At 57.5% G+C, this 107,961-nt stretch carries 125 protein-coding genes (2 of these 125 running past the window's edge); 64 read left to right on the top strand and 61 right to left on the bottom strand.

All coding sequences use genetic code 11. The features are described 5' to 3' along the window. From recO to folK, 13 genes are all read right to left on the bottom strand, one after another. Positions 1–48, bottom strand: the 5' end (the start) of a protein-coding gene (gene recO / locus WG622_RS10500) for a DNA repair protein RecO (protein ID WP_339403716.1). The gene continues 681 nt to the left of window position 1, outside the view; only the first 48 of its 729 coding nucleotides appear in the window; its start codon is at positions 46–48; the stop codon falls past the left edge of the window. A gap of 121 nt (positions 49–169) precedes the next feature. Further along, positions 170–502 carry a DUF1491 family protein gene (locus WG622_RS10505; RefSeq protein WP_339403535.1) on the bottom strand — a complete coding sequence of 111 codons (333 nt, stop codon included), beginning with the start codon at positions 500–502 and terminating at the stop codon, positions 170–172. Then, the gene (era, locus tag WG622_RS10510; protein WP_339403536.1) at positions 499–1,407 is read right to left on the bottom strand and encodes a GTPase Era; all 909 of its coding nucleotides are present in this window, start codon (positions 1,405–1,407) and stop codon (positions 499–501) included. The genes WG622_RS10505 and era overlap by 4 nt, the downstream gene beginning before the upstream one ends. 73 nt (positions 1,408–1,480) lie before the next feature. Continuing rightward, the gene (gene rnc / locus WG622_RS10515) at positions 1,481–2,161 is read right to left on the bottom strand and encodes a ribonuclease III (RefSeq protein ID WP_339403537.1); all 681 of its coding nucleotides are present in this window, start codon (positions 2,159–2,161) and stop codon (positions 1,481–1,483) included. After that, positions 2,158–2,997, bottom strand: coding sequence for a signal peptidase I (lepB, locus tag WG622_RS10520; RefSeq protein ID WP_209355297.1), 840 nt, complete (start codon positions 2,995–2,997; stop codon positions 2,158–2,160). The genes rnc and lepB overlap by 4 nt, the downstream gene beginning before the upstream one ends. Before the next feature lie 55 nt (positions 2,998–3,052). Beyond that, the gene (gene acpS / locus WG622_RS10525; RefSeq protein ID WP_339403538.1) at positions 3,053–3,475 is read right to left on the bottom strand and encodes a holo-ACP synthase; all 423 of its coding nucleotides are present in this window, start codon (positions 3,473–3,475) and stop codon (positions 3,053–3,055) included. Positions 3,476–3,523: 48 nt separating this feature from the next. Next, complete coding sequence (locus tag WG622_RS10530) at positions 3,524–3,970, bottom strand: hypothetical protein (RefSeq protein ID WP_339403539.1); 447 nt, start codon at positions 3,968–3,970, stop codon at positions 3,524–3,526. After that, positions 3,971–4,588, bottom strand: a complete 618-nt coding sequence (locus WG622_RS10535; protein ID WP_339403540.1) for a LysE family translocator — start codon at positions 4,586–4,588, stop codon at positions 3,971–3,973. It lies immediately after the preceding gene. Between the two features lie 70 nt (positions 4,589–4,658). Further along, complete coding sequence (locus WG622_RS10540) at positions 4,659–5,399, bottom strand: pyridoxine 5'-phosphate synthase (RefSeq protein WP_339403541.1); 741 nt, start codon at positions 5,397–5,399, stop codon at positions 4,659–4,661. A gap of 80 nt (positions 5,400–5,479) precedes the next feature. Continuing rightward, the gene (locus WG622_RS10545) at positions 5,480–6,148 is read right to left on the bottom strand and encodes a DUF2062 domain-containing protein (protein WP_339403542.1); all 669 of its coding nucleotides are present in this window, start codon (positions 6,146–6,148) and stop codon (positions 5,480–5,482) included. A 9-nt stretch (positions 6,149–6,157) separates the two neighbouring features. Further along, the gene (locus WG622_RS10550) at positions 6,158–8,299 is read right to left on the bottom strand and encodes a RelA/SpoT family protein (protein ID WP_209355291.1); all 2,142 of its coding nucleotides are present in this window, start codon (positions 8,297–8,299) and stop codon (positions 6,158–6,160) included. Positions 8,300–8,325: 26 nt separating this feature from the next. Beyond that, positions 8,326–8,682, bottom strand: a complete 357-nt coding sequence (gene rpoZ, locus WG622_RS10555; protein WP_209355290.1) for a DNA-directed RNA polymerase subunit omega — start codon at positions 8,680–8,682, stop codon at positions 8,326–8,328. Positions 8,683–8,756: 74 nt separating this feature from the next. Next, entirely contained in the window at positions 8,757–9,317 is a 561-nt protein-coding gene (gene folK / locus WG622_RS10560; protein ID WP_339403543.1) for a 2-amino-4-hydroxy-6-hydroxymethyldihydropteridine diphosphokinase, read from the bottom strand. A gap of 174 nt (positions 9,318–9,491) precedes the next feature. Here folK and WG622_RS10565 point away from each other — a divergent pair, with 174 nt between their 5' ends. From WG622_RS10565 to WG622_RS10585, 5 genes are all read left to right on the top strand, one after another. Continuing rightward, complete coding sequence (locus WG622_RS10565) at positions 9,492–10,070, top strand: LabA-like NYN domain-containing protein (protein ID WP_209355288.1); 579 nt, start codon at positions 9,492–9,494, stop codon at positions 10,068–10,070. A 128-nt stretch (positions 10,071–10,198) separates the two neighbouring features. Continuing rightward, a complete protein-coding gene (gene ispH / locus WG622_RS10570; protein WP_339403544.1) occupies positions 10,199–11,158 on the top strand; it encodes a 4-hydroxy-3-methylbut-2-enyl diphosphate reductase in 960 nt (319 codons plus the stop codon). 10 nt (positions 11,159–11,168) lie between these two features. Then, positions 11,169–11,762 carry a class I SAM-dependent methyltransferase gene (locus WG622_RS10575; RefSeq protein ID WP_339403545.1) on the top strand — a complete coding sequence of 198 codons (594 nt, stop codon included), beginning with the start codon at positions 11,169–11,171 and terminating at the stop codon, positions 11,760–11,762. A gap of 48 nt (positions 11,763–11,810) precedes the next feature. Beyond that, positions 11,811–12,275 (top strand): ribonuclease HI, encoded by a 465-nt coding sequence (gene rnhA / locus WG622_RS10580; protein WP_339403546.1) that lies wholly within the window; start codon positions 11,811–11,813, stop codon positions 12,273–12,275. Beyond that, positions 12,272–12,895 (top strand): trimeric intracellular cation channel family protein, encoded by a 624-nt coding sequence (locus tag WG622_RS10585; RefSeq protein WP_339403547.1) that lies wholly within the window; start codon positions 12,272–12,274, stop codon positions 12,893–12,895. The genes rnhA and WG622_RS10585 overlap by 4 nt, the downstream gene beginning before the upstream one ends. A 40-nt stretch (positions 12,896–12,935) precedes the next feature. Here WG622_RS10585 and WG622_RS10590 read toward each other — a convergent pair whose 3' ends face one another. From WG622_RS10590 to def (WG622_RS10605), 4 genes are read right to left on the bottom strand one after another with little or no spacing between them, the layout of a single operon-like run. Next, a complete protein-coding gene (locus WG622_RS10590) occupies positions 12,936–13,172 on the bottom strand; it encodes a hypothetical protein (protein ID WP_339403548.1) in 237 nt (78 codons plus the stop codon). A 10-nt stretch (positions 13,173–13,182) separates the two neighbouring features. Next, positions 13,183–14,091 carry a methionyl-tRNA formyltransferase gene (gene fmt / locus WG622_RS10595; RefSeq protein ID WP_339403549.1) on the bottom strand — a complete coding sequence of 303 codons (909 nt, stop codon included), beginning with the start codon at positions 14,089–14,091 and terminating at the stop codon, positions 13,183–13,185. Further along, positions 14,088–14,582, bottom strand: coding sequence for a peptide deformylase (def, locus tag WG622_RS10600; RefSeq protein ID WP_339403550.1), 495 nt, complete (start codon positions 14,580–14,582; stop codon positions 14,088–14,090). Before def (WG622_RS10600) ends, fmt begins: the two co-directional genes overlap by 4 nt. Then, positions 14,579–15,091: a peptide deformylase gene (gene def / locus WG622_RS10605; protein WP_339403717.1), complete on the bottom strand. Its 513-nt coding sequence runs from the start codon at positions 15,089–15,091 to the stop codon at positions 14,579–14,581. Before def (WG622_RS10605) ends, def (WG622_RS10600) begins: the two co-directional genes overlap by 4 nt. Positions 15,092–15,189: 98 nt before the next feature. Between def (WG622_RS10605) and WG622_RS10610 the strand changes: the two genes are divergently transcribed. Next, entirely contained in the window at positions 15,190–16,362 is a 1,173-nt protein-coding gene (locus WG622_RS10610; RefSeq protein WP_339403551.1) for a MalY/PatB family protein, read from the top strand. A gap of 2 nt (positions 16,363–16,364) precedes the next feature. Here WG622_RS10610 and WG622_RS10615 read toward each other — a convergent pair whose 3' ends face one another. Continuing rightward, a complete protein-coding gene (locus WG622_RS10615) occupies positions 16,365–16,718 on the bottom strand; it encodes a hypothetical protein (protein WP_339403552.1) in 354 nt (117 codons plus the stop codon). A 171-nt stretch (positions 16,719–16,889) separates the two neighbouring features. On the opposite strand from WG622_RS10615, the gene WG622_RS10620 reads away from it, so the two are divergent. From WG622_RS10620 to WG622_RS10635, 4 genes are all read left to right on the top strand, one after another. Further along, positions 16,890–17,861: a glutathione S-transferase family protein gene (locus WG622_RS10620; RefSeq protein WP_339403553.1), complete on the top strand. Its 972-nt coding sequence runs from the start codon at positions 16,890–16,892 to the stop codon at positions 17,859–17,861. Between the two features lie 136 nt (positions 17,862–17,997). Beyond that, on the top strand, positions 17,998–18,945 hold the full coding sequence (locus tag WG622_RS10625) for a threonine-phosphate decarboxylase (protein ID WP_339403554.1): 948 nt from the start codon (positions 17,998–18,000) through the stop codon (positions 18,943–18,945). After that, on the top strand, positions 18,942–19,850 hold the full coding sequence (cbiB, locus tag WG622_RS10630) for an adenosylcobinamide-phosphate synthase CbiB (RefSeq protein ID WP_339403555.1): 909 nt from the start codon (positions 18,942–18,944) through the stop codon (positions 19,848–19,850). The genes WG622_RS10625 and cbiB overlap by 4 nt, the downstream gene beginning before the upstream one ends. 61 nt (positions 19,851–19,911) lie before the next feature. Further along, a complete protein-coding gene (locus WG622_RS10635; RefSeq protein ID WP_339403556.1) occupies positions 19,912–21,081 on the top strand; it encodes a lytic murein transglycosylase in 1,170 nt (389 codons plus the stop codon). Positions 21,082–21,390: 309 nt separating this feature from the next. Here WG622_RS10635 and smc read toward each other — a convergent pair whose 3' ends face one another. Further along, entirely contained in the window at positions 21,391–24,846 is a 3,456-nt protein-coding gene (gene smc / locus WG622_RS10640; RefSeq protein WP_339403557.1) for a chromosome segregation protein SMC, read from the bottom strand. Positions 24,847–25,214: 368 nt separating this feature from the next. On the opposite strand from smc, the gene WG622_RS10645 reads away from it, so the two are divergent. Next, positions 25,215–25,670 carry a GNAT family N-acetyltransferase gene (locus WG622_RS10645; RefSeq protein WP_339403558.1) on the top strand — a complete coding sequence of 152 codons (456 nt, stop codon included), beginning with the start codon at positions 25,215–25,217 and terminating at the stop codon, positions 25,668–25,670. Here WG622_RS10645 and WG622_RS10650 read toward each other — a convergent pair. Then, on the bottom strand, positions 25,667–26,074 hold the full coding sequence (locus tag WG622_RS10650) for a hypothetical protein (protein ID WP_339403559.1): 408 nt from the start codon (positions 26,072–26,074) through the stop codon (positions 25,667–25,669). The two genes, WG622_RS10645 and WG622_RS10650, sit on opposite strands and share 4 nt — an antisense overlap. 44 nt (positions 26,075–26,118) lie before the next feature. Then, entirely contained in the window at positions 26,119–27,333 is a 1,215-nt protein-coding gene (locus WG622_RS10655; protein ID WP_339403560.1) for an aminotransferase-like domain-containing protein, read from the bottom strand. A gap of 146 nt (positions 27,334–27,479) precedes the next feature. Here WG622_RS10655 and WG622_RS10660 point away from each other — a divergent pair, with 146 nt between their 5' ends. Further along, positions 27,480–28,250 (top strand): FadR/GntR family transcriptional regulator, encoded by a 771-nt coding sequence (locus WG622_RS10660; RefSeq protein ID WP_339403561.1) that lies wholly within the window; start codon positions 27,480–27,482, stop codon positions 28,248–28,250. A gap of 105 nt (positions 28,251–28,355) precedes the next feature. Here WG622_RS10660 and WG622_RS10665 read toward each other — a convergent pair whose 3' ends face one another. The 5 genes from WG622_RS10665 to WG622_RS10685 form a co-directional block, all read right to left on the bottom strand. Then, positions 28,356–28,913 (bottom strand): F0F1 ATP synthase subunit B, encoded by a 558-nt coding sequence (locus tag WG622_RS10665; RefSeq protein ID WP_339403562.1) that lies wholly within the window; start codon positions 28,911–28,913, stop codon positions 28,356–28,358. A 5-nt stretch (positions 28,914–28,918) separates the two neighbouring features. After that, positions 28,919–29,446 (bottom strand): F0F1 ATP synthase subunit B', encoded by a 528-nt coding sequence (locus WG622_RS10670; protein WP_339403563.1) that lies wholly within the window; start codon positions 29,444–29,446, stop codon positions 28,919–28,921. 83 nt (positions 29,447–29,529) lie between these two features. Continuing rightward, complete coding sequence (locus WG622_RS10675) at positions 29,530–29,754, bottom strand: F0F1 ATP synthase subunit C (RefSeq protein ID WP_022572950.1); 225 nt, start codon at positions 29,752–29,754, stop codon at positions 29,530–29,532. 82 nt (positions 29,755–29,836) lie between these two features. Further along, the gene (locus tag WG622_RS10680; RefSeq protein WP_209358216.1) at positions 29,837–30,544 is read right to left on the bottom strand and encodes a F0F1 ATP synthase subunit A; all 708 of its coding nucleotides are present in this window, start codon (positions 30,542–30,544) and stop codon (positions 29,837–29,839) included. 70 nt (positions 30,545–30,614) lie between these two features. Beyond that, positions 30,615–30,938: an AtpZ/AtpI family protein gene (locus WG622_RS10685; protein ID WP_339403564.1), complete on the bottom strand. Its 324-nt coding sequence runs from the start codon at positions 30,936–30,938 to the stop codon at positions 30,615–30,617. Between the two features lie 263 nt (positions 30,939–31,201). Between WG622_RS10685 and WG622_RS10690 the strand changes: the two genes are divergently transcribed. After that, positions 31,202–31,537, top strand: coding sequence for an ArsR/SmtB family transcription factor (locus WG622_RS10690; protein ID WP_339403565.1), 336 nt, complete (start codon positions 31,202–31,204; stop codon positions 31,535–31,537). On the opposite strand, the gene WG622_RS10695 is transcribed toward WG622_RS10690, so the two are convergent. Both WG622_RS10695 and WG622_RS10700 read right to left on the bottom strand, forming a co-directional pair. Beyond that, a complete protein-coding gene (locus WG622_RS10695) occupies positions 31,525–32,376 on the bottom strand; it encodes a DMT family transporter (RefSeq protein ID WP_339403566.1) in 852 nt (283 codons plus the stop codon). The genes WG622_RS10690 and WG622_RS10695 overlap by 13 nt on opposite strands. Positions 32,377–32,408: 32 nt before the next feature. After that, positions 32,409–33,284 carry a LysR family transcriptional regulator gene (locus WG622_RS10700; protein ID WP_209355265.1) on the bottom strand — a complete coding sequence of 292 codons (876 nt, stop codon included), beginning with the start codon at positions 33,282–33,284 and terminating at the stop codon, positions 32,409–32,411. Between the two features lie 102 nt (positions 33,285–33,386). Here WG622_RS10700 and WG622_RS10705 point away from each other — a divergent pair, with 102 nt between their 5' ends. After that, complete coding sequence (locus WG622_RS10705) at positions 33,387–33,929, top strand: FMN-dependent NADH-azoreductase (RefSeq protein ID WP_339403567.1); 543 nt, start codon at positions 33,387–33,389, stop codon at positions 33,927–33,929. A gap of 3 nt (positions 33,930–33,932) precedes the next feature. Here WG622_RS10705 and WG622_RS10710 read toward each other — a convergent pair whose 3' ends face one another. Together WG622_RS10710 and WG622_RS10715 are read right to left on the bottom strand one after the other, a co-directional pair. Further along, the gene (locus WG622_RS10710) at positions 33,933–34,469 is read right to left on the bottom strand and encodes a prolyl-tRNA synthetase associated domain-containing protein (RefSeq protein ID WP_339403568.1); all 537 of its coding nucleotides are present in this window, start codon (positions 34,467–34,469) and stop codon (positions 33,933–33,935) included. Between the two features lie 79 nt (positions 34,470–34,548). Further along, positions 34,549–36,645, bottom strand: coding sequence for a sensor histidine kinase (locus tag WG622_RS10715; RefSeq protein WP_339403569.1), 2,097 nt, complete (start codon positions 36,643–36,645; stop codon positions 34,549–34,551). Between the two features lie 406 nt (positions 36,646–37,051). On the opposite strand from WG622_RS10715, the gene ffh reads away from it, so the two are divergent. Genes ffh through bluB form a run of 4 tightly spaced genes read left to right on the top strand, consistent with a single transcriptional unit; the run spans position 37,052 to position 39,997 of the window. Beyond that, complete coding sequence (gene ffh / locus WG622_RS10720; protein WP_339403570.1) at positions 37,052–38,575, top strand: signal recognition particle protein; 1,524 nt, start codon at positions 37,052–37,054, stop codon at positions 38,573–38,575. A gap of 52 nt (positions 38,576–38,627) precedes the next feature. After that, positions 38,628–38,924: a chorismate mutase gene (locus tag WG622_RS10725; protein ID WP_339403571.1), complete on the top strand. Its 297-nt coding sequence runs from the start codon at positions 38,628–38,630 to the stop codon at positions 38,922–38,924. A 43-nt stretch (positions 38,925–38,967) separates the two neighbouring features. Next, positions 38,968–39,354, top strand: a complete 387-nt coding sequence (gene rpsP, locus WG622_RS10730) for a 30S ribosomal protein S16 (protein ID WP_339403572.1) — start codon at positions 38,968–38,970, stop codon at positions 39,352–39,354. Between the two features lie 13 nt (positions 39,355–39,367). Beyond that, positions 39,368–39,997 carry a 5,6-dimethylbenzimidazole synthase gene (bluB, locus tag WG622_RS10735; RefSeq protein ID WP_339403573.1) on the top strand — a complete coding sequence of 210 codons (630 nt, stop codon included), beginning with the start codon at positions 39,368–39,370 and terminating at the stop codon, positions 39,995–39,997. 28 nt (positions 39,998–40,025) lie between these two features. On the opposite strand, the gene WG622_RS10740 is transcribed toward bluB, so the two are convergent. Beyond that, positions 40,026–40,661, bottom strand: a complete 636-nt coding sequence (locus WG622_RS10740; RefSeq protein WP_339403574.1) for a DJ-1/PfpI family protein — start codon at positions 40,659–40,661, stop codon at positions 40,026–40,028. A gap of 131 nt (positions 40,662–40,792) precedes the next feature. On the opposite strand from WG622_RS10740, the gene rimM reads away from it, so the two are divergent. The 6 genes from rimM (at position 40,793) to rpmE (ending at position 44,432) form a co-directional block, all read left to right on the top strand. Continuing rightward, positions 40,793–41,305, top strand: a complete 513-nt coding sequence (rimM, locus tag WG622_RS10745) for a ribosome maturation factor RimM (protein ID WP_339403575.1) — start codon at positions 40,793–40,795, stop codon at positions 41,303–41,305. Between the two features lie 4 nt (positions 41,306–41,309). Next, on the top strand, positions 41,310–42,116 hold the full coding sequence (locus tag WG622_RS10750) for a hypothetical protein (protein WP_339403576.1): 807 nt from the start codon (positions 41,310–41,312) through the stop codon (positions 42,114–42,116). A gap of 81 nt (positions 42,117–42,197) precedes the next feature. Continuing rightward, positions 42,198–43,007: a tRNA (guanosine(37)-N1)-methyltransferase TrmD gene (trmD, locus tag WG622_RS10755; protein WP_339403718.1), complete on the top strand. Its 810-nt coding sequence runs from the start codon at positions 42,198–42,200 to the stop codon at positions 43,005–43,007. Between the two features lie 19 nt (positions 43,008–43,026). After that, positions 43,027–43,578, top strand: a complete 552-nt coding sequence (locus tag WG622_RS10760; RefSeq protein WP_339403577.1) for an exonuclease domain-containing protein — start codon at positions 43,027–43,029, stop codon at positions 43,576–43,578. A 246-nt stretch (positions 43,579–43,824) separates the two neighbouring features. Further along, positions 43,825–44,199, top strand: a complete 375-nt coding sequence (gene rplS / locus WG622_RS10765) for a 50S ribosomal protein L19 (RefSeq protein WP_209355253.1) — start codon at positions 43,825–43,827, stop codon at positions 44,197–44,199. An 11-nt stretch (positions 44,200–44,210) separates the two neighbouring features. After that, positions 44,211–44,432 (top strand): 50S ribosomal protein L31, encoded by a 222-nt coding sequence (gene rpmE / locus WG622_RS10770; protein ID WP_209355252.1) that lies wholly within the window; start codon positions 44,211–44,213, stop codon positions 44,430–44,432. Between the two features lie 62 nt (positions 44,433–44,494). On the opposite strand, the gene WG622_RS10775 is transcribed toward rpmE, so the two are convergent. Both WG622_RS10775 and WG622_RS10780 read right to left on the bottom strand, forming a co-directional pair. Continuing rightward, a complete protein-coding gene (locus WG622_RS10775) occupies positions 44,495–45,316 on the bottom strand; it encodes a TauD/TfdA dioxygenase family protein (protein WP_339403578.1) in 822 nt (273 codons plus the stop codon). 69 nt (positions 45,317–45,385) lie between these two features. Further along, positions 45,386–46,543 carry a benzoate/H(+) symporter BenE family transporter gene (locus tag WG622_RS10780; RefSeq protein ID WP_339403579.1) on the bottom strand — a complete coding sequence of 386 codons (1,158 nt, stop codon included), beginning with the start codon at positions 46,541–46,543 and terminating at the stop codon, positions 45,386–45,388. Between the two features lie 133 nt (positions 46,544–46,676). Here WG622_RS10780 and WG622_RS10785 point away from each other — a divergent pair, with 133 nt between their 5' ends. Both WG622_RS10785 and WG622_RS10790 read left to right on the top strand, forming a co-directional pair. Beyond that, positions 46,677–47,363 (top strand): SGNH/GDSL hydrolase family protein, encoded by a 687-nt coding sequence (locus WG622_RS10785; RefSeq protein WP_339403580.1) that lies wholly within the window; start codon positions 46,677–46,679, stop codon positions 47,361–47,363. Positions 47,364–47,372: 9 nt separating this feature from the next. Further along, on the top strand, positions 47,373–47,978 hold the full coding sequence (locus tag WG622_RS10790; RefSeq protein WP_339403581.1) for a DNA-3-methyladenine glycosylase I: 606 nt from the start codon (positions 47,373–47,375) through the stop codon (positions 47,976–47,978). Here the strand turns inward: WG622_RS10790 and WG622_RS10795 are convergent, their stop codons facing one another. Further along, positions 47,979–49,115: a trans-sulfuration enzyme family protein gene (locus WG622_RS10795; RefSeq protein ID WP_339403582.1), complete on the bottom strand. Its 1,137-nt coding sequence runs from the start codon at positions 49,113–49,115 to the stop codon at positions 47,979–47,981. It abuts the gene before it with no gap. 82 nt (positions 49,116–49,197) lie between these two features. Here WG622_RS10795 and WG622_RS10800 point away from each other — a divergent pair, with 82 nt between their 5' ends. The 4 genes from WG622_RS10800 to WG622_RS10815 all read left to right on the top strand — a co-directional run bounded on the left by WG622_RS10800 (position 49,198) and on the right by WG622_RS10815 (position 52,052). Continuing rightward, on the top strand, positions 49,198–49,755 hold the full coding sequence (locus WG622_RS10800; protein WP_339403583.1) for an rRNA large subunit pseudouridine synthase E: 558 nt from the start codon (positions 49,198–49,200) through the stop codon (positions 49,753–49,755). Positions 49,756–49,911: 156 nt separating this feature from the next. Continuing rightward, positions 49,912–50,721 (top strand): division plane positioning ATPase MipZ, encoded by an 810-nt coding sequence (locus tag WG622_RS10805; protein ID WP_339403584.1) that lies wholly within the window; start codon positions 49,912–49,914, stop codon positions 50,719–50,721. Between the two features lie 46 nt (positions 50,722–50,767). Next, entirely contained in the window at positions 50,768–50,899 is a 132-nt protein-coding gene (locus WG622_RS10810) for a hypothetical protein (protein WP_339403585.1), read from the top strand. Between the two features lie 130 nt (positions 50,900–51,029). Then, complete coding sequence (locus tag WG622_RS10815) at positions 51,030–52,052, top strand: aspartate-semialdehyde dehydrogenase (protein WP_339403586.1); 1,023 nt, start codon at positions 51,030–51,032, stop codon at positions 52,050–52,052. A 104-nt stretch (positions 52,053–52,156) separates the two neighbouring features. On the opposite strand, the gene WG622_RS10820 is transcribed toward WG622_RS10815, so the two are convergent. Continuing rightward, positions 52,157–52,900 (bottom strand): sulfite exporter TauE/SafE family protein, encoded by a 744-nt coding sequence (locus tag WG622_RS10820; protein ID WP_339403587.1) that lies wholly within the window; start codon positions 52,898–52,900, stop codon positions 52,157–52,159. 216 nt (positions 52,901–53,116) lie between these two features. On the opposite strand from WG622_RS10820, the gene WG622_RS10825 reads away from it, so the two are divergent. The 7 genes from WG622_RS10825 to WG622_RS10855 all read left to right on the top strand — a co-directional run bounded on the left by WG622_RS10825 (position 53,117) and on the right by WG622_RS10855 (position 58,829). After that, complete coding sequence (locus WG622_RS10825) at positions 53,117–53,497, top strand: hypothetical protein (protein WP_339403588.1); 381 nt, start codon at positions 53,117–53,119, stop codon at positions 53,495–53,497. A gap of 72 nt (positions 53,498–53,569) precedes the next feature. Beyond that, on the top strand, positions 53,570–54,952 hold the full coding sequence (locus WG622_RS10830) for a leucyl aminopeptidase family protein (protein WP_339403589.1): 1,383 nt from the start codon (positions 53,570–53,572) through the stop codon (positions 54,950–54,952). Next, complete coding sequence (locus WG622_RS10835; RefSeq protein ID WP_339403590.1) at positions 54,949–55,794, top strand: C40 family peptidase; 846 nt, start codon at positions 54,949–54,951, stop codon at positions 55,792–55,794. Before WG622_RS10830 ends, WG622_RS10835 begins: the two co-directional genes overlap by 4 nt. After that, positions 55,787–56,749: an agmatinase gene (gene speB, locus WG622_RS10840; RefSeq protein ID WP_339403591.1), complete on the top strand. Its 963-nt coding sequence runs from the start codon at positions 55,787–55,789 to the stop codon at positions 56,747–56,749. Before WG622_RS10835 ends, speB begins: the two co-directional genes overlap by 8 nt. Next, positions 56,736–57,593, top strand: a complete 858-nt coding sequence (locus WG622_RS10845; RefSeq protein WP_339403592.1) for an aminoglycoside phosphotransferase family protein — start codon at positions 56,736–56,738, stop codon at positions 57,591–57,593. Before speB ends, WG622_RS10845 begins: the two co-directional genes overlap by 14 nt. 58 nt (positions 57,594–57,651) lie before the next feature. Then, positions 57,652–58,104, top strand: a complete 453-nt coding sequence (locus tag WG622_RS10850) for a hypothetical protein (RefSeq protein WP_339403593.1) — start codon at positions 57,652–57,654, stop codon at positions 58,102–58,104. Between the two features lie 113 nt (positions 58,105–58,217). Then, positions 58,218–58,829, top strand: coding sequence for a hypothetical protein (locus WG622_RS10855; RefSeq protein WP_339403594.1), 612 nt, complete (start codon positions 58,218–58,220; stop codon positions 58,827–58,829). 10 nt (positions 58,830–58,839) lie between these two features. On the opposite strand, the gene WG622_RS10860 is transcribed toward WG622_RS10855, so the two are convergent. Together WG622_RS10860 and WG622_RS10865 are read right to left on the bottom strand one after the other, a co-directional pair. Continuing rightward, positions 58,840–59,187, bottom strand: a complete 348-nt coding sequence (locus WG622_RS10860; protein ID WP_209355237.1) for a DUF2794 domain-containing protein — start codon at positions 59,185–59,187, stop codon at positions 58,840–58,842. Positions 59,188–59,590: 403 nt separating this feature from the next. Continuing rightward, positions 59,591–61,249 (bottom strand): Y-family DNA polymerase, encoded by a 1,659-nt coding sequence (locus WG622_RS10865; RefSeq protein ID WP_339403595.1) that lies wholly within the window; start codon positions 61,247–61,249, stop codon positions 59,591–59,593. A gap of 92 nt (positions 61,250–61,341) precedes the next feature. On the opposite strand from WG622_RS10865, the gene WG622_RS10870 reads away from it, so the two are divergent. From WG622_RS10870 to WG622_RS10880, 3 genes are all read left to right on the top strand, one after another. Continuing rightward, on the top strand, positions 61,342–61,773 hold the full coding sequence (locus WG622_RS10870) for a c-type cytochrome (protein WP_339403596.1): 432 nt from the start codon (positions 61,342–61,344) through the stop codon (positions 61,771–61,773). Between the two features lie 84 nt (positions 61,774–61,857). Then, positions 61,858–62,325: a DUF1203 domain-containing protein gene (locus WG622_RS10875; protein WP_339403597.1), complete on the top strand. Its 468-nt coding sequence runs from the start codon at positions 61,858–61,860 to the stop codon at positions 62,323–62,325. Between the two features lie 105 nt (positions 62,326–62,430). After that, positions 62,431–63,567 (top strand): S-(hydroxymethyl)glutathione dehydrogenase/class III alcohol dehydrogenase, encoded by a 1,137-nt coding sequence (locus tag WG622_RS10880; protein ID WP_339403719.1) that lies wholly within the window; start codon positions 62,431–62,433, stop codon positions 63,565–63,567. 41 nt (positions 63,568–63,608) lie between these two features. On the opposite strand, the gene WG622_RS10885 is transcribed toward WG622_RS10880, so the two are convergent. Further along, entirely contained in the window at positions 63,609–64,226 is a 618-nt protein-coding gene (locus tag WG622_RS10885) for a TetR/AcrR family transcriptional regulator (protein ID WP_339403598.1), read from the bottom strand. Between the two features lie 189 nt (positions 64,227–64,415). Beyond that, the gene (locus WG622_RS10890) at positions 64,416–64,892 is read right to left on the bottom strand and encodes a MarR family winged helix-turn-helix transcriptional regulator (protein WP_339403599.1); all 477 of its coding nucleotides are present in this window, start codon (positions 64,890–64,892) and stop codon (positions 64,416–64,418) included. Between the two features lie 105 nt (positions 64,893–64,997). On the opposite strand from WG622_RS10890, the gene WG622_RS10895 reads away from it, so the two are divergent. From WG622_RS10895 to WG622_RS10935, 9 genes are all read left to right on the top strand, one after another. Next, on the top strand, positions 64,998–65,387 hold the full coding sequence (locus WG622_RS10895; protein ID WP_339403600.1) for a hypothetical protein: 390 nt from the start codon (positions 64,998–65,000) through the stop codon (positions 65,385–65,387). A gap of 49 nt (positions 65,388–65,436) precedes the next feature. After that, complete coding sequence (locus WG622_RS10900) at positions 65,437–66,366, top strand: AEC family transporter (protein WP_339403601.1); 930 nt, start codon at positions 65,437–65,439, stop codon at positions 66,364–66,366. 110 nt (positions 66,367–66,476) lie between these two features. Further along, positions 66,477–67,310: an S-formylglutathione hydrolase gene (fghA, locus tag WG622_RS10905; RefSeq protein ID WP_339403602.1), complete on the top strand. Its 834-nt coding sequence runs from the start codon at positions 66,477–66,479 to the stop codon at positions 67,308–67,310. A gap of 3 nt (positions 67,311–67,313) precedes the next feature. Then, entirely contained in the window at positions 67,314–68,756 is a 1,443-nt protein-coding gene (sthA, locus tag WG622_RS10910) for a Si-specific NAD(P)(+) transhydrogenase (RefSeq protein WP_339403603.1), read from the top strand. Then, positions 68,753–69,202: a YaiI/YqxD family protein gene (locus tag WG622_RS10915; protein ID WP_339403604.1), complete on the top strand. Its 450-nt coding sequence runs from the start codon at positions 68,753–68,755 to the stop codon at positions 69,200–69,202. Before sthA ends, WG622_RS10915 begins: the two co-directional genes overlap by 4 nt. Positions 69,203–69,288: 86 nt before the next feature. Further along, the gene (locus WG622_RS10920) at positions 69,289–70,254 is read left to right on the top strand and encodes a DMT family transporter (protein WP_339403605.1); all 966 of its coding nucleotides are present in this window, start codon (positions 69,289–69,291) and stop codon (positions 70,252–70,254) included. Positions 70,255–70,491: 237 nt separating this feature from the next. Then, on the top strand, positions 70,492–71,391 hold the full coding sequence (locus WG622_RS10925) for an alpha/beta hydrolase family protein (RefSeq protein ID WP_339403606.1): 900 nt from the start codon (positions 70,492–70,494) through the stop codon (positions 71,389–71,391). 117 nt (positions 71,392–71,508) lie between these two features. After that, positions 71,509–72,129, top strand: coding sequence for an HAD family hydrolase (locus WG622_RS10930; RefSeq protein WP_339403607.1), 621 nt, complete (start codon positions 71,509–71,511; stop codon positions 72,127–72,129). Beyond that, positions 72,126–73,037 carry an ornithine cyclodeaminase family protein gene (locus WG622_RS10935; protein ID WP_339403608.1) on the top strand — a complete coding sequence of 304 codons (912 nt, stop codon included), beginning with the start codon at positions 72,126–72,128 and terminating at the stop codon, positions 73,035–73,037. The genes WG622_RS10930 and WG622_RS10935 overlap by 4 nt, the downstream gene beginning before the upstream one ends. Before the next feature lie 51 nt (positions 73,038–73,088). On the opposite strand, the gene WG622_RS10940 is transcribed toward WG622_RS10935, so the two are convergent. Then, the gene (locus tag WG622_RS10940) at positions 73,089–74,321 is read right to left on the bottom strand and encodes an MFS transporter (protein WP_339403609.1); all 1,233 of its coding nucleotides are present in this window, start codon (positions 74,319–74,321) and stop codon (positions 73,089–73,091) included. A gap of 210 nt (positions 74,322–74,531) precedes the next feature. Here WG622_RS10940 and zapE point away from each other — a divergent pair, with 210 nt between their 5' ends. Then, positions 74,532–75,614, top strand: a complete 1,083-nt coding sequence (gene zapE, locus WG622_RS10945) for a cell division protein ZapE (RefSeq protein WP_339403610.1) — start codon at positions 74,532–74,534, stop codon at positions 75,612–75,614. A gap of 257 nt (positions 75,615–75,871) precedes the next feature. Here the strand turns inward: zapE and WG622_RS10950 are convergent, their stop codons facing one another. The 3 genes from WG622_RS10950 to WG622_RS10960 all read right to left on the bottom strand — a co-directional run bounded on the left by WG622_RS10950 (position 75,872) and on the right by WG622_RS10960 (position 79,109). Beyond that, complete coding sequence (locus WG622_RS10950; RefSeq protein ID WP_339403611.1) at positions 75,872–77,140, bottom strand: bifunctional folylpolyglutamate synthase/dihydrofolate synthase; 1,269 nt, start codon at positions 77,138–77,140, stop codon at positions 75,872–75,874. Positions 77,141–77,233: 93 nt separating this feature from the next. Further along, positions 77,234–78,169, bottom strand: coding sequence for an acetyl-CoA carboxylase, carboxyltransferase subunit beta (accD, locus tag WG622_RS10955; protein ID WP_339403612.1), 936 nt, complete (start codon positions 78,167–78,169; stop codon positions 77,234–77,236). A 61-nt stretch (positions 78,170–78,230) separates the two neighbouring features. Then, positions 78,231–79,109, bottom strand: a complete 879-nt coding sequence (locus WG622_RS10960; protein ID WP_339403613.1) for a CPBP family intramembrane glutamic endopeptidase — start codon at positions 79,107–79,109, stop codon at positions 78,231–78,233. Between the two features lie 88 nt (positions 79,110–79,197). Between WG622_RS10960 and WG622_RS10965 the strand changes: the two genes are divergently transcribed. From WG622_RS10965 to WG622_RS10980, 4 genes are all read left to right on the top strand, one after another. Next, positions 79,198–79,941 carry a hypothetical protein gene (locus tag WG622_RS10965; protein WP_339403614.1) on the top strand — a complete coding sequence of 248 codons (744 nt, stop codon included), beginning with the start codon at positions 79,198–79,200 and terminating at the stop codon, positions 79,939–79,941. Positions 79,942–80,027: 86 nt separating this feature from the next. Then, the gene (locus tag WG622_RS10970; RefSeq protein ID WP_339403615.1) at positions 80,028–80,801 is read left to right on the top strand and encodes a DUF6478 family protein; all 774 of its coding nucleotides are present in this window, start codon (positions 80,028–80,030) and stop codon (positions 80,799–80,801) included. Between the two features lie 10 nt (positions 80,802–80,811). Beyond that, complete coding sequence (locus WG622_RS10975) at positions 80,812–81,186, top strand: hypothetical protein (protein ID WP_209355216.1); 375 nt, start codon at positions 80,812–80,814, stop codon at positions 81,184–81,186. An 87-nt stretch (positions 81,187–81,273) separates the two neighbouring features. Then, complete coding sequence (locus tag WG622_RS10980) at positions 81,274–83,301, top strand: FAD-dependent oxidoreductase (RefSeq protein WP_339403616.1); 2,028 nt, start codon at positions 81,274–81,276, stop codon at positions 83,299–83,301. Between the two features lie 24 nt (positions 83,302–83,325). On the opposite strand, the gene WG622_RS10985 is transcribed toward WG622_RS10980, so the two are convergent. The 3 genes from WG622_RS10985 to WG622_RS10995 all read right to left on the bottom strand — a co-directional run bounded on the left by WG622_RS10985 (position 83,326) and on the right by WG622_RS10995 (position 85,174). Continuing rightward, positions 83,326–84,396, bottom strand: coding sequence for a Hint domain-containing protein (locus WG622_RS10985; RefSeq protein ID WP_339403617.1), 1,071 nt, complete (start codon positions 84,394–84,396; stop codon positions 83,326–83,328). A 113-nt stretch (positions 84,397–84,509) separates the two neighbouring features. Continuing rightward, the gene (locus WG622_RS10990) at positions 84,510–84,854 is read right to left on the bottom strand and encodes an antibiotic biosynthesis monooxygenase family protein (protein WP_339403618.1); all 345 of its coding nucleotides are present in this window, start codon (positions 84,852–84,854) and stop codon (positions 84,510–84,512) included. Then, complete coding sequence (locus WG622_RS10995; RefSeq protein WP_339403619.1) at positions 84,851–85,174, bottom strand: NIPSNAP family protein; 324 nt, start codon at positions 85,172–85,174, stop codon at positions 84,851–84,853. The genes WG622_RS10990 and WG622_RS10995 overlap by 4 nt, the downstream gene beginning before the upstream one ends. 71 nt (positions 85,175–85,245) lie before the next feature. Between WG622_RS10995 and WG622_RS11000 the strand changes: the two genes are divergently transcribed. Continuing rightward, on the top strand, positions 85,246–85,950 hold the full coding sequence (locus WG622_RS11000) for an ArsR/SmtB family transcription factor (RefSeq protein WP_339403620.1): 705 nt from the start codon (positions 85,246–85,248) through the stop codon (positions 85,948–85,950). 124 nt (positions 85,951–86,074) lie between these two features. Next, entirely contained in the window at positions 86,075–86,980 is a 906-nt protein-coding gene (locus tag WG622_RS11005) for a LysR family transcriptional regulator (protein ID WP_209355211.1), read from the top strand. A 102-nt stretch (positions 86,981–87,082) separates the two neighbouring features. On the opposite strand, the gene WG622_RS11010 is transcribed toward WG622_RS11005, so the two are convergent. Genes WG622_RS11010 through WG622_RS11025 form a run of 4 tightly spaced genes read right to left on the bottom strand, consistent with a single transcriptional unit; the run spans position 87,083 to position 90,029 of the window. After that, a complete protein-coding gene (locus tag WG622_RS11010; protein ID WP_339403621.1) occupies positions 87,083–88,021 on the bottom strand; it encodes an OmpA family protein in 939 nt (312 codons plus the stop codon). Then, the gene (locus WG622_RS11015) at positions 88,018–88,584 is read right to left on the bottom strand and encodes a peroxidase-related enzyme (RefSeq protein ID WP_339403622.1); all 567 of its coding nucleotides are present in this window, start codon (positions 88,582–88,584) and stop codon (positions 88,018–88,020) included. The genes WG622_RS11010 and WG622_RS11015 overlap by 4 nt, the downstream gene beginning before the upstream one ends. A gap of 3 nt (positions 88,585–88,587) precedes the next feature. Then, the gene (locus tag WG622_RS11020) at positions 88,588–89,313 is read right to left on the bottom strand and encodes a GNAT family N-acetyltransferase (RefSeq protein ID WP_339403623.1); all 726 of its coding nucleotides are present in this window, start codon (positions 89,311–89,313) and stop codon (positions 88,588–88,590) included. After that, positions 89,310–90,029 (bottom strand): competence/damage-inducible protein A, encoded by a 720-nt coding sequence (locus WG622_RS11025; protein WP_339403624.1) that lies wholly within the window; start codon positions 90,027–90,029, stop codon positions 89,310–89,312. Before WG622_RS11025 ends, WG622_RS11020 begins: the two co-directional genes overlap by 4 nt. 94 nt (positions 90,030–90,123) lie before the next feature. Here WG622_RS11025 and sfsA point away from each other — a divergent pair, with 94 nt between their 5' ends. Then, positions 90,124–90,825 carry a DNA/RNA nuclease SfsA gene (sfsA, locus tag WG622_RS11030; protein WP_339403625.1) on the top strand — a complete coding sequence of 234 codons (702 nt, stop codon included), beginning with the start codon at positions 90,124–90,126 and terminating at the stop codon, positions 90,823–90,825. Between the two features lie 65 nt (positions 90,826–90,890). Further along, positions 90,891–91,697: a type I methionyl aminopeptidase gene (map, locus tag WG622_RS11035; protein WP_339403626.1), complete on the top strand. Its 807-nt coding sequence runs from the start codon at positions 90,891–90,893 to the stop codon at positions 91,695–91,697. A 73-nt stretch (positions 91,698–91,770) separates the two neighbouring features. Here the strand turns inward: map and rsmD are convergent, their stop codons facing one another. Then, the gene (rsmD, locus tag WG622_RS11040) at positions 91,771–92,334 is read right to left on the bottom strand and encodes a 16S rRNA (guanine(966)-N(2))-methyltransferase RsmD (RefSeq protein WP_339403627.1); all 564 of its coding nucleotides are present in this window, start codon (positions 92,332–92,334) and stop codon (positions 91,771–91,773) included. Next, positions 92,331–93,539, bottom strand: coding sequence for an NAD(P)/FAD-dependent oxidoreductase (locus WG622_RS11045; RefSeq protein ID WP_339403628.1), 1,209 nt, complete (start codon positions 93,537–93,539; stop codon positions 92,331–92,333). Before WG622_RS11045 ends, rsmD begins: the two co-directional genes overlap by 4 nt. A gap of 85 nt (positions 93,540–93,624) precedes the next feature. On the opposite strand from WG622_RS11045, the gene WG622_RS11050 reads away from it, so the two are divergent. Continuing rightward, entirely contained in the window at positions 93,625–94,113 is a 489-nt protein-coding gene (locus tag WG622_RS11050) for a peroxiredoxin (protein ID WP_339403629.1), read from the top strand. Between the two features lie 36 nt (positions 94,114–94,149). Further along, positions 94,150–94,536, top strand: a complete 387-nt coding sequence (locus WG622_RS11055) for a glyoxalase superfamily protein (protein WP_339403630.1) — start codon at positions 94,150–94,152, stop codon at positions 94,534–94,536. Here the strand turns inward: WG622_RS11055 and WG622_RS11060 are convergent. The 6 genes from WG622_RS11060 to WG622_RS11085 all read right to left on the bottom strand — a co-directional run bounded on the left by WG622_RS11060 (position 94,533) and on the right by WG622_RS11085 (position 99,910). Continuing rightward, positions 94,533–94,829, bottom strand: a complete 297-nt coding sequence (locus WG622_RS11060; protein WP_339403631.1) for a 4a-hydroxytetrahydrobiopterin dehydratase — start codon at positions 94,827–94,829, stop codon at positions 94,533–94,535. The two genes, WG622_RS11055 and WG622_RS11060, sit on opposite strands and share 4 nt — an antisense overlap. Beyond that, the gene (locus WG622_RS11065) at positions 94,826–96,001 is read right to left on the bottom strand and encodes a GNAT family N-acetyltransferase (RefSeq protein ID WP_339403632.1); all 1,176 of its coding nucleotides are present in this window, start codon (positions 95,999–96,001) and stop codon (positions 94,826–94,828) included. Before WG622_RS11065 ends, WG622_RS11060 begins: the two co-directional genes overlap by 4 nt. A gap of 41 nt (positions 96,002–96,042) precedes the next feature. Then, positions 96,043–96,813: a glycerophosphodiester phosphodiesterase family protein gene (locus WG622_RS11070; RefSeq protein WP_339403633.1), complete on the bottom strand. Its 771-nt coding sequence runs from the start codon at positions 96,811–96,813 to the stop codon at positions 96,043–96,045. Further along, entirely contained in the window at positions 96,810–97,271 is a 462-nt protein-coding gene (locus WG622_RS11075) for a RidA family protein (RefSeq protein WP_339403634.1), read from the bottom strand. The genes WG622_RS11070 and WG622_RS11075 overlap by 4 nt, the downstream gene beginning before the upstream one ends. 75 nt (positions 97,272–97,346) lie before the next feature. Beyond that, complete coding sequence (locus tag WG622_RS11080; protein ID WP_339403635.1) at positions 97,347–98,627, bottom strand: HlyD family type I secretion periplasmic adaptor subunit; 1,281 nt, start codon at positions 98,625–98,627, stop codon at positions 97,347–97,349. Beyond that, complete coding sequence (locus WG622_RS11085; protein WP_339403636.1) at positions 98,624–99,910, bottom strand: ATP-binding cassette domain-containing protein; 1,287 nt, start codon at positions 99,908–99,910, stop codon at positions 98,624–98,626. Before WG622_RS11085 ends, WG622_RS11080 begins: the two co-directional genes overlap by 4 nt. 564 nt (positions 99,911–100,474) lie before the next feature. Between WG622_RS11085 and WG622_RS11090 the strand changes: the two genes are divergently transcribed. After that, the gene (locus WG622_RS11090) at positions 100,475–101,227 is read left to right on the top strand and encodes an MlaA family lipoprotein (RefSeq protein WP_245168625.1); all 753 of its coding nucleotides are present in this window, start codon (positions 100,475–100,477) and stop codon (positions 101,225–101,227) included. Positions 101,228–101,235: 8 nt separating this feature from the next. Further along, entirely contained in the window at positions 101,236–101,820 is a 585-nt protein-coding gene (locus WG622_RS11095) for an MlaC/ttg2D family ABC transporter substrate-binding protein (RefSeq protein ID WP_339403637.1), read from the top strand. 124 nt (positions 101,821–101,944) lie between these two features. Here WG622_RS11095 and WG622_RS11100 read toward each other — a convergent pair whose 3' ends face one another. Continuing rightward, positions 101,945–104,110: a transglycosylase domain-containing protein gene (locus WG622_RS11100; protein ID WP_339403638.1), complete on the bottom strand. Its 2,166-nt coding sequence runs from the start codon at positions 104,108–104,110 to the stop codon at positions 101,945–101,947. A 267-nt stretch (positions 104,111–104,377) separates the two neighbouring features. On the opposite strand from WG622_RS11100, the gene WG622_RS11105 reads away from it, so the two are divergent. Continuing rightward, a complete protein-coding gene (locus tag WG622_RS11105; RefSeq protein ID WP_209355191.1) occupies positions 104,378–104,716 on the top strand; it encodes a P-II family nitrogen regulator in 339 nt (112 codons plus the stop codon). A gap of 29 nt (positions 104,717–104,745) precedes the next feature. Beyond that, on the top strand, positions 104,746–106,077 hold the full coding sequence (locus tag WG622_RS11110; RefSeq protein WP_209355190.1) for an ammonium transporter: 1,332 nt from the start codon (positions 104,746–104,748) through the stop codon (positions 106,075–106,077). A 75-nt stretch (positions 106,078–106,152) separates the two neighbouring features. Here the strand turns inward: WG622_RS11110 and WG622_RS11115 are convergent, their stop codons facing one another. After that, the gene (locus WG622_RS11115; protein WP_339403639.1) at positions 106,153–107,526 is read right to left on the bottom strand and encodes an ammonium transporter family protein; all 1,374 of its coding nucleotides are present in this window, start codon (positions 107,524–107,526) and stop codon (positions 106,153–106,155) included. Between the two features lie 176 nt (positions 107,527–107,702). Beyond that, positions 107,703–107,961: the 3' portion of a VOC family protein gene (locus WG622_RS11120; protein WP_339403640.1), read on the bottom strand. 140 nt of this gene lie beyond the right edge of the window; only the last 259 of its 399 coding nucleotides appear in the window; its start codon lies beyond the right edge, outside the window — the gene reads right to left on this strand; the stop codon is at positions 107,703–107,705.

A 107,961-nucleotide genomic window follows, 5' to 3' on the forward strand; every position in this document is an offset into this window, starting at 1 on the left:
GCCATGCTTGCGCGTAGATAAAATGATGCCCTGATCTCGCCAGTCCATGACGCCAATATGCGCAGAACCCAAAGGCCTGCGCCAGTGGCGGCTTTAGGATTAGAGTATTTAGAGCAAGATGAAACGACGCGGGGTCTTCATCTTGCCAAAAATACTCATTTTCCGACGGTCAGTCAGCCAGCCCTGGTTCATCGAGAAGGTGGCGACCTTGCCGATCTTCGACCTCAATCACCCAAAGATCCGGGTCAAAGCTGCGTTGCTTGGCGAGGGCTGCATCCACGTCCCGCTCTGCGCCTTCGGCCAGAACCATCCACGCACGTTCGCCGCTCATCAGATCAAAGCTGCGCTGAAAGGCCTTTGCGTTGCCATCCAAAGTGTTCAGCTTAACGAGAACCGCCCCAGCCGTGTCGTCACCATGGGTAACCACAAAGGCCGGGATCTCGTAAAGGCGCAGCCGGTTGAGATAAGCGCTCACCCAGAACTCTGCGGTTAATCGCGTCATGCGTTGCCGTCTTTGAAATCGAGACCCATCTCGGAATAGCGCTCACTTTCCTCAAGCCAGTTCGGACGGACTTTGACCTGCAAAAACAGATGCACACGGCGGCCCAAGAATTCCTCAAGCTCTTCGCGGGCAGCCTTAGAGACCGCCTTGATCGTCTCGCCCTTCTTGCCCAGCACGATGCCTTTGTGCCCGTCGCGCATGACATAGATCATCTGATCAACGCGGGCCGAGCCGTCTTTGCGCTCTTCCCAAGCCTCGGTTTCGACGGTCAACTGGTAGGGCAGTTCCTGATGCAGGCGCAGCGTCAGTTTCTCGCGCGTCATTTCGGCGGCGATCATGCGCATGGGCAGATCAGCGATCTGATCCTCGGGATAGAGCCATGGCCCTTCTGGCAATTCCGCGGCCAGCCATTCTTTCAGATCCTTCGCGCCATGCCCCTTTTCGGCCGAAATCATAAAGGTCCGCTCAAAGCTGTAGCGTTTGTTCAACTCTTCAGAAAGCGCCAGCAGCACTTCGGATTTCACCTTGTCGATCTTGTTGATCGCCAGCGCCACGCGGCGGCCCTGGCCGATCTCTTCAAGCCCTTCAAGGATCGTCTCAACCCCATCGGTGATACCCCGATGCGCCTCTACCATCAGCACAATGATATCCGCATCCGCAGCGCCACCCCAGGCGGCCGCTACCATGGCGCGGTCCAGACGACGACGCGGACGGAACAGACCGGGCGTGTCGACAAAGACGATCTGGCTCTCACCCTCCAGTGCCACCCCACGGATGCGCGCGCGGGTGGTTTGCACCTTATGGGTCACAATCGAGACCTTCGCCCCCACCATGCGGTTGGTCAGGGTCGATTTCCCGGCATTGGGTTCGCCAATCAGGGCAACAAATCCGGCGCGTGTGCTCATGTCGCGGTCCTTCGCGTGTTCAGAAGCCGTGCTTCTAGCGTAGAATTCATGGTTGTGCCAGATGGCCTTGCCATCACGAGGTCAGGCGATCCAAAAGCACTTTGGCAGCGGCCTGCTCGGCCAAGCGTTTGGACCCGGCCGTCGCCTGATCGCTTTCCCCGTTTTCCAGCGTGGCCGAGATCGTAAAGACCGGCGCATGATCGGGACCGCTGCGGGAAACCGTTTCATACTTCGGAGGCTGCAACCCCCGCGCCTGCGCCCATTCCTGCAGAGAGGTCTTGGCGTCGCGCGCATCGGCCTCGACGCGGGTCACGCGGTCTCCCCAAAGGCGCAGGATCAGCTCTTTGGCGGCCTCAAAGCCTCCGTCCACATAGACTGCGGCGATGACCGCTTCCATGGCGTCGCCCAACAAGGCTTGCTTGCGGCGGCCACCCGACAGCATCTCAGAGCGGCCCAGTTTCAGACCCGCGCCCAAATCAATCTCACGCGCAACCTCGGCGCAGGTTTCTTTACGCACGAGGGCATTGAACCGCGGCGCAAGCTGGCCTTCGGTCGCCGCCTTGTCGGCGCTCAACAGCGCCTCGGCCATCACAAGGCCCAACACGCGATCGCCCAGAAACTCCAGTCTCTGGTTGTCAGACCGCGTCGGCGAAGACATGGAACTATGAGTCACCGCGCGCACTAAAAGCGCAGGGTCACCAAAGCGGTGACCCAGACGGTTTTCCAGAGCTTTTAGTTCAGCAGAAAGTTTCACTCGATCGCCTTAAAGAAACGGTCGCCGCGCCATGTCCAGAAGGCAAAGAGGCTGCGTCCGGCAGAAGAGAACACAATCCGGTCCGCGCGCCCGATCAGGTTTTCAAACGGCACAAAGCCAACGCCACCCAGCTGCTGAGGCACGCGGCTATCCGTGGAGTTATCGCGGTTGTCGCCCATAAAGAAATAGTGGCCTTCGGGCACATTGTAGATGCCGGTGTTGTCCGTGCCGGAATTGTCGATGTTCAGAACGGAATGTTCAACGCCGCCCGGCAGGGTTTCGATCAGACGGGTCTTCTCACAGGTGCCGCCTTGACCAACCGGCGCGTTTTCACAGCGTGGGAAGCGACCTTGCGGACCTTGCGCATCATAGGTTTCCTCAAACACGCCGCCAGCCTTCAGGCCAACCGCCGCGCCATTGATGAACAACACGCCGTTCTTCATCTGCACAGTGTCACCGGGCAGGCCGACGAGACGTTTAATATAGTCTGTGCCATTCACAGGATGACGGAAGACGACGGAATCTCCGCGTTCTGGCTCGGAGCCAAAGAGGCGTTTGTTGTCGCCGTCAAAGATCCCGCAGATGTCACGCGCATCAATGTCGATGCCAAAGCGTGGAATGCGGATCGACGGGCAAGAGGCGTAGGAATAGCCATAGCTCATCTTATTCACAAAAAGGAAATCGCCGATCAGCAGCGTGTCTTTCATCGACCCCGAAGGAATCCAGAACGGCTGAAAGAACAACGACCGGAAGATCCCGGCGATCAACAGCGCGTAAACCACCGTTTTAATGGTTTCGATAATGCCGTTTGGCTTTTTCTCGGCCTCAGTCGCCATGGGTCACCCTTTGGGAATTTCGTCCGGATTTACATGCGGTTCCCGGCGCGGACTGTCAACCCGGCGTTGCAGGATCGTGAGAGATCGGCAAGGCTTCGATCACCACAAAGGCCTGCGCCCAGGGGTGATCATCGGTCAGGGTGACGTGGATGGTGGCCTCGTGGCCCTTAGGCGTCATCTTGTCCAAACGCTCCTTAGCCCAACCCGTCACATGCATGATCGGCTGACCTGTGCGCAGGTTGCTGACGCTCATGTCTTTCCAGGCGATCCCCATCGCAAGGCCCGTCCCCAGCGCCTTAGAGCACGCTTCTTTCGCAGCCCAGCGTTTGGCGTAAGTGCCCGCCACGTCTTTGCGGCGCTCTGCTTTGCGCTGCTCAAGCTCGGTGAAGACGCGGTTCTTAAAGCGGTCGCCAAAGCGGTCCAGCGTCCCCTGAATGCGTTCGATGTTGGCCAGATCAGTGCCGATGCCTAGGATCATAAAGTGATTTCCTTACCGCCCCTTGGGGCTTGCTCGGGCCCAGATACATTAATCCAACCAAGCGTCAATCTGGCCGGTCGCTTGATTCAACGTGAACAGCAGGTTTCCTGTAACGAAATCTCCGCTACTGCCGTCATAGGTCGACACCGGCAGGTCAAATATCAGCCCCACAGAGGGATCATAGGCCGCATCCAACGCCTCAAAGGTAACGCCGGAAAAGCCTGCACCACCGCCCATGCCCAAGGTTTTACACTGACGCACACCAAGCTCGTCATAGGGCGGCGAGATGATCAGAATATGAAAGGCCGCGGCAGCGGGTTCCACCGTATCCAGCAAGGCCAGACGCACATTGCCATTGGCGAATGTACGAGAAAAGTCCTCCCAAGGCTCAACAATCGCGTCCGCGCGCGCTTGCCAGTCGCAATCGACGGCTTCTTGCGCGCCGGCCATCGATGCCGCCGACGCTACCAATGCAGCCATTATCCAGTGTTTCATCTAAACCTCCAATCTCGCGGTCAGGATCTTGAGGCTGGCCGCCCCAAATAGTGCAGCGAAGATACCATCAAACCAACGCTTCGCTGCAGTATAGCCACGAACGATGGCCGGATTGGAAAATAAAATCCCATACCCAAAAAACACGAACATGGATGTTACAATCAAAAGCCCGAAAAGTTGCCAAACTTGTGCGGCCCCTGCCCCAGCGGGCAAGGCAATCGCATAGATGGCGCCCCACGCCAGGATCGCCTTGGGGTTTGTGATGTGGATCAGAAACCCTTTCACAAACAGGCGCTCAACAGAGACCGACTGCATCGCAAGCCCGCCGCCTTTGAGCGCAGACCTCAGGGATTTCACCGCCAGATACAGCAAGTATCCCGCGCCAAGATAGCGGATGATTTCAAAGATCCAGGCATTTGCCAGCATCAGGGCGCTCATACCCAATCCCGCAGCGACACCCCAGCTCGCGGATCCAGCAACCACGCCCGCGGCCATCGCAATTCCAGCCGCGCGCCCGCCGCCCATGGCGGCACCCGAGATCGCCAGAGTAGCAGGCCCCGGGCTTCCGCCCGCGACGGCCCAGCCCATCAAAATCAAGAAAATCTCTGCACTTGGCATCGTTCTGAAACCTGTCTGTTCGTCAAAACACTTTGACCAAACAGACCACCAGAAGATGGCTAAGGCAAGATTAAGCGACGACGGTGCGCGCGGCCTCCATCAGGCGGCGCATTTCTGCAATGGAAGCCTCTAGGCCGACAAACATCGCTTCCCCCATCAGGAAATGGCCAATGTTCAGCTCCATCACCTCTGGCAAGGCCGCAATCGGGGTCACTGTGTCATAGGTCAACCCGTGCCCCGCATGGACCTCTAGACCCAAAGAATGCGCATAGGTCGCCATATCCGACAGGCGCTTAAGCTCTGCATCGCGTTCCTGAAAGCGACCTTCATAGTGCAAATCACAATACGCACCCGTATGCAGCTCAACAACGGCAGCCCCAATGCGCTTGGAAGCCTCAACCTGACGGGGATCTGCGTCGATGAACATCGAGACGCGGCAACCGACGTCCACCAATGGCGACACAAAACCGGCCAAGCGGTTGTCGTCACCGGCCACGTCCAAGCCACCCTCTGTGGTCTTCTCCTCGCGCTTTTCTGGCACGATGCAGACCGCATGCGGCTTGTGGCGCAACGCGATTTTTTGCATTTCTTCGGTGGCCGCCATCTCGAAATTCAGCGGCACCTCAAGCTCAGCCATCAGACGGTCGATATCCTCATCCATGATGTGACGACGGTCCTCGCGCAGGTGTGCCGTGATCCCATCAGCACCTGCCTTCTCGGCCAGTTTGGCCGCGCGCACGGGGTCCGGATAGGCGGATCCGCGGGCGTTGCGAACGGTGGCAACGTGATCGATGTTCACTCCAAGGCGCATGGCGAGACTCCTGAATTCGATGTCTGAATTGGAAAATAGGGCGGATTCTGGAGAGGTAACAGCGATTCTCTTAAGTCCAGTTAGGACTCGGGCGTATCACTTACCTCTGTTTGCGCGCTGACCTTCGCCGCGCGTTCCTTCAGGGCTTCAAATTTCTTCTGGATCCCTTTGGCGCGGCGTTTCTGATAGGCCCGAATGACCGGCACCGATAGGTAGTAGGCAATCGTCGCCACAATAATGCCCGGTACGATGCCGCCGATCAGATAAGGGTAGAACACCTCGCTCCAGAAGATCTGCAGCCCGTGCCAATCCATGCGCGCATCCGAAAAGATCGCCCAGAAGTTATGCATGAGGTCTCCACCGGCATCGGTGAACTTGTTGATCAACGAGCGCTCTGACCCGCGTTCAAACTCTGTCCCCAGCAGGAAGTGGCCGGTTTGCAAAGACACGACGCCGATCGGAATATAGGTCAGAGGATTGCCGAAAAACGTCGACAGCAACGCCGCCAGAAGATTGCCTTGTACGAGGCGTGCCACCAAAGCCGCTACGATGAAATGCAGCCCATAGAACGGGGTGAAGGTCACGAAAACGCCGGCCCAAACTCCACGCGCGATCCGTTCCGGAGATCCGGGAAGACGCCGCAAACGATGACGAATGTAATAGAACGCACGCGTCCAGCCACCACGCGGCCAGAGAAAATCCAGCGCGGCTTGCAGGATCGATCTTCTGTCTCGGCGCTTAAAGACCAAGAGCCCGTCCTATTCCTTTGGCGCAGCCTGTGGGCTTGCGCGGTTTGGGTCGCGTACTCGTTCAATCGCCGCGACGTCTGATTCCGCTTGCAGGGTCATCATGAGAGTATGCAGGTGCTCGGCATCTCTCAGCTCGACAATAACCTCAAGGGCATAGAAGTCGGGTTTGCGATCAGTAAATTCAAGGTCTGCAATATTCGCGCCCTGCTCGCCGATCAATGTGCAAATTCGTCCCAGGACACCAGCGTCATTGGACAGTGTCATTTTCAGCGTGGCACCGTGGATGGCTTGGTGCTTGCCAACCTCCCAATGCAGATCAAGCCAGCGTTCCGGCTGATCCTCAAAACCGATCAGGCGTTCACAGTCGATCGAGTGCACCTCAACACCTTTTCCGCGGAAGGTGATGCCAACGATGCGTTCACCCGGCAATGGCTCGCAGCACGGCGCGCGATTAAAGCTTTGGCCTTCGGTCAAACCGATCACCGCCTTGGATGCGGCAACCTCTTCGCCTTCGCTTGGCGTCAGCTCAGGATAGACCGCTTGCACGACCTCATAGGCATTCAGTTGCGCGCTGCCCAGATGCGCCAGAAGCACCTCGCGGCTGGATTGAAACAGCTGCTTGGCCGCCATATCCAATACCTTCTCGGTGGCCTTTTTCCCTACTCGCTCAAAGGCAGACCGCGCGAGTTCATAGCCCAACTTCACAAAGCGTTCCTGATCCAGATCGCGCAGCGCACGCCGGATCGCGGATTTCGCTTTGCCGGTGGTGGCAATCTCTAGCCAGGTCGGTTGTGGCGTTTGCCCCTCGGCGGTGATGATCTCGATGGACTGACCGTTCTTCACCCGCGTCCAAAGCGGCACGCGCATGTGGTCGATCTTGGCGCCGACAATGGCGTTGCCGATCCGCGTGTGGATCGCATAGGCAAAATCAATCGGAGTCGCGCCACGCGGCAGCTTCACCACATCGCCCTTCGGCGTAAAACAGAACACCTGATCCGAGTACATTTCCAGCTTCACAGCTTCCATGAACTCGTCGTGGTCTTCTTCCGTGTTGAACTGTTCGGTCAAGGACCGGATCCAGCGCGCAGGATCAACCGCAAAAGGGTTCTCGCCACGCACACCATCGCGATAAGACCAATGCGCTGCAACGCCGGTTTCGGCCACATCATGCATTTTCTGAGTACGGATCTGCACCTCAACCCGCCGCGCATTGCGCCCGGACACCGTGGTGTGGATCGAGCGATAGCCGTTGGATTTCGGCTGGCTGATGTAATCCTTAAAGCGCCCAGGCACCGCCGCCCATCGCTGGTGGATCGCGCCCAAAGCCCGGTAACAATCTTCTTCAGATTTGGTAATGATCCGGAAGCCGTAAATGTCAGAAAGACGCGAGAAACTCTGCTCCTTCTCCTGCATCTTTCGCCAGATCGAATAGGGCTTTTTGGCGCGCCCAAAGACATCGGCCTCAACGCCCGCCTTTTCAAACTCTGCGATCATGTCGCCGGTGATCCGTTGGATCACATCGCCGGTTTCTTTCTGCAGCATGATAAAGCGGCGAATGATACTAGCGCGGCCATCGGGATTGAGAACCTTAAAGGACAGATCCTCAAGCTCTTCGCGCATCCACTGCATCCCCATGCGACCCGCGAGCGGGGCATAGATATCCATGGTTTCACGCGCTTTTTGCTGCTGCTTATGCGGCTTCATCGCGCGGATCGTGCGCATATTGTGCAAGCGGTCGGCAAGCTTAACCAGGATCACCCGCAAGTCCTTGGACATCGCCATAAACAGCTTGCGGAAGTTTTCGGCCTGTTTGGTTTCCGTCGAACTCAGCTGCAGGTTGGTCAGCTTGGTGACCCCATCCACCAACATCGCCACTTCTTCGCCGAATTTTTCTGTGACAACGGAATAAGAGGCTTTGGTGTCCTCGATCGTGTCATGCAACAGCGCCGTAATGATGGTGGCATCATCCAACTGTTGTTCGGTCAGGATCGCCGCGACTTCGATGGGGTGGGAAAAATAGGGCTCGCCGGAATGGCGGAACTGCCCTTCATGCATCGCAAGGCCAAAGTCATAGGCCTCACGGATCAGCTTTTCATTGGTTTTAGGGTTATAGGCGCGGACCAGTTCGACCAGATCATCAGCCGGAATCATGTTGCGCCTTCATTTCCCCAAGGGGCTTAGCCCTGGCCTTGTGCTTCCATCAGTGCGCGCAGCAGTTTTTCCTCAGAGAGGTCGTCTTCTGCTGGCTTGTCCGCTGGCTCAGAGCCCATCAACAGAGCCATTTGATCTTCTTCAGGCTCGTCGACTTCGATCTGGTGCTGGTTGCTTTCGATCAGACGCTCACGCAGCTCGTCTGCGGTCTGAGTTTCCTCAGCGATCTCGCGCAGGGACACGACAGGGTTTTTGTCGTTGTCACGGTCCACGGTGATTTCGGCACCTGCGGATACTTCGCGCGCACGATGTGCAGCGAGCATCACAAGCTCGAAACGGTTTGGAACCTTGTCAACGCAGTCTTCAACTGTCACGCGGGCCATGCGGGCACTCCATTCGTCAATGGGATTAGAAGCCCGTTATCTAGGGCCAATTCGCCAAGGATACAAGGGAATAGTCATAGCTCAACGACTTCTTTTCGGTCGGATTCAGGCAGGTTTTCCATCATTTCGCGCATGGTGAGGCCCAAAACCGGGTGAACCCAATCCGGCGCGATGTCACAGGCCGGCACCAAGACGAAGGCGCGATCTTGCAATCGGGGGTGTGGAAGAATCAATTGATCGGGCCAAAGCGTCGCCTGATCTTTGGGTGAAAGCCCCCGCCATTTCGCATGCGTTTCGGCATCCGGTAGCAACCTTTGCCCGTATGCAATCAGGTCGATATCAATCGGCCGGCTTGCCCAACGCGCCTCTCTGGTGCGTCCAAGATCTGCTTCAACTTCATGCAAAAGAGACAGCAATTCCCTCGGATTTTGATTCGAATTGATCAAAAGCGCCGCATTCACGTAATCTGCGCCACTTCCCTTGGGGAAAGCGGGTGTTGAGTAGAATTTGCTTGTTTTTTCAATGGTTAAACCGCGCGCTCGAAGTACACCTATAGCGTGTATCAGTGTCTTTTCCGGCGATCCGAAATCAGAGTTTGAATTTCCACCCAGCGCCAAAATGCTGATTTCATTCATTATTTTTTCACCACCTGTCCATAGTGATAGGTTAAGATACACAAGTATTGGTTGGTCACCTTTTGAGGCACTTGCGGGTAAGGAAAAATTAATTAGCTTACAACGCTAGCTGCGCATAGCGAAAACACACTCACACACTCACAGCCATGCGCGGTTTTAACGAAAGGACATTTGATGTTTTACAAAGACGAACGGCTTGCGCTGTTCATCGATGGATCAAATCTGTACGCGGCTGCGAAATCGCTCGGATTTGACATCGATTACAAGCTGCTTCGGCAAGAGTTTATGCGTCGGGGGAAACTCCTGCGAGCGTTTTACTATACCGCTCTGCTCGAGAACGACGAATACTCTCCGATCCGGCCACTGGTAGACTGGTTGCACTACAACGGGTTCACCATGGTCACAAAACCCGCCAAAGAATATGTCGATAGCCAAGGTCGCCGAAAGGTGAAGGGGAACATGGATATCGAACTGGCGGTCAACGCAATGGAGCTCGCTCCGCATGTTGACCATATCGTCCTGTTTTCGGGCGACGGCGATTTCCGCCCATTGGTCGAATGCCTGCAACGCCAGGGCGTGCGCGTTTCCGTGGTTTCTACGATCCGCTCTAACCCTCCGATGATCTCTGATGAATTGCGCCGTCAGGCCGACAATTTCATCGATCTGGAAGGTCTGCGCGACGTGGTTGGCCGCCCTCCACGCGACCCAATGCCGGGCGAAACCAACTCTGACGACTACGTTCCGGCGAAATAGCCGGAACGCCTTGGATCATTCATGTCGCATTGATCCAAACACCCTTCTGATTACATCAGCAGCACGAGGCCCCTTTACGAATGTGAAGGGAGCCTCTAGCTCTGTCTTGAACGTCAGTTGAGGTCGTAATGTCCAAGCCCAATCTTCAAATCTATCTGGCCGCGCCGCGTGGGTTCTGTGCAGGCGTGGATCGCGCGATCAAAATCGTCGAGATGGCGCTGCAGAAATGGGGCGCGCCGGTCTATGTGCGCCATGAGATCGTGCACAATAAATTCGTCGTGGACGGGCTGCGCGACAAAGGCGCTGTCTTTGTCGAAGAGCTCTCGGATTGCCCCGATGATCGCCCTGTGATCTTCTCAGCGCATGGGGTGGCGAAAGTCGTTCCAGCCGAGGCAGAGCGTCGCGAAATGATCTATGTCGACGCCACCTGCCCGCTTGTGAGCAAGGTGCATATCGAAGCAGAACGTCACTCTGATGCGGGCCTTCAGATCATTATGATCGGCCACGCCGGACACCCGGAAACCATTGGAACCATGGGACAATTGCCCGAAGGCGAAGTCCTTTTGGTCGAAACTGTCCAGGACGTCGCAACACTAAAAGTGCGAGACGAGAGCAAGCTGGCGTTTGTGACCCAAACCACCCTATCGGTGGACGACACAATCGACATCGTCGCGGCCTTGAACGCACGGTTCCCAACAATCGTGGGCCCTCACAAAGAGGACATCTGCTACGCCACAACCAACCGCCAAATGGCCGTGAAAGCCATGGCTGCGCAATGTGACGCGATGCTGGTGGTGGGCGCCCCGAACTCTTCAAATTCCAAACGATTGGTCGAGGTCGGCACCAAAGCAGGCTGCAGCTATTCGCAGCTGGTGCAGCGCGCCAAAGACATCGACTGGCGCGCGCTTGAGGGGATCTCTTCGCTTGGCATCACCGCAGGCGCTTCAGCACCGGAGGTTCTGGTGAACGAGGTCATCGACGCCTTCCGCGACAAATATGACGTCGCTGTCGAGGTCGTCGAAACCGCCGTCGAGCGCGTGAATTTCAAAGTCCCCCGCGTTCTCAGAGACGTCGAAATCCCCGGATAAGGAATGCAACATGGCCGACCGTGAAACCATTGAAACCTATGCCAAACAGGTGGACGCGTATCAAAAGGTCGCCATGACCGAAGAGGAAAGCACGGCCCTCAGCCGCTTCCTCAAGCATCTTTCCCTCGGTGCCCATATTCTGGATTTCGGCTGCGGCCCCGGGCATCACTCTGAACAGATGCTGGCGGCGGGTTTTCAGGTCTCGGCCATTGACGCAACGCAGGAATTCGTAGACGCCGCCTGCGCGCGTGGCGTCAATGCGCGGGTCGGGCTGTTTGATGACCTCACCGAAGTGGCGGCATACGACGCGATCTGGGCGTCCTTTAGCCTCTTGCACGCGCCCCGCGCCGAATTCCCACGACATCTGGACGCGATTCACATGGCCTTGAAACCCGAAGGTCACCTCTATCTTGGTCTAAAACTCGGCGAAGGGGAAAAGCGCGACTCGATCGGCCGGTTTTATTCCTATTTTCAAGAAGATGAGCTGCGTGATCATTTAGCGGCACGCGAGTTCAAGGTGAAAGATTGGACCGTCGGCCAAGGCGCGGGCCTGTCTGGCGAAGTCCACCCCTTTGTCTTGATCACCGCCCAGCGCGGGCTTTGAGGCACTTTCCACTGGACGCCCCCCGCCCGGATTGGCTATCGCCCCTTTATGACTGACCTCTTTGCATATACCGATGGCGCATGTTCCGGAAATCCTGGCCCCGGAGGCTGGGGCGTTTTGTTGCGCGCCATGAAGGGCGAAGAGGTTCTCAAAGAACGCGAACTTTCGGGTGGCGCGGCTGAGACCACCAACAATCAGATGGAACTCATGGCCGCCATCATGGCGCTTGAAACGTTGGAGCGCGCGAGCCAAGTCACGGTGGTCACCGACAGCGCCTATGTAAAAAACGGCGTGACCGGCTGGATCCATGGCTGGAAACGCAATGGCTGGCGCACGTCCAACAAGAAGCCTGTGAAAAATGTCGAGCTGTGGCAACGGCTTGACACCGCTCAGGCCCGTCATTCCGTGACATGGGAATGGGTCAAAGGCCACGCGGGCCATCCCGAAAACGAAAAAGCGGACGAGTTGGCGCGGGCGGGGATGGCTCCGTTTAAGCCCAAGAAAGACTCATGACCGCGCTGGTTTTCCTCGATTTCGCCTCGGTCTTTGTCTTTGCGCTGACAGGGGCCTTGGTCGCCAGCCGAGCGCAACTTGATCCCGTAGGATTTGCCTTTGTTGCATGCCTGACAGCGGTCGGAGGCGGCACTTTGCGCGACCTCATGCTCGGTCGCGATCCAGTGTTTTGGGTGGGGCAGCCGAGCTATATTTTAGTCGCGGTCGCGGCGGCGCTGCTGGTGTTCTTCACAGCGCATTTGTTTGAAAGCCGGTACCGCGTTTTGCTGTGGCTCGACTCTATTGCGCTCGCCGTCGCAGTCGCCGCGGGCACCGGTGTCGCTCTGGATCTGGGGCATAGCGCCGTCATCGTGGTCTTGATGGGGATCATGACGGGCACGATGGGTGGCCTCATGCGGGATGTGGTCTGCAACGAGGTGCCGCTGGTTCTGAAACAGGGCGAGATCTATGTGACGGCGGCTTTCGCGGGTGCCCTGAGCGCCGTAGGTGCCTCGGCCTTGGGCATGCAAGGGTTTGGAAGCTTAGCAATCTGCGCGACGGTCACGTGGTGTCTGCGTGCAGGGTCTTTGCAATTTGGCTGGCGACTGCCTGTCTATAAGGCACGTCCCCCGCGCGGATAACGTGGGATTTTGAGTATTTTTGGCAAGATGAAAGCCGTGTCTATTTGCGCCAATGGGTCGGAATGATGATCAAGGCGCCAACAGAGGCGATGATTGCATTTATTCCCGGCGCGCCAAATGAGATTCCGAACATCAGGCTCACGAAATAAAACAGGAAGGCCCCGCCCACGCAGATGATGATCGAGGGCAGGATGCCATTGTGGGTAAACCTCGTCTTTTCAGAGAGATAGCCCACGATACCCGCGATCACGACCGTGCCGATCAGAGTTGGGAACATGAGAGGCCTCCTAAAGTAGCGACATGCCTTTGGTCAGCGGCACGCCACGCAAGAATTCCTCCGCAGTCTGCGCGGATTTGCCTGCCCGTTGCAAGCGGGTCAGTTGCACCGCGCCAGTGCCGCAGGCCACGGTAAATGCATCGTCAAGCAACGTACCCGCCGCGCCATTGAGGGCTACAAACCGCGAGGCCAGGAGTTTGATACGTTGCCCGTCATATTCGATGAACGCACCCGGAAATGGCGAGAGCCCGCGGATTTTGCGGTCGATGTCTTTGGCGTCTTCAGCCCAATCCACGCGGGCCTCGGCTTTGTCGATCTTATGGGCATAGGTCACGCCCTGATCGGGTTGCGGCTCTGGCGTGAGATCAGAGAGCTTCGCCAGCGCTGCGACGATGGCCTCGGCCCCCATTTGGCTTAGACGGTCATGCAGCTGGGCTGTGGTTTCTTCAGAGCCAATCGGCGTGGCCTCGCGCAACAGGACGGGTCCTGTATCAAGCCCTGCTTCCATCTGCATGATGCAGACGCCGGTTTCCGCATCACCCGCCATGATCGCACGGTGGATCGGGGCCGCGCCGCGCCAACGCGGCAGAAGTGACGCGTGGATGTTCAAACAGCCGTGTTTGGGGGCATCCAGAATGGCCTGGGGCAACAAGAGCCCATAGGCGACGACCACGGCGACATCGGCGTTTAGCGCCGCTAAATCTGCTTGAGACTCAGGTGTTTTCAAGCTCTCTGGGTGGCGCACCTCAAGGCCCAAGGCCTTGGCGCGGGCGTGCACAGGCGTAGGCCGCAGCTTCTTGCCGCGACCAGCAGGACGTGGCGGCTGGCAATAGACTGCAGCGATCTCGTGACCCGCCGCGACCAAAGCCTCAAGCACCGGAACCGAGAAGTCCGGCGTGCCCATGAAAACCACTCTCATGCCAGCTTCCGCGCCTTTTTGATCAGCATCTCACGTTTGGTACGGCTGAGATGATCGAAGTACATTTTGCCGTTGATATGATCGATCTGATGCTGCACCGAGGTCGCCCAGAGGCCCACGAAATCGCGGCGCGTGATCATGCCGTCTTCGTTCATGTAGCGCACGGTCACGGCACGCGGGCGTTTGATCTTGGCAGAGACGCCGGGCAAGTTCGGGCTGGCCTCTTCGTGTTCGCGGTCCTCGATTGAGCTGTGCAGGATCGAGGGGTTGGCCATTTTCACAGCCTGCCCACGTTCGCTTGAGGCATCCACAACGATCAACTGACGCATGACACCGATCTGGTTCGCGCCCATGCCGACGCCGGGCATGGCCTCCATCGTGTCGATCAGATCCTGCCAGGTCTGGCGGTCCTCATCGGTTAGCTCTTTGATTGCTTCGGCCGCAGTCCGCAGACGTTTGTCAGGCCATGGGATGCACTTGCGGACCGTCATGCACGCGCCCTTTCACGTTTCAGCTTCGCGGATTTGCGCGTCATGGTCTGGCGCTTCATCGGGCCGAGGTAATCGATGAAGAGCTTGCCGTTCAGATGGTCGATCTCATGCTGCACACAGGTCGCCCAAAGCCCGTCAAAGTCCTTTTCCTGCGGGTTGCCGTTCTCGTCGATCCAGCCGACGCGGACCTCTGCGGGGCGGGTCACTTCGGCGTATTGATCGGGGATCGAGAGGCAGCCTTCCTCATAGACACTTGTGTCGTCAGAGGACGCCAGGATTTCGGGATTGAACATGATCACGGGCTCTGGATCGCCCTCTTTGATGCAGTCCATCACGATCAGGCGATCCAGCACGCCGATCTGAGGCGCAGCCAGCCCGATGCCCGGCGCATCATACATGGTTTCCAGCATATCAGCGGCCAGCTTGCGCAGCTCGTCCGTAAGGTCGGCAACCGGCGCGCAGGTCTTTTTCAGACGGGGATCAGGGTGGATCAGGATCGGCTTTAACATAAGGCTGACATAGGCCAAGCAGCTTTCATCTGCAACGGCTCTTGCACGTCTCGCGCTTTCGGGTAGCGTGCGGGGCAACAGTTAGAGTGAGGTCCCCCATGAATTTCGACGAAGTCATCAATCGCTTTGGCACCCATTCCGTGAAATGGGACATGATGGAGCCGATCTACGGCGTGCCCGCCAAAGATGGCATCGCGATGTGGGTGGCCGATATGGATTTCCGCCCACCGCAATGTGTGGCGGACGCGATCACCAAGATGCAGGATCAAGGCATCTACGGCTATTACGGCGATGAAGCGCCTTATAAAGACGCGATTTGCTGGTGGATGGAAAACCGCCATGGCTGGAAAGTCACCGCACCCGAGATTTTCACCACGCATGGGTTGGTCAATGGCACGGCCGTCTGCGTCGACGCCTTTTCAAAACCCGGAGACGGCATCGTCCTGATGACGCCAGTCTACCACGCCTTTGCACGCGTGATTAAGGCTGCGGGCCGCGAGGTTGTGGAATGCGAATTGGCCAATAAAAATGGCCGCTACGAAATGGACTTCGACGCCTGGGACGCGCAGATGAAAGGCCATGAGTCCATGCTGATCCTCTGCTCGCCGCATAACCCAGGCGGGCGGGTCTGGACGCGCAAGGAATTGCAAGGCGTGGCCGAGTTCGCCAAACGTCACGATCTGATTTTGGTCAGCGATGAAATCCACCATGATCTGGTCTTTCCGGGCGTGAAACACACGCCTATGACGCTGGTCGATCCTTCGATCATGGACCGTCTGGTGATGATGACCGCGACCACCAAGACCTTCAATATCGCCGGTAGCCACTCAGGCAACGTAATCATCCCCGACCCGGATCTGCGCGCGCGCTTTGCAGGCCGTATGGCCGCGCTTGGTCTCAGCCCCAACAGCTTTGGTCTCTATATGGCCGAGGCCGCCTATACGCCTGAGGGCGCGGAATGGGTGGACGCTCTGATCACGTATCTGGACGGGAACCGTCAGCTACTGGATGCGGCGATTGCGGATATTCCGGGGCTTGCCTCGATGCCGATGGAGGCCACTTATCTGGGCTGGGTCGATTTCTCGGGCACCGGCATGGCGCGCGAAGAGTTCACCAAGCGGGTCGAGAAAGACGCGCGGATCGCGGTGAACCACGGGCCGACATTTGGCAAAGGCGGCGAGAACTTCCTACGCTTTAACTTTGCCACGCCGCGCAGCGTGGTTCAGACCGCGGTTGAGCGTCTGGCCGAGGCGTTCAAAGATCTACAATAGACTTAACCGCGCTGGTCCGTCACCAAGGCGACCGGCGCGTTTTCATCGCGGGCAAAATCCAGCGGCGCTTGGTCCTCGGCAACTGTTGCGCGTTTGAACTCATAGAGCATCTCGCCGTCTTCTTCCTGCGAGGCCACGATCAGGCACTGATAGAGGTGCTTTGAGCCGTCATAAAGATCCACCAAACCGCGCAGATACGGCGCATTGGCGCTATCGAGCGTAAAGCCGTTGTCCTCAAAGCGCAGCAACGGATAGACCTCGTCGCCCACCCGCACACGCATGCGCGTTTTGCGTTTCAGATCGCGCTTGCGCGCCGCGTCCAGCCCAGCCTGAACCTCTTTCGGAAGAAAATTCATCGCGTTCATACCCTTACCCGACACACAACTTGTGCGCGCATTGCCGGAAAATCAAGACGGGCAAGTAAGCTAGCGACAACTGTGCGTCAAAGCGCAACTCTTCTGCATCAGTTCACTATGCGCTTGCGTATTGGCGCTCTAGGTTAGTTGCAAATATTTAAGGAGATCTCAATGGGCCTGCTGGTTGACGGAAAATGGGTGGATCAATGGTATGACACCAAATCCAGTGGCGGGAAATTCGTGCGCTCTGCCGCACAGTTTCGCAATTGGATCACCGCAGACGGGAGCGCGGGCGAAAGCGGTAAGGCTGGGTTTAAGGCCGAAAGCGGACGCTATCATCTCTATGTGTCGATGGCCTGTCCCTGGGCGCACCGCACGCTAATTTTCCGCACCCTGAAAGGGCTGACTGAACATATTGATGTCTCTGCCGTCCATCCGGACATGCTCGATCAGGGCTGGACCTTTGAGAAGGACGGCGTCGCGCAGGGCGATCCGCTCTATGGGTCTAAATTCTCGCATAACCTCTATACCCGCGCCGACCCCACCTATTCCGGTCGCGTGACCGTGCCGATCCTCTGGGACAAAGAGCAAGAGACCATCGTTTCCAACGAAAGCTCCGAAATCATCCGCATGTTCAATTCAGCTTTTGACGGGATCACGGGCAGCACGGATGACTACTGGCCCGCCGAGATGCGCGACGCCATCGAAGAGGTCAACGCGCGGATTTATGACACGCTGAACAATGGCGTCTACAAGTCAGGATTTGCCACAACGCAAGCGGCCTATGACGCCGCCGTGCACCCGCTGTTTGACACGCTCGATTGGCTTGAGACACGGCTCGCGAACAACCGCTACCTGATGGGGGATCGTCTTACCGAGGCGGATTGGCGGCTGTTCACCACGCTCATCCGTTTTGATCCGGTCTATCACCTGCATTTCAAATGCAACCGCAAGCGGCTGATCGACTATCCGAACCTCTGGGCCTATACGCGCGAGCTCTATCAGATGCCGGGCGTCGCCGAGACCGTGGATATGGGTCACATCGTGCGCCACTATCACTACAGCCACGAGAGCATTAACCCGCACCGGATCGTGCCGATCAATCCGGTTCTGGATTATCTGGAACCGCACGGGCGCGGATAGCGCAGAGCGTCTTTACGCGGCGGGCACGTGCTGGTGCATTTTGCGCAGGCAAAGACCCGCCGCTCTGCCCCCATGCTCCCCCCTTGCAAAACAGCCTGTTTTCCGCGAAGGAACAGGCGATAGCAAAGGGCCAGACATGGGCGAAACAAGAGATCACGGCGGCAATCTGGACGCGCAAATCGCCCGCTATGGCGGCACGCGCGAGACGTGGATTGACCTGTCCACAGGGATCAACCCGGTCCCCTATCCTTTGCCCGCGTTTACGCCAGATTGCTGGACTGCCTTGCCAGACTACTCGGCTCAGACGGGTTTAACCGAGGCCGCGCGACGCTTCTGGCAAGTGCCAGACGACCTCGACATCCTCGCCACCCCGGGGGCCTCGGCGCTCATCAGTCGGATGCCCTCCCTCTTTGCAGGCAACACGGTGGATATCCCCGCCCCCACCTACAACGAACATGCTGCCGCCTTTGAGGCACAGGGCTGGTCGATCGGAGCCTCGCAAGAGTTGCGGGTGTTGGTGCATCCTAACAATCCCACCGGCCATTTCTGGAGCCTTGACGATCTGACCACCAAAGCCACCGTCATCGACGAAAGCTTCTGTGACATCGCACCAGAACGCTCTCTCATGGCCTCGGCCCTAGACGGCGACCGCTTCATTCTCAAGAGTTTCGGCAAGTTCTGGGGCCTTGCTGGCCTGCGCCTTGGCTTCATGATCGCCCGCCCCGAGCCGATCGCCAAAATGCGCGATCACATAGGCCCCTGGGCCGTCTCTGGCCCCGCGCTCGCCGTCGGCACCGACGCCCTCTGCGACAGCGACTGGGCGAGGACCGCGCGCACGCGTCTAGCCGCAGACGCAGAACGCCTTGATCACCTGATGACCACCAAAGGCGCGCGCATCGCGGGTGGCTGTTCCCTCTTTCGCCTCTACGAAGTCGAGGACGCCGAGATCACCCAAAACCGCCTCGCAGAAAACCACATTTGGTCGCGCATCTTCCCCTATTCCAAAACCTACATCCGCCTCGGCCTGCCCGCACCCGACCGCTGGGACCAGCTTGAGGCCGCCATCGACAAGAGTTTTTCATGAGCACCGCCAGCATTCTCTGCCTCGCCCTTCTTCTTGATGCCCTTCTGGGGGAACCAAAATGGCTGTGGGATCGCGTGCCCCATCCGGCGGTTTTGATGGGCAAAGCAATCTCATGGATGGACACACGGCTGAACACCGGCGCGTCTCGTAAACTCAAAGGCGTGCTTGTGGCCGCCGCGCTTGTGGTGGGCGGCTGGATCATTGGCTGCGTTGTCTCGTGGTTTGGCTGGCTGCCGACCCTGCTGATCGCGGCCATCCTGCTGGCACAACGCTCCTTGGTCGATCATGTCAAAGACGTCGCCACGGCCCTACGCACCTCGGTTGAGGACGGCCAGAGAGCCGTCGCGAGAATCGTCGGACGCGAGACCAAAACGCTGGATCAATCCGGTGTCAGCCGCGCCGCCATCGAAAGCGCAGCAGAGAACCTCTCGGACGGCGTCATCGCCCCCACTTTTTGGTTCCTCATCGCAGGTCTGCCCGGGCTCTTGATCTATAAGGCCGTTAATACCGCCGACAGTATGATCGGCTACAAAAACGACACCTATAAGGATTTCGGCTGGGCCTCTGCCTGCTTCGACGATGTCTTGAACTGGATCCCTGCGCGGCTCACCGCAGTATTAATCGCCGTCACACACAAAGGCCTGACGCTCTGGTCCGACATCCGCGCCGACGCCGCCCTGCATCGTTCCCCCAACGCAGGTTGGCCCGAATCCGCCATGGCGCGCGCTTTGGATATCGCGCTCTCTGGCCCTCGGACCTATGACAATCAACTTGTGGACTATCCTTTTGTTCACGACTTTGGTCGCAAAAACCTGACGGCGAATGACATAGATGCCGCAGTTTCCGCCCTCTGGCGCGCCTGGGGCCTGATGCTGGTCATAATTTGCCTACTCGCGCTGTTGTAACCACGACGTCGCAAAAAAAGCGTGTTAACCTTTTGGCCAACAACATCCACGAGGGTTTTTCATGCGCCTAGTCACGAGTATCGCCGCGCTGGTTTTCAGCGCCGGTGTCGCCGCCGCCAACACGCCATGCGGCGGGTCTTTTAACGGTTTCGTCAACGATCTGAAGAAAGAAGCCCGCGCCATGGGGTATTCCCGTGGCATGGTGAACGACTTCTTCGCCTCAGTAGCGAAGGATCAAAAAACGCTGGACGCAGACCGCGCTCAAGGGGTTTTTCAGAAACCGTTTCTGGAATTTTCTCAACGCCTGATCAGCTCAAACCGCCTCAACACCGGTAAATCCAAAGGTCAGGAATACGCCCGTACCTTTGACCGGATCGAACGCGACTACGGCGTCTCGCGTGGCGTTCTGCTGGCATTCTGGGCCTTTGAAACCGACTTCGGCGGCTATCAGGGCAACTTTAATACGTTGAATTCTTTGGTGACTTTGTCGCATGACTGCCGCCGCCCGGAATTGTTCCGCCCCCAAGTCTTTGCGGCACTTGAGCTTTACGCGCAGGGCGACTTCTCGCCAACCAAAACCACCGGCGCCTGGGCGGGTGAAATCGGCATGGTCCAGATGCTGCCCGGCGACATTATCGAGAACGGCGTGGATGGTGACGGCGACGGCCATGTTCGGCTCAAGACCTCTGCCGTAGATGCGCTGATGTCCGGCGGCAAGATGCTCAACCACCTCGGCTGGCGCGCCGGAGAGCCTTGGCTGCAAGAGGTCACCGTGCCTGCGGATATGGATTGGTCGCTCTCTGGCGTGGACACCACGCTCGATGCCCGCGACTGGGCCCGTATGGGTGTAAAACCGCGCGAAGGCAAACTTGCGAACCTGCCCGCGTCTTTGATCCTACCACAGGGTCGTAAGGGACCGGCCTTCATCGCTTACCCGAACTTCAAGGTCTATTTCGAGTGGAACCAGAGCTTTATCTATGTGACCACCGCCGCCTATTTCGCGACTCGTCTTGAGGGCGCTGCGCCTTACAATCAGGGCAATCCCGAGCCGGGTTTGCAGGGCGCCGAGATGAAACAGTTGCAACGCAAATTGCAGGCACGAGGCCATGACGTCGGCAAAATCGACGGTATCCTGGGTGCCGGAACGCGGGCTGCCGTGCAAGTTGAACAGCAACGTCTCGGCCTGCCTGCAGACGCTTGGCCGACAGCGGCGCTCCTATCGCGGCTTTAACCATGTTTTCGGCGGTATCTTTACTTTTTTGTAAGGAAAGTGGAGAATGCTGATCATAACGAAAGGTGTTCTTTCACAGATCACTTAAGTAACCCCGCAGAGTTGCAGCTCTGCGGGGTTTGCTTTTCACGAACCTTTAAAGGCTGATCCAAAGCCTGATGCAGGCGACAAGCAGGCTTAGTGCCGCTATCGCCAGCATCAGCAAACGAAAGGTTTGATCTTTCAACCAAATCACCTCCTTCTACTGCAATGGATTGCAGCAGGATTAGACCTAGAGATGAAATCTCAACGAGGTGTTAACCACGTGGCTTAAGCCACCAGCGTTTCTGCCGCCTTCAGATCCACAGAGACCAACTGGCTCACGCCCTGCTCCTGCATGGTTACGCCAAACAGACGATCCATCCGCGCCATAGTCACCGCGTGGTGCGTGATAATCAGGAACCGCGTATCCGTCTGACGGCGCATCTCATCCAGCATATCACAGAAGCGCGTGACGTTCGCGTCATCCAAAGGCGCGTCGACCTCGTCCAGCACACAGATCGGCGCAGGGTTCGCCAAGAAGACCGCAAAGATCAGCGCCAAGGCCGTCAACGTCTGCTCACCACCCGACAACAAGGACAGCGTCGAGAGCTTCTTCCCCGGAGGCTGGCACATGATCTCAAGACCGGCATCCAGCGGGTCTTCGCTTTCGACCATCACAAGGTTCGCCTCACCACCGCCGAAAAGATGCTTAAACAGCATCGCGAAATTGCCGTTCACCTGCTCAAAGGCCGTCAACAGACGCTCGCGCCCTTCAGAGTTCAGACTTGCAATGCCAGACCGCAACGTACGGATCGCCTCCTCAAGGTCCTGCTTTTCATTCACCAGAGTATCGTGCTCTTCCTGAACCTCACGCGCGTCTTCTTCAGCGCGTAGGTTCACCGCACCCAACGCATCCCGCTGCCGTTTCAGACGGTTTACATCGCCTTCGATTGTATGGCTCGACGGCATATTCTCAGGCGCCAGATCCAGTGTTTTCAGCAAGCCCTCAGGCGTCAATTCCATCTCGTCCTGAATGCGCTCGGCCCCCTGCGTCACGCTCTCCAAAGCTGCATCCGCCAAGGCCTCGGCCCGCGCCCGCGCCTCGCGCGCATCCGAGGCCGCGCGTTCCGCGTCCCGCTCGCCTTGCTCGGCCTTGCGCAACACGCTCTCGCCCTCAGACAAGGCATTCGCCGCCTCGCCCTTGCGCTTTTCCGAGGCCTCGATCTGCGCGCCAAGCTCTGCGCGCTTGGCTGCAATCTCTTCGGGGGCGGCCTGCGCATCGACCAGCTCGCCCTCGGAGGTTACCTTGCGCTCAGACAGCTCAGAGCTGCGTTTTTCGGCGGTTTCCAGTCGGTGCTTCCAGCCGTTGATTTCTTTATACACCTGCTGGCTGCGGGCGGTGCGGCTTTCGCCTTCACGCCGCACCTCATCATGGGCCGAGCGTTTGGACATCATGGTGATCCGAGCAGCCTCGACCGTAAGTTTGATCTGCTCAACACCGGCGCGCGCGGCATCCAGATCACCCAGATCCCCCATGGCGCGCTCGGCTTCTTGGACGCGCCCACGCGCCTCCATCGCCTCTTCTTCGTGGCGCGCAACTGCCTGGCCCAGCGTTTCCAGCTTGCCCGCCGCCAAATTGCGATCCGCTTCCGCGCGGCTCAGCGCACGTGCCGCGTCGGCTTGCGCACGGTCCGCCGATTTCCGCGCCTCACGCGCCAAACGATCCGCCTCGGTCAAATCCCGAAGGCGTTGCTGCAGGCTCTCATGCGCTTGAACGGCGCCATCCGCCCGCGCCGTGGCCCGCGCCAATTCCTGTTTCAACTCTTCCAAACGATTGAGCTGTTGCAAGCGCAAGGCCGCAGCCGAAGGCGCGTCCTCAGCCCAGGCCCGGAACCCATCCCAGCGCCAGAGATCACCCTCAATGGACACGAGCCGCTGCCCCGGTTTCAACAAGGGCTGCAACGCCAATGCATCCTCAGCCGTGGTCAACCCAATCTGGCTCATCCGGCGTTCCAGCACCTCTGGCACCGAGACATGCTGCACCAAAGAGGTCACGCCCGCAGGCAGATCCTGCACCTGATCATATTGCGGCAGCACATGCCAACCGCTTGGCCCGTCCTCATCGACCTCGGGCGCACGCAGATCATCGGCCATCGCCGCGCCAAGCGCCTTTTCAAACCCCTGCTGCACCTGCAGACGGTCCAGAATATGGCCACCTTCGGCCGTGTCCCGCTCGACCAATTTCGCGAGCGTCGTGACTTCGGCGCGCAGAGCATTCAGCTCGCCCTCAGCCTCAGACCGCTCCGCCCGCGCATCCGCCTCGCGCGATTGCGCCTCGGCGCGCGCCTCCTCGGCAGCCGTAAGCTGCTCCTCAACCTCCTCGGCCAATTTGATGGCCGCGGCCTCCTCGGCCTGCGCGGTTTCGAAATCCCGATCGGCCTTGGCCAATGCGAATTTGCTGCCGTCCACGGCCTCACGCGCCTTCGTTGCATCGGCTTCGTTTTTCTCGAGCTGGCGACGCATGTCCGATAGATAGCGTTGTGCTGACTGATGCCGCGCCGCCAAACGTGCCACATCTTCGGTCAGCTCGGCCAGGTCGGTCTCGCGATCCTGCAACACGGTCGCCGCCTCGCGCGCCTCAGAGCTCGCGGTCTCAAGCCGATCCTCATGGCCTTCTGCGGCTTTCGCCAGCTCGCGCTGCTCCCATTCCAGACGCGAGATCGTCTCGCCCGCATCTTTGTTCAGCTCGGCTTCGCGCGCCATATCGCGCGTCAGCTGATCGATCCGATTTGTCAGCGTGGTGATGATCTGACGGGCGTGATCCTCTTGATCCTTCAGGCTGTCTCGCTGCACCAAAAGCCGTTGCAAAACGGCGCTCGCAATCGCGTCTTCTTCGCGCAGAGGCGGCAACATCGCGTCGGCCTCTTCCCGCGCTTTGGCGGCAGCGCGTGCCGCGCTTTCCGCCTGCGCCGCGCTCATCGTGCCGGTTTTCAGATCGTCAGCGGCCTTGGCCCGCGCCTCTTCGGCCTCGCGCCAACGGCGATAAAGCAACATGCCTTCAGACTGACGCAGCTCTGCCCCGATGGCCCGATAGCGTGCGGCCTGTTTGGCCTGCCGCGCAAGGCTCGCAAGCTGCGAAGCCAGCTGCTCGATCACGTCATCGACACGGGTGAGGTTCTGCTCCGCATTCTTGAGTTTCAGCTCCGCCTCATGCCGCCGCTGATAAAGCCCCGAGATCCCAGCCGCCTCTTCCAGGATCCGTCGCCGCGCCTTGGGTTTGGAGTTGATCAGCTCGGAAATTTGCCCCTGCCGCACCAAGGCCGGGGAATGCGCACCGGTGGATGCATCCGCAAAGAGCATCTGCACATCGCGCGCGCGCACGTCCTTGACGTTCACCTTGTAGGCAGAGCCCACGTCGCGTGTGATCCGCCGCACGATCTCGATCGCATCCTCAGTGTTAAACCCTGCAGGCGCCAAACGCTCACTGTTGTCGATCATCAAGGCGACTTCGGCAAAGTTGCGCGCTGGCCGCGTCGCAGCGCCTGCGAAAATCACATCTTCCATACCACCGCCACGCATCGCAGTGGGGCGGTTTTCGCCCATCACCCAACGCAAGGCTTCCAGCAAATTAGACTTACCGCAGCCATTGGGACCGACAACGCCGGTCAACCCATCGGCAATGATGAGGTCCGTCGGATCTACGAAGCTTTTAAAGCCTGTCAGTCTGAGTTTGGAAAACCGCAAGCAGCAGTTCCTTATGATTCCTTCAGCTCTGAGTCTGCGGAGCCAAAGGCGATCCTGTCAACGGATTTCCCCTGAATACGGTATATCCACAAGAGTTATCCACAATATATTGCGCCGTTCAGCGGGAATGCCGCCATAGCGATCTAGCCGTTGGCCACGCAAAGCAAGGGCTCCTGAACGGCGGGCGCGCGAGGTATACACCAAACGACTACGTCAACCCGCCGCCTACCTCTCAGCGCGAACCAACGTGCTTATTTCCTAGGCGTACCGCTCCAATTTTCCTCCCAACAGATCACGAGGTCGCTCAATGACTAGACCTGCCCCTTTGGCGCGCGGCACAATTCATCCAGACCGTTTCAGGACATCCCATGAGTGATTTCGCAATAAGACCCACTGACCCGCGCACGCCGCAAGCCACTGCCTTATTGGAAGCGAGCCATGCCTTGATGCAGTCGCTTTTTGACGCTGAAGACAATCACTACCTCGAGATATCGGAACTTTGTCAGGACCATATCCATTTCTTCGCGGCTTGGGACGAAGACGACGCGCTCGGCTGTATCGCACTCGCGGTAATGGCGGACTACGGAGAGGTTAAATCGATGTTTGTGTCACCCGCAGCACGGGGCAAAAGTATCGGCGCAGCACTTTTGACCCATCTGGAAGCCGCTGCAGCCGCCATGGGCCTCAAGGACCTCAAGCTGGAAACCGGCAATACGCTTTACGACGCGCATCGGCTTTACGAGCGCGCAGGCTTTCAACGTTGCAGTGTGTTCGGAGACTATGCCGAAAGTCCTGCTTCAATTTTCATGCAAAAATCCATTTAAAAGCAAACTAGGTCAATTTCCTTGCGCCGACCGGCTTGGCCTGACGAGATATAGCCCAAGCAAGACGCCAGACTACGCCGAGGTTTCACCCATCGTGCCCAGTCCCCATCGCGCGGCGCGCCTTCACAGTCAAGCTGAGCCACCATCAACGCAACATCCCCACGCATTTTGGTGACGCGACATCCATAGGTGCGCTCGATCGCGAGCTCTGCGTCTCGACCGATCAAATTGATATCCGGTCGGCGGACGAAATTTGTACGTATAGCCTGCACGACATCGCCCGATCGCCTGAGCGAGAACGCATGGCCACCGGCGTCGCTCCGCGTGACCTCTGCAGCGCTAAACCCAAAACCGGGGCTGTCGCAGCCCGCCAAAACCGTCAAAACAAGTATCGCCCATCGCATAGACACGAGCCTGTGCGAGAAACTTTAATAAAATACGAGTGACTCTAAGATCGGCCGATGCAATCGCGCATCGCCGCCCCAAGACGCGCCACGCCCTCGTTGATCACGTCTTCTGGCGGCAACGAAAAACTCAACCGGATCGTGTTGCTTCCCGAACCATCCGCAAAAAACGCCCCTCCGGGTACAAACGCCACGCGGTGGGCCTCGACCGCATGCGCGAGAAGATCTTTGCCATCAAGACCTTTGGGAAGGGTAAGCCAGACGAACATCCCTCCTTCTGGACGCGTCCACTCAACGCCCGCAGGCATGTCTCGGGCAAGCGCCGCCAACATCGCATCACGACGCGCCGCATAGGTTTTTTGCAACTTGGGAATATGGCGCTCGAATAGGTTTTCCGCAACTTGGTAGACCGCCATCTGGTTGAGCGTTGCGGAATGCAAATCTCCGGCTTGTTTTATCAAAACGAGTTTCTGGATCACGTCGCGACGCGCACATACCCATCCAACGCGCAACCCCGGCGACAGAGTCTTGGAAAAGCTGCCGCAATAGATCGTCCGGCACTCTTCAAGGTTGCCTTTTTGCGCCACCTCCAGAGCCTGTATCGGGGGAACCGCCTCACCGTCATACCGCAGTGCTTGATAAGCACCGTCCTCGATCAAGGCGCAGTCCATCTGGTCGCATTCCTCGATCAATTTCAGCCGCCCTTCACGGTCTACGGTTTCTCCGGTTGGGTTGGAAAAATCGGCGGAAAGATAAGCGAACTTAACTGCACCTCCTGCCGCTTCTGCCCCCGCGACATAGTCATCCGCGCCTCTGTTGCCGGTCAGGTTCAATTGGTCAAAGCGCGCTTCATAGGCGTTAAAGGCCCCCAACGCGCCCAGATATGTTGGCCAGGTGACCAGGGCCGTGTCTTGCGCGGACAAGTAAAGCTTACCGAGATAGTCCAGAGCCTGTTGGGACCCCGACGTAATGAAGATGTTGTCAGCATCCGCAGGCACGCCCAATTCGGTCATATGTTGCGCAAGCCATTCCCGCAAAGGCGCATAGCCTTCGCTGGACGAATATTGCAATGCCCCTGCATCTCCGCTCACCGCGTTGCTCATGGCTGCCGCAAAGGCGTCTGTCGGAAACAAAGCTGGATCGGGAATCCCGCCGGCAAAAGAAATGATATCCGGTTGATCCAAGAGCTTCAGAAGCTCTCGAATTTCAGAGGCTCTCATGCGTTCGGCCCGGCGCGCGAAATTTTCTTTCAAGGACATAGCGACTCACACACTAAAATTACGATTTTAAGTAAGTAACCATGACCTTTTATAAAGTCAATAGATCTGACCTTTAAGGACGGTTTGGGCATCAAGAATGTGGTCAAATCACTTGACCAGTTTACCCGAACCCGCCAAAAAGCCTCATGCCTTTCCAGAAAGTAACGCCCGAAAAACTCAGCCACTCTGTGGTTCGTCAGATCGAACTTTTGATCCTGCGGGGCATTTTGCGCCCCGGAGAACGCCTGCCAGCCGAGCGCGAGCTAGCGGACAAGTTGGGCGTCTCGCGACCGTCGCTGCGTGAAGCGGTTTCCGAACTCCAGGAACGCGGCTTGCTCAGCGCCAAAGCCGGCGCCGGGATCTTCGTCGCCGACGTTTTGGGCAGTGCATTCGCCCCCGCGTTGACCTCGCTTTTTGCAAGTCATGACGAAGCTGTCTTTGACTACATTGCGTTTAGGCGCGACATGGAGGGTCTGGCGGCGGAACGCGCTGCAACCTACGCATCAGATACCGACCTCAAGGTCATCAACGCAGTATTTGAGAAAATGGAAGCCGCGCATCCAAAGCGCAATCCCACCGATGAAGCGCGGCTGGATGCGGATTTCCATCAGGCCATTATCGAGGCAAGCCATAACGTCGTGATGCTGCACATGATGCGCTCAATGTACGATCTGTTGCGCGAAGGCGTGTTTTATAACCGCTCGGTCATGTTCAAACTGCGCACAACGCGCGAGGTCTTGCTAGAGCAGCACCGCGCGATCAACGACGCCCTGCAGGCCCGGGATCCAGTGGCGGCGAGGGCCGCCGTGGAAGCACATCTCAGCTATGTGGAACGCTCGCTTGAGGATCACGGCAAGGCACAGAAAAACGAAGAGATCGCCAAGCAGCGATTTGAGCACGAGCAAGGGCGGGAATGAGGCCGCGATTTCTTTAAAAGAAATCGACGTCTGATCCTTTAAAAGGATCCGAAAACAAAAGGCCGCTCAAAAGAGCGGCCTTTGTGTTGACAGATCTAGCGAGGCTTAGTGCAGCTTCGCATCAACCTCTGCAATCGCAGCGTCGATCAGCTTGTTGCCGTCAGCCGCTGTCATGCCTTTGGCAATCACAGCATCCGCAGCCGCAACCGCGACGGTGATCGCTTGGTCACGCACTTCTTTGACCGCAGATGCCTCAGCAGAAGCAATCTGGTCCTCAGCTGCCGCCAGACGGCGTGCGATGGATGCCTGCAGGTCAAGCTTCGCTTGCTCAGCCGCTGCAACCGCTTCGTCTTTGGCCTGCGCCACGATGCGATCCGCTTGCTCCTGAACTTCTTTCTGCTTGCGCTCGTAAGAGGCCAGAATGGTCTGGGCTTCTTCGCGCAGGGCGCGGGCTTCGTCGAGCTCGGACTGAATGCCCTCGGCGCGTTTGTCCAGCATGCCGCCCAGAATGGAAGGCACTTTGAAGTAAAACAGCACGAGGATGAACAGGATGAACGCCATCGTAACGATGAAGTCCGTGTTCGTCAGCGAGAAGAACGGGCCAGAGGCAGCAAATGCCGGGGTGGCCGCGGTCAGGGCGAAAAGAGTAGCCAGTTTACGCATGTCTCTTAGCCTTTCATCCGCTCGGTCACAGCCGCTTTGACAGCTTTGGCATCCGCCTTGCCGCCCAGGGCCGCTACGATTTCACTTGCCGTATCGGTCGCAACCGCTTGGATGCTCTCGACCGCACCGGCACGGATCTCGGCAATCGCCTTCTCCGACTCGGCGGCTTTGGCCGCGATCTCTGCATCCGCTTTCGCGGTGGCCGCGTCCAGATCGGCCTGAATCTCTGCTTTGGTTTCCGCAACGATGCGAGAGGCTTCCGCCCGAGCATCTGCGAGCGCCTTGTTATAGGCCTCTTCTGCTTCTACCGCTTGCGCCTTCAGCTCTTCGGCTTTGGCGATATCATTGGTGATCGTCCCCTGACGCTCGGCAAGAACTGCTGCAATGCGCGGCAGTGCGATGCGCGACAGGACGACATAGATCACGACGAGCGTGACCAGTAGCCAGAAAATCTGGTTGCCCCAATTGGTAAAGTCCAGCTGTGGCATGCCGGGAGCTGATGCTGCCTCGGCGGCGTGTGTATCAGTCGCCATAACGTCCTCCTGGGAACTTCCGTTTGATTACGGGCGGCGCGGCTAAAGCGCGCCAGCCCGCACGTAAGGATTGTTCCGCTGGATTAGACGGCGAACATCAGAAGCAGAGCAACCAGGAACGAGAAGATGCCCAGTGCTTCTGCGAACGCGATGCCGATGAAGAGCGTCGCGGTTTGGGATGCTGCTGCGGATGGGTTGCGCAGAGCGCCTGCCAGGTAGTTGCCAGCAACGTTACCAACACCGATTGCGGCTGCGCCGGAACCGATAGCTGCGAGACCTGCGCCGATGTGTGCGAGTTGACCTTCCATGGTGATTTCTCCTTACGTTGGAAGTTAGTCTGAATAGGGTGAAGTTCTGTATGACCTGTAGGGTGGGGTTCCACCCCACCGTTTAGTGCGACGGATGCAGAGCGTCCTTCAGGTAAACACAAGTCAGAATGGTGAAGACATAGGCTTGGATAAAGGCCACCAGGACCTCCAGACCGTACATCGCGGTGATCGCCACGACCGAAACCGGGGACACAACTGCGATGGCTGCAAAGCCTGCGAAAACTTTGATAACCGCGTGGCCCGCCATAACGTTACCCGCAAGACGGATAGAGTGGCTGACAGGACGCACGAAGTAAGAGATCAGTTCGATGATCGCCAGGATCGGGCGCAGCGGCAGAGGCGCTGAGGACACCCAGAAGAGGCCAAGGAACCCAAGGCCGTTCTTGACGAAACCAACCACGGTCACGGTTACGAAAACCAGCAGAGCCAGAACAACAGTCACAGCGAAATGCGATGTGGTGGTGAAGGACATCGGGATCAGGCCAAGGAAGTTGGCAAACACGATGAACATGAAGAGCGTCATGATATATGGGAAGAACTTCACCGCGTCTTTGCCGGCGACGTCTTCGACCATTTTGTAAATGAAGCCGTAAGCAAGCTCGGCAACAGACTGGCTGCGACCTGGCACGATTTTGCGGCTGGATGTGCCGAAAACCATCATCGCGATCACTGCGACAACAGCCAGCGCCATCCAAAGGGTCACGTTGGTGATGGTGAACATGCCAATGTGGTCGCCACCAAACAGAGGCTTCACAATGAACTGATCCATTGGGTGAAAGACCAGACCGCCTTCTTCTGCGCCGTGTGCGTCTTTTGCCACGTGACTATCCTCTTCGTCTCTACTCGGCGTCCTCTTGCGAGTCGGCCTCTTGTTTCGCCTGAATTTCGCGTGCGCTGCGGATCATAACGTTGACCCCGGCGGCGAAACCCAAAAATATAAACAGGATTAAGAAAAGCGGCTGCGTCCCAAACAAGGTATCCAGCCCGTACCCAATCCCAAAGCCGATCAACATACCGGCCACCAGCTCAATCACCATCCGCCAGGCCAGCTGTGCCTGAGAATAGTGTTCCTCCATATGAGGTTTGGGTGCCTGGGTCTTTTTGACCGCCTCGATCCGCTCTTCGAGATGCTTCAGTTGATCTCTGTGATCCGGGTCGGGCACGCGCAAATCCAATGGTTGAACCTGAGCGCAGTGCTAAGGGCGTAGGGGTTTAGAGTCAAGCGGCGGGATGACGCGGGGAATTGGTGGACAATACCTTGAAATTAAACACTTTCTAAAATTCACTTTCGGCACGTGCTTTGCGTGAATTGGTTACCAAATGGCTAAAATTGCCTATTGGCAATATTTAACGATTTGGTTGAACTTTGCCCTCATCCCTCGGTCAATGCTTCCCTCTGTCTTCGCGGACAGCTACAAGCAGCGCTATGAGTCAGGCTCTTGATCACGTCTTTGCGGCCCTCGCCGATCCGACCCGCCGCAGCATCCTTGCGATGTTGCTGGAGGACGACATGGCCGTGACCGATGTCGCTGAGCCCTTTGAAATGTCCCTGGCGGCGATCTCGAAGCATCTGACGATCCTGACCAAGGCAGGCCTTATCAGTCAGGAAAAACGTGGGCGGGTGAAATGGTGTAAACTAGAGCCCAATGCGATGAAAGATGCCTCGGTCTGGATGCAGGCCTTTGGGCAGTTTGAACCGGTGAACCTTGAGGCCTTTGAGAAGTTTCTGGAAACCGAACTCGGCGACGATCACGGCTCCTGACGCAAAAGCAGCAAAAGCGCGCCGCAGGTCATCAACACGCCGACCGCGACCAAAAGTTTGGGGGCTCCATTCCCCAGCCCGATTTCCCAAAGGATCACCCAACTGGGCACCAGATAGGTATAGGCCATGACCTTGGCGCTTGGCAGGTTCAGGGCTGCGAATTGCAACAGGACAAAGGTCGCGGCTGAGGCGAAAATCGCGAGGTAGAAGACCGTGACCCAGACGATCATCGGGAGGGCTGCCCAATCGGTTGCCATGATTTGAGGCCAGCCGATCACGGTTAAAATCACAAAACCGGCAAGCAGCATACCAAAGGTAAAAACGACCGGCGGCTCTCCGCGGTTCAGTTTGGGCACCAGCGGTGTATAGAGCGCGTGGGCGACGCAGCCCCAGAAATAGATCACCTCGCCGCGCCCGACATTGAACTGCAGGAAGGCCGAGAGGTCTGCGCGAAAGATCACCCAGATCGCGCCAATCGCGCCGATCACCAAGGCCAGCGCCATCCGGGGCGTCGTGATCTGGCGCAGCAGTAGGTAGCCGAACCCTGCGCTCATGATCGGGGTCAGGGTAAAGACCGCCGCCGTGCTGACCGGCGGAGCGGTCTTGAGGCCTTCGAACATTAGCACGAAGTATATCGCAAAGAGCCCACCTAAGACGACATACCGCCACGGCGCACGCGCGGCACTTTTGGGTAGACCGGTTGTTGCGAGGGCGACGGCTCCGATCACGAAGGATGCAATCAGGAACCTGAGCGCGGTCAATGCCGTCGGCGCGATCTCATTCGCCGCCAAAGAGCCGAGCGAAAACGACCCAGCCACAAGGGCCGAGAACGTCAGCATCGCCAAATGCCCTTGGGCGGGTCGCGAGAGCCTTAGATCCAATGTTTCGCGCGGTCTTTTAGGAATGTGAGGAAGGACTGGACTTTGACGGTTCGGTGCAGATCCACGTGGGTCACAAGCCAGAGGTTGCCGTGCCAATCATCCAGAGGCTCCATCACCTCGACCACATCGTCGCGGGTTTCGCCGACAAAGCGAGGAAGGAAACCAATACCAGCCCCCGCGAAGACCGCGTTTTCGAGCGCCAATTGATCTGTGCCTCGGAACACATGGGTTTCGCGGGGCGAGACTTCAAAGAGCCATTTATGGAAAGGCGCGCGGGTTTTCAGGCTGTCATCCGCCACGAAGCGGTGGTTCTTGAAATCTTCAACACCGTCCGGCTTGCCATGCTCTTTGACATAGGATTTCGACGCATAGAGCCCGACGTTCAGATACCCCAGCCGTTGCACAACGTTGTCAGGCTCTTGCGGCACCGAGCCCGCCCGGATCGCAACATGCGCCTCTCCATATTCCAAGCGGAACACGCGGGCATCGGTGAGATAGCGGATCAACAGATCGGGATAGTCTCGCTGAAATTCGACAAGGACCGGACTGAGCAAGGGCGCGATGCTGGCCAGCGAGGTCACAACCAATTCGCCGCTGACGTCGCTGCCGCGTCCTTTGATGCGGCCTTCGAGCTGGCCGAACTGATCGTCGGTCGCCTGACCAACCCGCATCAGATCTTCGCCGGCCTCGGTCGCAGTATAGCCACGCGCGTGACGCTGGAAGAGTTTCACGCCCAGACGCCCTTCAAGCGCGTCGATGTGGCGGATCACTGTGGCGTGGTGCACGCCCAACACATCAGCCGCCGCGCTTACGGTGCCCAAACGCGCAACCTGATAGGCCGTGCGGATTTCATCCCAATTGTCCATCGTTAACCTGTGCAAATTCCAACACTAGATGCGCATTAACGCCTGTTGAGTTCAAAATTGCAAGGTCCATTTTGGGAGGCAGACAAGCAAAGGAAAAGATCCATGTCCCATACTGTTCTGCACATCGACGCCTCTGCGCGCCAACAAGATTCAGTCTCTCGTCGTCTGTCTGCCGATATTGTCGCCAAACTCGACGCGACCGAAGTGATCCGTCGCGACCTCGCTGAGCCACTTCCACTGCTGGACGAAGGCTGGGTCACCTCTACGTTCATCCCTCCGCAAGATCGCACCGCCGCACAGGCAGACGCGCTGGCGGTCTCGGACACCATTGTCGAAGAGCTTCAGAAGGCCGACACGATCGTGATCGGCACGCCGATCTATAATTTCTCGGGTCCGGCGGTTTTGAAAGCCTGGGTCGACCAAGTTGCCCGCGCGGGCGTGACCTTCCGCTATACTGAAAACGGCCCCGAGGGTCTTTTGGCGGACAAGAAAGTCATCGTTGCTGTCGCTTCTGGAGGCGTCCAGATCGGCTCTCCGGCTGACTTCCTGACGCCACATCTGAAAGTGTTCTTTGGCTTCCTTGGCCTGCAGGATGTGACCTTCGTGAATGCCGAAACCGTCGAGACACTTGATCTGGTGGCTTAAGCCCTAAAGCTCGGGCAACCAGGTGATCTCTGCGCCGATATGGCCAAAGATCACCTCTAGCTCGGCCAGAGTGATCGCGACGGTGCGATCATTCACAAGCGGATGAAAGAACAGCACATCCGCCTCACGCGCTTTGGGATCCAGAATAAAGGTCACGCCTGCCTTGGCCCCGTTGACCATGGACAGAGGGCTGACGGCCCCAGGGCGGATGCCAAGATTTTCCAGCAGGCGATCTGCAGAGCCAAAGGACAGGCCCCCGACGCCCAAGGCCTTGCCCAGTGCCTTTAGGTCCACGTCGCGGTCCTGATCGAGCGTCACCAGATAGTTCCGCTTCTTGCGATCCCGCAGATAGAGGTTCTTTGTCAGAAAGGCTGTCTCGCCCGGGGTCATCATGTCCCGTTCGACCTCTTTGGCGTCCGCAACTGTCCGCAAGGGCACGTGATGAAACAGGCGATAGCCAATACCCCAATCATCAAGCTGCGTCAGCAGAGCATCCGAGCTTATCGGCAGACTATCCTGAAATTTCGAAGACGCATCCATCTTGAGGCTCCCTTGGATCGATCAGACCAGGGGACCTCTGTCAGCAAGTCGGGCAGTTTTCAAGCCAAGTTTCGCGCCACTATGCTGCCGGTTTTGCGCGTTGTTCTATGTGGGCACGAGATTTTTGCACCATATGCTTTGGAATGGTGAAAGAAAACTCGCTGCCGTCGCCTTCACGGCTTGTCACAGCAATTGTGCCGCCGTGCATTTCGACAAACTTCTTGGAAATGGCCAAGCCCAGTCCGGTTCCGCCAGCGCGACGCCGATCTGACGTGTTGGCTTGCGAGAATTTTTCAAAGATACCGTCGACGCGGTCTGCAGGGATCCCAATACCGGTATCGATCACTCTGAAGCGCGCAAAGTCGCCAAACGTCTGTGCCTGTACGCGAACACTGCCATCTTCTGTGAATTTGATCGCGTTGCTGACCAGATTTTCAAGCACCTGACGCACACGCGGTTCGTCCGCATAGATGGCCAATTCCGGGGATTCGGTTTCGATTGTGAGTCCCTTTTCGGCCGCTTTATTGCGATATTCTTCAACGACATCTTCGATGATCTCGTCACAATAGGTCATTTCGCGTGCCAACTTCATACGGCCGGCTTCGATTTTGGAGTAATCCAGAACCTCATTGATCAGTGTCAGGAGGCTCTTTGCTGACCGCTCGACCTTGCCGGCAAGACTTTTGTAGGACGTCAGCATCGTGTCGACATCCTTTGCTATCGGCGCGGCCTCGTCGCCCATAGACGCGAGCCGCGAGGTGACTTTCTGTGTTGCGGGCAAAAGCTCTGGCTTAACCAAGAAGGGTGTACCACCCAGAACAACAGTGAGGGGCGTGCGCAGTTCGTGGCTCATAACGTCCAGGAACTCGGATTTCGCGAGATTGGCACGCTCGGCCTCTTCCTTGGCATTCATCAGCTCTGTGATGTCCATCAAGAAACCCACTGTACCGCCATCAGGCGTACGGGATTCTGACATGCGCACCCAACGACCATCGTCGAGCTTTTGGTCGACGGCTCCTTCAGACGCTCTGTGTTGGGCCAGGCGGTTTTGAAGCCATTCCTCTTCGTTCCCAATCGCCTCGGCATAGTGGCCACGAGAAACGCCAGACCGGAGGATGTCCTCGAACCTCGTTCCTGCGGTGAAAAGTTTTGAGGCGCCACCATGGAAATCGCGGTACTTTTCGTTGCAAGCGACCAGTCGGTCATCACTGTTGTAGTAGGCAAAGCCATCCTGGATCGAGTTGATTGCACTGGACATCTGAGCCACAGCCCGAATGCGCAATTGGACAAGACGTGTCGCCGCACTGAGCAGCAGAATTACAATCAGAGTCGTCCCGGCAACAATACCGTAGAACCGGGTGACGCTGACGGAATAGTTGTGCCAGCCCCCAGTAGGAGCAGCAGCCATAACCCAGGATCCAACCGGAAGGTTCACTGTCGCGAACACGGGATCCGCCGCAAAGGTGGACCTGTCTCCCCAGAAAATGGCCCCATGACTGCCACGCGCGTCTTTGCCGCGGATCGCAAGGCGATAGGGAACATCGTCCAGACCCAGGATGTGTAGTTCTTCCTCATAGTCGATCACGAGATTGATCAACCCCCAGAATTGAGGCTCGCCATTGGCGTCGTCCAGATAGACGACGTTGTGACCAATCACGCCTTGGCCGCCGTGGAACAAGTCCACCGGCCCTGAAAATAGCACCGATTGCGCTTTACGTGCCCTAAGCACATGCCCCATCAGTTCTTCGTTGCCGGGTGCGCGGTAATCGAGACCTAGTAAACCGTCCGCGAGCGTGTTCGGATAGACGCGGTCGACCACTAGATCCGGAGCTGCGGCAATTTGCAGAAAGTCATTGTGATCGACAAAAATCTTCTCTGAAAACTCGGAGAACCTTTCAAACGAGATATCCGGCTCGATCGAGATCAGAGCAGCGACCGAACGGATCGTATCAGCGTTGCGCTGGAAAACCAGCGATAGATCCAGCGCAGCTTGGTTCAGATCGTACTGGAGCTTGCTGCGCATTTCGCTTTCATACTCTGAACGATTGCGCTGCTCGACGAAATACAGAATAGCCCCAGCGACAAGAATTCCGATCAAGGACGTAGCCACGTAAATCGGGGCCCACCCAAAGCCCTGCCGGAAACTACTGCTTGTGTTCAAAGTCTTACGAGGCATTTATTATCGCTTGTCCGCTCGGAATTTTTTCCCGTTAAGATTGTATGTTCTACTTTTACGACAGTAATACAACAGCAACTCAATCCAATTGTGACCATTTAAGGGTTTCTTAACCAATTTGTTTCGAAACCCGCGCTTTTCGCCAGATTTTCGCCACAATTCGCCCAGATTGCGCCTTATTTGACCTTGCTTGACTCCTTTCCCCCACTCCTTTAGAGACCCGCTTAATTCCGGAAGTCCGTCAAAACTTCCGGTCCTAGGCCTCTGCCAGGATCGCCCCCCGTCAGCGAGTTTCGCCCACGGGGGCATTCGTGCATTGGGCCTTTGGAACATCTTGGCGAATGGGCGGGTCGTGACTATCTCGGCCTTTATTGAAACGTGACGGGCTGAAAAGGAGCCGAAAGCGATGTTTGAAAATCTCAGCGAACGCCTTTCCGGCGTCTTTGATCGGCTTACCAAGCAAGGCGCCCTGTCTGAGGATGACGTCAAGGCGGCCCTGCGCGAAGTGCGTGTTGCTCTGCTTGAGGCAGACGTTTCGCTGCCCGTTGCACGCGATTTCGTCAAAGCGGTTCAGGATAAGGCCACAGGTCAAGCGGTCACGAAATCGGTTACGCCGGGCCAGCAGGTCGTCAAGATCGTCCATGACGAGCTGAAACACGTGCTCGCAGGTGACACCGAAGATCCCGGCGCGCTCAAGATCGACAACCCACCTGCCCCGATCCTGATGGTCGGTCTGCAGGGCTCTGGTAAGACAACGACGACCGGTAAGCTCGCCAAGCGTCTGAAGGAAAAAGACGGCAAGCGCGTGCTTTTGGCGTCGCTGGATATCTACCGTCCGGCGGCGATGCAGCAGCTCGAGATCCTTGGAACGCAGATCGGTGTAGACACCCTGCCTATCGTGCAAGGGGAAAGCGCGGTTCAAATTGCCAAACGCGCCAAACAACAGGCGACGCTTGGTGGCTATGACGTCTATATGCTCGACACCGCGGGCCGTTTGCAGATTGACCAGACCCTCATGCAAGAGGTCGAGGATGTCCGCGACGCGGTCAACCCGCGCGAAACGCTCTTGGTCGTTGATGGTCTAACCGGACAGGTCGCCGTCGAGGTCGCAGAAGAGTTTGACGGCAAAATCGGCATCTCGGGCGTTGTTCTAACCCGGATGGACGGCGACGGACGTGGCGGTGCGGCTTTGTCCATGCGCGCGGTCACAGGCAAGCCAATCAAATACGTCGGCCTCGGCGAAAAGATGGACGCGCTCGAAACCTTCGAGCCGGACCGTATCGCGGGTCGCATCCTGGGCATGGGCGACATTGTTGCTCTGGTTGAGAAGGCTCAGGAAACCATCGAGGCTGAACAGGCCGAAAAGATGATGAAGCGCTTCCAGAAGGGGCGCTTTAATATGAATGACCTGAAAATGCAGCTCGAGCAGATGCTCAAGATGGGCGGCATGGAAGGCGTCATGGGCATGATGCCCGGTATGGGTAAAATGGCGAAACAGGCGCAGGCGGCTGGGATGGATGACAAGATCCTGAAACAGCAGATCGCCCTGATCCAGTCCATGACCAAAGTCGAACGCGCCAACCCGCAGATCCTACAGGCGTCGCGCAAAAAGCGGATCGCCAAGGGCGCTGGCATGGAGGTTTCGGACCTCAACAAGCTGCTCAAGATGCAGCGTCAGATGTCAGACATGATGAAGAAAATGGGCAAAGGCGGCATGCTGAAACAGGCCATGAAAGGCATGTTCGGCAAAGGCGGCATGCCAGAGATGCCTGCTGGTATGGACCCATCTGCCATGGACCCCAAAGCGCTGGAAGCAGCGGCCAAACAACTGGGTGCCGGTGGCCTCGGCAAAGGCATGCCTGGCGGCCTGCCCGGCCTCGGCGGTGGCGCTCTGCCGCCAGGACTCTCTGGATTTGGGAAAAAGAAATGATTTCATCTTGCCCAAAATACTCAAATCAACCGCAAGCCACAGGAGCTGACGCATGACTGACGCCACCGCACGTGCGGCTGAAATCCTCGCCGAGCACCGCGACTCGATCGACCGTCTGGACGCAATCCTCGTCTATACTCTGGGCGAGCGGTTCAAACACACACAGGCCGTGGGCAAGCTCAAGGCTGAACACGACCTTCCACCGTCCGACCCTGCGCGCGAAAGCCTGCAGATCGCACGGCTCGAAAACCTGGCGAAAGAGGCCGAGCTCGATCCCGAATTCGCCAAGGCTTTCCTCAATTTCATCATTGGGGAAGTCATAAGGCATCACAAGAAACATCAGGAATAACGGGGCCTTTCCCCGATACAGCCATTCATAGGAGATACTCACCATGGCAATGAAAATTCGTCTCGCCCGCGGCGGTTCTAAAAAACGTCCTTTCTACCGCATCGTTGCAGCGGACTCCCGCATGCCACGCGACGGTCGCTTCATCGAGAAGCTGGGCACCTACAACCCTCTGCTGCCTAAAGACAGCGAAGAGCGCGTGAAAATGGACGTTGAGCGCATCCAGTACTGGGTTGGCCAAGGCGCACAGGTTACCGACCGTGTCGCACGCTTCCTGGAAGCGGCTGGCGTGAACGCGAAAACTGAGCGTAACAACCCGAACAAAGGTACGCCTGGAAAGAAAGCACAAGACCGTGCCGAGGAGAAAGCAGCGAAGGCCGCGGAAGCAGCCGAAGCCGCAGCCGCTCCTGCTGAAGAAGCAGCAGAAGAATAAGACGGACCAAGAGATGGCGGCGTTTTCTGACGCGTTCCAAGATGAGCTCGACCGGCTGCTGAAATGGCGCCGCGACGTTCGCCATTTCAAAACCGATCCAGTGGACGAGGCGCTCTTAACGGAGTGCCTCGACGCGTTTTTAAAGGCCCCTTCAGTGGGTCTGTCAGAGCCTTGGCGTGTGGTGCGTGTTTCAAGCGACGCAGCGCGTGGGGCGGCTTTTGAGAATTTCAAAGAGGCCAATGATCAGGCGCTTCAGGGGTATTCCGGCGAGAAGGCCAAGCTTTATGCGGGGCTAAAGCTCTCGGGTATGCAGGAAAGCCCGGTGCAGCTGGCGATCTACTGCGATGAGGCGACCGACAAGGGCGCAGGCCTTGGCGCAGGCACGATGCCCGAGATGCGACGCTATTCTGTGGTTGGGGCGATCAACCTCTTCTGGTTGACCGCGCGGGCCAAGGGGCTTGGCGTGGGCTGGGTCTCGATTTTGGATCCGGTGCGGTTAAATCGCGATCTGGACGTGCCGGAAGACTGGTCCTTGGTGGCGTATCTATGCGTGGGCTTCCCGCAAGAGGCGTCAGATACGCCGGAGCTTGAGCAACAGGGCTGGGAAGATCGGCGTAAGGCATTGCCGGTTGAGGTGAGGTAACCTTTCAGCCAACCCAGAAAGACTCAGCTCAAACGAGGCCAGCGCCAGCCGCAAAAGGATCGTTGTCTGGATCTTCCTGCCAGACATATTCGCAGCCCTCGGCCATTTCGCGCGCTTTCTCAATTCCGAATAAATCGGCAGCCACAGCCAGCGCCATGTCCATACCGGCCGACACTCCCGAAGACGTAAAGAACTTGCCGTCCTGAACCCATCGCGCTTGCTTCACCCAATCGACATTTGGGGCTAGCGGAACGGTGGCTGTAAAATCGAGCTTATTTGTCGTCGCCCGTTTCCCATCAAGCGCGCCCGTCATGCCAAGCAATACGGTACCGGTGCAAACACCCATAACCCTTTCCGCATTGCCTGAAGCGGCGCGCAGCCAGTCCATGACTTTGGGATCTTTCGCGAGATCCAAGGCGGCGTCGCCACCGGGGACGAATAACAAATCATAGATATCACCCGACCCGATCCCGCAATCTGGCAGGATTTTCTGGCCATGTCTGCTGGGCACAGGATCTGTATCAATGCCCACGGTCACCAAATCTATCTCATCAAAAAAGCCTGCCAGCATTTCCATAGGGCCAAAGAAATCCAGCGTCTGAAACCCGGGGAAGACAAAGGCTGCCATTGTCCGCATGTCAAAAACCTCTCTGTTGAAAATCATGGGTGATGGCCGAAGCCAACCTTCTTTCAAAGCAAGCTACGTCAGCAAAGCAATAAATCAATGTCTCCATATTTGCCCCCGCCCCTTCAACGCGCTATCACCCAGATAAGAGCAAAAACGGACGTCGCCTCATGACCACCCCTTCCGATCTCATCTGTGTAGGAGCAATCGCCGGAGCATTCGGCGTGCATGGCGAAGTGCGCCTTAAGAGCTTTACCGCTGAGGCCGACGCGATTGCGGATTATGCGCCTCTGACAACTGAGGACGGCGGGACATCTTTTGACCTAGTCCTCACGCGCTCGATCAAGAACGGGCTGGCGGCGCGGCTTTCGGGTGTGACCACCAAGGAAGAGGCCGACGCGCTAAAAGGCACGCAGCTTTATGCGCCGCGGGATCGGTTGCCGGAACTTGAGGAAGACGAGTTTTATTACACCGATCTCATTGGTCTCGAGGTGCGCGACACTGGTGGCTCGACGCTTGGTCATGTGAAGTCGGTGCAGAACAATGGCGCGGATGATCTGTTGGAAATCCACGGGCCGGGCTTGAAGGCCACCGTGCTGTTGCCCTTCACCAAAGCCGTCGTCCCTACGGTCGACATGGCCGCTGGTCGCCTGATCGCGGATCCTCCGGACGGGTTGTTTTAACCCCATGCCGCGCCTGCTGATCCATGCGGGGTTTCACAAGACGGGCACGTCGTCGCTGCAGGCGACGATGCGAAAGAATGCCGACAAAATCGCAGACTGGGTGCGGGTCAACACGCCGGAGGAAACCAAGGACCTGCGCCTTGCGGCCTGGCTTTTTGCGCGGGGTAGCGATGAGGACACCGAAGAGCTTTTGCGCGAGGCCATTCAGGCGTTTTTCGCCCAATTCGACGCGCACGACCCGCGCGATGTCTTGATTACGGAAGAAGACCTCGCGGGCTCGATGCCCGGACGCCACGGCAAGACACGTTATGACACCGCCCCGAGAACGCTTTGCATCCTGATCGAAGAACTGGCCAAAACCGGCTTCGCGGATCATGACATCGCGATCCTTCTGACCCTGCGCCAAACCGAACCCTGGGCCAAAAGCTGCTACAGCCAACATCTGCGCAGCCGTCCGATGGTGAGCGACCTCGAGACCTATATGACCACGCCCGCCGCGAAATGTGATCTGGCCGCCTGCGCGAATGAGATCGCGGCGGCCGTCGCCCCTGTGCCCGTCCATCGCGCCTGGCTCGAAGAGATCGGCAATCTCAGGCTTGGCCCTGCCGAGGCTGCGATTGACCATTTGCCACAGCTTTCAGTGCACCGTGATGTGATGCATCCCACGGGCATCGCCAATGGCACCTTGCCTGCGGAACTTGCCGAGACCTATCTGGCGCTCAATCGTCAGGATCTGGATCCGATGGAGCTGAAGCAAGCCAAACTTCAAGCACGGCGCACCTATTGGCGGGCGCGACGCCAAGAGGGCTAGAGGCTTGCAATTCACACGCTCAATCGCCAAAAGCGCGACATGAGTGACACACCGAAATCCGCTGGATCCAAATCCCATGGCATGCTGTCGCATGGGGGCAAGGGTAATCTGACCAAGTCGCATGGGCGCAAATCCATGAGCGCGTCGCTCAAGCCGCGCGAGTTGATGACTCAGGCCCCAAAGCTGCATAACATCTGGGCCGCGCATATCATAACTCTGTTTCCGGGGGCTTTTCCGGGCGTGCTGGGCGAGAGCCTGACGGGCAAGGCGCTGAAGGATGGGAAATGGCAGCTTGAGACCACGGATCTAAGGGTCTTTGGCGAGGGCAAGCACCGTAACGTGGACGACACGCCCGCAGGCGGTGGTGCGGGGATGGTGTTGCGGCCTGACGTTTTGGGCAAGGCCATCGATCACACGCTGAAGTCGGTGAAGGGGCGTTGCCCGTTGGTCTATCTCTCCCCGCGCGGGCGGCGGTTTGACCAGCAGATGGCACGCAACTGGGCGCGCCATGACGGGGTGGTGATGCTCTGTGGGCGCTTTGAAGGCGTGGATCAGCGGGTGTTGGATCACTATCAGATCCAAGAGGTCTCGCTGGGGGATTTCGTGCTGACCGGCGGAGAGATCGCGGCGCAGGCGATGATCGATGCGACGGTGCGTTTGTTGCCATCGGTTCTAGGCAATGCCGAGAGTATTGAGGACGAGAGCCATTCCAACGGGTTACTGGAGCATCCGCAATACACGCGTCCCGCTGAATGGCGAGGGTTAGAGATCCCGGACGTGCTGACCTCGGGCAATCATGGCAAGGTTGAAGAGTGGCGCCGCGCGCAGAGCGAGGCTTTGACGCAAGAGCGGCGGCCGGATTTGTGGGCGAAGAAATTGGACCGTACCTAAAACCGAAAGGGGCAGACCGGTGTACAAATTCATCGCAGTCGATGTCGAAACCGCCAATCGGGGCCGGCATAGCATCTGCCAGATCGGTCTCGCTTATGTTGCCAGCAACGGTGATATGCGCACGGAAAGCTATTTGATCGACCCCGAAGAACGGTTTTCATCCTTCAATGTTCAATTGCACGGTATTTGCCCCACTCAGGTCGCTGGGGCGCCCGCCTTTCCTGAGGTGTTGGGCATGCTGCGCCACCGGTTAGAACAGAGCATCCTTGTCCAGCATAGCACCTTTGATAAGCAGGCCTTTGATATGGCGTGCCACGCCTATGGGATCCCACATTTGAACAGCGAATGGATCAACAGTGTCACCATCGCGCGCAAGGCCTGGCCTGAGTTCAAAGGCAATGGGGGTCATGGGCTCGCCAATCTGAAATCAGAGCTTGGTCTTGTTTTCCATCACCATGACGCCGAAGAAGACGCGCGCGCGGCGGCAGAAGTCGTGCTTTTGGCCGAAGAACGATCTGGCCTTGATTTCTTGACCCTTGGGCGGCCAAAATCCCAACAAAAGCGGGCCTAAGCCCCCTTGCCAGCCCCCAAATTCCCCCCTATACACCGCCCGTCCGGCACTCTTTCTGAGTCGTTCGGGCCTTTTGTGTATTGGCATATCGCTTTCTTCTTCGAGGGCGACGCGGATTTCAAAAGAAACACAAGCAACGACGGCTACCCTCTGGCGGGCGCATTTGCGGACCCGGTGAAGACACAGAGTTCTTAGACGGCACCTAACTTCGTGGACCAAACCACGGGCAAAATAGGAGAAGGTCAGATGGATCTGATCGCAGAACTCGAGGCGGAACAAATCGCCTCTCTGGGCAAAGACATCCCAGATTTCAAAGCCGGCGACACCGTGCGCGTAGGCTTTAAAGTGACCGAGGGCAGCCGCACTCGTGTTCAGAACTACGAAGGCGTTTGCATTTCCCGCAAAAACGGGTCCGGCATCGCTGGCTCCTTCACAGTTCGCAAGATTTCTTTTGGTGAAGGCGTGGAACGTGTGTTCCCTCTGTACTCCACCAACATCGACAGCATCACCGTTGTACGCCGTGGTCGCGTACGTCGTTCCAAGCTGTACTACCTGCGTTCCCGTCGTGGTAAGTCCGCACGTATCGCAGAAGACACCAACTACAAGGCGCCTAAGGCGTAAGGAGTGGACCGATGAAAAAAGATACACACCCAGATTACCACTTCATCGACGTCAAAATGACCGATGGCACCGTTGTCAAAATGCGCTCCACCTGGGGTGCCGAAGGCGACCAGCTGGCGCTTGATATTGACCCATCCGTGCACCCAGCATGGACCGGCGGCAACTCTCGCCTGATGGACGCGGGCGGCCGTGTTTCCAAGTTCAAAAAGAAATACGAAGGTCTGGGCTTCTAAGCCTCGCCACTTTGGTTGTTCGAGAACGCCGTCCCAAATTGGGGCGGCGTTTTTTGTTGGGGTTAGCTGAGCGCCACGCCCTCCACTGTCACTCTATGCATAAGGCGCCGATAGCCGTGATAGTCATTGATCGCCTTGTGCCAGGTGGCACGGTTGTCCCACATGGTTAGATCGCCTGCCTGCCAGCGGACACGGCATTGGAACTCGGGCTGCATGCAGTGGGTGTAAAGCATCTGCAGCAGGGCGTCAGACTCGGCGGGGCTTAGGCCTTCGATGTGGGTGGTGAAGACTGGATTGACGTATAGGCCGCGTCGCCCACTTAAGGGATGGGTGACAACAACGGGGTGGCGGGCGTCCTGCGTGGCGGCTTCTGCGTTAAATAGGCGACCGCTTTTGGCGGCCTCGCTGTCTGATATGGTTGCGCCAAAGACGTGGCGCGAGGAATGGATTGCAGTCAGCCCGTCCAGAAATCCTCGCATTTTGCCCGACAGCGCCTCATAGGCTGCGCCCATGGACACAAAAAGCGTGTCGCCGCCAAAGGGCGGCATCTCGATGGCGTGCAGGATCGACCCTAGTGCTGGGATCTGGTCGTAGGAATGGTCCGTGTGCCAGCCTTCTCCGACGGCTTCTTTCTGGTCTTTTTCCTTAAGGACAGTTGCGATTTCTGGGTGGCCGTCCACGGGTTTGAAGAACCGATTGACGTTGATGGGACCGAAACGGCGGGCGAAGTTCAGGTGGTCTTGGGGTGTGATGGACTGGTCGCGCAAGACAATCACGGAGTGTTCCGCGAATGCTGCTTGGATCGCATTGAACTGGGTGAGATCCTTAACGTCTGCACCCAAAATTTCGGCACCCAAAGCGCCTGTGAGCGGTCGTATCTCCATCTCAATCCCCCTGCGTTTGCGACGATGCTAGCGCAGGGAGTTCAGTCAGGAAACAAGGAAGGGACGCGATCACCTGCGCAGCGTTGTGAGCCCGTAAGCAAGCGCGCCAAACAACAACCCCCAGACCGGCGCGGCAATACCGAAGAAGGAGATCCCCGAAACGGTCGTCAAAAACGTGATCAGCGCGGCCTCCCGATGGGCAGGTGAAGCAAGGGACGCAGACAAAGAGGCAGCGATTGTGGGCAACAGCGCGAGGCCTGCGAGCACAGCGACGAAGACTTTCGGAGCGGCGAGGAACAGCCCGATGACCGCCGCGCCAAAGATGCCCAGCAAGATGTACATCAGGCCGCTGAATACCGGTGCCCAATAGCGGGTCTTGGGGTCTTCGCCTGCTTCTTCATTGGCGCAGATCGCGGCGGTGATGGCAGCGAGGTTGAAGGCAAAGCCTCCGAATGGCGCGAGCACCGTGGTCAGAAATCCGGTGACATTCAGCGCCGAGGACACATGCGCCCGATACCCAGCGCCGCGCAACACAGCGACTCCGGCCATGTTTTGTGAGGACATTGTCACCAAATACAGCGGAATGCCGACAGAGATCAGAACCGAGACGTTGAATTCTGGCATGATGAACACCGGCATCGCGATGCCCGCGCCTTGCCATGCCGAGAGATCAAAGGCGCCGGTCATCACAGCGAACCCTAGGCCATAGATCAACAGCAATGGCACGGCAAAGCGCGCGGCAAAGCTGCGGGCGAGCACATAGACGGCGATCATCGTTCCGGCATAGACCATGTCGACCTGCAGGGATCCAAAGGCCTCGACCCCAAAGCGAAAGAGGACACCCGCGAGCATCGCATTGGCCAAGGCATCGGGGATCCAATCGTTCAGTTTCTCAAACCAGCCAGTGAGCCCCGTCAGCAACAAAAGCACGCCGCAGCCCACGAAGGCTCCGATGGCTTGCTCTAGCGGCACACCCGGCAGAGCCACCACCAAGAGAGCCGCCCCGGGCGTGGACCAGGCCGTCAACATCGGCACGCGGTGGCGCAAGGAGAGGTAGATGCTCGAGATCCCACAGCCCAACCCCAGTGCCAGCATCCAACTGCTTGCTTGTGCGGGCGTCGCACCCGCGGCCAAGGTTGCCTGATAGATGATGGCCACGCTGCCCGCATATCCCACCAGCACAGCCACAAATCCCGCGATGACATGGGAAAGACGCATTTCGGACATGCTGGTGACCCCTTGGGTTGAAACATCGCAATTAAGGTAAACCGTGCGCTGTCAAGAATGACAAGCTAACATAGACAAGAAAGACCCGATGCAGGCATTTTTCGGGAAAGAATTAAGAAAGGCAGAGCAGGCCATGAAACGACTGTTGCTTTTGATTGTACCGCTTATTTTGGTGGGCTGTGTGGAAACAACTGCAACCCAAGCGCCGCGCATGTTGGCCATGGGCGATTCAATGATGGCCGCGCATGGGGTGTCCAATCGCGCCATTTCGGATGTGATTGCCAAGGAATTGGGCGAGCCCGTCGTGGATCGCTCTGTGATCGGGGCGCGAATTATTTATGCGCTGCCGCTGACAGGCGCTGTTGGTTTTAACATCGGCAAGCAATATCGCGGTGGACAGTATGACTGGATCATCGCTAACGGCGGCGGCAACGACATTTGGCTGGCCTGCGGCTGTACCGGCTGTAAGCGCAAATTGGATCGGCTGGTCTCGGCGGATGGCAAATCCGGTGAGATCCCAGAGCTTGTCACGCGGTTGCAAACCAGCGGTGGGCAGATCCTGTGGCTGGGCTATCTGCGCACGCCGGGCAAGGGCTCTCCGATTGAGAGCTGTGCCGAAGAGGGCAATATCCTGGAAGAGCGACTCCAAAAACTGGCAGTAAAGCGCAAGGGCTTCCATTATCTGTCGATGAGGGATCTGGTCCCGCATGGCGATCTTTCCTATCATGGGCTGGACCGTATCCACCCGTCGATCAAAGGCAGCGCCGCTATTGGTAAACGCGCGGCCAACTATATTCGCAAGGTGGACCCAACTCGATAAGGGGACCCAATGGGAGAGCTTTATATCGCGCCGGATGGGCGGCCACGTTGCGCCTGGGCCGGGGCCGCGCCGGAGTTTCTGGACTATCACGACCGCGAATGGGGTTTTCCTGTCAAAGACGATCAGCGGCTGTTTGAGAAGGTCTGTCTGGAGAGCTTTCAGTCAGGCCTCAGCTGGCGCACGATCCTGAACAAGCGCGAGAATTTTCGCGCTGGTTTTGACGGGTTCGATTTTGAGAAAATGGCGAACTACGGCGAAGAGGATGTCGAGAGGCTATTGGCTGACGCGGGCATCATCCGCCATCGCGGCAAGATCGAAGCTGTGATCAATAACGCCAAACGCGCCAAAGAGATGGTCGTGACCGAAGGGTCTCTGGCCAAGTTCTTCTGGAGCTATGAGCCGGATCCCGAGACGTTGGGCACGCCGCATACCTTGACCACGTCGCCTGAATCCGTGGCGATTTCTAAAGAGCTCAAGAAACGTGGTTGGAAATTCGTGGGGCCGACCACGATCTTTGCCTTCATGCAGGCGATGGGTCTGATCAATGACCACGACATCGGCTGCGTCATCCGCGATGAATGCGAAGAAGCGCGGAAGAGTTTCGTTCGGCCCTGATTACTGCCCCAAAGCCTGTGCGAGATCGTCGATGAGGTCTCCCGCATCTTCAATACCGATAGAGAGACGCAGCAGGGTTTCGGGAATGCCCGTGTGCGGCTCGATGGTATGGCGATGTTCCACGAGGCTTTCAACGCCGCCGATGGAAGTCGCGCGCAGGAAGAGGTTCAGGCGACCCGCGACTTTTAGGGCGTCGGCCCCTGTGCCTTTCACGAGGGCTGACAATACATAGCCATAGCCGCCGGACATCTGAGCTTTCGCGATTTCGTGCCCCTTGTGGCTGGACAGTCCGGGATAGAAGACGTCAGAAATCTGGGGATGGTCGACCAGATAGTCTGCGATGGTCTGGGCAGACTGGCACATCCGCTCGATCCGCAATGGCAAAGTGCGCAAGCCGCGCACGAGCAGCCAGGCCTCAAACGGGCCCATGACCGCGCCGGTGTCTGCGCGATCATCTTTGATGGCCTGCCAGATGGCGCTGTCTTTGGCAGTGCTCAGAACCCCGCCAAGCACGTCGGAATGGCCGTTCATGACCTTGGTGGCCGAGTGCATGACGATGTCCGCGCCAAACTCTATCGGTCGGGTCAGGATCGGAGAGGCTGCGGTGCTGTCCACCACAAGGACGCCGCCTGCCGCGTGGGTGAGGTCTGCGGCCGTGGCGATGTCGGTGGTTTTGAGCCATGGATTGGACGGCGTCTCAACGAAGGCAAGGTCAACCTTGGAGCCGATGGCCTCGGCAAGTGCTGCGCTGTCGCTGGCGTCGACCTCGATCATCTCGATGCCGCGCCGTTCGGCAAAGCCGCGCAGCCATTTCGTTGTGCCCCAGTAAATACCCGATTGCACGACCGCACGCGCACCCGTCGGCAGCCAGCGGAAGGCGGCTGCAATGGCGGCCATGCCGGCTGGGAACAAGAGCGACTCGGCGGCGCCTTCGAGCTGGGCAATAATGGCCTCGGCCGCGCGCACCGGTTCATTGTGTGGGCGGATATAAACGTTGTCCGGATTGAGCGGCGCATAGGCCTCGTCGCGACGATAGGTCGTTGAGGGCTGGATCGGCATCACCACGCCGCCCGAGGCCTCGTCGTAGGCGCCACCGGCGTGGGCTGCGAATGTCGCGGGTTTGAGGTCTTTTTTCATAGCGCTCTCCTTGAGCGCATCTTTCGCAGGCTTGCGCCGAGTTTCAATAGCCAAAGCGTGGATTGCGCTGTAAGGGCTGCACATGACTCGTGTTATCCTTTTCAACAAACCCTTCGATGTGCTGTCGCAGTTTACCGACAAAGGCACCGAAGGCTCGTCCCGGCGGACATTGTCCGAGTTCATTGACGTGCCCGGAGTGTATGCGGCGGGGCGGCTGGACCGGGATTCTGAAGGGCTGCTTGTGTTAACCGACAATGGCAAACTGCAGAACCGCATCGCCAATCCCAAGAACAAGATGAGCAAATGCTATTGGGCGCAGGTTGAGGGCGTGCCGTCTGATGAGGCTTTGGAAGAATTGCGCAAGGGTGTGATGCTCAAGGACGGCAAGACGCGCCCCGCGAAAGTGCGACGCATGGATGAACCTGCTGGGCTCTGGCCGCGCACGCCGCCTATTCGGGTGCGGAAATCCGTGCCGGATTCTTGGATCGAACTGACCATTTCAGAAGGGCGCAACCGGCAGGTGCGGCGCATGACGGCCGCCGTGGGGCATCCGACACTCAGGTTGATCCGGTATCGCGTGGGAAGCTGGACTTTGGACGGTATTAAAACAGGCACATGGATCGACGGCACGCCTGTTTGACAGGCGGCTGACGCAATCTGCTTGCACCCTCAGCCGAATTGCAAGACAAGGGCGCCAAACCGTGCTTCCCCTAAATGCAAACACAACATATAGTGGCATCAAGGGCATAAGACCGTAAGGTCATCCGGCACGACAGAGTATATTGGGGATCGAAAGATGGCGCATATCATCGTTGTGGGGAACGAAAAGGGCGGAGCGGGGAAATCCACCGTTTCGATGCATGTGGCAACGGCCATTGCGCGGATGGGATTTTCCATTGCCGGGCTGGATCTGGACCTGCGCCAACGTACCTTTGGCCGCTATGTCGAGAACCGCGAGCGGTTCATGGAAAAGGCAGAGATTGAGCTTCCGTCTCCGAAATATTTCGACCTGCCCGAGATCGATCCCGCGAGTTTGCAGGAAGGCGAAAACATCTATGACATGCGACTTTCGGCGGCGATTGCCACGTTGGAGCCTGACAATGATTTCATCCTGATCGACTGCCCGGGCTCTCATACACGCCTGTCTCAGGTGGCGCATTCGCTGGCGGATACGCTGATCACGCCGCTAAATGACAGTTTCGTAGATTTCGATCTGTTGGCGAAGATCGATGTGGATGGGGAAAAGATCCTTGGCCCGTCGGTCTATTCCGAAATGGTCTGGAACGCGCGGCAATTGCGGGCGCAGGCGGGGCTGAAGCCGATTGACTGGATCGTGGTGCGCAACCGTTTGGGCGCGCAGCAGATGGTGAACAAAGAGAAGATGGGCAAGGCGCTGGAACGTCTGGCCAAGCGGATCGGATTCCGCACGGCACCGGGTTTCAATGAGCGCGTGATTTTCCGCGAACTCTTTCCGCGCGGCCTGACCCTGTTGGATCTGAAAGATATCGGGGTGAAGCAGCTCAATATCTCGAACGTCGCCGCGCGTCAGGAGTTGCGCGAGCTGATCAAAGAGCTGAACCTGCCTGACGTAGAGATCAATTTTTAATCGGTTTCTTTAAGGCTGTTTGCTGAGATAGCTCAGTCCGACCGACATGTTGGAGAATCGTAACACTCTAGCGGAGGCAGGAATTGCTGCGCGGCAGCATGTCGAACGGCATTTCGCTATTGAAAACGAAGCACGCGCGCTGGTTGAGGTCTATCGAGGGGTGCTTGAGGCCGAATAATCCGCGAATTCGCGTTCTTTGATGTCCCACATCACAAGAATGCGGCCCCCTGCCCCTTTTTTCCACAAGGAAAGCTCGGTATGAGAGCGCGTCCGAATTGCTCGGGCACCAAAGTCTTATGGAGAAGAAAATGGGATATCGTGTCGTTGTCGTGGGAGCCACCGGAAACGTGGGCCGCGAAATGCTGAATATCCTCGCGGAGCGTCAGTTCCCCGTGGATGAACTTGCAGTTCTTGCCAGCCGTCGGTCGCTGGGCACAGAAGTCAGCTTTGGCGACAAGACCCTGACCACCCAGGATCTGGACACCTTTGATTTCACCGGCTGGGACATGGCGCTTTTCGCTGTGGGCTCAACTGCGACCAAGGAATACGCCCCCAAAGCGGCTGCGGCGGGCTGTGTCGTGATCGATAACTCTTCGCTCTATCGCTATGACCCCGACGTGCCTCTGATCGTGCCGGAATGTAACCCTGAGGCGGTGCATGGCTATTCCAAAAAGAACATCATCGCAAACCCCAACTGCTCGACCGCGCAGATGGTTGTGGCGCTCAAGCCGTTGCATGACCGCGCCAAGATCAAACGCGTCGTTGTGAGCACCTATCAGTCTGTGTCGGGTTCCGGCAAAGACGCGATGGATGAGCTCTGGGATCAGACCAAAGCGGTCTATAACCCGACCTCTGATGTGCCTGCCAAAGTTTACACCAAAGAGATCGCCTTCAACGTCATTCCGCATATCGATGTGTTCATGGAAGACGGCTCCACCAAAGAAGAGTGGAAGATGGTGGCCGAGACCAAAAAGATCGTGGATCCGGCGATCAAAGTCACCGCGACCTGTGTGCGCGTGCCTGTGTTCGTAGGTCACTCTGAGTCGATCAACATCGAATTCGAAGAATTCCTGGATGAGGACGAAGCCCGCGAGATCCTGCGTGAAGCGCCGGGCATCATGGTGATCGATAAACGCGAAGACGGTGGTTACGTGACCCCGAAGGAATGCGTGGGCGATTTCGCAACCTTTATCTCGCGGATCCGTCAGGACAGCACAATTGAGAACGGGATCAACCTGTGGTGCGTCTCTGACAACCTGCGCAAAGGTGCTGCGCTGAACGCGGTTCAGATTGCGGAAACGCTGGGCCGAGAGGTTCTGAAGAAGGGCTGAATTGAGCCTTGAAATCAATGGAAAGCCCTGCCAACCGGCGGGGCTTTTTTATTGCGATTTCTTTAAAAGAAATCGACGTTGGAAACTTTCAAAGTTTCCGAGACCTAGAACAGACCACGCCGTAGCAGATTCAGACCCATCACCAGGAACAAATAAAGGAAGATGCGCCGGAATTTATCGCTCGGCCAGCCTTTGCGAATGCGCTCTCCAACGGAGAACCCGATCAAAGTCGGCAGAATCATCACCGTCCCGATAACGGCAAATTCAGAGGTCAAGAAACCCTGTTGCACATAGCCGACGGCCAATGGCACCGAGCCTGCAAAGATCAGAAGACCTGTGGCCCGAATAAACTCGTCTTTGTCGACTTGGCGGGCCGTGAGATAGAACACCATGGGCGCCGCCCAGATGCCGCTCAAACCGCCAAGGACACCGGCAATACTGCCCGCGATGACCTGCGCGGATCGATCAAGATGTTCAGGAAGCTTGGGCAATTCCACCAAAAGGTTCACAATACTAAAGCTCAGAATTGAAACTCCAAGCACCAGAAAGATCACGCGATCCGGTGCTGTCGCCGAAAGGCTGACGGTCACAAAAAGCACCACCGCCAGGGCAAGGCAAAGAGGCGCATAGCGACGCATCACGCCAAGCACATCCCCCATGCGCCAGACCTGCCAGAAGTTTGACACAAGCATCGGGATCAGGATCAGGGCGATCGCAGTTCTGGGTGCAATCCACAACGTCATGATGGCAGCCGAGGCCGTTGGCAGACCAAGACCTGCAACACCCTTGATTGTACCGGCAACAAGAAGAGAAAAACTGCTGAGTAAGACTAAGTCGACTGTATCCAAAACTCACCTCTTTCACCTAAGTAAATGACTGGGTCGGAAAGGGAAACCCCGTGGCCAGACCTCGGGAAAAGTTGCATTTCTCATCGCGAAATTTCGGAAAAATTGACACCAATTCACCTCGATTTGAGAAGAAATCGCTCCAGCGTCCTAACGATTTTCCAACCTCGCGATGGCACCAAAGGCACGATCGTGGTGGGTCAAAACAACAGGTGGGCGATGACACAGATTTCAATACTTTATGTGGATGAGGCGGTTCAGTTTGACCAAAAACAGATCCGTCATTTGTTTAAGCTTTTGGGCACCAAGGACGCCCAAGATGTGCTGGCCACAGCGATGCGCGAACTTTCGGCGCGGCTCACGCGGGCTGAGTCCTTCTTTCAGGCAGGGAATTGGGATGAATTTGCCATATGCGTCGCCGGCTTGGACGCGATTGGCGAACAAATCGGGATGCGCTCTTTGTCGACGGCCAGCCGTGCGGTCAGTGAAACTTTGGACGTTCAGGACACTGCGGCCACTGCGGCGACGTTCTTCAGGTTGATGCGGATCGGTGACAAATCTTTGACCGACTATCAGTTGCTTTGCGATACATCCGGATAAAACCGCTTGATGGTTGACGCGAAGCGGCTAGGCTGGAGGCATCGAACACCTAGTTCCAATAAAGACATCTAAATGCCACTGACCTTCGCCCCGCCTACTTCTGACGCAACGCCGCTTTATGCTATCACACCCGAAGGGCTTGAGGATTGGCTCGCAACGCAGCCTGACTCAATCAAAGCATGGATCGGCAGCGCCGGCTTCAAAGCCTCGCTTGGTGCGGTTGTCCTGTTGCCTGACACAGAAGGAGGCGTTTCAGGTACAGTCGTTGGATTGGGATCAGCCAAAACGCGGGCGCGTTCCAGATTTGTGCTGGCTGCTTCGGCGAAATCCCTGCCTGAGGGGACCTATGCTTTGGCCAATGATCTCGCGGATCTGGACCTGGAAACCGAGGCCCTTGGGTGGCTTTTGGCGGGCTACGCTTTCGATCGCTACGCCAAGGCCTCTGGTGCCAGCGCGCGGCTTGTTTGCCCAGAGGGTCTAAAACCCGCCCGCATCGAAGCAATTGCCGCCGGAGAGGTGCTGACCCGAGACCTGATCAACACGCCTGCAAATGACATGGGGCCGGATCAACTCGAGGCCGCGACACACAGCCTTGCCGACCAGTTTGGCGCGACAGTCTCGGTCACGAAGGGCGCGGACCTGATCGAGCAGAACTTCCCGATGATCCACGCGGTCGGACGTGCCGCATCACAAGCACCACGCTTGTTGGACATGCGGTGGGGAGGCACCGGCCCAACACTCACGCTGGTTGGCAAGGGCGTGTGTTTTGACACGGGTGGTCTGAACCTGAAACCGGGCGCCTCCATGGGGTTGATGAAAAAGGACATGGGGGGCGCGGCCACCGTATTGGGCCTTGCGCATATGATTATGGCGCTCAAGTTGCCTTTAAAATTGCGCGTGCTGATCCCGGCGGTTGAAAACTCTGTCAGCGCGGATGCCTTCCGTCCCGGAGATATCCTCACGTCGCGCAAAGGGTTGACCGTCGAGATCAACAACACCGATGCCGAAGGGCGCTTGGTCTTGGCCGACGCATTGGCGCTGGCCGCCGAGGAAAACCCAGACCAGCTTATTTCCATGGCAACGCTCACAGGGGCTGCCCGTGTGGCCGTCGGGCCTGATCTGTCGCCTTATTACACGGACGACACCGCCATGGCGGCCGCTTTGAATGAGGCGGCGCAGGCCGTGGCGGATCCTGTCTGGCGCATGCCCTTCTGGGAACCTTATGAAAAGATGATCGAGCCCGGCATTGCTGATTTGGACAACGCCCCGAAAGGAGGCTTTGCCGGATCCATCACCGCCGCATTGTTCCTACGACGCTTTGCGGAAGGCCAAAACTATACCCATTTTGACATCTATGGCTGGAACCCCACCGCAGCCCCTGCCCGCTCGAAAGGCGGCGTTGGTATGGGGGCGCGGGCCATCCTCGCAGCGCTGCCAAAGATCCTAGATATATGACCCCGGATCGACGCCTTACCCCAGCCAATGCGCGTGTCGCGGATTCCAGTCTGCGCGAGACTTGGCCGGGTGTGGACTATGTCGAACCAGAGCCGTTTTCGGTACATTGGCCCTTGGTTGACCTGATGAATGTCCCGGAGGGCCACCGCGAGCGCCAACTTTTGTTCGGCGACGCTGTGGACGTCTATGAAGTCCACAAAGGCTGGGCCTTTGTGCGCTCTGTCAAAGACGGATACGTGGGCTATGTGCCCAACTCGTCTTTGGCTCAATGTCCCGCGCCGACCCATCGGGTCACTGCCGCCTCAAGCCACATTTATCGGTTGGCCGACATCAAATCGATGGACGTCATGCGTCTGAGCCATGGTTGTCTGTTGCATGTGATCGATACGTCCAATGGCTTTGCGCAAACGGCAGACGGGTATATTCCTTTGCAACATTTGGGGCCGCTGGACGAGAAACAGGCCGATCCGGTGGTCGAAGCCGAGCTGTATCTGGATACGCCCTATCTTTGGGGAGGAAACAGCCGGTTTGGGATCGACTGTTCGGGCCTTATTCAGGCGTCCCTGCTGGCCTGTGGCATAGCCTGCCCCGGCGATAGCGACTTGCAGGAACAAGCCCTGGGCACGACGCTTGGTGCGGACGCTCCCCACCGACGAGGCGACTTGATCTTTTGGAAAGGCCATGTCGCCATGGTCGTAGACGAGACCCGCATGATCCACGCCAATGCTCATGCCATGGCGACCTGCTATGAGGATATCGTGGCGGGTATTGCAAGGATTGAACGACAAGGCGGCGGGCCTGTAACGTCCCGCAAGCGGATTTTGGAGGACAGCAATGAGTGACGGTTTCTTTCAACCTGTATCGGGCATGGAACTGCCTCGGTTCGCAGGCGTTCCAACCTTCATGCGCCTACCCTACGTTGCCCTCGACGACGCGCGGATTTCGGATGTGGACGTTGGCATCATCGGCGTGCCTTGGGACAGTGGCACGACCAACCGTCCGGGGCCCCGCCATGGGCCGCGCCAGCTGCGCGATGCATCCACCATGATCCGCGCCCAGAATGGCGCAACAGGCGTGCGCCCGTTTGAGGCTGTGAACTGTGCGGATCTGGGAGATGTGGGGCCGAACCCCGCTGATATTCACGATTCCATGGATCGGATCACGGCGTTTTACAATAAGGCGCTGGATCAGGGGATCACGCCTTTGACGGCCGGCGGAGATCATCTGACCTCGCTCCCAGTTCTTCGGTCCGTGGCGCGCAAAGGCCCCGTTGGCATGGTGCATTTTGACAGTCACACCGATCTGTTCCACAGTTATTTCGGCGGCACGATGTACACCCACGGCACACCGTTTCGGCGTGCAGTCGAGGAAGGGTTGCTGGACCCCAAACGCGTGGTTCAGATCGGCATCCGTGGTACGGCCTATGACGACGAAGACATCGATTTCGCGCGCGCCGAAGGCATCCGCATCATCCGCATTGAAGAGTTCTTTAAGCGTGGCATCCCGGACGTCATGGCCGAGGCCCGTGAGATCGTCGGCACGGATGAGACCTATGTCAGCTATGACATCGACTTCATCGACCCGACCTTCGCGCCGGGCACAGGTACGCCAGAGGTGGGGGGACCCAATAGTTTTGAAGCACTTCGGGTCGTGCGCGAACTTGAGGGGTTGAACATTGTCGGCGCGGATATGGTCGAGGTCTCGCCGCCCTTTGATCAGGCCGGAGGGACTGCGTTCTTGGGGGTTTCGGTGATGTTTGAATTGCTCTGTGTGATGGCCTCGAGTGCCAAAACCTAGCGCCAATACACGACCGCCAAGACGACTGATTGAACTCTTTGCAGTTCTTGAGTCAGAGGTTTTGTTTGAAAATTCCAACGTTGCCGTTTGGAGAGTTTCGACGAATGAACTGCCAAATGCCGCCCTGAAGTTCTACAAAAAGGGCGACAAGGGAAACGAATCCGACGGGTTTGCATTTCTCAGTGCAGCAGAAGGGCAATACGCGGCAAAGGTCTATGACGTCGTGCGGGACGCAGCCTTGATGGAATACCTGCCGGGGCCAAGCTTGGGCGACCTTTCACGCGCTCAAAAGGATCAACAGGCGGCAGCCGATCTTGTTGAGGTGGCTAATGGCTTGCACGCATCGAAACCCATAAGCGGGTCTCGGACTCAAACTGTGGAACAATGGCTCAACGCCTTACTCACCATTGAGACTACGTCTGAGGCTGCGACATCGGATCGCGCGCATTTTGAAAGAGCTCGGCAGCTTGCAAAAGACCTGCTTGCCGCTCCTGAAGAGCTTTGTTTTCTGCATGGGGACTTGCATCACGACAACATTCGCAAAACAGCGCCCGGCTATTGTGCCTTTGATGCAAAAGGGGTTCTAGGGGAACGCGCCTACGAACTGGCGAATGCATTTCGCAATCCTAAAGGCGTTGAAACGCTAGTGCGTGACCCCGATAGAGTGCGGTTTCTGAGGGATCTCTGGAGCCGCGAGTTTGCGGTAGCTCCAAAACGGCTAATGCAATGGGTCTGTGTGAAAACAGCTCTGTCGATCTCTTGGCGGTCTGGATCGAGATTTTCGCAAGATCACGAAATTGACCTTCTCGAAATTTTCTTCGGCATTTTGGATGAAACGGAATAGGTTAATTGAAAGCGACGCGGTGTTGCTGCTTGCAAAACAACCTTGGTGAGGTTTCTGAATGTCTTTTCTCCGCCCTCTGGCCTTAGGGCTCATGTGCCTTTCTGCCCCTGTGTCCGCGCAGGACGATCCATCTGGCAATGTGTTCTATGGCTTTGATTTCGTCCTTGTGCCCATCGCCATCAAATGGGCCTGTGGTGGCGAGGCCGAAGAGGACCTATCGCGCATCGATGCGGTTGTGACGGCATTCCCCGAAGACGCTGAGGCCGCGCAGATGGAGCGCATTGTCACTGACCTGAAAAAAGCGCAGACCGGGGAGGTGAAGCTCGCGCAGATCATGGGGGCTCCGCTGAACAGCGAACAGGAAGACCGGCTTTGCACGGCGGCGACCAAGCTCAATCTGGACCACTTGGAACCAGAGACCTTTGAGATCGGTGGCGACAGTGAGCTGTCACAGGAGCAACAGCTTGCGTGGCGGAATTTCTTCTTTGTGGTCGAAAACCTGAGTTCGTGAGCTCAAATTCGGCAGTCCACCCAGAATTTTGAATGCGTCGCAGTCGGTAATTTCCGACTTGCTGTGGGTGACCGCTGATCACTATTCTTCCTTCATTGCATAAGGGTTCAACGATGCGCATTGTTTTAGCTGTTTTGTTCACGCCATTCTTGGCACTATGTGCCTACGCGCAATCAGACGTGCCGATTGTCATGCGCACGTTCACGGTTGTTTCTCAGTTTTCTCTGCCCCCGTGGAGCGCTCACGACAATATCGGCGAGACAAGTAAGATTTTTCGCGATCAGGGAAAGAGCGAAAGCGGCAACGATTATTTTATCCATGAAATGATCCCAAGCGACGAAAGTTTCGACGCGTGGACCAGGCTCTATGCGATCACTGCAGAGACCCCAATTAGCGGTGATCTTCAAGCCTATGCAAATGGGCAGGTGAATGTCTATGTCCGGCACTGCACCAATGCCGCCAGCCATTTCTTTCCCAACATTCCAGAACACGCAAAGCTGTTTCTGACATTCTGTGAGGGCTACAGGGACAACCCAGACATCGGTGAAATTTCGTTCTTCAATATGCAGATCAAAAACAAAACGCTGGTCAAGAATTACATCAATGTGCGGGTTCCAGCCTTCGAATTGACGGACAGCACTCTGCCCTTGAGCGATGCAGATATTCAAACCTACGTAGACCTGGTTTGGGGCTTACAGTTGATTGAGGACCAATCTGGCGGCTAGAAGCGCTGAGTTACTCGACGGCGCGGATCAGTTTGCGCTCCAGCACGCGCAGTACGGTTTTCAGGTCATGCCCGCGTTTCAGGATCTGGCCGTCCATACCGACGACGGAATAAAGCCCCTGCTTGTTACGCAGTTTGGGGCGTTTTTCGATGGTGTAGAGCGGGTGCTCGGCGGTGCGTCTGAACACGGAAAACACGGCCACGTCTTTGAGGTTGGAAATCCCATAGTCGCGCCATTCTCCGGCGGCGACCATGCGGCCGTAAAGGGATAGGATCACATTCAGCTCTGTGCGGTGGAAGGCCACCTGCTGGGGCACGGCTTGTCCGTTTTGAAACGGAGTCGGTGTGGTCATGTTCATAAGATCAAGCGTCGCTCTGTTTGCGCCAGAAATCAACCCTGCCTCGGTTTTGCCCCAAAGAGATACTCAAATTGCCCCTTATGTTCCCCGAATCCGCCCAATCCCAAGAGCATAAAGGCATTGTAGCGAGATCTTCCCGCTCACAACCCCGGTGGCGCAGTTTTCTTGCCCCCACCCGACGCGCCGCCGGGGGCCTTCTTTTCCAGAATAGTTTTAAACGCTGACCCAGAGCAGGGCCATTGCTGGCCCGGCGGGGTGGCGTATGACGTGATTGTCTTGCGCTTTATGCTGGCAAAATGTCTGAAACTTCTTTGTATCGCGTGCCGACAGCAAATCGCCAGCCCGGTGGGACGGGCCGGCGATGGCCCTGCGTGCGTGCCGCACGCGCTCCGGGCCGGGTGGGCTACGCAAAGCTCCCATGACAGAACCACCCCGAGGAAATCGCGCCGCCATGGGCGTAGAATAACCACAGCCGGTCCCCCTCGGCGCAGATGATATCCCAATAATCCCGCGTGCCACTGCGCCAGTCGGGATCATCCAGCCACCATTCCGGTGCAAGGCGTTCTGGGCCTCGGGCGTGATGTAAGGTCAGGCTGCGGCCGCGCCAGCGGAACCCGCGCGGCACGGCAGGGGTGTCCGGCGCTGTGACCGGCTCGGGGCGCCACAAAAGCGCGGGGCGGTCGAGTTGGTAGTCGGGCCAGGGCTCGGCAAAGGGCTCGGACCAGGCCGCCGCTAGGATGCTGTGGGATTTCTCGGGGATATGGCTTTCGGCGGGATGCACGCGGGTGATGCGCTCAAGGCCGATCCGCGCGCCGATCCGGCCCAAGAGGTCATCCATCGCGGTTGAGCGCGCCAAACGGTCCGCCACTTGGCGGCCTGCTTCGGCGTGGCCGGTCATCTGACGGCTTGAGAGATGCTCGGTCAGAGGGGCCTCAACCCGCAATAAATCAAACCCATAGTCCGACACCAGATCCCCCAGTTTCATCGCCAAAAGCGGGCGGATGCGGTGGGGGTCATCTGAAGCGCGAGCCAGCCCGACCTCGAGTTCCTGCATCGAGTGATCGGTGCGAAAGGCCTGCAGGCGCACCACCCGCGCGCCTTGGGACTTATCTTTCAAGCGCTGGCAAAGCCGCGGCAAGAGGCGGTCGAGCGCGGCCAGAACGTCTTCTTCCAGCCCGATGGGCTCGGGGAAACTAAGCCTGACCGCGAAACGCGGCGGAGGGGCCGCGGGGCTGACCGGTTCGGGCTGATGGCCCATGGCTTGATCCAGCCGCATCACCAGATCGCGACCAAAACGGCGCGCCAGTCCTGCGCGGGGCTGGCCCAAGAGGTCTCCGATCTTGCGGATGCCAAGGCGGAGGAGCTGGGTCTTGTTGTCCTCAGACAGGCGCAAAGCGGCGACCGGCAGATCCGAGAGCGCGGCATAGGTCTGCCCCGGCGGGGCAATCCGGTAGCTTTGGGCCGGAAGCTCGCCGACACGCGGGGCCGCGCCGCCACGTTCCCAGTGGCGGCGCTTGACGGCGCGGGATCTTGTGGCGCGGGCCTCTTGGTCGATGGCGTCTCCGCTGCGCAGCTGTGCGCCGGGTTGGCCTGCGTAACGCGCCAAGGCCCAGGCCGCGCCGACCGTATCGGCGACGCCTGCTTGCACAGAGAGGCCCAGTGCGACGCAATCGTCTTGGACTTTTGCCAGCATCGGCTCCTCTCCGCCATAAAGATGGGCGCAGCCGGTGATGTCGATCAGCAGGCTATTGGGGGCTTGTTCTGACACCCAGGGCGAGAACTTCCCCGCCCAGCGCCTGAGGGATGTCAGGAACAGCGCCTCAGAGCGCGGATTTTGCAGGCGCGTCAGCACCTCGGGGCACATGGCTTGAGCATCGCGCAGCGGCTGGTCGTGGGTCAGCCCTGCGGCCTGCGCATGGGCGTTCATCGATGCGATCACCTGCATCTGGCCGGTGTCGCGCAGCACAATAAAGGGCCGCTCCGCCAGCATTGGGTCCTGGCGGATCAACCGTTCGGCCCCCAGTCGTGGGAACCACAAAGAAAGCACACGTCGTTTGGGCATTGGGCAGCAATGTTCCACTTTTGTTCTATTTTTCTAGCTTGATTCTGCGCCCGAGTCGAGGTGGTCTAGGGACAGCCAATAGGAGAGCCACCATGCGCAAGACCGTCCTTATCCTCACCAGCAGCCTGATGATTGCCAGCATGGCGCTGGCGCATAATGGGGTGAAAAACCCAGCCGTCATGGCGCGAATGCAGGGGATGGAACAGATCGGCGCGGCCTCGAAAGTGCTAGGGAATATGGCGCGCGGGCGGGTTGCGTTTGACGCGGAGGCCGCTGCCTCGGCCAAGGCGGCTTTGGCACAGCATGCGGCGGAGATCCCTGTTTTGTTTGAGGCGCAAGAGGATGATCCGAAAAGCGAGGCCTTGCCTGCGATCTGGTCCGACTTTGCCGATTTCACGGCCAAGGCCGACGCGCTGAGGGACGCGGCTGAAGCGATGGACGTCACGAGTACCGAAACGATTGCCGCCGGTATGGGTGCGGTCGGTGGGGTTTGTCGCAGCTGTCACAAGGCCTATCGCGAATAGCTTCCTTAAAGCGCAAGAAACGGGCTGATTGTTTGGGCCTCCTTTTGCGACTGTGGCACATCACATCGCAACAAGGAGGCAAAAATGCCGTTTTGTATTAAAGGCTTGGATCCCAAGCCCTTTCAACATCTCTATGGAAAACCCGACGCAGAACTGGCCGAGCTGCACATCACCCGCCATGCGGTGGATGCGTATCCCGCCTACCCCGACCGCGTCAGCCTGACGCCCATCGAAATCGGCGGCACAGCGCTTTTGCTGAACTATGAGCACCTGCCGGTCGACAGCCCTTATCGCTCGCGTCATGCGATCTATGTTAAGGAAGGCGCGGTCACGCCCTATGAGGCGGAAAACATCGTGCCACCCCTTCTGACTGCCAAGCCCATGGCCTTGCGCGGTATCGACACAGAAGGTTGCATTCAGGACGCCGACCTTGTGCAGGGGGACGCGGTTCAAGCCACCAACGAGCGGATGTTTGCGGACGAGCGCATCGCCTATATCCACGCGCACTTCGCCGCACGCGGATGTTTCGCAGCCAGAATCGACCGCGCCTAGGCCTTTGTCGTTCCCGAGCCTTTCAGAGTCGGATGCCCGATTGCGCCGACTCAGGATTTGCCGCAAGGTCACACTCAAAGAAAACAGGAGGAGACCCCACCCATGATGCGCACCCGTGCCGCAGTCGCCCTAGAGGCAGGCAAACCCCTAGAAGTGATGGAGGTGAACCTGGAAGGCCCGAAAAAGGGCGAGGTTCTGATCGAGGTCAAAGCGACCGGCATTTGTCACACGGATGAATTCACCCGTTCAGGTGCCGATCCTGAAGGTCTGTTCCCGTCGATCCTCGGCCATGAAGGCGCGGGCGTTGTGGTTGAAGTCGGAGAAGGCGTCACCACACTGAAGCCCGGTGATCATGTGATCCCGCTTTACACGCCGGAATGTCGTGAGTGTCATTCCTGCCTGTCCGGCAAAACCAACCTCTGTACTGCGATCCGTGGCACGCAGGGTCAAGGCTTGATGCCAGATGGCACCACGCGGTTCTCGATGCTGGATGGCACGCCGATCTATCACTACATGGGTTGTTCGACCTTTGCGAACCACACGGTTCTGCCGGAAATCGCCTTGGCGAAAGTCCGCGAAGACGCGCCTTTTGATAAGATCTGCTACATCGGCTGCGGCGTCACCACGGGCATTGGCGCGGTGATCAATACGGCGGGGGTCGAGATTGGCTCGACGGCCGCGGTCTTTGGTCTGGGTGGCATTGGTTTGAACGTGATCCAAGGCCTGCGCATGGCGGGGGCTGACAAGATCATCGGTGTTGATCTGAATTCTGACAAAGCCGAAATGGCGCGCAAATTTGGCATGACCGATTTTGTGAACCCATCGGAATTGGGCGATCAGTCGGTTGTGGATCGCATTGTTGAGCTGACCAAGACCGAAAAGGACGCTTTCGGCGGCGTGGATTATTCCTTTGATGCCACCGGCAATGTGCAAGTGATGCGCGACGCGCTAGAATGCTCACACCGCGGTTGGGGCGTGTCGGTCATCATCGGCGTAGCTCCTGCGGGGGCCGAGATCTCGACCCGGCCGTTCCAACTGGTGACGGGCCGCGTCTGGAAAGGCACCGCCTTTGGTGGCGCGAAGGGGCGCACCGATGTACCTCAGTTCGTGGATTGGTACATGGACGGAAAGATCGAGATCGATCCGATGATTACCCATAAGCTGACGTTGGATCAGATCAACGAAGGCTTTGATCTGATGCACGAGGGCAAATCGATCCGCGCGGTGGTCGAATTCGCCTAACTGTGAACGAGAATGTAGGGCGGGCTTAAGCCCGCCTTACCTTAGGCACCGTAGCGGGCCATGAAAGTTTCTACGGCTTCTTCAGCTACCAGAGCGATTTCAGCGTCTGTAAACTCGGACTCAATGCCAAAGGCTGCACGCACAAAAAGGTCAGCCTTGCAGAGTTCTGTGAACTGGTAAGCGGCCATTTCGACGTTGTCGATTTTGAGCTCGCCGCACTCGGCCGCCGACCTAAGATGCATAGCCAGTTGCTCATGGCCGTTTTTGGGACCACTCTCAAAATAGGTCTGGCTCAGCTCAGGAAAGCGATCACGTTCCGCAAGGCAAATCCGAAACACCCGTTGTGCAAAACGCGAAACCAAAAATCGCGTCATCCCATAGGCCGCGGTCAAGAGCGCCTCACGCGTCGGCGCATCCGGATCGATCTGCGCCTCAATCTCGCGGGACATGCGGTCGCATTCGGCCTGAATGACCTCTTGGAACAGGCGCCGTTTGTCGGTGAAATAGCTATAGAGCGTCGCCTTGGACACGCCCGAGACCTTCGCGATCTCGTCCACGCTGGCCCCTTCGAACCCGTCACGCAGGAATACCTCGCGCGCACCGGCGAGGACTTGGTCGACCTTGCGACCTTTACGAATAATCGGGGTTTGGGTGTTCATAAGATCCTGTCACTATTTGACTACAGATTTAAACTGACCAGTTCAGTTTTTTCAAGCGTATCATTTCTTGCCCCAGGGTCAGCGCATCTCAAAATTCCGAGATCAACCTGTGGACGGAGCTTGCATGTAAGCTAGGGCGCGCGGAGTTCAAGGCAAAACATTGACTGATCTAGGTAAACGAACGGTGATCTATTTCTTGTCTTGCAAGCCTTTGCTGAGTTTCTGAAGAAGCCCTGCCAACGTGACACATTCCTCATCAGACAAAATAGAACCGAAGAGCTCAGTATTCGTTGCAATCAGACGGTCCACAATCTCCTCGGCCAAGTCCGCGCCCGTGTCCGTGAGTTGCACCAATTTGCTACGCTTGTCCTCTGGGTTTGGGACGCGTCGTATATAATCTTTGTCTGCCAGCCCATGCAGCATCTTGGTCATGCCACCTGAGCTGGCCTGTGTCGCATCGTAAAGCTTGGTCGGAGACAGCACAAAATCTGGCCCGGCCGACCGCAGCGCCATAAGGGTCAGAAACTGCGTCCAGGTCACGCCATAACTCGCAACGATTCGGTGGTCGTTGTCCCAAACATAATTTCGACTACGGAAAAGCCCGCCGACAACACGCGCGGCAGGCGTGCCCTCTGGAGGCCAACTGCGTCGATCAGACCCTGACATGCGTCTCTCCTTTCTCAACCGTCATGAAGTCGAGGCTTTGCTATTGCAAGACGCAAATCCAGTATTTATCTTTCTAGAAAGATAAATATGATTCTGGAGATAGTTATGCCACCCAAAACATCCCGCCTGCCCCGCATTGGGTTGGCCCTTCTTGCCGCGGTCATTCTGGTGTTCACCCTGCCGGCCTATGCAAACCCTCTGAGCAACCCGGGTCTGGCCAATCTCAGCGGAGACCCAGCGACTTTGGGATCTGTGGCAGGCGCGTTTCTGGGGCGGCAGTTGACGCTGGCGTTGATTGCGGTTTACGGCGTGGTCAAAGGCACTCGGGAGCCGATGCTGATCGGTGCGTTTGCGATCGCGGCCTTCAACCTGCATGACGCGGTGATGATCTTTGGCTTCGGCGCAGGCGGCGCGGGCGCCATTGCAGGGCTGGTGATCGGAGCTATAGGTGTCGCCATCATGATTTCAGTCATGCGGTCCCCACGCACGGCATAGCGCCGAGAATTGGCATTGCGGATTGGTCGCATTCTGTTACCAATTCCGCATGCTGGCGATTTTCCTAAAGACCCTTCCATTTTTCGCAATCATTGGGCTTGGCTATATGGCGGGCCGCCGTGGGTTCTTTAACGAAGAGGCCACGGCCTATCTGACGAAGTTCGTTTTCTACTTTGCACTGTCCGCGATGCTGTTCAAATTCTCGGCCAACCTATCGTTGGGCGAGGTGCTGGATTGGCAGGTCATCTGGGCCTATCTGGCGGGCACGATGGCCGTTTATGTCGTGGCAACTGTTGTCTGCCTTTTGCGCGGCGAGGACGTTCCGACAACTGCCGTCGAAAGCCAATGCGCCGTTATTGGCAACGTTGGCTTTCTGGGAATACCGATGCTGCTGCTCTTGTTCGGAGAGGCTTCGATTGGGCCGAATATGCTGGTTCTGATGGTCGATCTGATCGTCTTTTCCTCGCTGATTGTGATCTTGATCACCGGTGCACGGGATGGGCGGATGAGCTTTGGGATTCTGCGCACAATCGGTTTGGGCCTGCTGCGCAATCCGATGATTGTGTCGATTGTTCTGGGCCTTGGATGGTCTGCTATGGAATGGCCGATCCCAGAGGTCGCGAATACGTTTTTGGATCTCTTGGGTTCTGCGGCGACGCCCGGAGCGCTTTTTGCAATTGGTGCGTCTTTGGCGGGGAAATCGGCCGAACGCCTTAGCGTTGCGGGCTGGATCACCTTTTGCAAGTTGATCCTTCACCCCGCGGCAGTCGCAATCTGCGCGCTGATGATTTTCAAGATCGATGCCTTCTCGGCGGGCGTGATCATTGCGGCGGCGGCGCTGCCTGTGGCGGGCAATGTCTTTATGCTGGCACAGCACTATGGGGTAGCCGCACAACGCGCCTCAACCGCGATCCTGATCTCGACGGCGATCTCGATTGTGACGCTCTCGCTGGTCATCGGCTGGGTGCAAATGCTGTGAAAGGCGGCAGCGGTCGGATTTGAGCAGCCCGAGGTCTTGTTGGCGCTTGCCCTAAGGGGAAGCCATGAGGTAGCCACAACGCAACCATAGGGGAGGAGGGAGCAACGCCGATGGAGATCATTTCGGAAAACGCATGTTTTGGTGGCACGCAGGGCGTCTATAAGCACGCGTCTGAAAGCTGTCATTGCGATATGACCTTTGGGCTGTTCCTGCCTGCTGAGGCGAAAGACGGGCCGGTGCCTGTTCTTTGGTATCTCTCGGGCCTGACCTGCACCCATGAGAACGCGATGGTGAAAGCGGGTGCGCAGGCTTGGGCTGCGGAACAGGGTATTGCGTTGGTCTTTCCTGACACTTCTCCACGTGGCGAAGGCGTTGCGGATGATGAGGCCTATGATCTGGGTCAGGGCGCAGGCTTCTATGTGAACGCGACGCAGGCGCCGTGGGCTGCGCATTTTCAGATGTGGGACTATATGGCCGAAGAGCTGCCGGAATTTCTAGGCAACAACTTTCCATTGGATATGGAGCGTCAGGCGATCACCGGTCATTCGATGGGCGGCCACGGCGCGTTGACGCTGGCGATGTCTCTGCCCGGTCGATTCAAATCCGTTTCGGCATTTGCCCCGATCTGCAATCCGACTGCGTCTGATTGGGGCCGAAAACAGCTGACGGCCTATTTGGGCGCAGACGAAGGCCTTTGGGCCGCGCATGATGCGTCTCTGTTAATGCGTAATACGGGTTTTGACGGGCCGGTCTTGGTGGACACAGGTACTGAGGATCAGTTCCTCGACCTTCTGCGCCCCGAAACTTTGGCCGCCGCCGTGTCTGAGCGCCGCCAAGAGGCGACCTTGCGGCTGCAGAAGGGCTATGACCACAGCTATTTCTTTGTGTCGACCTTCATGGAAGACCACATCAGTTTCCACGCCGACGCCCTGTACGGAGAGTAACCCATGAGCAGTTTTGATTTTGATCTGATCGTCATCGGTTCTGGCCCCTCAGGCCGTGCGGCGGCAATTCAGGCGGGGAAACTCAAGCGTCGTGTTCTGGTGGTGGATCGTCAGGACAAACTGGGCGGTGTGTCGGTGCATACGGGCACGATCCCCTCCAAGACCCTGCGCGAGACGGTTCTTAACCTGTCTGGTTGGCGGGAACGTAGCTTTTATGGCCGCTCCTACCGAGTCAAAGACCAGATCCGCGCCGAGGATCTGAAAGCGCGCCTGCATATGACGCTCGACTATGAGGTCGACGTGCTCGAGCATCAGTTCAACCGCAACCATGTGGATACGCTGAACGGCATCGCGAGCTTTGTCGGCCCTAACGAGATCGAAGTTGCGATTGAAGGCGGCGAGACCACGCGGATCACGGGTGAGAAGTTCCTGATCTCGACCGGCACCAAGACGTTCCGGCCTGACACTATTCCGTTCAATGGCGAAACCATTGTGGACAGCGACGAATTCCTCGAGATGGCTCGGATTCCGCGTTCTTTGGTGGTTGTCGGCGCGGGCGTTATCGGCGTGGAATATGCCACCATGTTCTCGGCTCTGGACGTCAATGTCACCCTGATCGAGCCGCGCGACAGCTTCCTTGATTTCATCGACAACGGGCTGATTGCCGAGTTTACTCATGAGATCCGCGAGAACGGTGTTGATCTGCGACTGGGCTCGGCAATCGAGAAGGTCGAGGACATGGGCGAGCACGTCGAAGTCAGCCTCGAGAACGGCCGTCATGTTCGTGCTGAGATGCTGTTGTTTGCAGCGGGGCGTATGGGTGCAACAAGCAAGCTGAACCTGGATGCTGTCGGTCTTGAAACCGACCATCGCGGGCGGATCTCTGTGGATCGCAAGACCTATCAAACCGAGGTTGGGCATATATACGCAGCCGGCGACGTCATCGGCCACCCGAGCCTTGCCTCCACCTCGATGCAACAGGGCCGTGTTGCGGCCTGTCACGCGCTTGAGACCCCTACTCTGCCGGAAAGCCCGTGGTTTCCTTATGGCATCTACTCGGTGCCGGAAATCTCGACCTGTGGCATGTCCGAAGAAGAGCTGCAGGAACGCAAAATCCCCTATGAGGTCGGCGTCGCACGTTTCCGCGAGACCTCGCGCGGGCATATCATGGGGCTTGAGCAAGGCATGCTGAAGATGCTGATCAGCCTCAAGACGCGACGCGTTTTAGGCGTGCAGATCGTCGGCGAAGGCGCGACCGAGCTGATCCACATTGCGCAGGCGGTTTTGAATCTGAAAGGCACGGTCGACTATTTCGTTGAAAACACCTTCAACTATCCGACCTTGGCCGAGGCATACCGGATCGCAGGTCTGGATGCCTTTAACCGCATGCCTATTCCGGATGAGTTCAAGGTCGCCAAGAAAACCAGCACGAAAGCGAAGTCGTGACGGCAATTTACGTGGATGCGGACGCCTGTCCGGTGAAGGCCGAGGTCGAACGGGTCGCGACGCGCCACAAGGTGCAGGTCTTTGTGGTGTCTAATGGGGGGCTGCGACCGTCTCAAAATCCGTTGGTGGAACATGTAATTGTCCCCGAAGGCCCGGACGTGGCTGATATGTGGATCGCAGATCGCGCGGGCACAGGCGATGTGGTCGTGACAGGCGACATCCCACTGGCCGCCAAAGTCGTGGATGCCGGCGCGAAAGTGCTGAAACACAACGGCGAGGCCTTGACCGCGCAGAACGTCAAAGAAGCTCTCGCCATGCGGGATCTGATGGCGGATTTGCGGTCTGCGGATCCGTTTCGACAGGGTGGCGGCAAGGGGTTCACCAAGGCCGACCGCAGCCGGTTCCTTGATAGTCTTGAGCGAGTCTTGCGCGCGGCCAAAGCCTAGCTGCTGCCGCAAACTGTCCTCTATGTCGTTTATGGTTCAGACCTGAGCGCCAATCGCGTGCTTTGCTTTGATTGAAGGAGGCACGCATGGTTGCTTTGGCGCACATGTCGAGAAACACACTCGGGGCGATTGCCGCGGTGACCTCTTCGCTGTGCTTTTCGGTGAATGATGCGACTGTGAAATTCATGAGCGGGGATTTCTCGCTGCCGCAGATGATGTTCCTGCGCTCGATCATTGCGATTGCCGTGATTTTGTTTGTGCTCGCGCCTTTTGAACGTCAGAAACTGTCGCTGCACGGCAGCCGCCAAGGCGTTTTGATCGTGCGCGGGCTGTTGATGGTCTTGGCCAATCTGTTCTTTTTCCTTGGGATCGCTGTTTTGCCGATTGCAGATACGGTCGGGATCTTCTTCATCTGCCCGCTGATGATTTTGGCGATGTCAGTCGTGTTTCTCGGAGAAACCGCTGGCCCGCGCAGGTGGTCTGCCGTGGGGATCGGGCTAATCGGTGTTCTGATCATGCTGCGGCCGGGCGGCGAGGGCTTTCAGATCGCGTTCCTCCTGCCTCTGATCGCGGCGGCCTGTTATGCGATCCTGCAAGTGATGACCCGCGCGATTGGGGATGCAGTGACAGCTACGACGATGTCGCTGTACCTGCAGCTGACCTTTTTTGTTGTCATGGGCGCTATGGGGATCGCTTTTGGCGCCGGTCAATATGACGGGTTGGGCGGCGAGCTTTTTGCGTTCTTGCTGCGGCCCTGGGTCTGGCCGGTGATGTCGGATCTGCCGCTTTTCCTGATCATCGGAATTGCGACGGCGGGGTCTAATTACTTTGTCAGTCAGGCCTATCGTCTGGGCGAAGCAAGCCTTGTGGCACCTCTTGAATATGTCGCCTTGCCGATGGGAGTGATGTTTGGCGTCGTCATTTTTGGCGACTGGCCAAGCGTGAACTCTTGGGTGGGCATGATCCTGATTGTGGGCGCTGGCCTCTTTGTGGTTTGGCGTGAAAGCCTTGCGGCACAGTCCCCAGACCGGCATCCACCGCGTCCACAGTAAACCTGACTAGACCCGATTTCTTTGAAAGAAACCGACGTCGGAAACTTTGAAAGTTTCCGTGCTTACGCGCTTTGCGCATGACTGGTTTGATGTTCCGCCAAACCTTACCACTTGACACTTTAAGTATAATTGTACATATCAACCTTACAAAACGCGCAACACTGTAAATCGCGCAACACTTGAACTGACTGGTCTCGCATTGCCCCGACCTCAGGAAGCACCGAAAGGACTAGACCTATGATCGTCAACTTTATGATGCGCCGCATTGCTGGCATGATCGCCGATACCCGCCGCTCGCCAATCCTGCGTCGCCCCGATGAATTCGGCCTCGAATATGAGGACGTCTCGTTCCAATCCGCCGATGGGATCACCTTGGAAGGCTGGTATATGCCTGCCAAGAAGCCCTCTAATAAGATCGTGATCTGCAACCACTTCTCGCCCGGTAACCGCTATGGTTATGCCGGTCACCTGAAAGGCTGGCGTCAGGCTGGCGGGTTTGAGGTGAACTTCATCCCGAAATACAAAGCTCTGGTCGAAGCAGGCTATAACGTACTGGCCTATGACCTGCGCAACCACGGATACTCCGCGCCGGGTCAGAACAAAGGCTACAACCCGAAACTCTTTGAATACAAGGACGTTCTGGGCTCGCTGAACTACGTGCGCAGCAACCCAAAGACCAAAGACATGGATATCCACTTGCAGTCCATTTGCCTGGGCGGCAACGCGACTTTGGTGGCCATGGAGAAACACCCAGAGGCCTTTGAGGGCATCAAGTCGATGATCCTGATCCAACCGATTTCCGGTGACGCTCTGGTGCGCCGCCTGTCCAAGAACCTGCGTATGGGCAAACGCGGCTATGACGCCTTTGAACGCAACTACCGCGAGATCTGGGGCTTCCGGATTGAGGACAGCTCGCCTCAGCTGGATGCGGCCCATGTGAAAGTGCCGACCTTTGTGACCCAGGTGCGCAACGACGCCTTCACCTATGCTGAAGAAGACGTTCAGGCGGTCTATGACAATATCCCGGTTGAGGACAAAAAACTCTACTGGATCGAAGGCACCACCCAGCGCTTCCGCGGCTATCAATATTTCTCTGAGCACCCCGAGCAGATGGTGGAGTGGTACAACGCCCACTAGTCCCTGGCACATTGCTCGGTTTCAGGCCCCCTTTGTGGGGCCTGAATTCATTTCGGCTTGCATGTTATCGCTTGGCTTGGTTCTGTCGGGCCAACTCAAGCCAAAAGGAAGCCTCCCTTGCCGATAGACGCCGTTGTTTTTGATGTTGGAAACGTCCTGATCGAGTGGCAGCCGGAACGCGCCTATGACCGCCTCATCGGTGAAGACAAACGGCGCGAAATGTTTGCCGAGCTTGATCTCCACGACATGAACAATGACGTCGATCTGGGCGCGCCTCTGAAAGAACGCGCCTATGCTTTTGCCGAAGAACACCCGAAGTGGGGCGACGCCATCCGCATGTGGCATGACAATTGGTTCGACCTTGCGGGACCTGCGATTGATCATTCATGGCGGCTTTTGCGGGCGTTGCGTGCCAAGGGCGTCCCGGTTTTCGTTCTGTCGAATTTTGGCGATGACATCTGGGACCGCGCCTCAGAGGTTTTTGAGATCCTGAAAGAGTTTGATCGCTATTATGTTTCGGGCAAACTGGGGCATGTGAAACCCTTCAATCGCATCTATGAGATCGTCGAAGAGGACAGCGCGATCGAGCCGGACCGGCTTTTGTTTGCCGATGACCGCGCGGACAATATCGCGATGGCACAGGCGCGGGGTTGGAAAACCCATTTGTTTGAAGGCCCACAGGGTTGGGCAGATTGTTTGGTTGCTGAGGGGCTCTTGACCGCAGAGGAGGCGCTATGACCACATTGATCAGCTTTGAAGACGGCGAGAAGAATCTCGATTGGATCGGGCTCAGCGATGCCCTCGCAGCGGGGCATGCGCTGCCGAAGGCCGCGATCTCGGACAGCTTTCTCTATCGTGGCAAGGATACGCTTTTGGTGCGTCAGGCCTGGATCGATGGGCTGGGTGTCGCGGTGAAGGCGGCGACGGTGTTTCCCGATAATCCGACGGCGGATATTCCGATGATCCATGGGTCGGTCAGCCTGTTTGACGATGCCCATGGCGATCTTGCGGCGATCATTGATTTCCATCTGGTGACAAAGTGGAAAACCGCAGGTGACAGCCTTTTGGGCGCGCGTCGACTGGCGCGGCCCGACAGCAAGAAGATCCTGATCCTTGGCGCGGGCGTTGTCGCGCGCAGCCTGCATGCGGCCTATTCTGCGGCGTTCCCCGAGGCGCAGTTCACCGTCTGGAACCGCACCCGCGCCAATGCCGAGGCCATGGCTGCCGAACTGTCGAATGTAACTGTCGCAGAGGATCTGGAAACGGCGTTCAAGTCTGCCGACATCGTCACTTCTGCCACCATGAGCACTGAGAGTTTTATTAAAGGGGACTGGCTGCAGCCGGGGCAGCATTTGGATCTGATTGGCGCCTATCGGCCTGATATGCGAGAGGCAGATGACACGGCGCTCCAGCGTGCGCGGGTCTTTGTGGATAGTTTTGACACCACGATTGGGCACATCGGAGAGATCGAAAAACCTCTGCAAAGTGGCGCGATCACGCGAGGCGATATTCTGGCGGATCACTATCAGCCAGACCTCATGGCGCGTAAGTTAGACGACGATATCACCCTGTTTAAGAACGGTGGCGGCGCGCATATGGATCTGATGACCAGCCACTATATTCTGCAGCAATTCCACGCGGGGTAGTGACGGATCCTTTAAAAGGATCCGACGTCTTTTTCTTTTAAAGAAAAAGTCTTAGGCCGCTTGGGTTTTGCGTCGTTCATTGATGGGCAGATGGACAAGGGCCGAGAAGGCTCCGACGCCAACGCCGATCCACCAGACGGCGGTATAGCTGCCGTAGATGTCGTAGAGCCGCCCCCCCAGCCAGACGCCCATAAAGCTGCCGAGTTGGTGGCTGAAGAACACAATCCCATAGAGCGTGCCCATATAGCGCAGCCCGTAAATATGCGCGATTAGACCAGAGGTCAGTGGCACCGTCGCCAGCCAGAGCGAGCCCATAGCAATCGAGAACGCAATCACCGTCGCGGGGGTCATCGGCGTCATGATAAAGGCCGCCGCGACCAGTGTCCGGCCTGTGTAGATCGCGGCCAGCAGGTACTTCTTGGAATAACGATTGCCCAAATAGCCCGCATAGAGCGTGCCTGCGATATTGGCGGCTCCGATCAGGGAAATCGCCACAGCGCCCAGCCGCGAGGTCGAGTTGATGCCCAAGGACGAAAGCATCCCCGTCGGATCAATCGCGCCGCAGACTTCGGTCACGAAGGCCGGGAAATGCGCTGTGATAAAGGCCAGCTGGTAGCCACAGGAAAAGAAGCCAAGGAAGATCAGCGTATAAGACGGATCCTTAAGCGCCTTCATCAGGATCTCGCCCATGCTTTCTTCGATCTGAGCTTTGCTGACAGACGGCGCGCGCATCATTGGCAGGAGGGCGAGGACGGCCAGAACTGCGGCTGCGAAGACTAAGAAGGTGTTCTGCCAGCTCATGAAGCCCAACATCCACTCGGCCACGGGTGCGCCAAAAACCTGTCCTGCGCTGCCGGCTGCAGTCGCAATGGCAAGGCTCATGGAGCGGTTTTCATCCGAACTCGCGCGACCTACGACCGCGAGGATCACGCCAAAACCGGTACCCGCAATGCCGAAGCCGATCAGAACCTCGTAGAGCTGGTGTGCCGTCGGCGAGACGGCCATCGATGATAGCACCAGACCGATCGCATAGAGGATCGCCCCCATGATGATGGCTTTGCGGTCACCGATCTTTTCCGCAATCGCTCCGAAAATCGGCTGACCAATGCCCCAAGCAAGGTTCTGGATCGCAATGGCGAGGGAAAACTCGGCACGTGGCCAGTTAAATTCAGCGGCAATCGGGATCTGGAATACGCCAAAACTGGCGCGGATCGCGAAGGACACGAGAATGATCAGGCAACCGGCAATCAGAACCGGTGTGAAAAGAGGGGTGCGAGTCTGCATGGGGGCGCTCCTATCTGAAGCGGAGTGTGCGCGCGGTGGGCTGCTTTGGTCAATTCAGGAATTGTGGTGGTGACATCACGTTCCGTGATCATGGGTCTGTAATTCTGACCTTTGCTCTTTTGGCACGGTCGGATGCCTCCGGCGGGAGTATTTTGAGCAAGATGAAGGGGGCCGCTTTTCACCGGCGATGTGTCGCGTTAAGGACGAGACATGGAAACTGTGAACGACATCTATAGTGCGCGGGTTGCCGAGGGCCTTCTGACCGCAGACCCGGCCCAGCAGGCGGCGATTGTCGAGTTCGACCGTATCCTGGAAGAACTGGCGCAGCCGGTGAAATCCGGGTGGTTTCGACGGGCGAAGCCTCAGGCCGCAAAGGGCTTGTACCTTTGGGGCGGTGTCGGGCGCGGCAAATCCATGGTGATGGATCTCTTTGTCGAAGTGCTTGAGGCGCGCGACATCGCGGTACGTCGGGTACACTTTCACGCCTTCATGCAGGAAATCCACGCGGGCATGCATAAAGCGCGTCAGGACGGGGTCGAGGATGCTCTGGCCCCCGTAGCGGCAGAGGTGACGGCGTCGCTGCGGGTTCTGGCGTTTGATGAGATGCAGATTACGGACATCACCGACGCGATGATCGTTGGCCGCCTGTTTGAGATGCTGATTGAGGGCGGCGTGACCGTCGTCACCACATCAAACCGCATTCCGGATGACCTTTATAAGGACGGGCTGAACAGGCAGCTGTTCCTGCCTTTCATCGACATTCTCAAGGCGCAGATGGTTGTACATGAGATGGTCAGCCCGACGGACTATCGCCAGAACCGGCTGTCGGGCCAACAGGTCTATTTCGTCGAAGCTAAAGGCGAAGCGCGCGACAAGATGCGGGCGATTTTTAACGACCTCAGTGGCGGTGGGGCGCAGCCCTTGCCGATCACCGTCAAAGGGCGGACGGTTGAGATCCCTGCCTTTCGCAACGGGGTTGGTAGGGCTACGTTTTTTGACCTTTGCGGCGCGATGCTGGGGCCTGGGGATTATCTGGCGATTGCCGAGGCCGTGAAGGTTTTGGTGCTGGAGGATATTCCGCGTCTGAGCCGTCACAACTTCAATGAGGCCAAGCGGTTCGTGACGCTGATCGACGCGCTTTATGAGGCCAAAGTGCGGCTGATTTGTTCGGCGGCGGCGGAACCGGAAATGCTCTATGTCGAGGGCACCGGATCGTTCGAATTTGAACGCACAGCCAGCCGCTTGCGCGAGATGCAGGACGCAGACTGGGGTCGCGACGAGGACGCTAAATAAGGCGTTTCGGCATTAAAAAAGGGATGCCGAAGCATCCCTTTTCTGCTGTTTTCAGCCTTGCCTGTATGTCGGGATTTCACGCCGCTCGACTTGCGCTATCCCTCTGCCAATACTGAGAAAACTCAACTTACAGCCAATATACGCAGGCGCTTGCGAATCGGTCAATAGGCCCCGATTCGGTTTTTTCGAATCAACCGCTGGATGATTCGTTTTTCCGAGTCGTTTCAACGGTTTAGATCGGCAAAAAAATTTTGCGATTAGCCGTTTTCGCGCAGGATGTTTCCTGCGAGGTAGAGCGAGCCGCAAATCAACACACGCGCATCGGGAGCTTTGGCCAGGATTGCGTCTAGTGCGGCTTGAACCGACGCGGCTTCATGCGCGGGTAGGTCGACGCTCTCGGCGGCTGCGGCGGTGTCCTCGGCGCTCAGCGTATTGGCCTCTCCGGGGATCGACACAGCGGTCAGGCTTGCGGCCTGCGTTGCCAAGGGGCGCAGATAGCCTGAGACATCCTTGGTGTTCAGCATACCGCAGATCAGATGCGTCTCGCGTTTGGGAAGCGAGCCCAGCAGAGCGGCGAGCGCTTCGCCTGCGGCGGCGTTGTGGCCACCGTCGAGCCAGAGTTCTGCTGATGGGGCGCTCTCGACCAATGGACCCGTTTTCAAACGCTGCATGCGTGCGGGCCAGGTGGCCTGCGTCATGGCGGCCTCGCAAGCGGCTTCATCGGCTCCGAGGTGGCGCAGAGCGGCCAGAGCAGCCCCGGCGTTCTGGATCTGGTGATCTCCCAAGAGCGCAGGCAAAGGCAGATCCAAAAGGCCTGTTTCGTCTTGGAACACCAGCCGGTTGCGTTCTTTGAAGACGTGCCAGTGTTGCCCATAGGCAAGGATCGGCGCGCCGAGGCTATTGGCTTTGGCTTCGATCACATCCAGCGCTTCTTCTTGTTGGGGGCCAACTACCACGGGCACGCCACGTTTGATGATGCCCGCTTTTTCACCCGCGATTTTCGCCAATGTGTTGCCGAGGAATTGTTCATGGTCGATGGAGACCGGCGTGATGACCGACAGCTCGGGCGTGATCACGTTGGTTGCATCGAGCCGACCGCCTAGACCGACCTCGAGCAAGGTGTAATCGGCTGGGGTACGCGCGAAAGCCAGAAGCGCTGCGCAGGTGGTGATCTCGAAATAGGTGATGTCGATGCCACCGTTCTTGGCATAGCACTCGTCTAAGATCTCGGTCAGATATTCTTCGCTGATCAGATCGCCCGCCAGGCGGATGCGTTCGTGAAAACGCGCCAGGTGCGGCGAGGTATAGGCGTGGACGCGTTTGTCCATCGCCTCAAGGCCCGCGCGGATCATGGACTGGGTAGAGCCTTTGCCATTGGTGCCGGCAATATGGATCACCGGCGGCAGGGCCTTTTGCGGGTTGTCCAAAGCTGCGAGCAGACGCCAAACGCGGTCCAAAGTCAGATCGATGATCTTGGGATGCAGCGCCATCATGCGTTCGAGGATTGCGTCAGAAGTCTGGGTCATGGTGCGGTCCTTGGGCTCTTGCCCCCTGCCCTAAATGAAAAACGCGCCCAGCAAAATGCCAGACGCGTCCTGATTTTGAATTTATCCGTCAGCTTATTCGGAGGCTGCTTCGGTTTTTTCCTCGCCTGGAGCGTCTTCGGAGGCCTTTTCAGGCGCAGGCAGGTCACCTTTGATCGCAGGGCTGAGGCCCATCAACATGCGGACGATGGTGATCAACTCCTCGCGCATCTCGGTGCGTTTGGTGACGCGGTCGAGCATGCCGTGATCCAGAAGGTATTCCGCGCGCTGGAAGCCCTCGGGCAGCTTCTCGCGGATCGTCTGCTCGATGACGCGCGCGCCAGCAAAGCCGATCAGTGCGTTGGGTTCTGCGATCTGGACGTCTCCGAGCATCGCGTAGGAGGCTGTGACGCCGCCGGTTGTTGGGTGCGTCAGAACCACGATGTAAGGCAGGCCAGCTTCTTTCAGCATCTGCAAAGCTACTGTCGTGCGTGGCATTTGCATTAGGCTCAGGATGCCTTCCTGCATGCGCGCGCCACCTGCGGCGGAGAACAGAATGAACGGGCGTTTGGTTTCGACCGCGCGTTCGACGCCAGCAATGATCGCATTGCCGACATACATGCCCATAGAGCCGCCCATGAAAGAGAAATCTTGACCCGCCGCCACAATCGGCGTGCGGCCGATTTCGCCTTCGGCCACCAGCATCGCATCACGCTCGCCGGTTTTCTTTTGCGCGGCTTTCATGCGGTCGGGGTATTTCTTTTGATCCTTAAAGGTCAGAGGATCGGCCACCGGTTCTGGCACTTCGACCTCGGTAAAGATCCCACCGTCAAACAGCGCATGGAACCGATCCCGTGGCGTGATCGCCATGTGATGATCGCAGTTGGTGCAGACGTTCAGATTGTCTTTGAGTTCGCGGTGGAACAGCATCGTGCCACAGTTGTCGCATTTGGACCAAAGGTTCTCGGGCACTTCGCGGCGCGAGAAAATCGAGTTGATCCGAGGGCGGACGTAGTTGGTGATCCAGTTCATTCAAAAGGTCCCAGAATTTCTTGGCTCACGCTGACATAAGCTGACGCAGCGGGAATTGCAATCAACGCTTGATGGCAAGACGCGCCGCAAGCCACATGCACAAGAGGGCCGGAAGCTCGACCAGCATGGACTGGCGCACAAGCTCTGTGTTGTCGGGCCCGAAGGGTAAAACCGTAAGGGCAAGGCCAGACAAATGACCGGGCGTGCCGACGATCAGGATGCCGATGATATTATTGACGAAATGCATCGCGATTGCGGGGCCTAACGAGCCGCTGCGCGCCGTGATATCCGCCGCTGCAAGACCAAACAAAAACGCCCATCCGGCAACGAAAATTGCGTTCTCGCCATAGATGCTGGGCGCGTAATGCACGAGGCCGAAAATAAAGCTGGGCACAAAAATCCAAATCGCAGGATTCGTGAAACGCGCCGCCAATTGGCTTTGCATATAGCCGCGAAAGATAAATTCCTCGCAGGACACTTGCAGCAGGATCCCAACCAAAGCGAGCGGCAGCCACATCAGCCAAGTTGAAAACCCAAGCTGGCTGGCTGGGCGCATGGCCTCTGGTACAGGTAGGACAAGCACGATGGCCGCAAAAATCACCAAAGCAATCATTACGCGAAAGAAATCACGCACAGCAAAAGAGATCGGCCCTATGACGCCAGAAATCGCACGATTGTGCAGGCCCCGCAAAACGACCCAAAGCACCATGAAAGGAATCACGAAGGTGAACAGCGCGATCAGCGTGCCTTGCGCTGTGGCGCCGCTGATACTGTCGCGCAAGAGAGACCCCATGCCAGCACGCTCCATCGCGCGCACCAGAGCGACCTGCAGCGCGATCGTACCGATAAACAGCAGCACGATGCCAGAAAACAGGCGCAAAAGCCCGGAATGCGGAAAGGCCTCTTTGGCCAGAATGTGATGTGGGTCGTAGGCTGACATGTAGCCAGCCGTAGCGTTTTTTGCTTCTATGGTCGAGGGGGAGGCTTGCTAGAACAGCGTGGGGCTGCATATTCCAGTGAGCGAGCTGATGGAGACAGATATGCCGTCCAAGGTGACGACACTCTCACGGGGAATCATCCTTTGCGCTGTGATGGTGCTAGGGGGATGCCTGTCCCTGCCCGGCCAAAGCGCGTCTTTCCAGGACCGGGATGTGTCGATTTCCACGCGATCCATTGACCTGCTCAACCGCGCGCGGCAACGCGAACGGGTCAAATTGGTGAAGGGCGCAGTCATCGTGCGCGCACCCGAGGGCTATTGCGTTGACAAAAGCAGCCGGTCTTCGAGCGACTTTGTTCTCTTGGGCGATTGCAATGTCCTGCGCAAAGCGCAAACGCGGCTAGAGCCCTATGAACGTGGGCTTTTAACGGTGTCTGTTGGTGCCGTCAGTCCCAATCCTCCATCGACATCTGACTTGTTGGACGGGCTCGAAGCCTTTGGCGAACCCAAGCGAAGGGGCAAGCTTGTTTCCGTTTTGATAGAAGACGGCGGAGATCGTTTGGTGCCCGGTGCTGACAGTCATTATTGGCGCGCGATGACCATCGTGAATGGACGTGTCGTGAGCCTCGCGGCCTTTGGTCCCCCCTACAGCGAGATGGCCCTAACCCGCGGACCGAGCCTCTTGTCTGAACTGGCCGCCAACATCCACGCAGAAAGCCCAGAGATTGATCCAAACAGCCTTGTGGTTGCGCAAGCCCCCGGTTCTGTCGAATCTTCTGTAAAACAGAGCGGATCGGTATTTGATTTTTTCACCGGATTGCGTCAAAAAAACTAAAGACGAAACAATAACGGCATCAAAAATAGATTGTTCGCCAAACAAGAGCAGTCAGGGTCGTTGTAAAAATCTTTGGTCGCGAGCACATGGCAGCATATCCGGGCGGTGTTTTTCACAGGATGATCCAGCGGGGTCTGACGAGCTATTGGTCCTCAACCGCGCAGCACGCGCGGGACATGGAGCTTGAGCCTCTCAAGACCCGCCGAACCCAAGCACGGCGTCTGCGGGCGCATCTGGACGAGGTGATCTCGGTCGCGGATGGGCAGCTGGCTTTGCCGGTCATCGGGTCGAATTCCTTCTTCAAGCCGCATGGCACCGATTGGTCCTGGCGTCCGGCGATCTGGCGGGAAAGCCTGCCGTCCAAGGGAATGGTCTCGGTTCAGTCCAAGCAATCCCTCGGGGATGAGGTCGTGCTGTTTCACGACTGCAAGTATTCCGAACTGACCCTGCGCCAGCTGCGCAACACACGGGAAAAGGATCTCGCGCCTTACGGACTGCGCATGGATGTTTTCGGCTTTGACGGCTCTTTCCTGTCGCTGGTGCTGGATATGCCCGAGGACTCGCTTGAGGGCCTGTGCCGCAACCATGTGGTCCGGATGTCCACGATTGTGGAAATGGAAAAGCCGCTCGAAATCTTTGCGCGGCTGAATGTGAAACATGGCCCCAACACCGAACAGATCGTCCGCGAGCTGCCGCTGAACCAAGAGGAAATCAGTGTCGAGTTTGACCTCGCCTATACGCAGCTCAATGAGAAACAGCTTGAGAAAGCCTGGATCGATCTGATTTTCGAAGGCCCCGAGATGAACCAAGTGATCCTGCGGGATCTGAATTTCAGCCGCCGCCTGCGCGCCGAGATATGAGGATCAGAGCATGAGTACCTTTACGCTGACCAAGACCCGATTGTTCGAAGGCGTCTGGGACGGGGTGATCACCTCGAAAAAGACCGACGGTATTGCGCCTGCGATTGAAGTGACCCTTCTCGAAAAGCTGCTGGACCATGTGACGCTGATCCCGAATGGTGACAATCGCTGGATCCTGCGTATTCCGATCCCATCGACCGCGATTGCCGACGGCGTGCATACCTTCCTGATCCGCGAGAAATCCTCGGGCGAAACGCTGGAAAGCTTTTCGATCATCGCAGGCGAGGCCGTGGCCGAAGACATTCGCGCCGAAATGGATCTGTTGCGGGCCGAGCTGGACATGCTCAAACGCGCCTTCCGCCGACATTGCGTGGAAACGACCTAGCGTTTCTTTTCCAGAACTGACGTGAGGTTGCCCCCTGACAATGTCAGGTTTTCTGGGCAGGGTTGGAGTCTGTCTGAGGAGGCCATGATGACCAGTTACCCAAATTTGCTCGCCCCGCTTGATCTGGGCTTCACCACGCTGAAAAACCGCGTGTTGATGGGATCGATGCACACGGGGCTTGAGGAAACCAAAGACTGGAACCGTGTGGCCGAGTTCTATGCCGAACGCGCCCGTGGCGGAGTTGGCCTTATGGTGACGGGCGGCATGGCCCCCAGCGTTGAGGGCGGCGTATTTCCGGGGGCGGCTGGTCTCTTTAACGACGACGATATCGCGAACCATAAGGTGGTGACGGACCGTGTCCATGACGCAGGTGGCAAGATCGCGATGCAGATCCTGCATGCGGGTCGCTACGCCTATGGGCCGAATTGCGTGTCGGCCTCTCCGGTCAAATCTCCGATTTCGCCCTTCCCTCCGAAAGAGCTGGATGAAGAGGGTATCGAGAAACAGATCCAAGATTTCGTCACCGCGACGCTTCGTGCGCGTGAGGCGGGCTATGACGGGGTCGAGATCATGGGGTCTGAGGGCTACTTCCTGAACCAGTTCCTCGTGACCCATGTGAACAAACGCGAAGACCGCTGGGGCGGGTCTTATGAGAACCGTATGCGTCTTCCAGTCGAGGTGGTGCGCCGCTGTCGTGAGGCCGTGGGTGAAGATTTCATCATAATCTACCGGATCTCGATGATCGATCTGGTGCCCAATGGGTCTACGCATGAAGAAGTCGTGGAGTTGGCGCAAGCTATCGAAGCGGCGGGCGCGACGATCCTCAATACCGGCATCGGCTGGCATGAGGCACGTATTCCAACGATTGCGACCTCGGTGCCGCGTCGCGCCTTTGCCTGGGTTACTAAGAAGCTCATGGGCAAAGTGGGCATCCCGGTGATCACGTCCAACCGGATCAACACGCCCGAAGTGGCCGAGGGTGTCTTGGCTGAGGGCTGCGCGGATATGGTCTCGATGGCGCGTCCGTTTTTGGCGGACAGCCAGTTTGTGGCCAAAGCTATCGCCGGGCGGGCGGATACCATCGCACCGTGCATTGCTTGCAACCAAGCCTGTCTGGATCACACCTTCAGCGGCAAGATGACGTCGTGTTTGGTGAATCCGCGCGCGTGTTTTGAAACCGATTTGGTGATTACGCCCACGGACACGCCTAAGAAAGTGGCTATCGTCGGCGCAGGGCCTGCGGGCATGTCGACCGCAATGACGGCGGCAGAGCGCGGCCATTCGGTGACGCTCTTTGATCGTGATGACAAAGTCGGAGGACAGTTGAATGTGGCCAAACAGATCCCCGGCAAAGAAGAATTCTGGGGGCTTGTTGATTGGTATGACGTGATGCTCAAGGATCTGGGCGTCGATATTCAGCTTGGCCGCGAGGTAGGCGCGAATGATCTAGCGGGCTTTGATGAGGTGGTGATCGCCACCGGAGTCACGCCGCGCGATCCGGGGATTCCGGGACAGGATCACGAGATGGTTCTGGGCTATCTGGATGTGCTCAAACACAAGAAACCTGTCGGAAAGCGCGTCGCCGTGATTGGCGCGGGGGGCATCGGCTTTGATGTCTCTGAGTTCCTTGTCCACGAGGGCGAGAGCCTCACCGAAGACCTGCCCGCCTGGATGAAAGAATGGGGCGTCACCGATCCCGGCGAAGAGCGTGGGGGGCTTGCCCCCGAGGGACCTCAGCCCCACGCCGCCGCGCGTGAGGTCACTTTGTTGCAGCGCAAGGCCAAGGCACTTGGCAAGGGCCTTGGTAAGACCACCGGCTGGATCCACCGCGCGGCCTTGCGCATGAAAGATGTGCGCATGGTGGGTGGTGTGAACTATGAGCGCATTGACGACGAGGGTCTGCACGTGAGCTACGGCGAGGCGCGCGAAAACCCTGAGGTGATTGCGGTCGACAACGTTGTTATCTGCGCAGGTCAGCTTTCTGATCGCTCACTCGCGGATGCGCTGGAGGCCGAGGGTGTCACATGTCATGTGATCGGCGGTGCAGATGTGGCCGCAGAACTCGACGCGAAACGCGCGATCAATCAGGGTGTACGGTTGGCGGCTGGGTTTTAGGCCACCGCTACAAGCTGAACTAGATTAAAGGGCCTGCTTCCTCAGCAGGCCTTTTCTGCTTTTGGCATGCCGGTTGACCAAAGCAGCCTGCACGCGCGCATCAGGGATGGGCAGTTTTGAGTCCTTGATCTGCATCGGCAATGTCAGATCGGGAAAGATCTCGCGCAATTCGGTGAGCGCTTCGGGGGGCAATGCACTCAGGGCCTCTGCCCCAAGGAAAAAGCTTTCGGTTGGCGCGTCATTGGCAAAGATCACCTCATGGGCATCAAACAAGAGGTGGTAGTAGGTCACGGTCGACAGGGTCTCATCCGCAAAAATGCCGGGCAACGCGGTCAGACGCAACGCGGGGACCAGTACGTCCTCTTGCGCCATCATGCGACCGGAGATTTGCGAGGACACCACCATACGATGCTGGCGCGAGACCAAGAGATCCTCAGACGGCAGCCCAGCGCCTAAAGCGCCGGCGGTTATTCGGATCGGAGACATCTTTGGTTCGGATGCCAGCGTTTCTTTATCGACGCTTTGGGTAAAAACCTGACGCAGCGGCTTGGCTTCGCCATCAAAGGTAAGCACCTGCGTGCCGACCTCCAGATCCTCGACTTTCACTGGCCCGTTTGTGGTCTGGATCCAGGTGCCTTTGACCAGACAGGTCACATTTCCTGCATCCGGAGTGTCTTGGGTAAAATAAGTCTGCCCGCCATCTGTGGTCTCAAGCGAAGAACCTCTGGGTGCCTGCCCTACGTCCACAGAGGTATCTCCCGCGGCGGGGCCAGATTGCGCGGTGATTGTTGAGGATGTGTCGTCAAATGAAACGAAAGAATAAGTCGTGCCGTCCTGTGTCAGCGAGACCCCTTGGTGAAAGGCGACGCCGTTGAAATTCGTGGCGTCTCCATTTTCCAGAACATAGACGTCCTTGCCATTCACAGTGGTCGGCGTGAGGTCAGACAGATCGCTTATAGAACGCGGGTTGCCATTGCTTTGATAGACCGTGACCTGAAGCCCGGTGACATCAAAACCCGCATCGACCGCGACCTCGATAAAATCTTCATTTGCGCCTCCGAGGTATTTGACCTCAGAGATGAATGGATCTGGCATCTGCTCTTCTTATGTATTGCCTGATTTATTTTTAGCACGGGCAACCGTAGATTCACATATTCCATTCATTGAAGCTGTGGGAACTGGCATAAACTTTTGTGTGATGGTTGGGCTTAGCCATGCACCGTTTGGCTGTCGAACGGGGCCTCTGTTCGATCATGCATCCCATAGTCACGCAGAACCGACGCCACCTTTAGGCGGTAGCCCTCAAAGACCCCTGCGCGCCCCTTGGCCTGCGCATCGCGGTGTTTGGACAGCGCGCGCCATTCCTTTACGGCCTCCTCGTCACGCCAGTAGGACAAGGAGAGCAGTTTCCTAGGTGTACTGAGGCTTTGGAATCTTTCCACCGAGACAAAGCCGTCGACTTGCTCGAGGATCGGTTTCAGATCAGCCGCGATTTCAAGATAGTCGTCCTGACGTCCTTCGGCGATTTCAACTTCAAAGATGACAGCGATCATGTGGCGTCTCCGTGTGGCGCTGAAGCTAATGTCAGAAAGGTGCGGTCTTCGCGCAAGAGGAATTTCTCGCGTTGGGCGAATTCATAGTTCTCGCGACCCAAGGGATCGGCGGCAAGGCGTTGGCGATAGACCTCATAGGCCGCAAGGCTTTCGATGTTGTATATGCCATAGGCCAGGGTCGTTGAGCCTTCGTGGGGCGCGTAGTAGCCGATCAGATCGGCCCCATTGCGCGGGATGGCCTGCCCCCAGCTGCGCGCATATTGGGCGAATTGCGCTTTCTTGGTGGGGTCGATTTGATACCTGATAATACATGTCAGCATGATTGGCTCCTTTTGCTTGGGTTTGTGTCTAGCAGCTTGACGCCCTCACATGCTTCGCCCATGATCGAAGTATGAAAGAAGGACCAGACATCGCCCAGATCGCCGCTTTGATCGGAGACCCTGCCCGCGCCAACATCCTGACCGCTTTGATGAGCGGAAAGGCGTTGACCGCGACGGAACTTGCCTTTGAGGCGGGTGTCACAGCACAAACAGCCTCTGCCCATCTTGCGAAACTGACGGATGGGGGGTTGGTTGCAGCCCGCAAATCAGGGCGGCACAAGTATTTCAACTTGGTCAGTGATGAAGTTGCCGGCGTGCTTGAGGCCCTTATGGGTCTGGCCGCCGGTGCAGGGCATCTGCGCAAGCGCACCGGCCCAAAGGACAGCGCCATGCGAAAGGCGCGTGTCTGCTACAACCACCTAGCGGGTGATATGGGCGTGCAGATGTATCGCTCGATGGTCGCCGAGGGATTGCTTGAGCCCAGCGATGAGTCGTTGATCCTGACCAAAGCGGGCCATGCCTTTGTTTCCGAATTGGGCATAGACTTGGACGCGCTGCCCACAAGCAAAGCGCCCCTATGCCGCGAATGTCTGGACTGGAGCGCGCGGTTCTCGCATTTGGCCGGACAGCTTGGTCGCGCCATTTTATCGCGCTTTATCGCTTTAAATTGGGCGAAACGTGAGGAAAACAGCAGGGTCGTAACCTTTACCCCCGATGGGGAAAAAGCATTTTTGTCTTTGTTTCCAATGACTGAACGCAGCATTGCCGAATTGTGACCGTCTGTTTCCGTGCCATTAACGATCCTTGGTAATTTCCCGATATTGTCAGTGATGTGCCCAGATCGTGCCCCATTTCACCGTCAAAACTTGTGTCGAGCAGTAGCCACAAGGATTACGAAAAATGGATCGCTTAACGGAAATGGAAGCCTTTGCCACGGTCGTTGACCAAGGCGGCTTCACTGATGCCGCGAAAAAGATGGGCATCTCTAAATCCGCGGTTTCCAAACATGTTTCGAGCCTCGAAGCACGTCTGGGTGCCCGTTTGCTAAACCGCACCACACGCCGTGTGAGCCCGACCGAGATCGGTCTGGCCTATTACGACCGTGCCCGCCGTGTTCTCAATGACGCAGGTGAGGCTGACGCGCTGGTGACATCGATGCAATCTGCGCCTTCGGGCCTGTTGCGCATCTCGGTGGCAACGGATTTTGGTGTGAACCACCTCTCGCCAGTTCTGGGCGACTTCCTCGCGGAATTCCCGGACATCACGGTGAATATGGTGCTGAACAACCGCTACGTTGAGCTGATCTCCGAAGGGTTTGACATGGCGATCCGCATTGGCGAGCTGGAAGACAGCTCTCTGCGGGCACGCAAACTCACAGAAACCACACGTCGCATGATCGCGAGCCCGAAGTATTTCGAACAATACGGACGTCCGCAGAAAATCGACGATCTGAATGAACACAAGCTGTTGCATTATTCCAGCCAGTCCAATGGCGCGGTCTGGAAACTGGCAGCCCCCTCTGGCGAGAAACGTCAGGTCCGCACGGCCGGCTGGCTGTCTGTCAACGACGGGCAATCCCTGCTGAACGCAGCCATTGCGGGTCTGGGCATCGCTTACTTGCCAAGCTTCCTTTACGCGGATGCCATGGAACAAGGTCTGGTCGAGGATGCGATCCCTGATCTGCCGATGGAAACCCAAGGCATCTACGCGGTTTATCCTCCGGGTCGGTTCACCCAGCCCAAGGTGCGTGCCTTCATCGATTTCCTGGTGAACGCCTATGCCGATAAGGGGCCTACCGACTGGTAAGACCCACCCGAACACAAATCCATTTTTTCCCAGGCTCATCCAAGCCCGACTGGCCCCGCATCATGCGGGGCTTTTTTTGCCTGTTTGGCGAGGAAAGACCGGTCAGGGATTGAGGAGCACCGCCTCAACGCGGCGATTAGAGGTCTTGCCTGCTTCACTCGCATTGGTCGCAAGTGGCGACAAGAACCCAACGCCATAAGAGTCGATCTGATCGGCAGAGACTCCAAGCCGATCAATCAGATACTCCGCAACCGACATCGCGCGTTTTTCGGACAGTTTCATATTGTTGTCCAAACTGCCGACGTTGTCGCTGTGCCCGACAAGGGCGATCCGGCGCGCGGGGTCTTCGGCAAGGAAACTCGCCAGATCGCGCAGGGATTGGAACGGCAGATCCGCCAGTTGGGAGGAGCCAGTTTGAAAACTCAGGTCGCTTAGAACGGCGCGGCCTCCCGTCCGCAACGCTAGGATTGTGGACCCGCGTGCGATCACAGGGGTCGCGCTGATGGTGCCCAGCGAAATGCCTGACGACAGTGGCAGCTCTGCTTCGGCCTCAGACGGCACCACCGAAATGATCTGCATCAGACCCAGATCGGCTGTGCGACTGACCAACACCGAGATCGCCTCGCTGCCGGTGAAAGACTCTTTCAGGGCCGAAACAAAGCGAAAATCCTGAAGGTCCACAAACATATCCGGCGCGGGGACGACGTCTGTGTTGAAGCGGAAATCAAACCCGCCGCAACTATCAGAATCGCAATCCAGCATGATCGCATAGCCGCCTGCTTCGATTTGGCGGCGCAGAGGTTCGATCAACTGCTCCGTGCTGGCTGAGCCCGTGAGGCCCCAGACCTGTTTGGTCACCTCGCCGTTGACGCGACGGGTGGACAGATAGCCGTCCTGATAGGGCGCATCGGGCAGCCCGTAGCTGGCCGTTTCCTCAAAGCTCTCAAACTGAACTGCACTGCCCTCAGGCATAGCGATCTCTAAGGCTGCCAAGGGCAAAGGCAGCAGGATCAGAGGGACAAGAGCAGCTTTTAAGGTCATCTGGCCTGCGAATGATATTCCGGGTTCGGCACCATGCCCGTGGCCGAGGCCACGCGGTTAGACATATTGTAGAAACCGGCCACATTGGCAATGTCCCAGATGTCGCGGTCTGTAAAACCGGCATCACGAAGCCGTTGGCGATCGCTTTCCTGCACAGTTTTGCTGGCCTCGGTGATTTGGGCTGCGAAATCCAGCATGGCGCGGTGTCGATCCGACAAATCTGCGGCGCGGTAGTTCATATGCAGGATCTCGCCCAGCGCCGGGTCGCCGGACAATTCGCGCACGGCCGCGCCATGGGCAACAAGGCAGTAAAAACAACTGTTGATCGAGCTGACGACCACGGCAATCATTTCCCGTTCGAGTTTGCTGAGGCCGCTCTCGCCCAGCATCAGATCGTTATAAAGCGCGGTGAAGGCGTTCAGTTTGTCGATGTCAAAGGCATGCGCCTTCAGCACATTGGGCACCATGCCGAGTTTTTCTTCGCAAATCCCAAAGTACTTCGCGGTGGCCTCGGGCAGTGGATCGACCATCGGCAAATCAAGCGCTGTGGTTTTGTCAGACATGGGTTACTCCGGTTTGATGCGATAATGATACGCGCCAATCAGGGACATTCCCAAGCTTTGATACAAGCCATTCGCTGCGTCATTTGCTTTTGTGCAAAGAACCGAAACGGTGTGGCCGCCATTCTGGAGCGTCCAATTGCCCGCGCGATGCATGGCCCAGCGTCCTAACCCGTTGCGCCTTTGCGTGCCCAAAATCTCGAGCGCATGCAGCATGGTGATCCCCTGATGCATCGCCATAAAGGCCGTGCCAGCGGGTTTGTCGTTGAACCGACTCACGATCCCGGTTTTCGGAGAGCATGCCCGGCGCATCACCTCTATCCGCGCAGGCCCAATGCCGCCCTCGGCCCAGATTTCTTCCATGATGCGCAAAGGTTCCCAAGCAGGAATGGCGATCGTACGCGGGATGTCGTCGCGGGCGAGGTCTTTGGCCTCAATGGCATAGAGATTGACCGGATCGATGACCTCATAGCCCCGGTCTGCCAATTCCGCATCAAACCCGCCTTCACCGTCGCGCAGCATGAACAACAGCGCTTGGCCCAGAGCACGCATTGCCGCCTCGGCGACCTCGATATCCCCATCGTCCAAAGACCCAGCCAAAGTCGCCGCAGACACCCGTTTGCCACCGCCCTGACCATCGCGAATGGTGAACCCAGCCTCTTGCCAATTCGAGGCCTGCGGCCAAGTGGCCTCTGTCACCTCATAGAGCGTCTGGACACTGGGGAGCGTCATGCGAAGGTCTCCCGCAAAGCATCCATAGCGGCGTTCAGGCGAGTTTCATCGGTGCCGCGCACCACTAGGTTCGCCCCATAGATGCCGTCTTGCTGAAACGGGTAAGAGCCGAACGAAAGATCATCAAATTGCTCTGCCAACACACCAAGAGGCCCTGCGATGTCGCCTTCGCCTTTCACGACGCGCAAGGTCTCAGACAACAAAGGCGCGCCTCCCGTTAAGGTCGGCAGAACAGAGGCCACCATCGCTTTGAAGACGCTCGGCACCCCCGCCATCACATGCACGTTTTGCAAAGAAAACCCCGGGGCCACCGACACGGGGTTGTCGATCAACGCCGCCCCATCCGGGATCCGCGCCATCCGCAACCGCGCGGCGTTCAGCTCGCGCCCGGATTTTTCATAAAAATCCGCGAGCAGCGCACGTGCGTCATCGCGCACATCAATCGGCGCATCAAAGGCCGCTGCAATACAATCGGCTGTAATATCGTCATGGGTCGGCCCGATACCGCCCGAGGTGAACACATGGTCATAACGCTCAGACAGAACCTTCGCGGCCCCTGTGATCTCAGCGGCTTCGTCGCCAACAATGCGCACTTCCTTCAGATCAATTCCACGCTCTGTGAGTTGCCCCGCGAGGTAATGCATATTGGCGTCTCGCGTCCGGCCAGACAGGATTTCATCTCCGATCACAAGCATCGCGGCGGTGGGATTTGGCATGGGCGTCTCCTTTGAGCGGCAAGATAGCCCGCCCCGCGCGTCACACAAGCCGAAAGCGATGTTCATGAGCCCACCGATGCGCTAGGCAGGCCTCATGGAGTTCACGACCCCCCTTATCCCTGCCCGCCTGATCAAACGCTACAAACGCTTTCTCGCCGATGCGCGGCTTGAGGACGGCCGCGAAATCACAGCCCATTGCGCCAACCCGGGCTCTATGTTGGGGCTGAAGGATCCCGAGACAAAAATCTGGCTCGAACCGAATGATGATCCCAAGAAAAAGCTGAAATACGGCTGGCGTTTGGTGGATCATGAGAACGGTCACTTTACAGGCGTCGATACCTCGGTGCCAAATCGCGCGCTCAAAGCAGCACTCATGGCCCATGAGGTGCCTGAACTCGCAGACCATCCAACCGTGCGCAGTGAAGTGAAATACGGCCAAAATAGCCGCGTGGATTTCCTGCTATCGGGCAACGGCCCCGATCTCTACGTCGAAGTGAAATCCGTGACCCTATCGCGCAAGGCCGGCATCGCCGAATTCCCCGACAGCGTCACCGCGCGGGGCACCAAGCACCTGCATGAGCTGGTTGAAATGACCAAATCAGGCCACCGCGCCCTGATGTTTTATCTGGTGCAACGCACCGACGCTGAGGTCGTCACGCTCGCAAAAGACATCGATCCGACCTATGCCGAGGCCTTTGACATGGCGCTAGATGCCGGCGTCGAAGTCCTCGCCTATGACTGCCAAATCTCACCTCAAGCGATCACGCTCGGCCGCCCCTTGCCGTTTCGGAAATAGCCCCTCTGGTCCTTTCCGTCAGAAAACCCTAAGTAAGGGGCAACAAAGACTTTCGGAGCGCCTTTATGATCCTCAAGGCAGGCAAAACACGCGACGGTATCACGATCCACCAAGAGGCGGATTTCGCGGGCATGCATAACGCAGGCCAGATCACCGCGCGCATTCTCGACGAGATCGCGGACCATGTTTTCCCGGGTCAAACCACGGGCGAGATCGACCGGATCATCGAAGCCAAAGTCATCGAATACGGCACCAAATCCGCGACCATTGGCTATAAAGGCTATCAGCACGCCAGCTGTATTTCCGTGAACCATGTGGTCTGCCACGGCATTCCGGGCGACAAGAAACTCAAGGACGGCGATATCCTGAATATCGACGTCACAGTCATCGCCGACGGCTGGTTCGGAGATTCCAGCCGCATGTATGTCGCAGGCAAATTGCCGCGCAAGGCAGAACGGCTGATCCAAGTCACCCACGATGCGCTGATGTTGGGCATCGAAGCCGTCAAACCTGGCAATACCTTTGGCGATATTGGCCACGCCATCCAAACCTACGCCGAAGCGCAACGCATGTCCGTCGTCCGCGACTTCTGCGGCCACGGTCTTGGCCGTGTGTTCCACTCTCCGCCAAACGTTTTGCACTACGGTCGTCCGGGCACCGGACCGCGGCTCGAAGAAGGCATGTTCTTTACGATCGAGCCCATGATCAATCTGGGCCGCCCAGAGACCAAAGTGTTGGCCGATGACTGGACGGCCGTGACCCGCGACAAATCCCTGTCGGCGCAGTTTGAGCACTCCATCGGCGTGACGTCGGATGGGTTTGAGATCTTCACCCTTTCTCCAGCTGGAAAATTCCACCCGACCTACGGCTAATCTTTCTCTTGCCCCAAATATCCTGGGGTGAGGTGGAAGGATCGGCAGATCCTGCAACCGAGGGGCAAAGCCCCTAAGTCAAGTTTTCCAAAAAGGTCACATGCGTGTCGCCATAGCGGCGTTGATCCAGCAACTGGAACCCTTCCGGCGCGTCCTGAGGCGCGTTTTCCTCAAAAACGATCAACGCCTCCGGCGCGATCCAGCCACCGGCTTCTGCGGCTAAAAGCGCTTTTGTTCCCAGTGACTTGCCATAAGGCGGGTCTAAGAATACCAGATCACAGGGTGCGCCACTGTTCTCCCCCAATCGTGTCGCATCCCGTGTCACAACTTGGGACGCTTGCCCCTGTTTCGTGATCTTGATGTTCTGCCGAATGAGGCTTTGCGACTTGCGCCCATCGTCCACAAAAGTGCAAAATTCAGCCCCGCGCGACAGAGCTTCCAGACCCAATGCGCCGGTGCCTGCGAACAGATCCAAAACCCGAGCCCCCGTAACCGGATCCCCGAATTTACCGCCCATCAAGACATTAAACAGGCTCTCGCGCACCCGATCCGTCGTCGGCCTGAGATGCGCGCCCGCATCGCCTTTGCCAACCGAGGCAAGGGCGATGCCACGACAAGAGCCTGCAATAATCCTCACGCTTTCAGCAAGTCCTTGAGCACCGTTGATGGATCCGAGACCACATCCGCCGACGGAGACTTCCCAGCCTCAATCAACCGCTTGGCCACCATGTAATCTCGCGGCGCATTGGCGGCATCGACGGCCAGCAAAGTCTCGCCCTGATAGTACCAGAAGGAAATACCAGCATCGCCCATATCGCGCGTCACCACGTTGTCGTAGCCCGCGTTCAGACCAGCGATCTGTAGTTTGACGTCATATTGATCCGACCAGAACCACGGCGTCGCAACATAGGTCTTGCCTGCGCCCATAATGTTCTGCGCGACCACTTCGGCCTGATCGATGGCGTTTGGCACGCTCTCAAGCCTGATACGCGTGTCTTTGTAGGGGAAAGACGCGCAATCCCCTGCGGCCCAGATACCGTCGACCGATGTGCGGCCCTCGGCGTCTGTCTTGATCCCGTTGTCCAGGGCAACACCAGCCGTTTCTGCCAAACCTGTCCCCGGTACGATCCCAACGCCAACAATGACGAAATCAACGTCCAGAGTGGTCCCATTCGCCAACTCCGCCCCACTAACACGGGTTTCGCCGGTCAATCGCGACAGGCCTACGCCCTCGATAATATTCACCCCATGACCCATGTGCAGAGCCCGGAAATAATCCGACGTCTGCGGAGAGGCCACGCGTTGCAAAATGCGATCCGCCATCTCGACCAGCGTCACGTTCAAACCCTTCTTGGCCGCCACAGCCGCCGCCTCAAGCCCGATGTATCCGCCGCCCACAATCAACACCGACTTACCTTCGACAAACTCTGGTGCCATCGCGTCGACATCCGGCAAATCGCGCACTGTGTAGACGCCCTCAAGGTCTCCGCCAATCGCGGCGGGCAGGCGACGAGGCGCGGAGCCTGTAGTCAGGACCAGTTCATCATAGGGCAGGATTTCATCGCCAATCGCGATGGCTTTGGATACCGGATCAATCCCCGTCACCTCTGTACCCAAGCGCAGCGTGATGTTGTTGTCGGAATAAAAACTCTCAGGCCGCAGATAGAGCCGATCCAGCGCCATATCACCCAGCAAATAGGCCTTAGACAAAGGGGGCCGCTGATATGGCGGCGCAGTTTCTGCCCCGATCAGGGTCACCTCGCCCTCAAAGCCTGAATTCCGCAGCTTGGCGACAAGCGAAGATCCCGCCTGGCCAGCCCCAACAACAACAACATGCGTCATGTGAGTCTCTCAAATCTAGTTGCTGAACCTAGCTCTAGCCCTATAACTCATTCTCAAGCAAACCCAAATTACGGAGCCCCATTCAATGACGATATCTGTTGGAGACAAACTGCCAGACGCAACCCTGCTGACCCTTGGCGAAAACGGCCCTGAAGGCGTGTCACTGAGCGAAAAACTCGCAGGCCGCAAAGTCGTGATTTTCGCCCTGCCCGGCGCTTACACCGGCGTCTGCTCGACCGCGCATGTGCCAAGCTTTATCCGCACCAAAGGTGACTTTGACGCAAAAGGCGTGGACGAAGTGATCTGTATTTCTGTGAACGACCCGTTTGTGATGAAAGCCTGGGGCGAGGCCACCGGCGCGACCGAAGCGGGCCTGACCTTCTTGGGTGATGCGCAATCTGAATTCACCAAAGCGGTTGGCATGGACTTCACAGCACCCCCTGCAGGCCTGATCGCACGTTCTAAGCGCTACGCGCTTTACGCCGAGGACGGCGTGGTCAAAGTGTTGCAAGCCGAAGAAAACCCAGGCGTCTGTGACGTCTCGGGCGGCGAAGCGATCCGCGACGCGATCTAAGGATACGGGCGGTCCTACGGGGTCGCCCTTTTCGCTATGGCAGGCCAAACCATCATCCCGATCTTCCGCAGCTTTGACGAAGCCAAGGCGCGCGAGTTCTATATTGATTTTCTTGGGTTTGAGGTGACGTTCGAGCATCGATTTGAGCCGAACACACCGCTCTATCTGGGGTTAAGGTTTGGCGATTGCGAATTGCACGTCTCTGAGCATTTCGGAGACGCCACGCCGGGGTCTTCAGTGCGTATTTCGATCCAAGATGTGGTGGGATATTGCGCGGCTTTGAATGCAAAGAAATATCGGCATGCCCGGCCCGGGTATCAGGATCAGCCTTGGGGCATGCGCGATATGACCATCAATGATCCCTTCGGGAATCGTCTGATTTTCTGCGAAGACGCGGCAGACCTGCCCGATTTTGGCGCCTAACCCGCCAGCGCATCCATTTTGCGCGCGAGTTTCATGTCCAATGGGCTGAGCCCACCCACGTCATGAGTCGTCAACCTGACCTCTACGCGATTGTAAACATTGAACCATTCCGGGTGGTGCACCCATTTCTCGGCCCAGATCGCCGCGCGGGTCATAAAGCCGAAGGCCTCTATGAAGTTCTTGAACTTAAAGGTTTTAGAGATCGCGTCGCGTTCTGCATCCAAGACCCACCCTGCTTCGATCAAAGCCGGCAACTCGGTCTCGCGTGCGTCCTGAGAGAGCTTTTCGGTCATTCGTGATCCTCCTGCGTCGTGTTCCGAAAGGGGCCGTAGGACGTCAGGATCTCGATCTCTTGCGCAACCGCATCCCGTTCCGCCACCAGATATTGCGCGACGGCATCCGAGAACCCCTGATCCGCCATCCAATGCAGCGAATGGGTTTCCACCGGCAAATACCCCCGTGCCAGTTTATGTTCGCCCTGCGCGCCCGCTTCGACCCGCGTGAGACCATTGGCAATCGCCCAGTCGATGGCTTGATAGTAACAGATTTCGAAATGCAGGCAGGCGTGATCCTGAATACAGCCCCAATAGCGCCCAAAAAGCGTCTCGGCTCCGATCATATTCATCGCGCCCGCAATGGGCGATCCACCGATTTCGGCCATGATAAGCAGCACGTCGTCTCGCAGCGTCTGATGCGCGATCTCAAAGAAGTCTCGGGTCAGATAGGGCGTGCCCCATTTGCGACTGCCCGTGTCCTGATAAAACGCCCAGATGGCGTCCCAATGTTCAGGTCTAATCTGATCGCCCGTATAGCTCCGTATTTCGCCGCCAAAGGCCTGCGCCTGTTTGCGTTCCTTGCGGATGTTTTTGCGTTTGCGGCTGGACAGCGTGGCGAGGAAGTCGTCGAAGTCAGCATACTCTTCGTTCACCCAATGAAACTGCTGACCGGTGCGGTGCAAAAGCCCCATCTCGCGGCCGATCTCGACCTCTTGGTCTGTACAGAAGGTCACATGCAGAGAACTGAGCTGGTTCTGCTCACCGATTTGCAGCGCGCCTTGCACCAAAGCGGCCTGCCCGATCTCTTCATATCCCGGCTTGGTCAGGAACCGGCGGCCAGTCGCTGGCGTAAAGGGCACTGCGATCTGCAATTTGGGATAATACCGCCCACCCGCGTTTTGATAGGCATGCGCCCAATTGTGGTCAAAGACGTATTCGCCCTGACTGTGCCCCTTGGCATAAAGTGGGGCGACGGCGATCAGCTCTGATCCCGCATGGGCGGTCAGATATTGCGGCTGCCAGCCGGTGCCCGGTCCGACGGATCCGCTGTCCTCAAGCGCCTTTAGAAAGCGATAGGTGGTGAACGGGTCAACGGGGCGCTGGTGTTCGGCGCGCGCGCAGGCGTCCCAATCGGCCGGGGTGATCTCGGCCAGCGACCGATGTAGTTGAATTTCAATAGGTTCGCTCATGTCTGCCCCTCACCCCATATTTGGCGCAGCACTTGGGATGTTCAAGCGGGGAACTCGGCCAGATATTGTTCAAAGGTGATATTTGCCGCCACTTTGCGCGCCTCTGCCTCGATCTGAGGCGATGTAACCGTCCAACAGAGGATATCTGCGCCCTGCGATTTCAACTCCGCAACGCGGGGGCGCGTCAGGTCGTCGACCTCGTGGCTGATGAAACTGGCGCCTACACGGGCGAAATCAGGGATATCCCGCAGGTGGTCGCAGATGCGTTTAGGAAGCGGGGCCCAATCTTCATAGGCATAGCAACTGGTTGTTATCCCTCTCGGGATTTCGGGGCAGAGATCCGCCAGCTTGGCCACACTGTTTGGGTTAAACGACATCACAGCGACGGGCCCCGCATAGGCGTTCAGGGCAGCAACCGTCGCGGCCTCGAGCGTGCCAATATTCGTGCCCATCTGCCCATCCTGATCCTTAAGTTCAATCAGCAGAGGCACACGCCCCCCGACCAGCTCAAGCACCTCCGGCAAAGTCGGAATGGCCTCGTCGCCACCTTTCAAGCCAATTGATGCAAGTTCTTGTGCCGACTTTTGACGGATCGGGCCGCTGGCGTCCGCGAGGCGATCAAGCCCATAGTCATGAAACACCATCGCCTGATCATCGCGCGACAATTGCAGGTCGATTTCAATGCCATATCCCGCCCTGATCGCCGCCTGAATGGCCGCGCGGCTGTTTTCCGGGCGGCCATCGGTGACATCATGCAAGGCGCGGTGCGCCAGAGGCGTTGTCAGGAACGCGGGCGCAAGTTTTGGGGTCATTTGATCTGGAAGATACCTTCGATTTCAACCGCAACACCGAAAGGCAAAGACGCCGCAGAAACCGCAGACCGGGAATGGCGGCCTGCGTCGCCCAGCGCCTCGGCTAGGAAATCAGAGGCTCCGTTCACAACCTTGGGTTGGTCGCCGAATTCCGCGGTGGAATTGACAAAACCGGTCAGCTTCACAACGCGCACCAGACGGTCCAGATCGCCACCACAGGCGGCTTTTACTTGAGCGAGCAGAGAAATCGCGCAGGTGCGGGCCGCAGCGGCACCGTCCTCGACGCTCATGTCATCGCCGAGCTTGCCCGTGATAAAGCCATCCGCACCTGCAGAAATCTGGCCCGAGACATAAAGCGTGTCACCAACCTGAACATAAGGGACATAATTGGCTGCAGGGGCTGGCGCGTCAGGCAAAGTGACACCCATTTCTGCAAGCTTGCTTTCAAAACCACTCATCGGCTTTCCTCTTGTAAATCTGGCGGCACATTAGGCGCGCAATCGCGTCATGAGAAGCGGAATTTATGGGGACATTCAAGTCTCGCGGAAAGCTTTGCGCGCATAGTCTGCGAAAGGTGCCAGAAGATAGCTCAGTATGCTGCTGGATTGGGTCGCGAAATAGGCGGTGACAGGCATGCCAAGACGCGCGTTTTCGCCAAGTGACCCACCAATTGCAGACAGCTCGACATCGACTTCGAAGTAGTGCTGCGCGTCACCGCGCCCTTCCAGAACATCCGCCGAAACGCGTGTTACATGCCCGGTCTGCCAAAAGTCTGGCGCGTGCCCATCCAAATGGACACGCGCAGGCTGACCCGGGTAAATATGATCAATGTTCTTTGGTGAAACCTTTAGTTTGGCATGGGTTCCGGCTCCCAACGGAACGATGGCCATTGCCGGTTGGGCAGCGCGCAAGACGGTCTGCTCGGTTGTAACTCTGAGATCATGAACCTGCCCCGAAAATGGCGCGCGTAGGCTCAGTGCTTCGGCCTGCCTGGCAAAGTCAGATAAGCTATTCTGCACCTCTGTGATCTCCTGTTCTGCGCGCTCAATTTCTGAGAGAATTTTGGCGCGGCGGGCTGAGGTTTGTCGCGCAAGATCAAGGCCAAGTTCGAGCACCTGACCCTCAAAGACTGTTTTTTCAGCTTTAAGCGCGACCAGCTCGCCTTCCAGCTCTGCGATTTTGTGCCGTAAGGGCATCACGCTTGAGGCAGACACAATGGCTTTCGCAACAAGCGCCTCCTGGGTTTGCAAATCCTCTTGAAACAGATCCAAACGCGTGCTCAGCGAGGCAATCCGCGCGTCAGCCGCGACCAGTTGACGGCGCAACGTTGTCTGACGTCTTTGCATTTGTTCCACGTGATTGGCCCAGGCAAGCTGCTCTGCTGTGAGAATATCCTTCTGAAGCTTTTGTACATCTTCGGGAATGTCGACTGCGCCAGACGGCGTATTCACGGACGCAAAGTCGACTTCGCGTCCCCCTGCGAGCTGAACGATGAGTCGCGCATGTCGTGCCTGAATATCCAACAAAGATTTCGTCAGCACCGAGGTTTGGTGCGAAACGTTGGGGTCCTCCAGCACCAGCAAGAGCGTGTCTTTGTTAACAATCTGACCTGCACCCACTGCAAGCTTAAGAACTTTTCCGCCCGTCGGATGCTGCACCCAATGAGTAGATTGGCTGAGGGTCAAATGTCCGGATGACACAATAGCGCTCTGAATTGGAATGGCGGATGATAAACCAACAAACCCAACCAGAAATGCGACAAGAGTGATTGCCCCCATGCGCAGCGCCGCATGCCAAGAGATCGGGTCCCTCATGACGCCAGATCCAATTGCGTTGCGCGTTCTTGTGAGGCGCGTGGGGCAAGGAAACACGCCAGCACGGAATCCCTCGGTCCGAACCCGAGATTCTGGCCCTTATCCAACCACAAGAGTTTGTGGACAGAGCCCAAAGCGGTCGGATGGCGCGCTGTAAAGATCGTGGTTTTACCCGCTTTGGAGCGGGCTTCGCATAAGGCCGCTATCGCATGAACACCCTCTGGAGGTTGGCCGTTAAATGGATCGTCCAAGAGTAAAACGGGTGGGGAGTCATAGATCGCATGTGCCAATGCCAATCGATAGCGCATAGCCTTTGGCCAGGCGGACAAGGCTACGTCCACATCCGAGTTGAAGCCTTCGTCCAGTTTTGCGACGTCGTCAGCGAGACCTGCCGCCTTAGCGGCATTCAAGATTTGGGCGGCCTTGGCCTCTGTTCGAAATCCCGAAATATTTTGCGCGATGGACCCCGTGAAAATCTGCGGTTCCGCACTCACAAACATGGTGTTTTGGCAGGCCCGTGCTGCCCCCGTTAGCCCTTGTAGCGCACGAAGTAATTCTGTCTTGCCAGACCCGAACGAACCAATCACACCAAGGGTCTCTCCGGGCTGGACTTCAAAGTTGAGTGGAGGCGAGTTTGAGTCACTTGCCACCGATAGCCTAAGCGAGCTAACCAAAACCCGCGCAGATTGCTCCTTGACCGGGATGGTATCTGGCTTGAGCGGATGTTGCGCCAAAATCGTGGCGAGCGCCCGCAGGCTTCGCCCTGCGTCCACTACCACCGGCCATTGCGCGGACAGGACGTCCAACGGGGCACTCGCACGCGCCAACAGAATGGTGGCTGCGACCATTGCACCGGGCGAAAGCCCTGCCTGCAAAACCAAATAGGCGCCAAGCCCGAGCATCGCGGATTGCGCGCAAAGCTTCCACGTGCGCAAAACTGCCATGACCGCACCCTGTATATCCGTACCTTTTGCCTCTGCGCGAACCGCGCGGACCCGAATATCAAACCAATGTCGCCAGAGATTGCGGTGATGGTCAGTTCGCAGCGATGTTGCACCTGCGGCGTCGATCTGTGACGCGATTTGGCCTGATTTAAACCCATGGCCGCGCGCTTCTTCAACACGCGCCCGCCCAATCTGATGCCCAATAGTTTGAATGCCGACTGTTCCCGCGATCGCGACGCAGGCAAGCAGACACATCAGAGGATGGAAAAATGCGAGCCCCACCAAAAAGATTGGCGCCCATATAGCATCCGCCAGCGCCGCTCCGATAGGTGGAGACACCAGTCGTTCGGCCGAGTCCGCCCAAGCAATCATCCGCGTTCGGGAAACGTCACGGAAACGATCTCTTTGAGATTGAGGGACTAACCCCAAACATTGATCAAATCTTGAGCGAAACTCTGACCCAAGACGAGCAAGAACACGCCCACGTGAAAAATCGAGTACCCCCCATGTCAGTAGAAGAAAAGCTGTGATCACCGACAGCCCAAGCAGCGTTTCCAAGGATCGGGTCGCCAGAACGCGATCATAGATCTGCAGCATATAGAGAGGGCCCGATAGCAAAAGTAAGTTACCGAAAAAGCTAAATATTCCGATCCCAATGATCATTGACACCGCGCCTTTCGGTACCAAATCTAGGGTCTGATGCGACTTACTCATGCCTTTTACCCAGCCCCAAATTCGACCGTTGGAAGGCAATGTTTGACCCAAGAAACCGTTGTGGCCCATTCGCCACAGGTAGGATAGGATTTTCTGCGTGCATATCTGGTCTTTAAGTCAACATTCTAAATGCTTTATGAGGACGCAAAGATCTTTGGATAAATTTGAACACATATGGACTCGAATTTGATGTCGACCGGCCGCAAAATTTTCGCACTTCTCGCTGCGCTGTCTTTGACAGCCTGCGCAGCGTCGCGCCCTGCGGTCACCTCGGATATCCACGATCCGCATGAAGATGCGAACCGCAATGTCCATGCGTTCAACCTGGCGTTGGATCGCAACATCGTGCGGCCTCTGTCACGAGGCTATGGCACCGCGATCCCAGAAGGCGGCCGTCAGGTTGTCTCGAATGTGGCCGAGCATCTGGGCCTGCCTGCCGATATTCTGAACAATGTCCTGCAAGGCGACCTGCGCAATGCGGGGAACAACACGGCACGCTTTGTAGTGAACACGGTCTTTGGCGTCTTTGGCACCGGAGACATGGCGACCGGCATGGGCATTCCCCTGCGGAAAACCGACTTTGGCGAGACCCTGCATGTGTGGGGCGCAGGCGAAGGCGCCTATGTTGAATTGCCGGTGTTTGGTCCATCGACGTCGCGTGACACCGTCGGCACTATTCTTGATTTTGCCTTGGACCCGGTGGCCATCGTTCTGCCCCGTCCGGAAAGCTATGTCGGGACGGCGGCGACTTTTGCCGATCAACTTGGTACGCGGTATGATTTTGCCGATGCCGTCGACTCGGTTCTTTATGAGAGTGCCGACAGCTATGCGCAGGCTCGGATTTTGTACCTGCAGAACCGCCGATTTGAACTTGGAGTCACGGTCGAAGCCAGTGACGTAGATCCATTTTCGGATCCCTTCGCGGATCCATTTGCTCAGTAGGTGATGTTATGAAACGTCGTATTTTCCTCGCATCCGGCGCAGCTCTGGCCCTGATGCCGGCTTCTGCCTTCGCGCTGACCACCGGAGAAGCCCGTGTTCTGGTCGACAAAGTCGTCACCGATATCAACCAAGTGATCGCGTCCGGGAAATCGATCAATGGCATGGTGCGCGATTTTGAAGGCATCTTCAAACGCCACGCAGATGTGGCCTGGATCGCAGGCTCGGCTTTGGGACCGGATGCGCGCCGTATGAGCGCGTCGCAACGCAACCAATATGTCAGTGCCTTCACCAAATATATCTCTGGCAAATACGGCCGCCGCTTTAATGAATTCAAAGGTGGCAAGATCGTCGTGCAAAACGCCAAGAAGGAAAAGAACTATTTCCGCGTGGAAACCGTGACAGACCTGCCCGGGCAAGCGCCTTTTGCGGTTGATTTTCTGGTGTCCAACCGCACGGGCAAAAACCTGTTCTTTGATCTGATCGTAGAAGGCATCAGCCTGCGTCTGTCAGAAAAATCCGAGATTGGCGCGATGTTGGACAAACGCGGTGGCGATTTGGATGCTCTGATCGCGGACCTGCGCAAGTTCGGCTAGCGGACGCCTGATTTTCACAAGTTCGCGCCCCAAGGGTGACCACCACTTTAGGGCAACATCTTTTGTTTGCCCTAGGCAAACGCGTTTTCAGCCAAGCAATATCGCCGTTTCTAGGATGCAGCGATCAATTCCGCCCGCCCAAAATCCCGCGCAGAAGTTGTTCCAGTACATTCTCTCGGTTGTTGCGCACAGGTTCTGGCACGCGATTGGCATTTCTGCTGGGGGTAAAACCCGGCAAGGCACGGGGGATTTCACCGTCGCTCACGCGGGTCATAACCTGTTTCCAGATCTCCGCCGGAAGACCGCCGCCGGTCACGCCGGTCAGAGGCGTGTTGTCGTCATAGCCCATCCAGACGCCGGTCACGTAGTCGGCGGTAAAGCCGATGAACCACGCGTCTTTCGCCGCACTCGTCGTGCCCGTCTTGCCGGCCACTTCCCAACCCGGCAATTGCGCGCGGGTACCACTGCCCTCAGAGACGACTTTACTCATCATATAGATCAACTCGCGCGCGGCACCCTCTGTGATGACCCGCTCGCCAATACCTCCAGCGGTGCCCATCATAGGCTCGTCTTCGCCCTGCAGGCGCAATTCAACCAGCCCATAAGGCGTTACCGACGAGCCACCGTTCAAAATACCTGCGTAGGCCCCAGTCATTTCAAGCAGGGAACTCTCTGAGGCCCCCAATGCCAGTGCCGGACCATCGGCAAGATCGCTTTCAATGCCAAAGTCTGCCGCCACTTTGCGCACGTTGTCGCGACCGACCGACTCTGAGATCTTAACCGCCGGGATATTGAGCGAATTGGCCAAGGCCCATTCCAGCGTCACATCGCCGTAGTATTCATTGGTGTAATTGCGCGGACACCACTCGCCAGAGCCCGGGATGTTCATGCAAAGCGGCGCATCCTCGACCAGATCGTTGTGGCTGTAACCCAGATCCAGCGCGGTCCCATAGACGAAGGGCTTGAACGCCGAGCCTGTCTGACGTTTCGCCTGTACCGCGCGGTTGAACGCCCCGCTGACTTTGGTCTGACGCCCACCGATCATGGCGCGCACAGCACCGTCAGCAGACATGACCACCACGGCGGCCTGCGCCTCAGAGCCTTTGCGCACGTTGTTTTCAAAGACCCATTGCAGCCCCTCTTCGGCGGCCGTCTGGATGCGTTGATCCAGCGTGGTTTGGATAATCACGTCCTCGGTGGTGTTCTGACCTAGGAAATCCGGCAGGTTCTCAGGGCGCATGATCCAATCCGCGAAATACCCGCCCGCTTTGGCCTGCGCAGCCTCTGACAGGGTCGCGGGGTTTTCTTGCCAAAAGAGAGTCTGTTCGTTGCTTAGGTAGCCCTGCTCATTCATCAACCGCAGGATAGTCGCCGCGCGATCCTGACTGCGTTCAAGATTATTGGTTGGAGCCAATCGCGTCGGTGCAGTCAAAAGCCCGGCAATCATCGCGCTTTCAGCCGGGCTGAGCTCGGCCGCATTCTTGCCGAAATAGACCTGCCCCGCGGCCTCAACCCCATAGGCCCCGCCGCCCATATAGGCGCGGTTCAGATAGATCGAGAGGATCTCGTCCTTGGAATATTTCACCTCCATCGCCAAAGCGTAAATCGCTTCGGTGATCTTGCGGGTCATCGACGTGCGGCGGCAATCGGCGACATAGGCCGCTTCGCTCTTCCACTGGTCTTTGTCGAACTCGACACCCAGACAAAGCAGCTTGGCTGTCTGCTGCGTAATGGTCGAGCCGCCGTGGCCCTGCAAAGGCCCCCGTCCTTCACGCAGGTTGATGCGGACGGCTGAGGCCACGCCGCGCGGGCTGACGCCGAAGTGGTTGTAGAACCGTTTGTCCTCGGTCGCGACGACGGCGTTTTTGAGATGCGGGGAGACGGAGCTCGCGGTCACGACTCCACCGAACTGATCCCCGCGCCAGGCAAAGACATCGCCATTGCGGTCCATCAAAGTCACAGAGCCCTGCGCGCGCCCATCAAGCAGCGTGTCCAAATCCGGCAGCAGGACATATTGATAGCCGACAGCCAGACCGATGATCGTCGCCACCACCATCGCGACGCGCCATGTGATCGTCCAGACCAGCCCCCAGAACCACGCCCAGAGCCGCCCCAAGAGGCTTCGCTTCTTGGGCGTCGGCTTGCGTCGTGTCGACCCGCGTTTTGCTTTGCTTGCGGGTTTTGCGGATTTCGCAGGCGCTTTGCCAGGCGGCTTCCCCCAGCCAGAGCGCTTGGCGCCATAGCGATTGTCAGCCACGAGGGGCGACTTCTTTTTCTTGGAATCACGCATGGGTCAGTCTGCTCGACGGTCTTAATTGGGCACATTTTAACTAATGAAATCGAAAATGTAGAGCAGCGAGCAAGCGGAAGATCGCTTTAAATTTTGCCTATTTTTTGTGCGACGCGCCTTAAAAGTGCAAAAATTGTGCAAAAACGCTCCATTTTTGGGCAGTTGACGCCCTGTTTCCCTTCGATTCCCTCCTTGGGGCGGGTTTTTCTGCGGCGGTACTGACTTGTCAGCGACGCGCGCTGCCAAGCCACAGGAAAGGGGATCAGGGTGAAACTGATTATTGCAACGATTAAACCGTTCAAGCTCGAGGAGGTCCGCGAGGCGCTGACCGAGATCGGCGTGCGCGGTCTCATGGTAACCGAGATCAAGGGCTTTGGTGCTCAGTCCGGTCACACCGAAATTTACCGCGGTGCAGAATACACCGTTAATTTTGTACCGAAGGTCAAACTGGAGCTCGTCGTCGCCGCTTCCATGGTTGATCAGGTGGTTGAAACCATCTCCAACACTGCGCGCACCGGCAAAATCGGTGACGGCAAGATCTTTGTTCTGGACGTGGCGCAGGCTGTGCGTGTGCGGACCGGCGAAACCAACGAAGACGCGCTGTAAGAGCGCGATCAAAAGGGGAATATCCTATCATGAAACTCGCAAGCAAACTTGGCTTGGCCTCCGCATTGGTCGCTCTGCCATCGCTGGGCCTGGCACAGGACGCAGTTCCTGGCGTCGACGCCTCCAGCGACACGATCTTTATTCTGAACTCTCTGCTGTTCCTCGTCGGCGGCTTCCTGGTCTTCTGGATGGCAGCAGGCTTTGCGATGCTCGAAGCGGGCCTCGTACGCGGCAAGAACGTTACCATGCAGCTGATCAAGAACATCTCCCTGTTCTCACTGGCGGCAATCTTCTACTACCTCATCGGCTACAACCTGATGTACCCACTGGGCACATGGTCCGTTGACGGCGTTCTCTCCGGCGTCTGGGGCGTAGGTGTTCTGGAAGCTGTTGGCGTTGGCCGTGACGGTGCAGACGACTATGGTTATGCATCCACTGGTTCTGACTTCTTCTTCCAGCTGATGTTCTGTGCGACCACCGCGTCCATCGTATCCGGTACTCTCGCCGAGCGTATCAAACTGTGGCCATTCCTGATCTTCACGATCGTTCTGACTGCTGTCATCTACCCACTGCAGGCTTCCTGGAAATGGGGCGGCGGTTTCCTTGACGCAGCTGGCTTCCTGGACTTCGCGGGTTCCACCGTTGTGCACTCCGTAGGTGGCTGGGCCGCTCTGACAGGCGCTCTGATCCTGGGTCCACGTATCGGCAAGTATAAAGACGGCAAAACCGTTCCTATGCCAGGTTCCAACCTGACCCTCGCAACTCTGGGTACATTCATCCTGTGGCTGGGTTGGTTCGGCTTCAACGGCGGCTCTCAGCTGGCGATGGGCACTGTTGGCGACGTCGCAGACGTGTCGCGCATCTTTGCAAACACCAACACTGCAGCGGCAGGCGGCGCAATCGCAGCTCTGATCCTGACTCAAATCATGTACAAAAAGCCTGACCTGACCATGGTTCTGAACGGCGCGCTGGCGGGCCTCGTGTCCATCACTGCAGAGCCTCTGACCCCTACTCTGGGCGCAGCAACTCTGATCGGTGCAGTTGGCGGCGTGATCGTAGTCTTCGCAGTTCCAATGCTGGACCGCATGAAGATCGACGACGTTGTTGGCGCGATCCCTGTTCACCTGATCGCAGGTATCTGGGGCACCATCGCAGTAGTCTTCACCAACTCTGACGCGTCCCTGGGCACTCAGATCTACGCCATCGTGGTTGTCGGTATCTTCACCGTCGTCGCCTCCGGTGTGGTCTGGTTCATCCTGAACGCGATCATGGGTCTGCGTGTGGACGAAGAAGCTGAGATCACCGGTCTGGATATGGCAGAGCTGGGTATGGAAGCATATCCTGAGTTCTCCAAAGGCTAAGCCTTAGACCTCAAAAAACAAAGAAAGCCCGGAGCAGACTGCTCCGGGCTTTTTTTCTTTTTTGCACCGTCCCGTTTATGCTTCGGCCAGAGTCTCGGGTGCCTGTTTTGGGCTGTCACCTACCTGCCGCAGATGCTCGGGAAAGGCCTCGCTGCTCAGTTCAGCGATATCCAGACCTGCGATCTCGGTTTCGATACCGACGCGCAGCCCCATCGTCAGGGACAAAAGCCACCACACCAAGGCCGACGCAAGCGCAGTGAACAGACCGATTGCGCCAATGCCGTAAAGCTGCGCAAGAATGCTTGCGTCTGGATTGGTAAAGACCACCGCCAAAGTGCCCCAGACCCCGCAGGCCAAATGCACTGGGATCGCGCCCACAACGTCATCGATTTTCAACTTGTCGAGCCCGATGGTCACGAAGACTACAATAATGCCCCCAAGCCCACCGATCAGCGTTGCCATGCCAAGGGATGGGTACAGCGGCTCTGCGGTAATCGCCACGAGGCCTCCGAGTGCGCCGTTGAGCACGACCATGAGGCTCGGTTTGTCATGCAGGATCTGAGAAAGGATCAGAGTTGAGAGAACCCCTCCGGCCGCCGCCGCGTTGGTATTGGCAAAGATGCGGGAAATGTCTGCGATATCACCGACCGTGCCCATCGCAAGCTGCGACGCACCATTGAAGCCGAACCAGCCGAGCCAAAGGATAAACGTCCCAAGTGCCGCCAGGCTAAGGTCAGACCAAGGCAGCTCCATAACCTTGTCGCCATTGTATTTGCCGATACGTGGGCCCAAGATCAGGGCTCCGGTCAGAGCGGCCCATCCGCCCACAGAGTGCACGACAGTAGAGCCCGCGAAGTCCAGGAAACCTGCCTGATCAAGGAAACCGCCACCCCATTTCCACGAGGCCTGGAGCGGATAGATCAATCCGGTCAGAACAACGGTAAACGCAAGGAAAGGCCAAAGTTTGATCCGTTCCGCCAAGGCGCCCGAAACGATAGACGCAGTGGTGGCGCAGAACATGAGCTGGAAGAAGAAGTCAGATCCGGTGGCCGCGTATGAATAGTCATCCGCCAGCTCGCGCGTGACAGCGACCGGCTCAAGAATGGCCAAGCCGACAGCCGCAGAGACGAAACCATCGATGAACCATTGGCCCAGCGGATACATCAAATTGTAGCCAAATAGGTAATAAAGCGTGGCTGCAACCGCGAAGAGTGACATGTTTTTCGTCAGCTGCATGGCCACGTTCTTGCTGCGCACAAGCCCCGCTTCGAGCATGGCAAAACCAGCCGCCATCCAAAAGACGAGGAAACCGCCGATCAGAAAGAGAAGTGAGTTGAAAATAAAGACGGTGTCAGGGGATGCCGCATTGGATGAACCGTCGCTCGCAAAGCTGAAGGACGGCAGCACAAAAAATGCTGTCGCGAGCCCGATTGCTCTGGGGAGTGTCATGTTTTTAACCTCAGGATAGGATAATGTTATTATATTTCACTCGCTAAGCGGGTTTATTACTCGCAACCTGCATCCTAGGTAGTATGTATGATCTGCCACTTTGACAAGCAATTTGTGAACATCTGGAAGCACTTAAGTGCCATTTGTGGGGTCGAGGCCCTGGAAAATTGTGGTCGTCAAGGACGCCCATCGGTGAACTGAACAAGGTCCCAGAGCGTGCCATAGAGATCTTTGAAGACAGCGACTATACCGTATTCCGCGGTCTTTGGCGCGCGCGCGAACTCCACACCTTTTGATACTAGATCATTGTAATCACGCCAAAAATCATCCGTCTGAAGAAACAGAAACACACGCCCTCCGGCCTGATTTCCGATAAACTCAGCCTGCTCGGGACTGGACGCTCGCGCAAGCAATATCGAGGCGCCCCCTCCGTTT

Source organism: Cognatishimia coralii (genome assembly GCF_037478305.1).
GTDB lineage: Bacteria > Pseudomonadota > Alphaproteobacteria > Rhodobacterales > Rhodobacteraceae > Cognatishimia > Cognatishimia coralii.

What these genes read in the sequence shown, in the direction of transcription:
- WG622_RS10505 (WP_339403535.1), bottom strand. Translation starts at nt 502, where the DNA reads ATGACGCGATTAACCGCAGAGTTCTGGGTGAGCGCTTATCTCAACCGG.
- era (WP_339403536.1), bottom strand. Translation starts at nt 1,407, where the DNA reads ATGAGCACACGCGCCGGATTTGTTGCCCTGATTGGCGAACCCAATGCC.
- lepB (WP_209355297.1), bottom strand. Translation starts at nt 2,997, where the DNA reads ATGGCGACTGAGGCCGAGAAAAAGCCAAACGGCATTATCGAAACCATT.
- acpS (WP_339403538.1), bottom strand. Translation starts at nt 3,475, where the DNA reads ATGATCCTAGGCATCGGCACTGATCTGGCCAACATCGAACGCATTCAG.
- WG622_RS10530 (WP_339403539.1), bottom strand. Translation starts at nt 3,970, where the DNA reads ATGAAACACTGGATAATGGCTGCATTGGTAGCGTCGGCGGCATCGATG.
- WG622_RS10535 (WP_339403540.1), bottom strand. Translation starts at nt 4,588, where the DNA reads ATGCCAAGTGCAGAGATTTTCTTGATTTTGATGGGCTGGGCCGTCGCG.
- WG622_RS10540 (WP_339403541.1), bottom strand. Translation starts at nt 5,399, where the DNA reads ATGCGCCTTGGAGTGAACATCGATCACGTTGCCACCGTTCGCAACGCC.
- WG622_RS10550 (WP_209355291.1), bottom strand. Translation starts at nt 8,299, where the DNA reads ATGATTCCGGCTGATGATCTGGTCGAACTGGTCCGCGCCTATAACCCT.
- rpoZ (WP_209355290.1), bottom strand. Translation starts at nt 8,682, where the DNA reads ATGGCCCGCGTGACAGTTGAAGACTGCGTTGACAAGGTTCCAAACCGT.
- folK (WP_339403543.1), bottom strand. Translation starts at nt 9,317, where the DNA reads ATGAATGAAATCAGCATTTTGGCGCTGGGTGGAAATTCAAACTCTGAT.
- WG622_RS10565 (WP_209355288.1), top strand. Translation starts at nt 9,492, where the DNA reads ATGTTTTACAAAGACGAACGGCTTGCGCTGTTCATCGATGGATCAAAT.
- ispH (WP_339403544.1), top strand. Translation starts at nt 10,199, where the DNA reads ATGTCCAAGCCCAATCTTCAAATCTATCTGGCCGCGCCGCGTGGGTTC.
- WG622_RS10575 (WP_339403545.1), top strand. Translation starts at nt 11,169, where the DNA reads ATGGCCGACCGTGAAACCATTGAAACCTATGCCAAACAGGTGGACGCG.
- rnhA (WP_339403546.1), top strand. Translation starts at nt 11,811, where the DNA reads ATGACTGACCTCTTTGCATATACCGATGGCGCATGTTCCGGAAATCCT.
- WG622_RS10585 (WP_339403547.1), top strand. Translation starts at nt 12,272, where the DNA reads ATGACCGCGCTGGTTTTCCTCGATTTCGCCTCGGTCTTTGTCTTTGCG.
- WG622_RS10590 (WP_339403548.1), bottom strand. Translation starts at nt 13,172, where the DNA reads ATGTTCCCAACTCTGATCGGCACGGTCGTGATCGCGGGTATCGTGGGC.
- fmt (WP_339403549.1), bottom strand. Translation starts at nt 14,091, where the DNA reads ATGAGAGTGGTTTTCATGGGCACGCCGGACTTCTCGGTTCCGGTGCTT.
- def (WP_339403550.1), bottom strand. Translation starts at nt 14,582, where the DNA reads ATGACGGTCCGCAAGTGCATCCCATGGCCTGACAAACGTCTGCGGACT.
- def (WP_339403717.1), bottom strand. Translation starts at nt 15,091, where the DNA reads ATGTTAAAGCCGATCCTGATCCACCCTGATCCCCGTCTGAAAAAGACC.
- WG622_RS10610 (WP_339403551.1), top strand. Translation starts at nt 15,190, where the DNA reads ATGAATTTCGACGAAGTCATCAATCGCTTTGGCACCCATTCCGTGAAA.
- WG622_RS10615 (WP_339403552.1), bottom strand. Translation starts at nt 16,718, where the DNA reads ATGAATTTTCTTCCGAAAGAGGTTCAGGCTGGGCTGGACGCGGCGCGC.
- WG622_RS10620 (WP_339403553.1), top strand. Translation starts at nt 16,890, where the DNA reads ATGGGCCTGCTGGTTGACGGAAAATGGGTGGATCAATGGTATGACACC.
- WG622_RS10625 (WP_339403554.1), top strand. Translation starts at nt 17,998, where the DNA reads ATGGGCGAAACAAGAGATCACGGCGGCAATCTGGACGCGCAAATCGCC.
- cbiB (WP_339403555.1), top strand. Translation starts at nt 18,942, where the DNA reads ATGAGCACCGCCAGCATTCTCTGCCTCGCCCTTCTTCTTGATGCCCTT.
- WG622_RS10635 (WP_339403556.1), top strand. Translation starts at nt 19,912, where the DNA reads ATGCGCCTAGTCACGAGTATCGCCGCGCTGGTTTTCAGCGCCGGTGTC.
- WG622_RS10645 (WP_339403558.1), top strand. Translation starts at nt 25,215, where the DNA reads ATGAGTGATTTCGCAATAAGACCCACTGACCCGCGCACGCCGCAAGCC.
- WG622_RS10650 (WP_339403559.1), bottom strand. Translation starts at nt 26,074, where the DNA reads ATGCGATGGGCGATACTTGTTTTGACGGTTTTGGCGGGCTGCGACAGC.
- WG622_RS10655 (WP_339403560.1), bottom strand. Translation starts at nt 27,333, where the DNA reads ATGTCCTTGAAAGAAAATTTCGCGCGCCGGGCCGAACGCATGAGAGCC.
- WG622_RS10660 (WP_339403561.1), top strand. Translation starts at nt 27,480, where the DNA reads ATGCCTTTCCAGAAAGTAACGCCCGAAAAACTCAGCCACTCTGTGGTT.
- WG622_RS10665 (WP_339403562.1), bottom strand. Translation starts at nt 28,913, where the DNA reads ATGCGTAAACTGGCTACTCTTTTCGCCCTGACCGCGGCCACCCCGGCA.
- WG622_RS10670 (WP_339403563.1), bottom strand. Translation starts at nt 29,446, where the DNA reads ATGGCGACTGATACACACGCCGCCGAGGCAGCATCAGCTCCCGGCATG.
- WG622_RS10675 (WP_022572950.1), bottom strand. Translation starts at nt 29,754, where the DNA reads ATGGAAGGTCAACTCGCACACATCGGCGCAGGTCTCGCAGCTATCGGT.
- WG622_RS10680 (WP_209358216.1), bottom strand. Translation starts at nt 30,544, where the DNA reads ATGGATCAGTTCATTGTGAAGCCTCTGTTTGGTGGCGACCACATTGGC.
- WG622_RS10690 (WP_339403565.1), top strand. Translation starts at nt 31,202, where the DNA reads ATGAGTCAGGCTCTTGATCACGTCTTTGCGGCCCTCGCCGATCCGACC.
- WG622_RS10695 (WP_339403566.1), bottom strand. Translation starts at nt 32,376, where the DNA reads ATGCTGACGTTCTCGGCCCTTGTGGCTGGGTCGTTTTCGCTCGGCTCT.
- WG622_RS10700 (WP_209355265.1), bottom strand. Translation starts at nt 33,284, where the DNA reads ATGGACAATTGGGATGAAATCCGCACGGCCTATCAGGTTGCGCGTTTG.
- WG622_RS10705 (WP_339403567.1), top strand. Translation starts at nt 33,387, where the DNA reads ATGTCCCATACTGTTCTGCACATCGACGCCTCTGCGCGCCAACAAGAT.
- WG622_RS10710 (WP_339403568.1), bottom strand. Translation starts at nt 34,469, where the DNA reads ATGGATGCGTCTTCGAAATTTCAGGATAGTCTGCCGATAAGCTCGGAT.
- WG622_RS10715 (WP_339403569.1), bottom strand. Translation starts at nt 36,645, where the DNA reads ATGCCTCGTAAGACTTTGAACACAAGCAGTAGTTTCCGGCAGGGCTTT.
- ffh (WP_339403570.1), top strand. Translation starts at nt 37,052, where the DNA reads ATGTTTGAAAATCTCAGCGAACGCCTTTCCGGCGTCTTTGATCGGCTT.
- WG622_RS10725 (WP_339403571.1), top strand. Translation starts at nt 38,628, where the DNA reads ATGACTGACGCCACCGCACGTGCGGCTGAAATCCTCGCCGAGCACCGC.
- rpsP (WP_339403572.1), top strand. Translation starts at nt 38,968, where the DNA reads ATGGCAATGAAAATTCGTCTCGCCCGCGGCGGTTCTAAAAAACGTCCT.
- bluB (WP_339403573.1), top strand. Translation starts at nt 39,368, where the DNA reads ATGGCGGCGTTTTCTGACGCGTTCCAAGATGAGCTCGACCGGCTGCTG.
- WG622_RS10740 (WP_339403574.1), bottom strand. Translation starts at nt 40,661, where the DNA reads ATGATTTTCAACAGAGAGGTTTTTGACATGCGGACAATGGCAGCCTTT.
- rimM (WP_339403575.1), top strand. Translation starts at nt 40,793, where the DNA reads ATGACCACCCCTTCCGATCTCATCTGTGTAGGAGCAATCGCCGGAGCA.
- WG622_RS10750 (WP_339403576.1), top strand. Translation starts at nt 41,310, where the DNA reads ATGCCGCGCCTGCTGATCCATGCGGGGTTTCACAAGACGGGCACGTCG.
- trmD (WP_339403718.1), top strand. Translation starts at nt 42,198, where the DNA reads ATGCTGTCGCATGGGGGCAAGGGTAATCTGACCAAGTCGCATGGGCGC.
- rplS (WP_209355253.1), top strand. Translation starts at nt 43,825, where the DNA reads ATGGATCTGATCGCAGAACTCGAGGCGGAACAAATCGCCTCTCTGGGC.
- rpmE (WP_209355252.1), top strand. Translation starts at nt 44,211, where the DNA reads ATGAAAAAAGATACACACCCAGATTACCACTTCATCGACGTCAAAATG.
- WG622_RS10775 (WP_339403578.1), bottom strand. Translation starts at nt 45,316, where the DNA reads ATGGAGATACGACCGCTCACAGGCGCTTTGGGTGCCGAAATTTTGGGT.
- WG622_RS10780 (WP_339403579.1), bottom strand. Translation starts at nt 46,543, where the DNA reads ATGTCCGAAATGCGTCTTTCCCATGTCATCGCGGGATTTGTGGCTGTG.
- WG622_RS10785 (WP_339403580.1), top strand. Translation starts at nt 46,677, where the DNA reads ATGAAACGACTGTTGCTTTTGATTGTACCGCTTATTTTGGTGGGCTGT.
- WG622_RS10790 (WP_339403581.1), top strand. Translation starts at nt 47,373, where the DNA reads ATGGGAGAGCTTTATATCGCGCCGGATGGGCGGCCACGTTGCGCCTGG.
- WG622_RS10795 (WP_339403582.1), bottom strand. Translation starts at nt 49,115, where the DNA reads ATGAAAAAAGACCTCAAACCCGCGACATTCGCAGCCCACGCCGGTGGC.
- WG622_RS10800 (WP_339403583.1), top strand. Translation starts at nt 49,198, where the DNA reads ATGACTCGTGTTATCCTTTTCAACAAACCCTTCGATGTGCTGTCGCAG.
- WG622_RS10805 (WP_339403584.1), top strand. Translation starts at nt 49,912, where the DNA reads ATGGCGCATATCATCGTTGTGGGGAACGAAAAGGGCGGAGCGGGGAAA.
- WG622_RS10810 (WP_339403585.1), top strand. Translation starts at nt 50,768, where the DNA reads ATGTTGGAGAATCGTAACACTCTAGCGGAGGCAGGAATTGCTGCGCGG.
- WG622_RS10815 (WP_339403586.1), top strand. Translation starts at nt 51,030, where the DNA reads ATGGGATATCGTGTCGTTGTCGTGGGAGCCACCGGAAACGTGGGCCGC.
- WG622_RS10825 (WP_339403588.1), top strand. Translation starts at nt 53,117, where the DNA reads ATGACACAGATTTCAATACTTTATGTGGATGAGGCGGTTCAGTTTGAC.
- WG622_RS10830 (WP_339403589.1), top strand. Translation starts at nt 53,570, where the DNA reads ATGCCACTGACCTTCGCCCCGCCTACTTCTGACGCAACGCCGCTTTAT.
- WG622_RS10835 (WP_339403590.1), top strand. Translation starts at nt 54,949, where the DNA reads ATGACCCCGGATCGACGCCTTACCCCAGCCAATGCGCGTGTCGCGGAT.
- speB (WP_339403591.1), top strand. Translation starts at nt 55,787, where the DNA reads ATGAGTGACGGTTTCTTTCAACCTGTATCGGGCATGGAACTGCCTCGG.
- WG622_RS10850 (WP_339403593.1), top strand. Translation starts at nt 57,652, where the DNA reads ATGTCTTTTCTCCGCCCTCTGGCCTTAGGGCTCATGTGCCTTTCTGCC.
- WG622_RS10855 (WP_339403594.1), top strand. Translation starts at nt 58,218, where the DNA reads ATGCGCATTGTTTTAGCTGTTTTGTTCACGCCATTCTTGGCACTATGT.
- WG622_RS10860 (WP_209355237.1), bottom strand. Translation starts at nt 59,187, where the DNA reads ATGAACATGACCACACCGACTCCGTTTCAAAACGGACAAGCCGTGCCC.
- WG622_RS10865 (WP_339403595.1), bottom strand. Translation starts at nt 61,249, where the DNA reads ATGCCCAAACGACGTGTGCTTTCTTTGTGGTTCCCACGACTGGGGGCC.
- WG622_RS10870 (WP_339403596.1), top strand. Translation starts at nt 61,342, where the DNA reads ATGCGCAAGACCGTCCTTATCCTCACCAGCAGCCTGATGATTGCCAGC.
- WG622_RS10875 (WP_339403597.1), top strand. Translation starts at nt 61,858, where the DNA reads ATGCCGTTTTGTATTAAAGGCTTGGATCCCAAGCCCTTTCAACATCTC.
- WG622_RS10880 (WP_339403719.1), top strand. Translation starts at nt 62,431, where the DNA reads ATGCGCACCCGTGCCGCAGTCGCCCTAGAGGCAGGCAAACCCCTAGAA.
- WG622_RS10885 (WP_339403598.1), bottom strand. Translation starts at nt 64,226, where the DNA reads ATGAACACCCAAACCCCGATTATTCGTAAAGGTCGCAAGGTCGACCAA.
- WG622_RS10890 (WP_339403599.1), bottom strand. Translation starts at nt 64,892, where the DNA reads ATGTCAGGGTCTGATCGACGCAGTTGGCCTCCAGAGGGCACGCCTGCC.
- WG622_RS10895 (WP_339403600.1), top strand. Translation starts at nt 64,998, where the DNA reads ATGCCACCCAAAACATCCCGCCTGCCCCGCATTGGGTTGGCCCTTCTT.
- WG622_RS10900 (WP_339403601.1), top strand. Translation starts at nt 65,437, where the DNA reads ATGCTGGCGATTTTCCTAAAGACCCTTCCATTTTTCGCAATCATTGGG.
- fghA (WP_339403602.1), top strand. Translation starts at nt 66,477, where the DNA reads ATGGAGATCATTTCGGAAAACGCATGTTTTGGTGGCACGCAGGGCGTC.
- sthA (WP_339403603.1), top strand. Translation starts at nt 67,314, where the DNA reads ATGAGCAGTTTTGATTTTGATCTGATCGTCATCGGTTCTGGCCCCTCA.
- WG622_RS10920 (WP_339403605.1), top strand. Translation starts at nt 69,289, where the DNA reads ATGGTTGCTTTGGCGCACATGTCGAGAAACACACTCGGGGCGATTGCC.
- WG622_RS10925 (WP_339403606.1), top strand. Translation starts at nt 70,492, where the DNA reads ATGATCGTCAACTTTATGATGCGCCGCATTGCTGGCATGATCGCCGAT.
- WG622_RS10935 (WP_339403608.1), top strand. Translation starts at nt 72,126, where the DNA reads ATGACCACATTGATCAGCTTTGAAGACGGCGAGAAGAATCTCGATTGG.
- WG622_RS10940 (WP_339403609.1), bottom strand. Translation starts at nt 74,321, where the DNA reads ATGCAGACTCGCACCCCTCTTTTCACACCGGTTCTGATTGCCGGTTGC.
- zapE (WP_339403610.1), top strand. Translation starts at nt 74,532, where the DNA reads ATGGAAACTGTGAACGACATCTATAGTGCGCGGGTTGCCGAGGGCCTT.
- WG622_RS10950 (WP_339403611.1), bottom strand. Translation starts at nt 77,140, where the DNA reads ATGACCCAGACTTCTGACGCAATCCTCGAACGCATGATGGCGCTGCAT.
- accD (WP_339403612.1), bottom strand. Translation starts at nt 78,169, where the DNA reads ATGAACTGGATCACCAACTACGTCCGCCCTCGGATCAACTCGATTTTC.
- WG622_RS10960 (WP_339403613.1), bottom strand. Translation starts at nt 79,109, where the DNA reads ATGTCAGCCTACGACCCACATCACATTCTGGCCAAAGAGGCCTTTCCG.
- WG622_RS10965 (WP_339403614.1), top strand. Translation starts at nt 79,198, where the DNA reads ATGGAGACAGATATGCCGTCCAAGGTGACGACACTCTCACGGGGAATC.
- WG622_RS10970 (WP_339403615.1), top strand. Translation starts at nt 80,028, where the DNA reads ATGGCAGCATATCCGGGCGGTGTTTTTCACAGGATGATCCAGCGGGGT.
- WG622_RS10975 (WP_209355216.1), top strand. Translation starts at nt 80,812, where the DNA reads ATGAGTACCTTTACGCTGACCAAGACCCGATTGTTCGAAGGCGTCTGG.
- WG622_RS10980 (WP_339403616.1), top strand. Translation starts at nt 81,274, where the DNA reads ATGACCAGTTACCCAAATTTGCTCGCCCCGCTTGATCTGGGCTTCACC.
- WG622_RS10985 (WP_339403617.1), bottom strand. Translation starts at nt 84,396, where the DNA reads ATGCCAGATCCATTCATCTCTGAGGTCAAATACCTCGGAGGCGCAAAT.
- WG622_RS10990 (WP_339403618.1), bottom strand. Translation starts at nt 84,854, where the DNA reads ATGATCGCTGTCATCTTTGAAGTTGAAATCGCCGAAGGACGTCAGGAC.
- WG622_RS10995 (WP_339403619.1), bottom strand. Translation starts at nt 85,174, where the DNA reads ATGCTGACATGTATTATCAGGTATCAAATCGACCCCACCAAGAAAGCG.
- WG622_RS11000 (WP_339403620.1), top strand. Translation starts at nt 85,246, where the DNA reads ATGAAAGAAGGACCAGACATCGCCCAGATCGCCGCTTTGATCGGAGAC.
- WG622_RS11005 (WP_209355211.1), top strand. Translation starts at nt 86,075, where the DNA reads ATGGATCGCTTAACGGAAATGGAAGCCTTTGCCACGGTCGTTGACCAA.
- WG622_RS11010 (WP_339403621.1), bottom strand. Translation starts at nt 88,021, where the DNA reads ATGACCTTAAAAGCTGCTCTTGTCCCTCTGATCCTGCTGCCTTTGCCC.
- WG622_RS11015 (WP_339403622.1), bottom strand. Translation starts at nt 88,584, where the DNA reads ATGTCTGACAAAACCACAGCGCTTGATTTGCCGATGGTCGATCCACTG.
- WG622_RS11020 (WP_339403623.1), bottom strand. Translation starts at nt 89,313, where the DNA reads ATGACGCTCCCCAGTGTCCAGACGCTCTATGAGGTGACAGAGGCCACT.
- WG622_RS11025 (WP_339403624.1), bottom strand. Translation starts at nt 90,029, where the DNA reads ATGCCAAATCCCACCGCCGCGATGCTTGTGATCGGAGATGAAATCCTG.
- sfsA (WP_339403625.1), top strand. Translation starts at nt 90,124, where the DNA reads ATGGAGTTCACGACCCCCCTTATCCCTGCCCGCCTGATCAAACGCTAC.
- map (WP_339403626.1), top strand. Translation starts at nt 90,891, where the DNA reads ATGATCCTCAAGGCAGGCAAAACACGCGACGGTATCACGATCCACCAA.
- WG622_RS11045 (WP_339403628.1), bottom strand. Translation starts at nt 93,539, where the DNA reads ATGACGCATGTTGTTGTTGTTGGGGCTGGCCAGGCGGGATCTTCGCTT.
- WG622_RS11050 (WP_339403629.1), top strand. Translation starts at nt 93,625, where the DNA reads ATGACGATATCTGTTGGAGACAAACTGCCAGACGCAACCCTGCTGACC.
- WG622_RS11055 (WP_339403630.1), top strand. Translation starts at nt 94,150, where the DNA reads ATGGCAGGCCAAACCATCATCCCGATCTTCCGCAGCTTTGACGAAGCC.
- WG622_RS11060 (WP_339403631.1), bottom strand. Translation starts at nt 94,829, where the DNA reads ATGACCGAAAAGCTCTCTCAGGACGCACGCGAGACCGAGTTGCCGGCT.
- WG622_RS11065 (WP_339403632.1), bottom strand. Translation starts at nt 96,001, where the DNA reads ATGAGCGAACCTATTGAAATTCAACTACATCGGTCGCTGGCCGAGATC.
- WG622_RS11070 (WP_339403633.1), bottom strand. Translation starts at nt 96,813, where the DNA reads ATGACCCCAAAACTTGCGCCCGCGTTCCTGACAACGCCTCTGGCGCAC.
- WG622_RS11075 (WP_339403634.1), bottom strand. Translation starts at nt 97,271, where the DNA reads ATGAGTGGTTTTGAAAGCAAGCTTGCAGAAATGGGTGTCACTTTGCCT.
- WG622_RS11080 (WP_339403635.1), bottom strand. Translation starts at nt 98,627, where the DNA reads ATGAGGGACCCGATCTCTTGGCATGCGGCGCTGCGCATGGGGGCAATC.
- WG622_RS11090 (WP_245168625.1), top strand. Translation starts at nt 100,475, where the DNA reads ATGTCGACCGGCCGCAAAATTTTCGCACTTCTCGCTGCGCTGTCTTTG.
- WG622_RS11095 (WP_339403637.1), top strand. Translation starts at nt 101,236, where the DNA reads ATGAAACGTCGTATTTTCCTCGCATCCGGCGCAGCTCTGGCCCTGATG.
- WG622_RS11100 (WP_339403638.1), bottom strand. Translation starts at nt 104,110, where the DNA reads ATGCGTGATTCCAAGAAAAAGAAGTCGCCCCTCGTGGCTGACAATCGC.
- WG622_RS11110 (WP_209355190.1), top strand. Translation starts at nt 104,746, where the DNA reads ATGAAACTCGCAAGCAAACTTGGCTTGGCCTCCGCATTGGTCGCTCTG.
- WG622_RS11115 (WP_339403639.1), bottom strand. Translation starts at nt 107,526, where the DNA reads ATGACACTCCCCAGAGCAATCGGGCTCGCGACAGCATTTTTTGTGCTG.